Consider the following 115,343-nt stretch of genomic DNA (forward strand, 5'->3'; position numbering starts at 1 on the left):
GCGTATCACTTTGGTTGGCAAGCATTTGCTCAGCAGCACGACGCGCTTCAGCAATCTTCGCTTCATCCAAATCATGTGCACGCTCAGCACTGTCAGCCAGTACAGTTACGACATTTGGCTGTACTTCTAGCACACCACCAGAGACATAAATGACTTCTTCTGAAGTGCCATCAGCCAACTTCATGCGCATCGCACCTGGCTTAAGCAAAGTAATCAGCGGCGTGTGACCTGCCAACACACCAATTTCACCACTGTGACCATTGGCGATCAACATCGTGATCTCGCCTGAATACAACTCTTCGCGAGCGCTAACCACTCGACATTTAAAAGTTGCCATGAAAAATCTCCCAATAATCTTAGGACGGATTAGCATTGATTGACTGGATAAATATAAACCATTTATCCAGTCAATACAAGCGCATTAAGCAGCTTTTAGCTTCTCAGCTTTGGCAACGGCTTCATCGATACCGCCAACCATGTAGAAAGCTTGCTCTGGCATATGGTCATATTCACCTTCGATGATCGCTTTAAAGCCAGCGATGGTATCACGAAGCGCGACATATTTACCTGGTGCACCAGTGAAGACTTCTGCCACATGGAATGGCTGAGACAAGAAACGCTGGATCTTACGAGCGCGGTAAACAGTCAGTTTATCTTCTTCTGACAACTCATCCATACCCAAAATGGCGATGATGTCTTTTAGCTCTTTGTAGCGTTGTAGAACTTCTTGCACGCCACGAGCAACATTGTAGTGCTCTTCACCGATCACTTGTGGATCAAGCTGACGAGAAGTTGAGTCTAGTGGATCAACCGCAGGATAGATACCTTGTGACGCGATGTCACGGCTTAGTACGACTGTTGCATCCAAGTGAGCGAAAGTAGTCGCAGGGCTTGGGTCAGTCAAGTCGTCCGCAGGTACATAAACCGCTTGCACAGAAGTAATAGAGCCTGATTGAGTCGAAGTAATACGCTCTTGTAGCGCACCCATCTCTTCTGCTAAGGTTGGCTGATAACCTACCGCAGATGGCATACGACCTAGTAGTGCTGATACTTCAGTACCGGCTAGGGTATAACGATAGATGTTGTCAACGAACAATAGAACATCACGTCCTTTACCAGTTGCTTCGTCTTTTTCGTCACGGAAGTATTCTGCCATGGTTAGACCAGTCAAAGCAACACGCAGACGGTTTCCTGGTGGCTCATTCATCTGACCATAGACCATCGCTACTTTAGACTTGGTGAAGTCTTCGGTATTCACAACGCCAGCTTCTTGCATTTCGTGGTAGAAGTCGTTACCTTCACGAGTACGCTCACCAACACCAGCGAATACAGAAAGACCAGAGTGTTTCAGGGCGATGTTGTTGATCAATTCCATCATGTTAACGGTTTTACCAACACCTGCACCACCGAACAGACCAACTTTACCACCTTTAGCGAATGGACATAGCAAGTCAATAACTTTAATACCGGTTTCTAGTAGTTCAGTTGAGTTTGATTGCTCATCGTAGCTTGGTGCTTCACGGTGGATAGACCATTTCTCAGCTGCGTTTACTGGACCAGCTTCATCGATTGGGCGACCCAATACATCCATGATACGGCCAAGTGTCGCTTGACCTACTGGCACAGAAATTGGTGCGCCTGAGTTAGAAACAGTAAGACCACGCTTTAGACCTTCAGTTGAGCCCATAGCAATGGTACGCACCACGCCATCACCCAGCTGTTGTTGTACTTCTAGCGTAGTTTCAGTACCATCGACGCTAAGTGCGTCATAGATTTGTGGTACTTGACCACGGTCAAATTCAACGTCAATAACCGCGCCAATAATCTGTACAATACGACCGCTCATTGCGTTCTCCTATTATCTAATATTAGTCAATTAAGAAACAGCGGCAGCACCACCAACGATTTCCGAGATCTCTCGGGTAATCGCCGCTTGACGCAGCTTGTTATAAACCAACTGTAATTCTTTGATTAAGTTACCAGCATTATCTGTTGCTGCTTTCATTGCCACCATACGAGCTGATTGCTCTGATGCAATATTTTCGCGTACTGATTGGTAAACCACCGATTCGATGTAGCGTAGCAACAAGCCATCAATCAAGGTCTTGGTATCGGGCTCATAGATATAATCCCAGCTGTGTGCTTGAAGTTCATTGCCTTCAAACTCACCTTCTGCCAACGGAACAATCTGTTCTACGGTTGGCTTTTGAGCCATCGCATTGATGAATTGGTTGTACACCAAATAAATGCGATCCAATTTGCCATTTTGATAATCATCAAGCATGGCTTGAACTGGTGTATTGATTTGTTCTAGCGATGGATTATCGCCATAATCTGTCACTGCAGAAGTAACTTTACCGCCAAAGTTCTTGAAAAAACCAACGCCTTTTGCACCAATGACTGCAAACTCAATCTCAACTGACTGCTCTTGGTAGCTTTTGACTTTTTTCAACAAGTTTTTAAACAAGTTGATATTCAAACCACCTGCCAAGCCACGGTCTGAAGTCACCACCACAAAGCCAACGCGATTGACTGGACAGCTTACCATGTATGGGTGCTTGTAGTCCGATTGTGCTTGCACAAGGTGTGAAATCACTCGACGCACACCATCTGCATAAGGGCGACCTGCTTCCATTCGCTCTTGTGCACGACGCATTTTACTGGCAGCCACCATTTGCATAGCGCGGGTGATTTTTTGCGTGCTTTTGATACTGGTTACTTTAGCACGAATTTCTTTTAAGCTTGCCATAATTATTCCAATACTGGACTTATTTTAAATGGGTTTATGGTGCGTTAAACAACGCCTAACACACCATATTGCTTGTTTTGCTTAGAAGCTGGTAGATGCCTTGAAGCTTTCCACTGCAGCTTTTAGACGACCTTCGATGTCATCGTTGTAGTTTGCAGTTTCATCAATTTCAGTCATCAATGCAGCGTGTTCTGTGCGCAAGAAGCGAAGGAATGCTTCTTCGAATGCACCAATTTTTTCAACTGGCACATCAGCTAGGTAGCCTTCGTTTGATGCATAAATAACTGCTGCTTGATCAGCGATAGACATCGGCGCATATTGCTTTTGCTTCATCAGCTCAGTAACACGCACACCATGCTCAAGCTGCTGCTTGGTCGCATCATCAAGGTCAGATGCAAACTGAGCAAATGCTGCCAACTCGCGATACTGTGCTAGTGCGGTACGGATACCACCTGATAGCTTTTTGATGATCTTGGTTTGTGCAGCACCACCAACACGCGATACCGAGATACCAGCGTTCACCGCAGGGCGGATACCTGAGTTAAATAGGTTTGACTCAAGGAAAATCTGACCATCGGTAATAGAAATCACGTTGGTAGGTACGAATGCTGATACGTCACCTGCTTGGGTTTCGATGATTGGCAATGCAGTCAAAGAACCAGTTTTGCCTTTTACTTCACCATTGGTGAATGCTTCTACATAGTCAGCATTTACACGAGATGCACGCTCTAGTAGGCGTGAGTGTAGATAGAATACGTCACCTGGGTAAGCTTCGCGTCCTGGTGGACGGCGTAGTAGCAATGAAATTTGACGATAAGCAACTGCTTGCTTAGACAGATCATCATAAACAATCAATGCATCTTCACCGCGGTCACGGAAGTATTCACCCATCGTACAGCCAGAGTATGGCGCGATGTATTGTAGTGCTGCTGGCTCCGATGCAGACGCAACAACAACTGTGGTGTACTCAAGTGCGCCAGTTTCTTCTAGCTTACGCACAACGTTAGCGATGGTCGAACGCTTTTGACCAACAGCCACATACACACACTTGATGCCAGAATTTTTCTGAGCGATGATGGCGTCGATTGCCAATGCAGTTTTACCAGTTTGGCGGTCACCAATGATCAACTCACGCTGACCACGACCGATAGGAATCATAGTATCTACTGCTTTATAACCAGTCATCACAGGCTCATCAACTGATTGACGAGCGATAACGCCTGGTGCGATTTTTTCAACTTTGTCAGTCAATTTTGCATTGATTGGACCTTTGCCGTCGATTGGGTTACCCAATGCGTCAACAACACGACCTAATAGCTCAGGACCTACTGGGACTTCCAAGATACGACCTGTGCAGTATGCTTTTTGACCTTCTTGAAGGCTTAGATATTCACCCAGTACAACCGCACCGACTGAATCTTGTTCTAGGTTCAGCGCCATACCATATACGCCACCTTCGAACTCAATCATCTCGCCATACATAGCCTCTTCTAGGCCATGAATTTGCACAATACCATCAGAGACTTTGACGATTACGCCTTCCGTTTTTGCAGTTGCGCTTACGTCAAGGTCTTGAATACGCTGCTTAATCAGATTGCTGATTTCGGCTGGATTCAATTGTTGCATTGCCTTGTTTCCTTAAATTTAGACAGCTGACTTATGCGGTCAGCTGAGTCTTTAATTGTTTTAACTTGCCACGCACTGAGCCATCGGTAAACTTATCGCCCACTTTAATGGTAGCGCCACCAAGCAGTTCAGGATTCACTTCTTCATGTAAAATGACAATAGACCCTGTAGAAACTGCTAAGCGTTCCTGCAAATTTTTACGCTGGGCTTCGGTTAGTGGATAGGCTGAAGTAACATAAGCGTCAACCTGTTTTAGCTCTTGCGACTTAAGCTTGCTGTAATGCGCATGAATCTCTGGCAATAGCGCCAAACGATCATGTCCTGCTAGCTGTTTGGTAAAATTAGCCAATGCTAAAGAAGCTTCTTCTGCAGAGATTTTGTTGTAGGCATCAAGCAATACATCTGCCTTTTGATCTGCAGAAATGGCTGGATTGTTCAGCAAAGAAGCAAATTCTTCATTGCTTACAATACTGCTAGCAACCGACAAAAAGGTCTCCCAATTATTGATTACATTTTGCTCTTTAGCATAGTCAAATGCTGCTTTGGCATATGGTCTTGCTAAGGTAGATAGTTCAGCCATGTTATCCTCTAATTACAGCTTAGCCGCCAACTGGTCAAGCATGCTGGCGTGTTCTTGTTCATTGACTTTGTCTTGCAAAATCTTTTCTGCACCTAACACTGCCAATTGAGCCACTTGTTTGCGTAGCTGTTCACGAGTTTGAGCAACTTCTTGCTCTACAGTCGCATGAGCCTGTGCAATGATTCGCTCGCCTTCTTGGCGGGCTTGCTCTTTGGCTTCTTCGATCATTTGGTTAGCGGTTTTATTCGCGCGTTCGATGATAGAAGCGGCTTCGGTTTTTGCGGCAGCAAATTCTTGTTCAACTTGCTTTTCAGCAGAAGCAAGATCTGCTTTTGCTTTTTCGGCGGCGTTTAAGCCTTCCTCAATTTTTCTTTGGCGCTCATTAATCGCGCCGATCAGTGGTGGCCATACGAACTTCATGCAAAATAGCACAAAAATCGCAAACGCAATCATCTGACCGATAATGGTAGAATTGATCATCCAATCACCTCGTTGTTAGTGAAAGTCAGGTGATACCCACCTTTGAAAGCTGCGCCATCAAAGGTGGTCGTTAAACTGACAGTTTCAGCTTATGCGAATGGGTTGGCGAACAATAGTAGCATTGCGATACCAACACCGATCATTGGTACGGCGTCAAGTAGACCAGCTACGATAAACATTTTGGTTTGAAGTTGTGAACCAAGTTCTGGCTGACGAGCAGTACTTTCTAGGAATTTACCGCCTAGGATAGCGAAACCGATACCAGTTGCTAGTGCGCCTAGACCGATTAGTAGAGCGACTGCTAGTAGCGTGTATTGTGCGATTACTGGATCCATGATGTCTCCTTAATGACCTAAAATAAAAAGGGTTAATGAAAAAGGTTCAAATTAATGTTCGGATTGTGCTGAGATCAACGACAGATAAACAATCGTCAACATCATAAATACGAACGCCTGAAGAGTAATTACCAAGATATGGAAGATTGCCCAAGGCACACTCAATGCCCACTGAATCCAGAATGGCATCAGCGCGATCAAGATAAAGATCAACTCACCTGCGTACATGTTACCGAATAGACGCAGACCCAATGAGATTGGTTTTGCCAATAGAGTAACGATTTCTAGTACTAGGTTTACAGGGATTAGTACAGCTTGCAAAATTGGGTTTTTTGCACTGAATGGGTGCAAAGTAAATTCTGCGATAAAGCCGCCAATGCCCTTATATTTGATACCAAATCCAATGATCAACAATAGGACACCAATCGCCATACCCAAAGTGATGTTCGGGTCGGTGGTTGGTACAATCTTAAAGTAAACATGATGCGGATCATGACCCATAGCAGCGCCGACTTTTTGTGCAAGAGTTGGGATGAAGTCGATTGGCACTAGGTCCATCAAGTTCATCAAGAAAATCCACACAAAAATCGTCAATGCCAATGGCGCGATCAGCTTTGATGGGCCATTGTACGATTCACGAACACTGTTGTCCACGAAATCTACAATCAGCTCAACAAACGCTTGCAGCTTGGTTGGAACGCCAGCAGTCGCCTTGCGACCCACCGCCCAAAAAAGCGCACAAAAGAAAATACCCAAGCCAACTGACCAAAGCATAGAATCCAGATGAATGGCACTAAAACCCATTTGCGACGCTTCAGTGGCATCTGCTGCCACTTTCCAGCCATGCTCTGGGTGGTTGCCATATGTCCAGTTGGTCAAATGGTGAGCAATATATTGTGAAGATGTCTGTTCGGCTGCCATAATAAGCTACTTATTTTAACTCAAACAAAAGAAAGATTGGAGAAAATACGCCAAATCAAAAACGAAGTTACGATTCAACACGCTCAATCCATTGCCACCAAATCAAGGTCGATCTGGTGATTCCATCTCGCGCTGTGGTGTCAAGTCTCTGACTGCGTGCGAGCTGAAAATCAATGCGTCACCCAAACTGCGGTGAACTGTGAAACAATAAATTGCTTTTGTAACTAACCGAGTATATTACTTTAGTGTAGGCGATATGTAAAGGGCTAATGTGATTTTTATTACCGAAATTTTTCAATTTTATGATGCTTTGGGTAATATTCAGGCAATAATGCCCGTTTTTGCGCCTATTTTGCTGTTTTTACATGATATTTATGCAGCGGATTGTTTATTTATTTCAATCGCATCAGTGACAGCGTGTGTACCAATTGCATGAGCAAATAGCCCAAAATCACCATCAGCACATTGACATCGATCGCTTTGGTAAAAATCAGCGCAAAGCCAATCAGCGTCACCGCCCATTTGAGCATCTGCCCCAAATACATATTCAGCATGATCTGCCGCGATTGTCGCGTGCCCGTTTCGCGATAAGCAATAAAAGTAAACACACACTGAGCAAGATACGCCAGCATCCCACCTGCCGCCACCGATTTGGCAATGGCAAGCGATACATCGCCTTTCATCATACTATATACTGCCGCGACAATAATAATGCCCAAAAGCACGATACTTTGGCGTTTTTGATTGCGATAAATATCTGCTTGGCTGTTTCGCTTGGCTGGTCTGGTCATGAATTTCTGCCCAAAAAATCAAATGCTTATAATGATTGTGCTTTCAATAAACTTCGCTGCATTGCCATTTATATAAATGCAAATGGCGTAAAAAAGGCTTGGCAAACTACCAAGCCTTATGATTATAAAAGCCTTGTCCGACTTAGGCAAGTGTTATTCTTGTCAAGCCTAACAAATGTACGCTTATGCGCCTGCACACGCCTGCAGATCGCTGACGACTTGTTTCCAAATCTCTACAAAGTCATCACTACCGCCGCTCATGTCTTCTTGCTGAATACTGACAGTGACATTGCCAAGCTTATTTTTAATGCCATCAGAGACTGGACCTTGTGACGCAAGACACATGGCAGGCTTCGGGCGAGTATCAGATAAGTGCTTGATTTGGCTTGCTTTTGGGCTGATATGATGATCAGGTGTCAATGCGCCGGCGAATTTTAATTTGGCAGCAGTTTCGATGTATTGAAATGCATCGTGATACGCCCAATATGGCTGAACTTGCGTCTGACCGACTTCAGCGACGGCAGCGTCCATTTTTTTGATAAAATCATCAGCATTGGCTTGATATTTGGCTTTGGACGCAGGATTGGCATGACCATGAATCACCGCAAGCGCCTTGACGATGGCTTTGGCATTGGTCGGATCGAGCCAAATGTGCGGATCTTGGGTATTTGTGCGCGCTGTGCCATCGATGTTTCTGAGTGGATGGCGCGTAAAAGCATTGAATTTCAATAAACTAATGGCATTGGGCGCATTGTCCAGTGATTTGACAAGATTCTGCTCCAGATCACCGCCGAACCATACGACGAACTGACTGTCTTCGACAAGCTTCACCTTGCTTGGTGATAATGCACCGTGATGACCAACATCGCCTGCACCTAATAAGACTTCAGCATCGTGATCACCTTGGGTGACGGCATTTGACAATAGCGCAAGCGGATAATTACTCACGCTCACAACCCCTGCCCATGCACTGATGCTCATCGTGGCAGCAGCGATCAGCGCGCCTTGTTTTAGGGTGGTTTTTATCATTGATTTCATAACAAACTCACTTTTTGATTGTCATTTTTGACTGTTATTCGCTTATGATTTGAAAAATTCGCATCTTGAAAAATTCACACAAAGTCGCATTAACTGTTGCGGATTTTGTACCTTGGTTATTATTGACAAAAGAATGCCGCTTTTAATGGTCATTTTGCTTCATAAAATCAAGTCAAGTATAGCACAACTACCAAATCTATGTTATACTATTTCTATATTTTATTTTTGAATAATTGATTATTTATTGAACAGATTATTTACAATTGACCAACAAATTTATTTGGCAATTTGTCTAAAGTTGTATAGTCAAGGCGCATCAATTAGCATATAATATAACGCACTGTGTTTGGACGCCTTGGAGCTTCGGTTCTTGGGCGTTTTTTATGTTTTACCGATGGTTTCCACCATCATTCGGGGTTTAAGTATGCAAGCCACCACTTCACACGACGCACACGATGCGTGCCATTTCCACCAACACGATGTCTATCACGGACATCACAACGATCCTGTTAAGCGTATGCAGGATGCCAAAGATTATTGCCTAGAGCGTGGTGTGCGTTTCACCCCTTTGCGCGAAGAAGTATATGCGCTGATTTTGGCGGCAGATAAGCCGATGGGCGCTTATGACTTGATCAGTGCGCTGCAATTAAGCAGACAAAAAAAAACGCACTTAGCACATGAAAAGCACAAAAATATCGCCCCACCGACCGTCTATCGTTCGCTTGAGTTTCTACTGAATGAAGGCTTGATTCACCAGCTAAGCTCAATGAACGCCTATGTGCCTTGCTGCCATCCGCGCTCAAATCACGCTGCAGCCTTCTTGATTTGTCGCGTGTGCGAAAAAGTCGAAGAATGCAGCAACCTGCCAGTCAATGCGATGATGAATTTTGCCACCGATGATGCCAAATTCGCCATTGAGCGCAGTGTCATTGAACTAAAAGGTGTCTGCCGTGACTGCCAAGGCAAGCATTAAGCCCATCCTTGATCTACAAAATATCAGCTACCAAGCGGCTGACGGGGTGATGCTCGTCAGCCATATTTCGCTTGCCATTGAATCAGGTGAGATGATCAGCCTGATCGGCCCAAATGGTGCGGGCAAATCGACTTTGGTGAAGCTTATCTTGGGTCTGTTAAAGCCCACGCATGGCACATTGATCAAAAACACCAAGCAAATCAGCTATGTGCCACAGCGATTTAGCGTGCCTAGCATTCTGCCACTGCGTGCCATTGACCTACTTGCCCAAGCGGATGGCAAACGCCTAAACGCCGACCAAAAAGCCTATCTGTACGATCAGCTATCCATCACGCCACTGCTGAATAAACAAATGCATCATCTGTCAGGCGGTGAGACGCAGCGTGTACTGCTTGCGCGTGCTTTATTGGATAAGCCTGATTTGCTTATTCTAGATGAACCGATGCAAGGTCTGGATCCTGAAAGTGAAGCGTGGCTGTATCAGTTCTTAGATGAGTTGCCTGAGTTTCTGCGCTGTGCGATGCTTGTGGTATCGCATGATCTACATTGGGTGATGAAAGGCTCGCGCCGTGTCATCTGCCTGAATAAACACATCTGCTGTCAGGGCGTGCCAAGCCAAATCGCGCTGTCGCCTGAGTTTACGCAGCTGTTCGGTTATCAAGCGCCGTATATCCATGAGCATAGCCATTGTGAGCATCATTTGGATCATTATGACCACAGCCACAATCATAGCCATGACCACGCTGCGCACACGCACCATTCTGATTCTGTGAAGTGATCTGTTATGACTGATTGGCTTTCGATACTCGCCCCCGCTTGGATTGCAGGCTCATTGCTTGCGCTACTGTCTGCACCATTGGGCTGCTTGGTGCTGTGGCGGCGCGTGGCGTTTTTTTCTGATACACTGGCGCATGGTGCGCTACTTGGCGTGGCATTGGCAGCGTGGCTATCCCTGCCTTATGATCTGGGCATCGGTATCGTCAGTGCGGTCGTGGTGCTGGTGATGACCGTGCTGAAAGATTCGCGCCTGCCTAATGATGCCACCCTTGCAGTACTGGCATCGACTTTGCTTTGCTTAGGTTTATTGACGCTTACACAGCTGACGCAGCAGCAAGCCAATGTCTTGGGATTTTTATTCGGCAATCTATTAGATGTCGATTGGGCGGACTTGCCGCGTCTTGCGATTTTGATCGTCATTGGACTTATCATCATGGCAGTGATTTGGCAAGCACAAGTCAAGCTCGCCACTTCTGAAGCACTGGCGCAAATCCAAGGCATCAATCCCACTCGGCAGCACATCTTTTTTATGGCGCTCCTGGCAGGCTTTTGTGCTGTGGCATTACAAGCGGTTGGCAGTCTGCTGATCAGTGGTCTACTTGTACTGCCTGCCTTGATCGCGCGACTATTCGCGCCATCGCCAAAGATGATGGTGATACTGGCGATGATCTTTGCACAAATTGCCGTCACTGCAGGCATCTGGGGCAGCGTCTGGCTGGATATCCAAACAGGGCTTGCGATTGTGCTAATGCTTGCCGTGGGGTTTTTTAGCACTTTTGGCGTGAAAAAATTACTTGGCAAATAAGCTTACTATTTAAAAAATCACCAAAAATTTATCAAGAAAATTCACTGAGCTTGACTGACAAACCCATGACCTATCCCATCACCGCTTTAAGCAGCCGAACTGATACGCTGAACATTTGCCAGATTTCCGATTTGCATTTGACAGGCAAAATCGGACACGCGCCTAGCTATCAGCAATTTTTGACTGTTTTAAAGCTTGCCACTTACCATCATCCCGCGCCTGATTTGCTCTTATTGACGGGTGATTTGGTCAATGATGGCAATCGCGATGCTTATGATTGGCTGTTTGATACGCTTGACCGCACAGACATTCCCTATCTTGCCATCGCGGGCAATCACGATGTCACTCATGAAATTGGTACAAGCCTGCCTTACCCACAGCGACTGCACATTCCCATTAATCCTGATGCGCGCCTGCTTGATCGCCATGCTGTGATGCTAAATTTTGCCGATACAGCATGGCAATTATTATTAATAAACAGCGCGGTCAATGGCGAAACTCATGGCGCACTGCCAAAGCCTACCCTTGACTGGCTAGATCAACAGCTTACCCAAAACCCCGCTCCTGCCATCATCGCCATGCACCATCACCCGCTGCCAGTGCGCTCGGCTTGGATTGATGCTTATGTGCTTGATAATCAAGATGATTTTTGGCAAATTATTAAAAAACACCCCCATGCCCACACCGTGCTGTGCGGTCATGTCCATCAAGTCCACACCATACACCCCCTAGCTGATCACCCTGTTCAGCTGCTCACCTGCCTATCGACCGACCGCCAATTTGCACCATTTTGTGATGAATTTCGTCTTGATGACGCGCCTGCTGGCTGTCGCATGATACATATTAGCAACAATCACACCCTATCAAGTTACATTATTTTTATGCAAAATACGCCACCATTCGCAGAGTAGTGCGCAGTATGGTAGCCCAAAGTTATGCCCAAAGCTTGTGGCAAGCCGCTGTTTACTCTTGAATTTTATTAATCAAACACCATTAATTGTCAAAAATTTTCTGATAATTGGTAAATTTTCAGAAATTAGATTGGATATTTTAATTATTTTTTGCTAAAGTGATGGCGGTTTTTTGCCACCTGCGGCAATCATTGGCGAGATTTTCGCCTGTTTTTACCCATAAGGACTACAACGGGATGACCAACGCAACTACTTTTGCACCATACCAACCTGCCAAAGATGAAGACTATATGTCTGATGCGCAATTGGCACATTTTCGCACAATTTTGACCAATTGGCGTGAAGAGTTGGTGACCGAAGCTGAGCGTACCAAGCAACACATTCATGAAGAAACCAGCACCATGCCGGACATCAATGACCGCGCAACCCAAGAAGAAGAATTTGCCCTAACGCTGCGTGCGCGTGATCGTGAGCGCAAGCTGATCCGCAAAATCGAAAAATCACTGCTGGAAATCGAAACAGGCGACTATGGCTACTGCGAAACTTGCGGCACTGAGATCGGTCTGCGCCGCCTAGAAGCGCGCCCAACCGCGACGCAGTGCATTGACTGCAAGACTTTATCAGAAATCAAAGAAAAACAAAATCACGGTCAATGATTTGTTTTGATTGAATAAAAATTCACTTTTATTCAAAATTCACCACATCTGATGAGCATCGTACCTGTTGGGCGTTTTGCCCCTTCACCGACCCATCATCTGCACTTAGGCTCGCTGACGACTGCCGTGGCGAGCTTTTGTCATATCAAATCTTTGGGCGGCAAGTGGCTTGTGCGTATCGAAGATGTCGATTTTGAACGCTGCAAGCCTGAATATACCGACAGCATTTTGCGTGATTTGCAGAATTTGGGGCTGTATTGGGATGATGAAGTCATTTATCAGTCCAAGCGTGTGGCAATCTATGATGACTATCTGCACGGTGCGCTTGCTCCCTTGTGCTATGCCTGCCACTGCACACGAAAGCAGCTCGATGACCATCGCCAAAGCCACCCTGTCGCACACGCACTCAATGCACCCATCGTCTATCCGCGCCTATGCCTGCACAAAAATCTCTCTTGGCAAAATCGCGATAGTAAAATTCGCCTACAACTGCCCGATGTCGCGACCGCCTTTGTCGATGGCTTACAAGGGGTGATATGGGATAATCCTGCCAAAAGTCTAGGCGATGTCGTCGTCAAACGCCAAAATCAAATGATCAACTACATCCTAGCCTGCGCCATTGATGATGGATTACAAAACATCAGCCACATCATGCGCGGACTTGACATCATGCCGATGACGGTCGCGCAGCTTGCCATCATCAAGGCGTGTCGCCTGCCTGTGCCAAGTTATTTTTATCATCTGCCACTATTATTCAATAATCAAGGGCAAAAGCTATCAAAGCAAAATCTTGCCACGCCGATTGATACGCGCCGCCCTGCACCGCTCTTGGTGCGTGCGCTGGATTTACTTGGTCAAAAAACCACCCCTGAAATGGCAAGCGCCACGCCCGATGAGATTCTTACTCACGCCATTGAACATTGGGACAATGCGCCTTTGATGAATAAAGAGCAGCTTGCGATCATCGCATAAACTACCTTTATGGATTGCCCTAGCTCAGCTGATATTCAGCCAATCAGCCTAAGCGATTTTTATAGTCGTTTAAAAGCAAAATGAGACTAGGCAGCGAGCCGCAGATAGTATATAGAGTACAGCAAGACGAGCGGGCGCAGTATCATTTTAAATTTATAGACTATGTCTTTAAAAATTTCAATCACCCACGCCCTTTCTTCACGCATTTTAATCCTTATAACTGTAGCAAAGCACCAAAGTTTCATGATAAGATACCAAGGTAATAACTAAAAATTAAGGATAGGACAATGTTAATCGAATTTACCAAAATGCACGGATTGGGCAATGATTTTATGGTCATTGACCTAGTAACACAACGCATGACACTTACACCAGAGCTTGTGCGACTGCTTGCTGATCGTCGCATCGGCGTGGGTTTTGACCAGTTATTGATCGTCGAGCCGCCATCGCGTCCTGATGTGGATTTTAAGTACCGAATTTTTAATGCCGATGGCTCAGAAGTCTCACAATGTGGCAATGGCGCGCGCTGCTTTGCATCCTTTGTGCAAGCGCGCAAATTATCATTCAAACAGCGCCTGCGCGTCGAGACTGCAAGCGGCATCATCGTACTGACCACCGACCGCTATGGCTGGGTGCAAGTGGATATGGGTAAGCCAAAATTTGAACCTGATCAAATCCCATTCGCCCCAAAAGCCATCACCAAAATCGGCAACGCCTATCGCCTAGATGTCGATGGTGAGCCTGTGCAGCTGTATGTGGCAAATATGGGCAATCCGCACGCGGTGATCAAGGTCGATGATGTGCTGAGTGCTGATGTCGAGCGTTTGGGTAAATTGATCGAATCGCATGAAGCCTTCCCTGAGAAAGTCAATGTCGGCTTTGTACAAGTAGTAAACCAACGCCACATCCGTCTGCGTGTCTATGAGCGCGGTGTCGGCGAAACCCAAGCCTGCGGTACGGGTGCGTGTGCAGCGGTCGCGACAGGTATCCGCGAAGGTTGGTTGGATGAAGGCGTGGACATTCGCGCACAGCTGTATGGTGGCAGCCTTGCGATCCGTTGGCAAGATGGCTACTCGCTGATGATGACAGGTCCGACAGCCTTCGTCTATGAAGGGGTCTTTAGCCCAGATGGTCTGGCGGCATCGGCAGGTATCAAGCTGGGTGCTGACAACAGCGAGACTCTCTAATCCATCATGCGACTGTCCGCTGCATTGACACGCGCCCTGCCTACCGCAGATGGCACTGCTGATAGCGATGGCAAAGCGACTGATAAATCCAGCACACACGCCATCGCGCCACATGATGACCTTGCCCATCTGCCGATATGGGCGCATCTGAATGCCTATTTGGACAGTTTGGCTTATCATAATTATTCTGATCGCACCATCGCCACTTATCAGCTGGCATTGGTGCAGTTTTTGCAGTTTTTGACCCAATCACACAAGCCCATCGATCCACTGACCTGCACGCGGCAGATGCTGACGCAGTTTTTTGGTACGCGCCTGGAAGAAGACACTATCAGCACCGTCAGCGCCAAGCTTGCCCTATCTGCCATTCGCAGCTTTTATCAATATCTGATTACTCAAAATCTCACCACGCACAATCCCACCACAGGCTTTCGGCTAAAGCCCGCCCCGCGAAAGCTCCCCCGTGTCGCCGATGAAGAGCTGATGCGCCGCTTGCTTGAGCAGCCGATGCCTGATGATGCCGCCAAAGCACGGCTGTGGGTGCGCGACAAGGCGATGTTTGAACTGATGTACAGCTCTGGACTGCGCGTCTCGGAGTTGGTCAGTCTTGATGTCGATGATATTGATCTGGATCATGGCGTGGTGCGCGTACTGGGTAAGGGCAAAAAAATGCGCCAAGCCCCTGTTGGCAGCCTTGCCATTCGTGCCATTCGCGACTATCTGCCGCACCGCGATCTGTGGCAAGAGCAGAACTCTAGCGCGCTATTTATCAGCGAACGCCACGGCACACGGTTGTCAGTGCGTGCAGTGCAGCTCAGGCTCAAAGCATGTGCCGCTAGCGCAGGCATTGATCTAAATCTACACCCTCATCTACTGCGCCACTGCTTTGCATCGCATATGCTCTCAGCCAGTGGCGATCTGCGCGCGGTACAAGAAATGCTCGGACACAGCAACATCGCTACCACGCAGATTTATACCCAAGTGGATTTTGGCACTTTAAGCCGCATTTATGACAACAGCCATCCGCGCGCAAGCATGGTGAAAACCGTGAAAAAACCGCAATGACACTGGCTTTGATGGTATTTTGACAAGATTTGCCTAAATTTTATACAATCCACTTGATAAATTGTTAAATATTGTGAGATTTGCTGATTTTTTGGGCTAAATTCTTTATAATAAATCTTATTATCGGATGCACTTTGCCTTGAGCGGGTGCATATTTTTTTGACATTATCTGATTATTTATAATTATTGAATATATTTTTCTATATTTTGAATAATTTATAGTCAAACAAATTTGGAATAAGGCCAGGAAAACAAGCAAAGTCTCACAAGATGGCACTACGAGCGAGTTTGACAGAGTATTATTTCAAAGTTAGCAGACTATAACTTTATAATAATTTGATAATAAACTTAAGCTATAGTTGTTTTTATGAAAAAAATTTTGCGTCTTATCGCGGTGCTGATTGTTTTGGCCCTGATTGCAGCACTGATTTTCTTATTCCGCAATGTCGCGACCAAGCCTGTACAGACTGACAGCAACGAGCCTGTCGTCGATGCAGTGCTGATCGGTGGCGGCATCATGAGCGCGACACTGGGTACTTATTTGAGCGAGCTTGAGCCTGATTGGCAGATTCACATGTATGAGCGACTTGATCAGGTCGGACAAGAAAGCTCGAACGGCTTTCACAATGCTGGCACAGGTCACTCAGGCTTTATGGAGATGAACTACACCGCCGAAGCAAAAGATGGTAGCATCGACATTGAGCGCGCGGAGAAAATCGCCAGTCAGTTTGAAGTCTCAAAGCAGTTTTGGTCTTATCAAGTCAAACAAGGTCGCCTAGGTACACCATCAAGCTTCATCAATCCTGTGCCACACATCGGCTTTGTGTGGGGTGATCAGGTTGATTTTCTAAAGCGTCGCCATCAAGCGATGATCCAATCGCCATTGTTTAGCGACATGGTCTATACCGAAGATAAGGCTGAGATCGCCAATTGGGCGCCGCTTGTCATGCAAGGTCGTGATGCTGCGCAAAAAGTTGCCGCCACACGCATGGATATCGGTACCGATGTCAATTATGGCGCGATCACCACGCAGCTTGTGGATGGTCTGAACAAGCACCCAAACTTCAAGCTGTCAGTCAATAGCGAAGTGACGGGCATCAGCCGTAATGATGACAAGACTTGGACTGTGAGTGTGAAAAACCTACAAACAGGCGAAACCACGCACACCAAGACGCGCTTTGTATTCGTCGGTGCAGGTGGTGCAGCGATTAAGCTGTTGCAGTACACCGATCTGCCTGAGAGTAAATATTATGCAGGCTTCCCTGTCGGCGGTCTATTCTTGATGACTGATAAGCCTGAAATCGTCAAGGCGCATAATGCCAAAGTCTATGGCAAAGCTGAACTTGGCTCACCACCGATGTCAGTACCGCACATTGATACGCGCTATATCGATGGCAAACAATATGTGCTATTTGGCCCATTTGCGACTTATTCTAATAAGTTCTTGAAAAATGGCTCGCAGCTTGATTTGATCAATTCGGCCACCAAAGACAACGCGCTACCAATGGCGAAAATCGGTCTTGAAAATACCGATCTGGTAAAATATCTGATCAGCCAAGTGATGCTAAGTGATGCCGAGCGTCTAAAAGAGCTACAAAAATACTATCCAGAAGCTAAGCTTGAAGACTGGAAAGCCTTCCAAGGCGGTCAGCGCGTGCAAATCATCAAGCAGCTACCAGGTGAGCCTGCCAAATTGCAGTTCGGTACCGAGATTTTTGCTTCACAAGATGGTTCTGTGACCGCACTACTGGGTGCATCACCGGGTGCATCAACTTCACCACACATCCTGCTAAACCTACTTGAAAAAGCCTTCCCTGAGCAAGTGGCGGGCAAATGGCAAGGCAAACTGCAAGAAATCATCCCATCTTATGGCAAGGATCTGTCAAAAGACCCTGCGCTACTGGATAAAGTGCGTGCCGAGACCAGCAAAACACTGGGTCTGGTCTATACCCCAAAAGGCGTGCAAGCACTGCCAGCACCGACTGATGCAGCTGCGGTAAAAGCCCTGAATGAAACTTCACAAGAAGTCATCATTCCTGCTGCGAAATAATCGCTAAGCACAATAAAAAACCAAGCATCAGATAATGCTTGGTTTTTTTTGTTTGGGTTTGGTTGCTGGCAAACCACGACACAATCTGTCGCACTACCATGTTATACTTGATGAACAACCAAACCAAACAGGCAGGCAACCATGCATCCGATCAATGAATTTTATCTAGGGCTTACAAAGACGCCATATTTTGATTTTGGTTTAGAGGATCTGTGGCAGCTACCGCCAAACTTTATCAAAATGCAGTATCTGTATATTGAGTGGTTATTTCCGATTGATCACTCTTCTAAATGGAACAGAACTGTGCCGCTGCTGCTTGGCGATGATTTGATTTTCTTTCGCACCAATCTCGAAATCCAACAAAAATTCTTAACATCCTTTGATAAAATCATTCAGCATTTTGGCATCGAACGACAAGGCACTCAAGTATTTGCCACAGACACGCTCAAATCACAGCAGTATTGGCTACAAGAAGTCGGTCATCAAGAAAAGAAAATCAGCCGCATCATCCGCTCGCTGGCTTGGTGCGGTCAGTTTGAATTGGCAAAAAACCTACAAACTTTGGCACTTGAACTGATCGTAGAAAAAGGATATCTTAAGCCAAATACTTTAGAGATTTGGCGACATTTATTGGATGAATATCAGGAATGATGATCAACTCACCGCCCAAAATACCGCTGCAGACCTGTCAAAAGCAGATTCTCATCCACGGTAGCATGATCCAAAAACGGCATCAAAGTCATCGCCCCACCGCCTGTCAGAATCAGCTCAAACGCATCATACTGCGCCTGCAGCTGCTTGATCGCACCGACAATGCCAAATAAAATCCCATGATGCACCGCGTCATCGGTCGTCACACCCAAGGCAAGATCATCAAATCGCCCTTGCTTGACGCCGATCTGCTGCGTTCCTGCATACAGCGCATGACGCTGCATATAGGCATTGGGCAGGATATAGCCGCCCAAATGCACGCCTTGATCGATCACATCCATCGTCAATGCCGTGCCACAGCCGACGACACACTGACGACGCGCACCATCGACCGCACCGAGCATCTGCAGCCAGCGATCCACGCCAAGCTGCTTTGGGTCATAATGGCTGTGCAGCTTAGGGTGGCGATCATTGACTTTGGCAAATTCATAAGGCACGCCAAGCTCATCAAGCGTCTCGGCGATTTTGCCATTGATTTTCTCGCCCAAGACGCTTGAGATACCGACAAACTGCGGATGAAAGCGAATAAAAGTACCGAACAAACCCATCAGCAGCTCATTGGGCGCTTTTAGATGCTCTTTGGCGTCCGATGCGATGACTTGCCCATCATCGATCAGCCAATATTTTAATCGGGTATTGCCCAAATCCAGCCAAAGCACCGTCATTGATTATTCCTTTTTATCATTTTAATTTAAATTTATCAGTTAAGCAGATTGAATCATACCGGCGAATACACGCTCAATACTGCCTGCATTTTCTAGCAATAACGCCCCTTGATCATCAATCCCCACGCACCGCCCTGCTTGGGTGACTACCTGCATCTCATCGCGTGCATAGACCTTGATTTCTTTACCTGTCAAGATGTGCGCCTGATTAAACACATCAACAAAATCCAATCGCGCGCGCTCATCATCGAGCTGATTATGCCAATGGATCGCTTGGCAAACCGCCTGACACATCGGCTGATACAGCGCGTGCGCCGTCGGTACATCGGCGATGGTGGCAGCGTCGCACAGATCTTGTAGGCAGGTCGCTTGATACAGACCATCTTTGATCAAAGGACTGCTTTTGACATTGAGCCCTATACCCGTGATGACACCGACCAATCCTGTCTTGTCATCACGCCGCACATACACAGGCTCAATCAAAATCCCAGCAAGCTTCTGAAACAGATGGCGCGTATCGTCATAATAGCCGACATCATTCGCCCATTTGACACCCACTTTGCCAAGCCCTGAGCGCACGCGCACATCATTGATGGCATTAATGATGGGTAACTGCGATAAAGTCAGCCCTACACTTAAGGATAATAAACCACTTAAGCGGTGCAGCCCAAAGCCATCAGCCGCCACAGACATCGGCACATACAAGGACAAAAACATATTGCCCACGCCACTCACCCACGATCTACCGTGCTGCCCACGCCCCGCACTCTGTGCATCAGCCGTCCATAGATGTGGGCGGCTTGGGTCGAGCCTGCCTTGCGTCAGCGCGGTCATCAGCTGTGTGTTGGTGCTGTCGGTCAGCGCGTCGTGGTGGTGATTGGCGTGGATCTTTTGCCAAATTGCTTGCCACTGCTTTTGCCAATCGCTCTGTTCCTTGTGCAAATCATCCATCGTATCAACTGCGCGAATATTCATTCAAAAAAATGCCGTCACAAATTTGTAAAAAATTGCGTTATAATAACACATCTTTCAGCAAAAATTGGACAAAACAATGATTTATCTATGGTTTATCATCGCAGGGACGATTGCAGGACTGTGCGCAGGATTATTCGGCGTCGGCGGTGGGATGGTGATTGTGCCTGCGCTGATTTGGATTTTGGCATATTATGGCTTGCCAAGTGAGATCGTTCCCCATGTCGCGGTCGGCACGGCATTGGCGACCATCATTCTGACTTCCATCAGCTCGATGTCAGCACATCATAAGCGCGGCGGTGTGCGTTGGGAAATTTTTAAAAATATGGCAAAAGGCTTGGTGCTGGGCAGTCTTGTCGGTGCTTGGGTGGCGACGCTGATCGATGGCGCGATGCTACAGGCTATCTTGGGCGGTGGTGCGATTTTGATGGCGGTAAAAATGCTGTTTTTCCCCAACCAAGAACGCCTTGATGTTCCGCCGCCTGCTGATTATAAGCAATCTTTGGCAGGGGTTGTGATCGGTCTGTTATCGGCGGTTTTTGGTATCGGCGGTGGCAGTCTGACCGTGCCATACCTAAGCCAAAATGGCGTACCGATGAAACAAGCCGTCGGCACTTCTGCGGCGTGCGGTCTGCCGATCGCCATCGCTGGCGCGCTTGGTTTTATGTGGTTCGGTCATGCTGATGTCTCGCAGATGGATGTCGATGGCTTGATTGGCTTTGTGCATATCGGTGCATTTGTCAGCATCAGCATTGTCAGCTTTGTCATGGCAAAAGTCGGCGCACGCCTTGCCCATGCCCTGCCTGCACAGACGCTCAAGCGCGCTTTTGGCGTGTTGCTGATGGTCGTCGGCGCGCAGTTGATGGTGAGTGGTTGGTTGTAGTTTTAAATCATTATCAATTTATTTAACATACTTAAGGGTGCTGGTAATGCGCCCTTTTTTATATCAATCATAAATCCATCTGCAAATCCACCCTACGGGCTGTAGGTTGAGTTGGTTTTTGGCAAAACTTAATTTATGTTTAGCATTGCTCTTTGAATTTGTTGGATTTCGTGCCTTAACTTAACCTACGGGCTACTGTACTTATCAAAAGTGTTGGCCGGGGTTAAAAGCAGAAATATCAGATATATATATCATTACCGCCTCAAGGAATTTATCAATATTATTAATATCATAAACCATTTCCCCAGGTCTTATTTTATGAAAGCTAAATTTTGAAAAAGTTCCTACATCATCATCCTGAAAGGATACGATTGCCAAAAATTCAGAGTTTTCTAATAGAGTCCATTTTTCAATAAATCTTTTTAAAAAAGCTATAGATTGTAAAAATACCTCTGAATTCACATAGTCATCAATATGTATCATGTTCAAAGATATCTCCATTCCTGATATATCGGTATGCACTCTTCTTATATACTCTTGAGAAATTATTTTATCATCATATTGACTTGTGTATGCTCCATGAAAAAATATACCACCAGCTTTTTTTTCAAATTCCAAGTTTAATAATTCATATAGGTTTTGATTAATATCAATAATGTTAATATTATTGATATTATTTAATAACTTAGCCATTTTATTATTAATTACAAACATTATTTCTCTCCCAAATATTTCAAGCCCGTGGGTTGAGCTTGCAAAACCCAACATTTTTCTATGAAAATAACTTTTTTTATTTAATAATGATGTTGAATAATCGGGTTGGTTTTTGGTAAAACTTAATTTATGTTTAGTATTGCTCTTTAAATTTGTTGGGTTTTGTGCCTTAACTTAACCTACGGGCTACAGGCTTCTTTCTTTTTCATGTTTGGGTTTGTCAAATCAGAACCGCAGGGTGCGACACCGCTCCAATACACCACAAATATTTGATTTTTTATGGTGAATTTTGCAAATTTTTTGGTAAATTTACACATTGGGTATTTTACCGGTGCGCTCAGCGCACCCTACGGTACTAAAATGTCAAGATTTTTATGATGGGGTGTTTTTTATGGATTATTATGAAAATTTTCTAAATGATGAATAACAGCTTAATATCGCGGACTTTCTTTATTGGCGGCGATGATTGGGCTGTTTTCATAGACATTGAGCACATAGCCGATGATCATACTTGAGATCAGAATCGACGAACCGCCATAGCTGAAAAACGGCAAAGTCAAGCCCTTGGTCGGACCGATACCAAGATTCATCAAGATATTGATCATCGTCTGCCCAAAGAACATCACCGCAAAGCCAAACACCGTGTAGGAAAGAATCATCTGACGACGCTTGAATGCCATATAGCTGATCGCCATCATTGAGAAAATCACCACAGCTTCTAGGAGAATCACCACCAGCGAGCCAATCAAGCCCAGCTCTTCACCTGTGATCGCGAACAAAAAGTCAGTGTGCGCTTCAGGCAGATAGGACAGCTTTTGGATACTGTCGCCATAGCCTGTGCCTGTGATGCCGCCACGCCCAAGCGCCAACAGACTGTTCGCCTGCTGATAGCCATCACCAAGAAAATCATTGAACGGATCATCCATGATGCTCGATATACGGCGCATACGATAGTCACTGGTTATCACAAACAAAGCAAGCATGCCTGCCGCAACGACCGCAACAGAAACATACTGATACAGCGGCGAACCTGCGATGAACAACAAAACCAACATCGTGGCGATAATCACCGCAAAGCTCCCGAAGTCAGGCTGCAAAATCAACAAACCACACAGCGGAATACACGGAATCATCAAGCGAAACGAATAAAACACACTTTCGCGCACATCCGCCGAACGCCGCACGACATATTCTGCCGTGGTCATGATCATCACCATCTTACACAGCTCAGCAGGCTGAAAATTACCAAAACCCAAGTCGATCCAGCGTTTCGCGCCATTGATATCCACGCCAAATATCAAGGTAGCAAGCAGCAGCACCCCTGTGACGATCCAGCCGATGACCATCAGCTCAAAACTGGCTAGAATTTTTAGTTTAACTTTATAAACCACATAACCAGCTGCCAGACCTAGAATCATATAGCCCAACTGACGATAAAAAAACGCCAAGTCGCTCATACCGTGCTGCTGTGCAAACGGAATGGATGCGGACGCGATCATCAGCAAACTTAAGCAAGCCAACAAACCCAAGCTTGTCAGCAAGAGCGTGCGGATCGATGGTACATAGGGCAGATGTTGTAGGCGTTGGATCAAACGATTAATAAAATCAAAACCTGCTTTGGCAGGCGAAACGGTCTCAGGCATGGCACTTCGCTTGAAAAACTAAGAAATAAATAACCTAATATTATACCGAGTTTTTGCCAAGAAATGTTGTAATTTCGCGGTTTGTACGCATATTTTTATCATCAAACAACTTAAAATAAGACGATACAGCATGATTTTAAAATTGGCAGGCTATATATAAAATCAGCCTTTGGGCAATATGCACCCAAAGGCTGATTGATGTCTTGGTAAGGTTACAGCTTAAGTGCGCAATGCCTGCACCATCTTGACAAACTGCTCGCCGCGATCGCCATAGCTTTTGAACTGATCAAAACTTGCGCACGCAGGCGATAGCAGCACCGCCTTGGCGTTACTTTGGCTGGCTGCCGCCACTGCCTTATCTAGCGTGCCGATTTCTACAAGCTTAGACTGCACACCATCATCACCCGCGATCAGACCTGCCTTGATCACTGGCGCATCGACGCCGATCAGATACACAGTATCAACCCAGCGCGCGACATCGGCGCTCAATTCGCTAAAATCCTGACCCTTGCCCATGCCACCCAAAATCAGCGCAAGCGACCCTTCGCCATAGACCGTGCCAAGCCCTGCGATTGCTGCGATGGTTGAGCCGATGTTTGTGCCTTTTGAGTCGTTAAAATATGCCTTGCCATCGACTTTATCGACATATTCGCAGCGATGTGGCAAACCTTTAAACTCAGCCAACACCGACAGCATCGCCGCCATCGGCAAGCCTGCCGCACTGCCGAGCGCCAAAGCAGACAAGGCATTTAATAAATTGTGCTTACCTTTAATCTTCAATGCATCTGCCGCCATTAGACGCGTCTGCTCATGGTACAACGCCAAGCCTTGCCCATCATCATACAGATAAAACTCTGCCGCCAACTTATTCAATGAGCTATCTGTGCTGATGATAGCAGCATTTGGTGAGAGATTTTGTAAGGTATTCTTACAAGTATCGGCAAGCTTGGCATCATCTTGGCAGATCACTGCTGCTACCGCACCATCAAAAATACGCAGCTTCTGCGCCAAATAATCATCCATGCCATCATGACGATCCAAGTGATCCGCCGAGATGTTTAAGATCGTCGCGGCAGCTGCATTTAAGTGGCTGATATGCTCCAGCTGAAAACTTGACAGTTCAAGTACCGCGATTTGTAGATTGTTAATTTTTAATAATTCTAAAGCAGGCGTGCCGATATTACCGCCCACGCCTGTCACCAGTCCTGCAGCTTTTGCCATCTCACCGACCAAAGTCGTTACGGTGCTTTTGGCATTGGATCCTGTGATGGCGACGATCGGCGTATGCGTGCCAGCAGCGACATCACGCGCCTGTATTGCATCGATGAACAGCTGCACATCGCTGATGACAGGAATGCCGCGCGCCTTGGCAGCAGCGACTGACTCGATACGCGGATCAATTCCTGGGCTAATGACAATCTCATCGACACTGCCCAATAGCACGCCGTCAATCTGCCCAAAATGACGCGCCACGCCATCAGGCAGCTGATCTGCCAAGCCTGGATTGGCATTGCCATCGGTGACGGCGACCGTATGCCCTTGCTCGACCAAAAAATTCACCGCCGATAATCCTGAGCCACCCAGACCGATGACAGCATAGCGTTTGGTAGTCATGAGAATTCCTTATAATTGTCAAATAAAAAGCTTGGTTTATTTTAACAAAATTTTCACCGCTCGGGTGATTTTTATCAGCCTTGTGACAGTTGGCATTCTGGCAATTTTTTTATATAATAAATCTACTACTAAGCTCATAAGCCCAAGGAATAATCATGAAACTGATTTCTGCTGTCATCAAACCCTTCAAACTCGACGATGTGCGTGAAGCATTGTCAGAAATCGGGGTGAACGGCATCACCATCACCGAAGTCAAGGGCTTTGGTCGCCAACAAGGTCATACCGAGATGTATCGTGGCGCAGAATATGTGGTGGACTTTTTGCCAAAGATCAAAATCGAAGTCGCCTGCAGTGATGAGATGGTCGATCCGATCATCGAAGCGATCATGAAAACCGCCAATTCTGGCAAAATCGGCGATGGCAAGATTTTCGTTACGCCACTTGAGCGCGTCATCCGCATTCGCACAGGCGAAATGGACGAGACCGCCCTATAATTTCATCAATAAGCAAGCCTAAGTGCTTGCTTTTTTATTGGTGTGTTTATACAAATAAAAAATGATCGCCCAATGTGACTTGGACGATCATTTTGTGCTTTTTTAATTTAAGATTTTAAACAAAGCTGATTAGAATGCGATGTGTGCACCGATAGCAGCCATGTTTGCATCTTTTGATAGGTAGTTATAACCGATCTCTAGACCGACATTTGAAGTTGGCTTGTAGCCCAGTGCCACACCACCAGCAACGCCAGTTTTGTCAGAATTTAGGTACTGTGCGTCGTTGCCACGGTATTCAACATCAACTTCAGTTTTTGCTACACCCAGTTTTGCTTTAGCATAGATTGGGGTATTGTTGAAGTTGTAACGGTAAGTACCGTATAGACCATAAGTCTTCACATCACCTTCTAGTGCACGGTTGTTCGCGGTGAAATCTTTGGTGTCAGTGCCTAGATATTCTGCTTCGACACCGAAGTTTTGGTCGAAGTTATAGCCGCCGTACACACCGTATGCAGTTACATTGCCGTCGATTTGGTCAGCGTCGATTGTACCGACTTTAACACCCACATAAGGTTGTGCTGCTTCTGAAGCGCCATAGCTGATGGCTGCGTTCGCGCTCATGGCAAGAACTGAAGAAGCTGAAAGAGCAAGTAGTGCTTTAGATAGAGTTTTCATCGTTTTGTCTCCTTATTGAGTGATTAAACAAGATGGCGATTAGTGATTATCGCGTCATCTCAAACGATGGGTTTATAGTAACAAAATATTTCATACTGACTGTGCGTGTTTTGGATATTCTATGTAAAGTTTTGCAAAAATTCGCCCACGTCAAGCAACACTATATCCCAAACTGCAACAAAATGTGTCAAATCTCTCTAACTTTGCCAAAGATTGCGCAAATCTCACCGCGCACTTGGCATGATTTTGGCAAATTCTGTCTAATTTTTAATCAATTTTGCCCAAATCACCCAAATAAGCACAGATTTTCATCATCAAAATTACCAAATTTATTCATACTTTTTCTTTGTCAATCACTGATGACTGATAATTTTTGATAATTGATGGGGAAAATTGGGTGAAAATTGATTAAATTTTGAGCAATGTTGCGCAGTTTAGTGAAGTTTTCCAAAATTCTTAGGCTGTGTTACAATCAACCAAAGCACAAATTTGGGAAAAATCTGCCAATTTTGATGATTTTTGGGCAAATTTTCGCCAAATTGACGCAACTTCGATGATTTTATAAGGATAAGCTATGAAAAAATTACTGATTTTTGATCTCGATGGTACGCTGATCGACAGCGCCAATGAGCTGGCGGCGGCGGTCAATGCCATGCTGACACGCCTGCAGCTGTCGTGCGTCGATAATAACACGGTCAAAAGCTGGGTGGGCAATGGCTCGCACAATCTTGTAACACGCGCACTGAATCATCACGGACAAGATGATGCTACTGCCATCAGTGCAGCACATGAGATTTTCTTAGAAGAATATGCCAAAATCGCAAGCGATACCAGTGAATACACAGGCGTCAGCGATGGACTAAAAGCCTTAAAAGTCCGTGGTTTGACACTTGCTTTATGCACCAATAAACCTGAGCGATTTTTACCTGCGATTCTTAAGCAGATGGCTTGGACGGACTTGTTTGACATCGTGCTTGGCGGTGATAGTCTGCCGACGAAGAAGCCTGATCCTGCACCGCTTTTGCACATTTGTCAGACGCTAGATATCGCCATCGATGATGCGGCGATGATCGGTGATTCGAAGAATGATATCTTGGCTGGGCAAGCTTGTGGTATGGCCACACTTGCGCTGCGCTATGGCTATAACTATGGCGAGCCGATTGATCTGACCAAGCCCGATTACGCTTTTGATGACTTTAATGAGCTTGTGGCATATGTGCTCAAGTCCGCCTAAGCCAATGCTAAGCTTAAACTTTAGTCCTTAAACCTTAGTCTAAGCTTAGCAATATCAGCCAAGCCTTAGCGATAACTCAACGCTTCAGCAATGTGTGCTGTGCCGATCTGCTCGCTGCCTGCCAAATCCGCAATGGTGCGCGCCACGCGCAAGATGCGATGATAGCTGCGTGCCGATAGATTTAGGCGCGCGGTGGCGATTTTTAGCATTTGCTGTTCGGCATCGCCAAGCGTCGCCACTTGGTCAAGCTCTCTGGGGGTTAGCTCATAATTCGCCTTACCCTGTCGGCGGATGGCGATATTTCGCGCGGCGATCACGCGTGTGCGCACGGCACTGGACGGCTCACCTGTCGGGGCATTTTGTAGATCATCGATTGGCAAAGCTGGCACAGTGATGTGCAGATCAATGCGGTCAAGCAAAGGACCTGAGAGTCTTTCTTGGTATTTTTTCACCTGCTCAGGACGGCAGACACAGCGGTTTGATGGATCGCCGTGATAGCCACACGGGCATGGATTCATCGCTGCGATCAGCTGAAAATCAGCAGGGAATGACACTTGCGAATTGGCACGCGAGATGATGATTTCCTTAGCTTCGATGGGTTGGCGCAAGGTTTCTAAAGTTTTTCGATCAAATTCTGGCAATTCATCCAAAAACACCGCGCCTTTATGTCCAAGCGAAATCTCCCCTGGTTTGGGTTTTGAGCCGCCGCCAACCAATGCCGCCGATGAAATGGTGTGATGAACCTGTCTAAATGGTCGCTCGCCAAAGCGGTGCGCCACGCCTGCGATGGAGTAGATGCTCGCCACTTCAAGCGCTTCTTCATCGGTCAAAGGCGGTAGAATACTCGGCAGGCGTGATGCCATCAAGGTCTTGCCAGAACCTGGTGAGCCTTTGAATAATAAGGAATGACCACCTGCCGCGGCGATCTCGAGCGCACGGCGTGCATGGTGCTGACCTTTGACATCAGCCAGATCAAGCGCATAGCTGACTTCATCATCTTGGGTGGGAATATCGACGATGGGCAGCAGATCGGCAGGATTTTTATTGATCCCACTGACCACATCCAGATGGCGACACACCGCATCGAGTGTCGTTGCGGCAAGTACAGTCACGCCGCCGACTTTCACCGCTTCATGTGCATTGGCTGTGGGTGCGATCAGGGTGCGCTTGACCGTATCAGACTTAATCGCGCGTGCCACGGACAATGCCCCTGTGATGTCACGCAGCTCACCATTGAGCGCAAGCTCGCCGATGAATTCAAAGCCATCAAGCACCTTATCATCAATCTGACCACTTGCCGCAAGTATCCCCATGGCAATCGGCAAATCAAGGCGCGCGCCATCTTTGGGCAAATCAGCTGGCGCAAGATTGATCGTCAAGCGGCGATTGGGAAATTCAAAGCCAGAATTGATCAATGCCGAACGCACACGATCTTTACTCTCGCGCACCGACGCTTCGGGCAAGCCGACGATGATCAAGGCAGGCAATCCTTGGGATAAATGCACTTCGACCAGCACCTGCGGGGCATTTAGCCCAATGACCGAACGCGTATGAACTTTAGCAAATGACATGAAAATCCTTATAAATCATGGCAGAGTCAGGCTTTTTCATATCATTTACGGTTAATTTACCTTCATCTGCCATACAGATATGCTAATCAGGCTGTACCGTCACCAAGACGCGAATGCTGTCAGGCACTAATGATAAGCTGCCCAAGGCGTCAAGCCCTTGTTCTTTGCGCTTAACCAGTGCGGCGATTTCATCATCGCGCACATTAGGATTGATGGCTTGTAGACGCGTTAGGCGACCGATTTCTTTATCCATGTACTCGCCAAATGCCGACGCTGCCGCTGTACTGATGGCGGTCAGCTGCTCAGCGGCGATACGCTTGGCATCTTGGGCGCGAGTATCGATCACCGCCGCGCGTGCTTTGGTGACTTGGCGAGCGCGCGCTTTATCCAAGCGATCAACCAGCGGCATGATTTTTTCGCTGGTAGCGACTTTGCTTAGGTCATCACCGCGCTCACTTAAGAATACGCGCAGGCTTTGCTGTGGCAGATAAGCGGCGAGATTTAGCGACTTAGCAGCGATGACTTCGATGCGAAATTGACTCTCGACAAGCAACATACCTTTTGGCAAGGCGGCGGATTTTAGCAGTGCTACTTGAGTATTGCCAAATGTCCCTGACAAAATCATCTCAAGCACCGCCTGCACCAGTGGATGCTCATAAGTCATGTATTCCATATCTTCGCGAGCAAGGGCTTGGGTGCGATCAAAGGTTAAAGTCATGCCATCTTCGTCCAGTGGTAAGCTTTCGATGCCTTCGATATCCACTTCTGATGCATCAATCGGATGGATAATCCACGAACCATCACGCTGAATACTATAATCCATGCCGACCGCCGTCAGATAGCGATCAAGAAACACAGGCAATAGCTTATTATTATCAAGCTCATGCATTGCCGTCTCGATGCGACTTGCGACATTCGGACGGCAAGAATTATACTCAAGCAAGCGATCACGACCTTGCTGCAGCTCATCTTCTAGCTGTCCGCGATATACCGACGCATCAGCGATCAGCTCAATCATCGCCGTGCGATTGTCTTCGGTTTCCGCCCCTTCTAATAAAGGCTTAAGCTCAGCGATATAAGCTTCTTGCACCGATTGTGCCGTTGGGCTGATGTGATTGAAAATGTTTAACGCGCCATCGTACCAGTTGTACAGTCGCTCTTGGGCAGTCCCCATGACAAATGGCACATGCAAGCGGATTTGGGCGACTTGTCCGATGCGATCAAGGCGACCGATGCGCTGCTCAAGCGTATCAGGATTGGCAGGCAAATCAAACAACACCAAATCTTGGACAAACTGAAAATTACGACCTTCTGAACCAATCTCAGAACACAGCAAAATCTGCGCCCCTGCATCATCGGCAAAATATGCCGCCGCTTGGTCGCGCTCAAGCAGGCTCATCTGCTCGGTAAAAATTGCCGTCTTAATGCCCGCGTGCAAGCGCAGCACCGCTTCTAGGCTCTCAATCGTCGCACCACTGCGCGCGATCAGCAGTACTTTTTTATATTTCAAATCATCGCGCAATAGATTGATCAGCCATGACACACGCGGATCGGTCTCAAGCCATGCGCCATCGGGATAATTCTCTTCGCCCCACAGTTGTTCGCGCAGCTTGCCATCGGTGTAGTGCGTGCCTTTCCACGCATCAGGCAGTGGTAGCGGATAAGGGATACTGGTGCGCCCATGAAAGCCCTGCACGCTATCACGCGTATTGCGAAACAGCACACGGCCTGTACCATGACGGTCAAGTAGCTCATTAATCACATGGGTACGCAGTCGCTCATTGGCATTGATATCAGCAAGCTCAGGTTCATCAAAGCCCAATAAGCCTGCCACGGCACGGATTTGTTTTTCGGATAATTCTTGACCATCGATTAACAAGGTTGCCACCATCGCTACATCAGCAAAGGCATCTTGTGCCGCGATAAAATCGTCCAAATCATCAAAGCGATGCGGATCAAGCAATCTTAAGCGCGCAAAATGACTCTCCACGCCAAGCTGCTCAGGCGTTGCGGTCAAGAGCAGTACGCCTGCGGTCGCCGCAGCAAAATCCGCCACCAGCTCATATTTATCATTACCACCTTGATCAGCATCCCACTGCAAGTGATGCGCTTCATCGACGACCAATAGATCAAAGCCTGCTGCATAAGCCTGCTCGTACAGATCATGATGGTCAAGCAATAAATCAATGCCTGCAATGATGAATTGCTCGGTCAAAAAGACATTCTGATCAGGATTATGTTCTTTGATCGATGCGGTGCGCACCAGGTCAAATAAAGCAAAATCAAGGTTAAAGCGGCGTTTGAGCTCGATCATCCATTGGTACTGCAAGCTGTCTGGCACAAGCACCAGCACGCGCGAGACTTTACCGGTCAAGATCTGCTGATGCATGATCAGACCTGCTTCGATGGTCTTGCCCAGTCCTACTTCGTCCGCCAACAGCACTCGTGGCGATAGACGCTTGCCCACTTCATGCGCGATATACAGCTGATGCTTGATGATGTCCACGCGCGCACCGATCAGACCACGCAGCGGATGACGGCTAAGCATGGCATTGATGCGCAAGGCATCTTGGCGCAGCTCATACCAGTCTGCCCCTTCGATGCGACCAGCCAGCAGTCGCTCTAGTGGCTTAGCAAGTGAGATATTCGCCGCCAAGCGCGTCTCCATCAGGCTTTTGCCACAAGTGAGATGATAGCGCATCACACCGCCGACATCTTCACAGCTTGCCACGGTAAAGCAGTTGCCATCTTGGTCGCTGATCTCATCACCGACAGAAAAGACGACGCGCGACAGCAGTGCCGATGCTTTGGCATAGACGCGCGTTTCTTCACTTTGGGGGAAAAGAATGTGAACGCAGCGTTCATCGACATTGATGACGACGCCTAGCCCAAGATTGCTTTCGCTGTCTGATAAATAACGCTGACCGATGGCAAAATTTTCACTCATAAAAAAAACTCGATGATGATACTTTTTGTGATTTTTGTAGCTATATGGCGGGAGCAATTTCCCAATCAAACCTTATATTTTACTTGAGTTTGTGCTTTTTCGCATTAAATTTCTTTGGGCTTAGGCGAAATTTTATACATATTTTGGCGCAGTTATTCATCAAGGTGAAAAACTTTATCAAAATTCATGCTACAATCACCAGCATCCTTTTATCGTTCATCATTGAGAAAAATTTAGGACAATTATGAAAGCCGTATTTTTAGATGCAGGTACTTTTTCAAAAGAGCTGAGCCTGCCTGCTCCAGATGGCATCACAGACTATGTGGTCTATGACGCGACAAACAATGACACCGATCAGATCATCGAGCGCTGTCAAGATGCCCAAATCATCATCACCAATAAAGTATTGCTTACGCGCGATGTGATCAGCAAGCTGCCTGATCTGCGACTGATTCAACTGACCGCCACGGGCATGAATAATGTCGATCAAGCAGCGTGCGAAGAATATGGCGTGGCGCTGTACAATGTCGCAGGCTATTCGGTGGCAAGCGTACCTGAGCATACCTTCATGCTGATGCTGGCAGTGATGCGCGCAGGCAGCTATTATCATCGTGTGGCGACCGATGGCACTTGGCAGGCAGATGGCAGATTTTGTCTGCTGAATGAGCCAATTTTTGATCTTAACGGTCGTACGCTTGGCATCATTGGCGCAGGCAATATCGGGCGTCGTGTCGGTGAGATCGCCAAGGTTTTTGGCATGACGGTGCTGTATGCCGAACATCAAGACAAAGCACCAAGAAATGCTGATTACACCGCGTTTGATGAAGTCTTGGCAAATAGTGATATCATCAGTCTGCACTGCCCATTAACCGATGCCACCGCGCATCTGATTAATGGTCAGACGATCGCAAAAATGATAAAAAAACCCTTAATCATCAATGTCGCGCGCGGCGGCGTGGTCGATGGTGCAAGCATTGTTACAGCCGTACAAAATGGGCGGATTCTAGGCTATGCGTCCGATGTCTTTGAAAATGAGCCATTTGCTGATGATGAGCCACTGCTTAGCATCAAAGACCATCCGCGCGTGCTATTTACACCGCACAATGCATGGGGCAGTCTTGCGGCACAATCTCGGCTGTGGGGGATTTTGTGTGAGCAGGTGAGCCATTTTATCCAATCTCACTAAGCTTTTTAAAATTTAACCCATAGAAAAATGCCCAAGTGGATCGCTTGGGCATTTTTGGTGGAGAAAAGTTTATAGATCACACAATCAGAAAGTGTAATTCACCCCAACACGGAACTCACGACCGACCGCAGGCAGGCTCATGGCGGTGTGCGGACGATAATCGACATTGGTTAGGTTGTTGATGGCGAAATTGACATTCATCTTGTCGTTATTATACGGCTTCCAGTTGGCATAGACATCCATCACTTGATAGCCGTCGCGCTCAGTTTGGTGATTGTCCGCCACAGGATCGCTCATCCAATGTGTGCCTTTGGCATCTTCGACCACGCGATAATCCGCGCCGACTTCGACATTTGGCTCATCGAAGCGATAGGCAAGACCTGCTGTCCAAGTACGACCGACACGCGCACCGAATTCTTTATTGCTAAATGAAATCGGTGTCGCGACTCCATTACGACCTATAGTAACTTTATCGCTGTCAGTGAAGAATTCTGGATTGCTCTCAGCGACGCCCAGACGCGCGGTAATATTCTTGGTCTTATAGCCTGCACCAAGCTCCCAGCCGTGGTTCTTGGCATGACCGACATTATCGATGCCAGCATCACCATACACAGGATTGCCAAAGACATCGTGGCGCATTGCTTGCCCATTGGCAAGCAAGCCATCAATATCTTGCCAGTAGTAGCTACCATTGACGAACCAGTTATTGCGGTTGTAGTTGAAGCCGATCTCGGTGTTTTTGGCGCGCTCTGCCTTGACATCATCAGCGATGGTGACATTACTGCCACCTGCCAATAGCGCATCAACCAAGCGCGGGCTACGTGTGGCGTAGTTGTGGTTAGCGCTTAGGCTCAGCTCTGGGGTCGCCTGCCAAATCACACCGACACTTGGGCTGAATCGACCATCCGACACTTCTTTACCATTGAGCGCAGTATAATCAAAATGATCAAAACGACCGCCGACAGTCAGCGTGACATCTTTGATGTCATGGATTGCTTCGACATAGACGCCTGTGTCAGTTTTTTCGGTGTTTTTGACGAAATTTGCACCATGACGGTTCGGCTCGATCTCTTGCTTGCGATAGTTCACGCCATATTTGACCAAAGTATCGCCAAACACATAGCTGTCGAAGTTGATATTCGCGCCTGTGGTTTTCACTTCAGTTTCGTTATAGCCTGTCACCGCGCCATAGCTGCCTGTATCATCCACTGATTCGCGCTTGTTTTTCATCACATAGGCATTGGCGGTGACTTGATCGATAAAGCCGATGTTATTGCCTGTGTATTCTAAGTTGGTATTTTCTAGCGACAATTCACGATATTGTGGCTTTTGGCGATCGATGGTTAGGCGGCTGTTTTCTTCTGGGGTGAAGATGTCAAATTCTTCACGCACATTGCGCACGCCTTTATTAGTATCATTAAAATGGCTCAGCACGAAGCGATGATCGCCCAAGGTTACGCCCGCCTTAGCCAGATAGCTTTCTTTGTCCAAAGCGCTTGATGGTACGGTATCACCGCCTAGGTAGTTTTTGTAGCCGCGACCTGCGGTGTAGTCGTTTTGTTCGACGCGATTACCACTGACCAAGAAGTCGAATGCGCCCACTTGACCGAACGCCGTCGCGCCATACGAATGCTCGTCATTGCTTGAGTAGCCGCCATTGATTTTCACACCCCAGTCCTTATCACTGCCCTGTAGCAGATCTTTGGCATCGACTGTCTTGGCGATGATCGCGCCATTGGTCGCACCGATACCTGCTGATGCACTGCCTGCGCCTTTTTGGACGCTGACGATCTTGACTAGGCTAGGATCAAGGGTGAAGCGACCTTGATGGTATAAGATTTGGCTGTCGCTGTAAGCATTGTCCACCTTAACATCAATCGAGTTTTGACCCATGCCGCGGATACTGATGTACTGTGATGCGCCGTTACCATTGCCGAAATCGATCGCAGGTTCGCTTTTTAATAGACCGCGCAGATCCGTGGCAGTACTTTCGTCCTTTTCGCGCAGATTGACTACATTGGTTTGTACTTTTGTGCCTTGGCGGTCGATGACGATAGTCTCGCCTTCAAGCACGACACTTGGCTCAGCAGTTTGTGCTGTTTCGGCATAAGCATGGGCTGACATCACCGCGACGACAGCAAGACTTAGGGGTAGTTTTGCAAAAGTTTTCATAGTATTCCTTATCAATGTCTGGTAGCACACTGTGGTTATCGCCATACAAATCGTCCGCAAAACCCAAAAAGCGGATTGTTACACAAAGCATGATTTGTATGATCTTGGTAACGCTACGGCAGGGAATTTTATCAGAATAATTTTCTTTTGTAAATGATAATTGCTATTATTTGATAAAATAAATGGGAATTATTTGTATTTGTAGTTAGTTTTTGATTACGGTTTTATGGTCGTATAAAAGCAAAATAAGGTTAGGCGGCAAGCCCACGATAGTACAGGTAGTACAGCAAGACGAGTGGGCGCAGCATGATTTTGAATTTTATAGACCATAGATGATAAAAAATCCACCGTGTGATGGGTGGATTTGAGTAGGATAAACAAATTATTTATTCCAGATTTTTTTGTATTTGGCGAGCAGCTCATCATCGCTCTCGACACGCTCAGGGTCTTTGATGATACAATCAATCGGACAGACCTTATCACAGGTCGGCTCATCATAAAAGCCTATACACTCGGTGCATAGGTCAGGGTTGATGACATAGGTTTTTTGACCTTTTTGGTCATAGCTGATGGCATCATTGGGGCATTCTGGCTCGCAGATGTCACAGTTGATACAGTCGGTGGTGATTTTTAGTGCCATGGTTTAGCGTCTTTTATTTATTCGAGTTACATACGATCGCCTCATTCATCACTCACGTATAAATCGCCTCACTCACACTTTTCATCACCAAGGCGAATTTTAGCACTTCATGATCCATATCCTTGAACGGATTGGCGATTTGGCAAATCCAACCAGAACCAAGCGCGCCATCGATTGACTCGCCTTTTTTGTCCCACATCTCGGTGAGTGTGTAGGTGATATTGCCTTTTGGTGTCATGATTTCGATGGTATCGCCAACCATCAGCTTGTTTTTGACTTCTAGCGTGAGACGCTCATCACTGATAGTAGAGACTTCGGCGACGAACTGCTGATGGTCGGTCTTGGATGAGCCGTACTCGTAGTTTTGGTAGTCACTGTGTACATGACGGCGCAAGAAGCCTTCGGTATAGCCACGGTTGGCAAGCCCATCCAGTGCAGTGATGAGACTTGTGTCAAATGGCTTGCCCGCCACCGCATCATCAATGGCACGGCGATAGACTTGAGCAGTGCGTGCCACATAGTAGTGCGACTTGGTACGCCCTTCGATCTTGAGTGAATGCACGCCCATATTGACCAGATCAGGCACAAGCTCCACCGCACGCAAATCCTTGGAGTTCATGATATAAGTACCATGCTCATCTTCATACATCGCCATCAGCTCGCCTGGGCGACCCTGCTCTTCGATCAGTACCACTTCATCGCTTGGCTGTTCGACATAGTCATCACCCATCACCATATCACCGTTTAGATTCACGGTGCCGATGGCATTACTATCGGTAGCTTGATTTGGCACAAAGACTTGAGCGGTGTCCGTGCTTTGGGTGACTGGCACGATGTCGCCAGTTTCATTTTCGGTGGCTTTGTAGGTGTTGTACGACCAGCGGCAGGCATTGGTGCAGGTGCCTTGATTGGCATCTCGTTTATTGATATAGCCAGATAACAGACAGCGACCCGAATACGCCATGCACAATGCGCCATGGACGAATACTTCGATTTCCATATCAGGCACTTCAGCGATGATCTGCTCAATCTCCTTCATCGATAGCTCACGGCTGACGATGACACGGCTAACACCCATTTGTTTCCAAAACTTCACCGTCGCCCAGTTCACCGCATTGGCCTGTACCGACAGATGAATCGCCTGCTCAGGGAAAGCTTCACGCACCATCATAATCATGCCAGCATCCGACATGATGAGCGCATCTGGCTTCATCTCAATCACAGGGCGGATGTCTTCGATAAAGGTCTTAAGCTTAGCATTATGCGCTTGGATATTGACCACCACATAAAACTGCTTACCCAAGCTGTGCGCATACTCGATGCCACGGCGTAGGTTATCTTCATCAAAGTCGTTATTACGCACACGCAAGCTATAGCGTGCCTGCCCTGCATAGACAGCATCCGCACCATAGGCGAAGGCGTATTGCATATTTTTGAATGTCCCTGCTGGGCAAAGTAGTTCGGCTTTTTTGGTGGTTTGGCTTGTCATGAATCTGCTCTGTGTAAAATTTGCAAAAAATTGCTTTTATTATAGCAAATTTTTTGGCAAATCACCAAAAATTCCGAGTGCAGCGGTTGGAATTGTACGAAAATCTGATTTGCATCATTGATTGGGTGTCAAATCATTTGATGATGGCTGCAAGAAGGTGTTGCAAATTATTGGTTGATTTTTAATCTTAGGAAAATTTTAAGGGCGTATCATGTACGCCCTTTGGTTGTTAATTGGATTGATTTTTAATAATTACAAATAATCATTTTATAATGAATTTACAATATCTAGTAGCTTACGATAGCTTTCTTGTTGCAGATTTTCATCAAAAATATTACTCATCACCATCAGCTCATCGGCAGCAAATTTATCTTGGAATGCCTGCAATTCGCTACGCACCGTATCCACACCACCAATGAACGAACACGCCGTCATGTGCAGTACGGCGGCTTTTTCGTGCGGCAGCCACAGCGCATTCATGTCATCGACAGGCGGCTGCATCGGCTGACCGCGCCCACGCACGACATTAAGGAATGACTGCTGCTGCGTGGTGGCAAGGTACTGCGCTTCACAGTCAGTATCAGTGACGACAGCATTACAGCCGACAATGACATACGGCTTATCCAGTACCGCCGATGGCACAAAATGACTGCGATAAATATGCAGCGCTTCAGGCATCAGACGCGGCGCAAAATGACTGGCAAAGGCATAAGGCAAGCCCAATTCTGCCGCCAGATACGCGCTTTCAGTGCTTGAGCCGAGAATATAGAGCGGAATTTTTGTGCCGATGGCGGGAATGGCTTTGACATCGGTTTGGACATCATCATCGCCAAAATACCGCTGCAAATCAGCGATATCCTGCGGAAATTGATGCGAAATATCATGCGCATGGCGTCTGAGTGCCGCTGCGGTCTTGGGATCAGTACCTGGTGCTCGCCCAAGTCCCAAATCCACACGATCAGGGTACAGCGTCGCAAGCGTACCGTACTGCTCAGCAACCATCAACGGGCTGTGATTGGGCAGCATCACCCCACCGCTACCGACACGAATGCGATCAGTCTGTGCAAGCGTATGCCCGATCAGCACCTGCGTGGCAGAGCTGACCAGACTTTTGGTGTTGTGATGCTCGGCAATCCAGTAGCGATGAAAGCCTGATTGATCAGCGAATTTAGCAAGCTTGACCATGCTGTCGATGGCATCTTTATTGCTTTGGCCTTGGCGGACAGGGGCAAGGTTTAGAATGGATAGACGGGTCATGGTTTTTCTCTTTTTCTCAATTTAAAAATAGGGGCTGTACTAGATAAATCCCTAAACCCCACACCATTTTCTTAACAATCTTAATTGATTGGATGGTGTGCCATAGTTAAATCTAAACTCGCATTCTTTGATAAATAAATGAAAATGCTTTTTGTCAATACCGTTATATTTTCTTAGAATGCGTTTGGATTGCGACCAAAAGTTTTCAATGCCGTTAATATGATTATGATTGTTTGCAAATTCTTTGGAATGATTAATTCTAAAGTGTTTAAAATCACTCACATCTAAAGCATTATAACTTCGATAGCTATCTGTATAAACCACGCTATCAGGTTTGATTTTACTGGCAATAATAGGCATTAATGTCTTAGCTTTGGTATCTTTAACACAGGCAGTATAAACCTTACCATTGCGTTTTAAAAGACCAAATACGGCAACTTTGCCAGCAGCAGCACGCCCACGCTTGCCTTTACGAATGCCACCGAAATAGCTTTCATCCAATTCTACTTCACCGTCAAATAATTCACAAGCTTCAAGGTTTAAGCGATATTCAATCACCAAGCGAATTTTATGATAAAACAAAGCAGCTGAATTATGATGTATCTCTAACAAATCAGCAGCTGATCTTGCGGTGACTTCAAGCACAAAAAATTCAAGCAGTTTAACTTGAACTTTTTTACTTAATTTACAACGGGTTATCTTCATAAAACTAGTATAGCATTGTTGCTAATCTAGTACAGCCCCTAAAAATATCACTAAAACTTTGTGCTTAAGCAGATTAATAAGGGCGGCTGCGCCATTTTTCATGCATGATTTTAAAAATAAATTGTTATCTGCTTAATACAAGAAGGTAGATGCTCAAAAATTGTGCGAACTACTTGCAAAATCACAACAAACATCACCCAGCGATTGCAAATCACTGCCAAAAATTTACTTTTGCCAGCCATGTGCAGGCGTATAATTTGCGACATTCCATGACACTCGGTGCTGCGTGATGCAATGGTTGAGGGTCGTGATGTTTTGATGATTTTATGATTGATAAGTAAAGGGTTGGAAATTTTAACCCTTAATTAGACTCGTGCTTTACGAATAAGGCTTATTTATGTTAGCAAAAAAAATTAACCGCTGAATTTCTTGGCACTTTATGGTTAGTGCTGGGCGGCTGTGGTAGTGCGGTATTTGCTGCCAATTTTGGTGGTGATGGCAACCCATTGGGTATTGGCTTTTTGGGCGTGTCGTTGGCGTTTGGCTTGACTGTTTTGACCGGTGCGTATGCTTTTGGTCATATCTCAGGCGGTCATTTCAACCCTGCGGTGAGTGTGGGTCTTGCGATGGGTGGTCGCTTCTCAAAAGCTGAACTTGTGCCATACATCATCGCGCAAGTACTGGGCGGTATCGTCGGCGCGGCAATCATCTATATGATAGCATCAGGCAGCAGCAGTTTCGCCATCGATGCAAGCGCAGCAGGTGCATTCGCCACCAACGGCTATGGCGCATTCTCACCAGGTGGCTACAGCATGGCATCGGCATTCATCGCTGAAGTGGTGCTGACTGCGATTTTCTTGATCATCATCATGGGTGCAACGCACAAAAACAATGTCGCAGGCTTTGCACCGATTGCCATCGGTCTTGGTTTGACACTGATTCATTTGATTAGCATCCCTATCACCAACACTTCGGTAAACCCTGCTCGCTCAACTGCAGTTGCTGCATTCGTCGGTGGTACGCCACTCAGCCAACTTTGGCTGTTTTGGGTAGCGCCAATTCTAGGCGGTGCCATCGGTGGCGGCCTGTATCGCTGGCTTGGTTCTGAAAAATAATCCACAGTCTCAATCAAGGTGATGCGCTATATGCTCATCACCTTTTTTTATGTCAAATCAAAGCTTCTTAGAACAGCACGCCTGCACGCTGTACCGCCTGCCCAAAGCCCGTCCGCGATTCACATCGCTCAAGCCATGCTGTGGTCGCACTCATCCCTGCCAAGCCCACACGCTGTCTAGCAGCTGCGATGGCAAAATACATCTGCACATCCGCACCTGTAAACGCATCCCCTGCAAACCATGGCGAGCGGCTCAGCGTCTCTTCTACCAACCCCAAAGCCGAATTGATATTATTACTTAAGATCATCTGATCAATGCCTGATTTGAGTTTGCGGGCAATCGGTCTGACAAGCAGTGGTGCTTTTTGGCTTGCCTTGGTCAAAATCAGCCCCATCACCAAAGGCGGCATCAGCGAACCTTCGGCAAAATGCAGCCAAAAAGTATAATCACGCCACGCCTTGTCACCTGTCGGATAAAATCGCTGCTCGCTATCATAAGTTTTTAATAAATACTCAATAATCAGTGCTGACTCCGCCAACACCTGCTCGCCATCAGGCAAGCTATCATCCACCAAAATCGGTGCCTTGCCCATTGGATGAATCGCCTTAAAAGATTTGGGCGCAAGATAAGTACGCTCATCTCGCTCATGGCTAATCAGCTGATAATCCAAGCCATAAGCCAATTTCAGCTCTTCTAATAGCCACACAATACGAAACGAACGGGATTTTTCTAGGTGATATAAAGTAATCATAAATTTTTCCAGATGAATATTGTTCATTTATCATACATGATATTTTGCTGTTGGTATAGTGTATCTACGATATCCGTTCAATCATCATCAACACTTGACTGGGTGTCAGTCCGAGCACACGGCACAATGCTACAAACTCAAGCACATCAAGCTTACGCTCAAAATTCTCAATTTTGGCAATATAGGATTGGGGTTTGTGCAGTTGCTTGGCGACTTCGTCTTGAGTGAGATTTTGTTGTTTACGTGCAGTAATAAGCACATCAATCAGCTGTCTGTATTCATCTTGATAAATGGTTTTCATAAGTCAGTACCATGATTATGATACTTGACATTATTATTCTAATTTAGGATAATCCCATTTTAGGATAATTTACACATTCACCACATCCCCACCTTGACACCACCCCTTATTTTTAGGATAATTTTTGGTAGTGTTAATTTGGATTAATCAGATTTGGGAGCTTATGATGAAAAAATTGTTGGTAGTTGCACTTGCCACCATGATGACACAGCAAGCAGTGGCGACGAATTGGGTAATGGTTAGCGAAGGCTCCAATGGCGACTTCAAAGACTACATCGACTTAAATAACATCCAAACAGATTATTTAGCCAATGGTACACCTGTAATGACTGCATGGATACGGACAGAATTAAAGCAGGCGCGGGATGCGGGTAACGGCAAAAAGCTTTGGTCAATCAAAAGTTTTATCAATTTTGACTGTCATACTCGCAAATGGAGTGTTGAGTACGATGTCGCCTATGACAAACAAGGCAGAGTGGTTGGCAGTGGCAACTATGCACACCTTAACCGTTATTCATCTGCCGATTGGCAGAGAGCAATTCCAGACACTGCTAGCGAAATTTGGCTCAACACCGTCTGCACCTACGCCAACTGATCCACCACCCATCTGTCATCAGATGGGTGTGTTATCACCCCACCCAAACGCATCCATCAGCCGCCCAAACTCATCATCCACAGGTGCGGTGATGCTCATCATCTGTCCTGTCATCGGATGACAAAAGCTGAGCTGATAAGCGTGCAGGAGCAGCCGTCTTGTGCCGACATGGGCGATGATGGCACGGTTTTGTACCTTGTCGCCATAGGTGGTGTCGCCGACGATGGGATGAAAGATGTGTTTCATATGCCGTCTCAGCTGATGCTTACGCCCTGTGATGGGGGTGAGCTCGACAAGCGAATACCGAGAAGTGGTGAACCGCTGACACGACACAAAGGGCTGCTCGCTCGTCGCCAGTACCCGATAGTCAGTGATGGCAGGCTCAGGCGGCTTATCATGATCGGCAAATTTATCCGCGATTTTATCAAGGCGTACCTTGAGCGGATAATCGATGCGTCCGCCTGTCGTCATCGCCCCACGCACCACCGCCAGATATTTCTTTGTCACTTCATGTCGCTCAAACTGCTCAGACAACCGCCGAGCCATCTCGCTAGTTAGGGCAAATAACAGCACGCCTGAAGTCGGACGATCTAGGCGATGCACAGGATACACGAGCTGCCCAATCTGATCACGCAAGGTCTGCATCACAAACACCGTCTCATGCTTATCGAGCCACGAGCGATGCACGAGCATCCCAGCAGGTTTATTGATGATGACGATGTGTTCGTCTTGGTAGAGAATGGGGAGTATGGTCACTGTCTTTGCCCTATTACTTCAATCATTGCCGTGAATCACGGATTTTGCTGTCATGATAAACGGTTTTCGTGGCAAAAGCATCTGCATTTTGGTATATTAGTTCAAAATGGGGGTAATTTTATGATTTATGACATCATCGGCGACATCCATGGACAAGCAGATAAGCTGATTGGGCTATTGACACAGCTTGGCTATCGACATGATGGCGACTGCTATCGTGCACCGCCAAATCATCGGGCGATATTTATCGGTGATTTGATCGATCGTGGTGCTCGCCAAGTCGATACACTGCAGATTGTCTTTGAGATGATTGACCACCGTGAAGCCCATGCCGTGATGGGCAATCATGAGTACAACGCCATCGGCTATGCCACGCCCCACCCTGATGGCGACTATTGCCGAGCTCGCACCGCGTCAAATACGCATCAGCATCAGGCGTTTTTGGATGAATTACCGCTAGGCAGTGATGCGTATTGGCACTGGATTAGCCGTCTGTATGAGCTGCCGTTATGGCTTGAGTTTGATGAATTTTGTGTCGTGCACGCCTGCTGGGATGTCAAGGCGATGGCGACGCTCACCCCCTATCTCACCCCTGATCATCGCATCACCCACCAAGGCATCATCGCCACCGCCATCAAGGACAGCAGTGAGTTTGTCGCCCTAGAGCGTATCCTAAAAGGCATCGAATCCCCCTTGCCTGATGGTATCGTACTCGTCGATGGGCATAACATTACCCGTACTCGCACCCGCATCAAATGGTGGCTTGATAACTGGCAAAATCTGCCACTGAGCCAAGCAGCACAGCTTGGCAGTCGTGCAGTGATGCATCTGCCCAGTGACCAAGATTATAAGCCGCTGCCGATGGATTTTGAGATTTTGACCGATAAGCCGATTTTTATTGGGCATTATTGGCTGGATGGTACGCCGACTTGTCTATCATCACAGGTGGTGTGTACGGATTATTCGGCAGGTAGCACGGGTTTTTTGACCGCTTATCAGTTTGATACTGAGAATCCTGCCCTGTCCGATGATGGCTTTGTGCAGTTTTTGGGTTAAATAGATTTTGATTCATGGGTTTACGCCCAAAACTTAGCACACGGCTGATTGCCATTTTTGCCCAAATGTGCTAATTTATTCTTTTAATCACCATAAGGAAATCCTATGTCATCGAGCGATCAACCTGCACCAATCACTTCGCCAGTCGGCACGCCAAAAGTCGGCATCATCATGGGCTCACAGTCTGACTGGGCGACGATGCGTGAAGCGGCTCAGATTTTGGCGGATTTTGGGGTGGCATTTGAGTGCGAAGTCGTCTCTGCCCACCGTACGCCGGACAAGTTATTTGACTATGCCAAAGCTGCCAAAGGCAAAGGCCTACAAGTCATCATCGCAGGTGCAGGCGGTGCTGCTCATCTACCAGGGATGTGTGCTAGCCAGACCGCTCTACCTGTGCTAGGCGTACCTGTCAAATCCAGCACGCTCTCCGGTTGGGACAGCTTATTATCCATCGTACAGATGCCAAAAGGCGTCGCTGTCGGCACGCTTGCCATCGGTACAGCAGGGGCGTTCAACGCAGGCTTACTTGCTATCCAAATCCTAGCTCTGCATGATGAGCGTCTAGCGGCACAGCTTGATGCCTTTAGAACCAAACAAACCCAGACCGTGCTTGCCAATCCAATCCCAGGGATTATCAACTAAGCCAAGCTGATAGACAGACTGGTAAAATTTGCGTTTTGTCCAAGATTTTCGGTCGAAAATATGCGATAATATCCGAAGTTTTTTATAAAATTTCGGACATTTTTTAATTTGAGATCAACTATGACAAATTCACTTCACACCATCGGCATTCTAGGTGGTGGACAATTGGGCATGATGCTTGCCGAAGCTGCTTTGCCACTTGGTTATCGCTGTGTATTTCTCGAAGATGCGGACAACCCGCCTGCTGCCTTGTACGGTCAAGTTTTTAAGACGCACGAACTGGACGCCTTTATCAGTTCAAGTGATGTATTTACCCTAGAGTTTGAAAATACCCCTGTCGATACCGCGCGCAAGCTAGGCGAGCTGACCGACAAAGGCGGATTATTTCCCCCTGCTCGTGCGCTCGAAGTCGCCCAAGACCGCCTAAACGAAAAAACATTGTTCAATCAGCTTGACATCGCCACCGTGCCATTTATGGCGGTGCATACGCTTGACGACATCAAGACCGCTGCCGATACCCTAGGCTTGCCACTGGTACTCAAGACCAGTCGTGGTGGCTATGATGGCAAAGGGCAATTCGTCCTAAAATCCGTTGATGCCATCAGCGACGCTTGGGCGACACTGGGCGATGCGACCAAATCAGCACCGCTGATTGCCGAAGGGTTTATCAACTTTAGCCGTGAAGTCTCCATCATCGCTGTGCGTAGCAAGACAGGCGAAATCCGCTATTATCCACTGGTCGAAAATGTCCACACAAACGGCATTCTTGCCAAGACCACCGCCCCTGCTGCCGATACTGAGCATCTGACCGCTCAAGCACAGTCAAATATCCAAAAACTGCTCGAGCATCTGGACTATGTCGGCGTGATGGCACTGGAGCTATTTGTCACAGATGATGGCGTACTTGCCAATGAAATCGCCCCACGCGTGCACAACTCAGGACACTGGAGCATCGAAGGGGCACACTGTAGCCAGTTTGAGAACCATATCCGTGCCGTCGCAGGCCTACCGCTTGGCGATACCGCCATCAGCCATCCATCGGTGATGCTCAATGTCATTGGCAAATACCCAAGCCGTGCCGATGTGCTTGCCATCGATGGCGTACACTATCACCACTATCACAAGTCCGAACGAGATGGCCGCAAAATCGCCCACATCACGGTGATGACTGGTGATGAACATCAAGCGGATGCGGTGGCAAACGCCGAACGCCTATTGGTGAACTGCTAATTCTAGCCAATCCGCTCTTTTGGGCGGATTTTTTTGTGGCAAACTTAGCTCATTGTATGACAAGACGGTCAGTTTACCCACAAAATCTAAGCCAATCCAATCAAGCAGTTTGAATTAAATAACTAATCAAAACAACACCATGAAACTGTATATCGACGCTGATGCTATTCCTGCCATCGCCAAAGAGCTCATCATCAAGACCGCCAATCGCACAGGTGTGTCCACCATCTTTGTCGCCAATCGCCCCACTCGCCTGCCACCATCACCGCACCTATCATCAGTCGTGGTCGCTGATGGCTTTGATGTGGCAGATGATTATATCGCCCAAGCGGTGACATCTGGAGACGGTGTCATCACAAGCGACATCCCCTTGGCCAGTGAAGTGCTTGACAAAGGCGGCTGGGCAATGACGGCACGGGGCGAAGTGTTTAGCCTTGAGACAATCAAACTTAAGCTCAATAGCCGTGATTTTATGGACATGATGCGTGGCACAGGCGTGCTTGATCCTAGCCAAATGGGCGGTCAAAAGCCGTATTCGGATAAGGACAAAAAGGCGTTTGCCGATGGGCTAAATCGCTTGGTCAAACCTACCAAGAATAGTTAATCTTAATTATCAATAACTTTAAAAATAATAATATTACCAAACCTGCCAACACCAGCAAGAAAAAAGTGCAAAATTGGTGCAAAACAGACAAGCTATTTTGGTAAAATTGGTGCATAATAAGCAAAATAATTTTCAAGACAAGACCATCATGATCGAACAATGGACCAAAGAGAGCATTATTCAACGGCTACTGACTTTTATTTTACTGACCATTTTGATCATTCTGTGCTTTCAGGTGGTGCAGTTTTTTATTTCGCCGATGATTTGGGCGGCGATTTTGGCATATGTCACATTTCCATTGTATCGATTTTTTTATCAAAAAGTTCAATTTAGCTCAACTTTTAGCGCCTTAATCATGACGGCAGGCGTCTCGCTGATGATTGGCGTGCCGCTACTGATTGGCGTGTTTTTCTTGCAACAAGAAGTCATCAGTTTTTATAGTATGGCGGTGCGTCGCCTACAAGCTGGCTATGTGGATCTGCCAGAAAGCATCAAAAACTTGCCCGTCATCGGTCAACAAATCAAAAACGCCCTTTGGGAAATCAACAAAGACCCTGAAGCATCCATGGCGACCGTGCGTAACTGGGTGCAGTCGCATCTGTATTATGGCAAAATGGCGTTCGATGCGGTACTAAAGAACCTTGCCAAGCTTGGCATGGCGTTGATGACGCTGTTTTTCTTTTATCGTGATGGCCTCAGTCTCGTGCGACAAATTCGCCAAGCACTGCGTAATGTCATCGGCGATCGCATTGATCATTATATCAATTCGGTGACTGCCACGACGCGTGCGGTGGTCTATGGGATTGGCTTGACAGCACTTGCCCAAGCATTGCTGGCTGGTATCGGCTATGCCATCGCTGGTGCACCCAACCCAATACTACTGACCATCATCACTTTTATGGTGGCGATGATTCCTTTTGGTACGCCATTTGCTTGGGGTGGTGTGGCATTATGGCTACTGTCTCAAGGCCATACCACTGAAGGGATTGGTCTTGGATTGTGGGGGATTTTGGTGATCAGCTGGGTGGATAATCTGATTCGCCCAATGGTCATCAGCGGTGCGACCAAGATTCCGTTTATTTTGATTTTTATTGGTGTACTTGGTGGCTTGACGGCATTTGGCTTTGTAGGGTTGTTCATAGGTCCTGTACTACTTGCCATCATGCTTGCTGTTTGGCGTGAATGGGTCAGTCAGCACAAAAATGAAATTTTTGCCAGTACCAAGACTGGATTTCCTGTAGCAGATGGCAAGGCATTGCTGGCCGATACCACGCCCGCACCCGTTATCAATCACGATGCCATCAATACCGAAGATGCATCTACTGATACGACCACCGACACCATGACTGATACCAAAAAGGATAGCTGATGCTGACCGTACTAGCCGATGAGAATATCGCCAATATTGACGACTACCTGCACCATCATGACATCAAGGTCATCAAGCTAAAGGGTCGTGACATCAACCGTGATGCCTTACTGGCACATCAGCCTGACGCACTGTTTATCCGCTCGGTGACACAGGTGAGTGCGGCGAATTTGGGGGAATTATCCGCCCTACCACTGAAGTTCGTTGGCTCTGCCACCATTGGCACTGATCATGTGGATACGGATTTTTTGGCACAGTATGGCATCACGTTTGCCAATGCTGCTGGCTGTAGCAAGTACTCAGTCGCCCAATATGTCATCACTGCCATTTTGCACACTTATCCGAGCTATCGTACCACGCCGATACGCCTAGGCATCATCGGACTTGGCAATATCGGCAGTACTTTGGCGGATTATGCCAAGCAGCTCGGTTGGCAAATCTATGGCTACGATCCCTTCATCACACCATCAGAGATCAATCATGCCACACTTGATAGCGTGCTTGACTGTGATGTCATCAGTATCCATACACCACTGACGCACACAGGCGATTATCCAACCCATCAGCTGATCAATCAAGACACGCTCTCACGGATGTCTCCATCTGCACTACTGATTAATACCGCTCGGGGTGAGATCATCGATGAAGTTGCCATACTAGGCGACATCGCACGCACCCATCGCAAGGTTATCCTAGATGTATTCCCTAGTGAGCCTACCATCAGCACGCCACTGATGGACGCACTACACCTAGCCACACCGCATATCGCAGGCTATACGCTTGAAGGTAAACTGCGTGGCACAGATATGATTTATCAGGCATTTTGCCAGTCATTTGGCATCACAACTATTCAAAAACTTGAACCACTCCTACCGCCCAATCCGTATCGGTTTGATGACTTAATCCATCAGCTAGGTGGCAGTGATACTGACCGAGCAGTGCTGGCACAGTTTTATGACATCATCAAAGATGACGCGAGCCTACGAGCGGTCTGCACTGATACAGGCATACAAGGTGCGGACTTTGACCATCTGCGTAAAACTTATCAGCTACGCCGTGAGTGGCTTTAAGGCTTAAGACCCATGATGACCGACTACCAACCCACTTTATCCCTGATCAATGCCCAAAAAAAGGCAGCGTTTTTACGCAAGATTCGAGAGTTTTTTTATCAGCGTGATGTCATGGAAGTCACTACGCCGATTTTGTCCAATCGTAGCAATACCGATGTATTTATCGAGTCGGTATCGGTGAATTTTCATCAACAAGGTCGCCCAAAAACAGGCTATCTACATACCTCGCCTGAGTTCGCCATGAAGCGACTGCTTGCCACTTATCAAGTACCGATGTATCAGCTGTGCCAAGTGTTTCGGGATAATGAAAAAGGGCATAAGCATAACATCGAATTTACCATGCTTGAATGGTATCGCCCGAGATTTGATTTAGATATGCTGGCTGATGAGTTGCAGGCACTACTGACGACCGTATTTGGTACGCCAATGGATATGATAAAGCTGAGCTATGCTGATACTTTTATCAAGACCATGCAGATTCATCCCCTATCCGCCAGTATCGAGATGCTAAGAGCCTGTGCCCTATCGCATGGCATCACGCTGGATATGGGTGATGATCATCAAGGTTGGCTGGATTTGTTATTTAGCCATCTTGTTGAGCCGACATTGGGCTTTGGGACGCCGACGCTCATCACCGACTATCCGCCTGCGACTGCATCACTTGCCAAGATGTCAGTAGATGCCGACGGTCATCAAGTCGCCAAACGCTTTGAGCTGTATATCAACGGCATCGAGATTGCCAATGCATATGATGAACTGGCCGATGGCAAAGCACTAAGGCAACGCTTCGAGCAGGATAATGCACAGCGTACAGCACTTGGGCTGCCAGTCATGCCGATTGATGAGCATCTGTTGGCAGCGTGTGATGATTTGCCTGAGTGTAGTGGCATTGCCCTTGGTGTGGATCGATTATTTATGGTGGTCTCAGGTCTTACTGACATCAGTCAGTCGATTGCGATAATGACTGAGAGAGCATAATCTGCTTGGCTTAAGCGTCGCCCAACACATCTTTTGCCCACAATATCAATGGCAAATCCACCATCTTGCCATCAATAGCAAACACCGTATCGCCTGTACGCTGATATTCTGCTAGGATTTTATTGGCAAAGTTTAGCTCATCTTCACTAATGGACAGTGCTTTTTGCATGATGGCAATCTGCTTAGGATGAATCGCCATCTGTCCACCAAAGCCAAAATCTGCCCAATGACGCACGCACGCCATCAAGCCTTGTTCATCATTAAAATCTACAAACACTGTCTCAATCGGCGGATGCACACTATTGGCAAGTGAATGTATGAGCAGATCGGTACGAATTTTATCAAACAGCACACCTGCCGCCTTTGACCCCATACGCACGCCATGAGAGTGTAATAAATCTAAACAACCAAAACTCATCGCATACAAGCCTTTTGCCGCTGCAATCTTGGCGATATTTGCCACACCGACAGGATTTTCGATCACAGCAATCACAGGCAGATTACACGCTTGATACAAATGCTCGACCTGCTCAGCATTTTGGCATTTTGGTAGGATGATGCCATCGACATGGTTAAGATTTGTCACACAATCTAGATCATAAGCATGATCAGGACTGTAACTGGCATTGACACGCAGCCAATAGCGATGCTCGCTTGATTGATCAAAGACAATCAGATCGGCGCGCACATCCGTTTTTTGTGCATCAGTCACCGTATCTTCAAGATCAATGATCACGACATTTGCACCCGTTGCCGCTGCTTTTGCTACTCGATCAAGACGCGTGGCAGGCACAAATAAGTATAAGGTCTTAGTAGAATTTGTCATCAGTTTCATTCTTGTATTGTTAAGTTATTTAAATAAAGGGGCTGTACTAGATTAGCAACAATGCTATACTAGTTTTATGAAGATAACCCGTTGTAAATTAAGTAAAAAAGTTCAAGTTAAACTGCTTGAATTTTTTGTGCTTGAAGTCACCGCAAGATCAGCTGCTGATTTGTTAGAGATACATCATAATTCAGCTGCTTTGTTTTATCATAAAATTCGCTTGGTGATTGAATATCGCTTAAACCTTGAAGCTTGTGAATTATTTGACGGTGAAGTAGAATTGGATGAAAGCTATTTCGGTGGCATTCGTAAAGGCAAGCGTGGGCGTGCTGCTGCTGGCAAAGTTGCCGTATTTGGTCTTTTAAAACGCAATGGTAAGGTTTATACTGCCTGTGTTAAAGATACCAAAGCTAAGACATTAATGCCTATTATTGCCAGTAAAATCAAACCTGATAGCGTGGTTTATACAGATAGCTATCGAAGTTATAATGCTTTAGATGTGAGTGATTTTAAACACTTTAGAATTAATCATTCCAAAGAATTTGCAAACAATCATAATCACATTAACGGCATTGAAAACTTTTGGTCGCAATCCAAACGCATTCTAAGAAAATATAACGGTATTGACAAAAAGCATTTTCATTTATTTATCAAAGAATGCGAGTTTAGATTTAACTATGGCACACCATCCAATCAATTAAGATTGTTAAGAAAATGGTGTGGGGTTTAGGGATTTATCTAGTACAGCCCCTAAATAAATTATACCTTTAAATTAATTGCACGACATTATCATTAATAAGCTTAAAATCACCCAGCTTCGCATATTATTAGGTAGAAAATTTACAAGCATTTGATTTTAAAAAAGATTTTGCAAAGAAACATTGCTACACGCCCACAGATAATTTTAACCACTTAAAATATACCACCGCGCCACCAAACGCGCAATAAAAAAGACCTTTTGCAATCACAAAAGGTCTTTTTAATATGGTGGCGAGAGGCAGGATCGAACTGCCGACACACGGATTTTCAATCCGTTGCTCTACCAACTGAGCTATCACGCCAAAGTGGTGCATATTAAACCCTATTTCATCGCCCTTGTCAAGCAAAATTTTGCCTTTAAATTGGGATGCGGCAAATATTTATACTGTGATTTGCATTTTCGCAAAAAATTTGGCAGACTTTCACCATTTTTCATGACAAATATCACAGTTTGGCACGCCCCAAGGTTTTTTCATGGTCAAAAAAATGCTACAATCAATGCCATTAAATCAACCTGATAGCAATGATTGTTTTTCTAAATTCTCTTTGTAATAAAAATAATCTTGCGCAATATGGAAATGAATTCATGAGCCAACCCGCCATCACCCTTTTTGGCAAAATGCTGACCTTTAGCCGTCTGAAAATCACCCACAATGACCTTGGGCAAATTCGCACCGAGCTTGCCAAAGTGCTAGAAGACAATCCGATCGCCGATGGCTTGCCAATCGTTATTGACAGTGAAGTTGATCTTGAGCTCGATGCCTTGGTGGATATGCTGTGGCTACTGAATGTGCAGCCGATTGGTGTGGTCAGCGGCGAGCTTGATGATCAGGCGCGCGAACTGCGTTTGGCGATTTTCCCAGCCGATGGCAAGCGCATCGAACGCCTGCCAAATACCGACAGCATCCGCCCGACTGCCGAAAAACCTATGGCGCGCACAGAAGACACATCAGCCAATAAGAGCGCCGATACCGCGCCAAGCGATGCGCCGATTTCTGCAGCGGCAGCAAGCACCCAGCAAGGCACTACCCTAACCACCGCCCAAGATCACAGCCTGCAGATCAAAAGTGCGATCCACACACAAATGCTGCGTTCAGGTCAGAGTCTGCAGCACCTTGGCGGCGATTTGACCGTCATCGGCGGTGTCAATGACGGCGCTGAAGCCATCACCGATAATAGCCTGCACATCTATGGTCGCGGCTTGGGTCGCTTGGTCGCAGGCGCAACAGGCGATCAAAACGCGCGTATTTTCTGCCAAAAATTCAACCCATCATTGGTCTCGGTCGCTGGCACTTATTGCCTACGCGATGCCATTCCACCTGAGATGATTGATCAGGCAGTGCAAGTGACTTATGATGAAAAACAAGGCTTGGTATTTACGCTATTGACCCAGCTTTGATGATAAATCTTTATTAAAATTATATTAATTTTCTTCATAAATTCTTGCCTGACAATTGGCGTGATTGCATTTTATACAGCGCGGCGAAATTTGTCGGATTGATGGTTTAAGATTTTCATAAATTTTATGCAAACCTGCACAATTATCACCGCCTGCCAATTGATGAAAACCGCCAAATATGCTATGCTAAGGCAAAATTATGACAGTATGATTTCGGATAGATTTACCCCATGCTGTCTTAAGCTGATTTATGTAATTTAAGGAGTGCCTTGTGGCAAAAATCGTCGTAGTAACTTCAGGTAAAGGTGGCGTCGGCAAAACCACTACCAGCGCATCATTTGGCGCAGGTCTTGCCAAGCGTGGCTTTAAAACTGTCATCATCGACTTCGATGTGGGTCTGCGTAATCTTGACTTGATCATGGGCTGCGAAAACCGCATCGTTTATGACTTTGTCGATGTCATCAGCGGCAATGCCAAGCTGACCCAAGCTTTGGTCAAAGACAAGCAATACGAAAACCTATTCATCCTACCAGCATCACAGACGCGCGACAAAGACGCACTGACCGATGAAGGCGTCGCCAAAGTGATGAAAGAGCTGAGCGAAGATTTAGAATTTGACTACATCATCTGCGACAGCCCTGCAGGTATTGAGCGCGGCGCACAGCTTGCCATGTATCATGCTGACGAAGCGCTAATCGTCACCAACCCAGAAGTCTCATCAGTACGCGACTCTGACCGCATCATCGGCATCCTACAAAGCCGCACCAAGAAAGTCGAAGAAGGTGGCAGCGTGCGCGAGCACCTAGTCATCACCCGCTACAATCCAAAGCGCGTGGTCGATGGCGAAATGATGGACATCCACACCATCGCTGACGAAATCCTACGCGTGCCATTGATCGGCGTTATCCCAGAGAGTAATGCCGTCCTTGATGCATCAAACCAAGGTACGCCAGTGATCAACTTCACTGACTCACCAGCAGGTCAATGCTACGAAGACATCGTCGCGCGCTTCTTGGGTGAAGAAGTGCCACTTCGCCACCTAGAAGTGAAGAAAAAAGGTTTCTTTGAACGACTGTTTGGGGGTTAATGATGAAAAAGGGATTTTGGAGCTCGCTATTTGGTGGCGGCACAAGCAGCCAAAGCAGTGCTGACATCGCCAAAGACCGCTTAAAAGTCATCGTCGCAAGCCATGACCGCCTAAACACTCGCCTAACCGCCGAGCGTATCGAGCAGATGAAGCGCGAAATCTTGGCAGTCGTCGGCAAATATGTCAATGGCGTCAATATCGATGATCTGAACATCAATCACCGCCACGAAGACAGCGTCGATGTTCTAGAAATGAACATCAGCCTGCCTGATCGCAAATCGGCTTAATCGGTTGATCCGCGGCAAACCCTGTCCATTTGGCAGGGTTTTGTTTTTGACAAATGATGGCTTTAGGGAAATTTGATAAATTTTAGCCAATAAAAAACCGCCCTATCATTGCGATAAAGCGGTTCTCACTTAAACAACACTCACTCTTGCACCCAAGCGCCATTACGCCAAACCAGGGCAAATCGCGTGGCTTTGCCATCTTTTTCTGAGCCGACATACTGCTCAGCATTTTTGCGACTCCAGCGCAGGATGGTTGGATTGCCATTATCATCGACATCAGGCGCATCAAACAGATAATGGAATTTTGGCTCAAGCTTATCTTTGATGGCGCGCAGTTCAGCCAATTTCGGCGGACGCGTCTCGCGCACTTTTGGGAACTTCGATGCTGCCAAGAACAGACCTGCCGCCCCTTCACGCAGCACATAATGATCATCGAATTTCTGTGAACGCAGCTCAGGCATATCGATCGCTGTCATGCGCGGTGGTGCCGCCTGACCGTTTTTGAGCACTTTACGCGTATTATCGCACTTACGACACGCAAAATACGCACCAAAACGACCGGTTTTCAGCTCCATCTGCCCATCACATTTATCGCAATCAATGGTCGGTGCATCATTGGTCGCGCCACCCACTTCAAATACGCCTGTCTCAAGCAAATGCCCATCGCAGTCAGGGTTATTACCACAGATATGCAGCTTAAGACCACCATCGACGATGTAGCCATCCATCGCAGTATTGCATTTTGGACAGCGTTTTTTCTCCATAAGAGCATTGACTTCAGCCGTTTCATCATCGGCATCAAATTCAAATGCCGAGACTGGCATTAGGTTTTTTGTGCCTTTGCAGCGCTCTTTTGGCGGTAGATTATAGCCTGTACAGCCAAGGAACACACCCGTGCTGCCTGTACGCACCTGCATGGGGCGGCTGCACAGATCGCAGTGGATTTCTGGTACATTGGTTGGGTCATTTGGACGCATACCGCCTGCTGATTTGGCAGTCTCAAGCTTGGCTTTAAAGCCATCATAAAACTTATCCAAAACCGCTTTCCAATTCGCACTGCCCACCGCCACTTCATCCAGCTTATCTTCAAGCCCTGCGGTAAAGGCATAATCCATCAAGTCAGGGAAACTCTCGACCAAGCGCTCGGTGACGATGTCGCCCATTTTCTCTGCATATAGGCGTTTGTTTTCTAGCTTGACATAGCCGCGTTCTTGGATGGTGGAGATGATCGACGCATAAGTCGATGGGCGACCGATACCGCGGCTTTCAAGCTCTTTGACAAGACTGGCTTCACTATAGCGCGCAGGCGGCTTAGTAAAATGCTGCGATGGCTCAATGCTGATCAATGGCAAGGTCTCACCCACTTTCACCGCAGGCAATAGCACATCATCACTCTTAGCAGGTGGCTGCACGCGCGTATAACCATCAAAGACCAAAGTACGACCCTTGGCTTTGAGCTCGACATTACCTGCTGTAACCAGCAGATTCACCGACTGATAGCGTGCAGGCGTCATTTGACACGCAACAAACTGTCGCCAAATCAACTCATACAGACGCTGAGCATCACGCTCCATACCAGTCAGCTGTGATGATTTGACCGCTACAGATGATGGACGGATCGCTTCGTGCGCTTCTTGGGCATTTTGTTTATTGCCATAAAAATTCGGCTTTTCAGGCAGATAAGCATCACCAAAATTTTGGCCAATATAACCGCGCACCGAATTGAGCGCATCTTGGCTCAAAAAAGTCGAGTCGGTACGCATATAGGTAATGTGACCTGCTTCATACAGTCGCTGCGCCAAAATCATGGTCTTTTTGACACTAAAGCCCAAACGCGTACTTGCTGCTTGCTGTAGTGTCGATGTGATAAACGGTGCTGATGCACGCGATTGTGTCGGTTTCTCATCAATACTTGAGACGACAAACGGCGAATTTTGTAAAATCTGCACCACCGCGTCAGCATCGGCTTGATTGCCCATCTTGAGCGTTTTGCCGTTTTGCTTGGTCGCTTCTAGGCGCAAAGTCTCGCCCGCTGCGGTATTATTGGTGTGAATTTCCCAATATTCCACAGGCACAAAAGCACGGATTTCGCGTTCGCGCTCAACCACCAAGCGCGTCGCCACCGACTGCACACGCCCTGCTGACAGTCCACGGGCAATTTTCGCCCACAAAAGCGGCGAAACCATAAAGCCGACCACGCGGTCAAGGAAACGGCGCGCTTGCTGAGCATTGACACGATCGATGTTTAATTTGTCAGGATGCTCAAAAGCATTTTGGATGGCTGATTTGGTGATTTCGTTGAACACCACGCGGCTGTATTTGCTCTCATCACCGCCGATGACTTCTTGCAAATGCCACGCGATCGCTTCCCCTTCTCTATCCAAGTCCGTCGCCAGATAGATTTTATCGGCGTCTTTGGCAAGGGCTTTTAATTCGCGGATGACTTTGGTTTTGTTCGGCAAAACTTCATACACCGCCTTCCAGCCGTGTTCAGGATCGACACCCATGCGGCGCACTAAGGCTTTTTGGGCTTTTTCTTCGCGGCTTAGTCCTGTATCTTCACCTTTGGCAGCTTTGGTCGTCGTGCCACCGACTGGCAAATCGCGCACATGACCGACGCTTGAGCGCACGATATAATCATTGCCTAGATATTTATTGATTGTCTTGGCTTTGGCTGGCGACTCCACAATCACCAAGGATTTGCCCTTGGCGCTGGCTGTGGTCGCGCTTGCCGCAGCTTTGGTCGTGGTTTTTTTGGTGCTTGCCATGTCGTTTGCCTTAAAATTAAAATATCAAAAAATTAAAAAAAATACCGCCATCCGTGCAGAAAAATCTATCGCAATTGTCTAGCAGAGTGCATTATATAGGGCGTATAATCGCATTTGTCAATTACTTTAGCGAAATTTTTATCCAAATGTCAATCTTTTCATGAAAAATTGTTAATATCTCATCAAAAATCATCGCCGTTTGGGCTATTTGGCATTTTGCACTTGCTCCGCCCAACTGATTAACGCTGCTTGTAGCGCCATCAAATCCGCATCAGCGCGCACCTTGTCAAGCTTATGTGCTTTTAGGCTGTGTTGGTATTTGTCATCGAGCCAATATAAAGCAATGCTGTTAGCTTTAATGGACAATCCCAAAACACGGCGCGCGATCTCATCAGACAGTTCAATCGGCATGCCGTGCAGCACTTGGGCTTGGCGCGCTGCCTTTGGTGTATTGATCTGCCCTTGATCTGTAAGCCGCCATACGCCATCACTGGCTTGATAATATGCCATCGGTAGCAGCCATGCATCATCAACGAAGCTATACTGTGCGATCAATGGCGTCGGTGCTTTGTGACTGGTATCGCGTGCAGGCATGAGCACACCATAAGCATCGATCAGCCAAGTCGGACACGCAACAAGCTTTGGCATAATGCGTTTTTGGCGTGCCATCAAGCGAAAATCCGCCACGCGCGACTCTTGGGCATGGGGGCGCGCCGCCATAAAATTACCAATCAATAAACCCGCCACACCAAGCACCACCAAGATGGCGATGGTACTGCTAGATAATTCCATATACCATCCTATAGCAATAGCTGACGCTTACCGCTGTGGTCCATCGCCGAGACCAAGCCGCGCTCTTCCATTTGGTCAAGCAGACGCGCAGCACGGTTATAGCCGACGCTGAATTTACGCTGCACTGCTGAGATCGATGGTTTGCGTGTCTCCACGACAAACGCCGCCGCCGCTTCGTACAGCTCATCCGCGCCGACGCCACCACTGCCCATCTCGCCACTGCCTTCACCTTCAAAAGTATAGCTGTCAGACAAATCGATATAGTCAGGTGCGCCACGCTCACGCCACGCATCACAGACGCGGTTCACTTCATCATCATCAACATAAGCGCCGTGCATACGCTCAGGGTTATTTTTACCCGGTCCAATGAACATCATATCGCCATGACCGAGCATATCTTCTGCGCCACCTTCTTCGATGATGGTACGGCTATCGACTTTTGAATTGACACGCAAGGCAACGCGCGCTGGCACATTCGCCTTGATCAGACCTGTGACGACATTCACAGTCGGACGCTGAGTGGCAAGTAATAAATGAATGCCTGCTGCACGCGCTTTTTGGGCAAGGCGGACGATTGGCTCTTCGGCAGTCTTGCCAAGCTGCATAATCATATCCGCAAATTCATCAGCGACGATGACGATAGTCGGCAATGGCTTTAATTTTGGTGGCTTAGACTGGCTGACGCTGTCATTGATCTGCCACAGCGGATCATAAATCGGCTCGCCTGCACGCTCGGCATTTTCTACTTTTTTGTTAAATTCACTGATCTTACGCACGCGCAGTTTGCTCATCAGCTGATAGCGGCGCTCCATTTCATTGACACACCAAGTCAGTGCCGCCACCGCATCTTTCATATCGGTAATCACAGGGGTCAATAGATGTGGAATATCGCCATAGTTGGCAAGCTCAAGCTGTTTCGGGTCAATTAACACCAATTTTAGCTCATCTGGTGTGTATTTGAGCAGCATCGAGAGTAGGAATGAGTTTACCAAAACCGACTTACCTGAACCTGTCGTACCAGCCACGAGCATATGCGGTGCTTTGGCAAGGTCAGCGATCACAGGTTTACCGCCGATGTCTTTACCGACAGCGATGGCGATTTGCTTATCAGGATCGCGAAAATCTGGCGTATCAAGCAGTTCAATCAAGCGCACCATCTCGCGCTCTTTATTCGGCACTTCGATACCGATGTATGGCTTACCAGGAATGACTTCAACGACGCGTAGCGATGCCTTAGACATCGAGCGTGCAAGGTCCTGCGCCACACGGCTGACACGGCTTGCCTTGACACCTGGTGCCAGATCCACTTCAAAGCGCGTCACCACAGGACCGACCATCGCAGAGATGACATTGGCTTTGATGTTAAATTCTTGTAGCTTGATCTCAAGCAGTTCTGATGCTTGGGCAAGCTCTGCTTCACTCACCACAGGTTTATTGTCATATTCAGGTAGATCAAGCAAATCAAGCTCAGGAATTGGTGTCAGGCTCAAGCGATAGCTGAGCGTGTCCATGGCGCGTGATTTTGGCTTGGCTGGTTCTGCCGCTGACAATTCATCATCTTCATCCACATCATCAATAGCAAAATCATTGATATCATCAGCACTGTGCGCTTGCGTATGAGCGCGCGCGATAGGCTTTGTGGCGTGCTGATCAGCCATATCATCTTGCCAATCGCTATCTTGCCAATCATCATCCACCCACGACTCATCAGCAAAGTCAGCATCTGCCTTATCAGAGTAAGTCATATCAAATGCAGGATTGGCAGACGCTGATGGATCAACTTTCGCCGTAATGACATCATCTGCATCATCATGCGTATTCGTCTGTGCTGGTGCAGGTTTGGTAGCTGATTTGGTGATTGATTTGGCGACTGTCTGATTTTGGCTTGTCGATGGCGTATCATCAGCAATCGCAGGCTCGGCAGTGGCTGTCTTTGCGGTATCAGCTTGACTGCGACCGCCCAAGAACGATTTAGAGATCGCTTGGCGGGCGATTTGGCTAAAGCGCGATTCATTTGCAGGCTTGGTCTCGCCTTGTGCTTCATTTGCCAAGATGGCTTTTAGATCATCTTGGACACCTGAATGCTTAACAAAACTCTCAAACGCGCCGCGATGATCATGCGGCTGATGCACCACCGCTTCGGCATCTTGTTCTTCTTCATCACACTCATCCAGAAGCAGCACATCGGTAGCGTCTTGTTTATCCGCAGATTTTTGGCGCGATGGCAATAACCATTGCCAAAACCATACAAACACCGATCGCCAACGAATCTCAAAGGTCAGCCCTGCCACGATCATGGTAAATAGCAGAAAAAACGCCGCCGTTCCTGCTTGTCCAATCACCGCGCGCAGTGCCGATTGCATCTCAAATCCGAATACGCCACCGATGACAGGTGCAAGCGTTTCATTGTGCAGACTGACACCCAATGCCACGAGTGCCGCCACCGAACTCATCAGCGACCCATAGGCAAGCAAGCGAATCGGCCACATCACCTTGGTGCGAAAACCGATCAAGCGCAACAATTCATACGCCAAAAACAGCACGCACAGCCACGCCGCCCACCCAAAAAAGGTGCGCAAAATATCCGAAATCCATGCACCCATCGCCCCACCGACATTGGTCACGCTCGTCTCAGAGCTGACATGCGACCACGCAGGATCGGCAGGATTGTACGACAGCAGGCTTACGAACAGATAGCCGAACGCCGCCACGCCGATTGTGCCAAGCACCAGTTGTCTTAGACTTGGGAGCTTTTTGCGCCAATAGCGAACGGTGGGATTTTGCTGTATCTTTTGTTCAAAAGTTTTCATGACTGCAATCAAGGGTGTAAATGGCGCGTGATGGGTGCGCAAGGATAAAGCGATTTTGATGACTGTTCATACCAAGCCATGCCCGATAAGAACAAATCCATCAAGTGAACTGTTCATTATAGCCAATTTATCGACTTTTACCAATGAGTTTTGTTATTTATGGGTATTTTTGTGATAAAAATCGTATTTTTTTAAATTTTATCAATATTAACTTATCAATATATGCACTGATGCGGTGAATTTTGTCACCGATGTATCATCAATAACATGGTGATTAATCTTGTCAATCGCGGTTATTTATCAAGATGGCTTGTAATTTGCCCATCATATCTTATATACTTCAAAGGTATTTTTCACAACAATTTTTACCATAGGAATCACCATGTCAAACCATCACCGCTTAATCATCCTAGGCTCAGGGCCTGCTGGCTATTCAGCCGCTGTCTATGCTGCACGCGCCAATCTAAAACCTGTCATCATTACAGGTCTGCAGGTCGGCGGTCAGCTGACCACCACCACCGAAGTCGATAACTGGCCGGGTGATGCACATGGCTTGACTGGTAATGGTCTGATGGATCGTATGAAAGCACACGCCGAACGCTTTGGCACTGAGCTTGTCTATGATCACATCAACCAAGTTGATCTACAAAACCGCCCATTTACCCTAACTGGCGATAACGGCACTTATACCTGTGATGCACTGATTATCGCAACGGGTGCGACCGCTCAGTATCTAGGGCTAGAATCTGAACAAAAATTCATGGGTCAAGGCGTCTCTGCTTGTGCGACTTGTGATGGTTTTTTCTATAAAAATCAAAAAGTTGTAGTTATCGGTGGTGGTAATACCGCTGTCGAAGAAGCACTGTATCTATCCAATATCGCAAGTGAAGTGACTTTGATTCATCGTCGTGATAGCCTGCGTTCTGAAAAAATCCTACAAGATCAACTGTTTGAAAAAGCCACTAACGGCAATATCAAGATCGAGTGGAATCATCAAGTCAAAGAAGTCGTCGGTGATGAGATGGGCGTCACAGGTGTCATTATCGAATCGACCGTCGATGGCAGCACCAAACAGCTTGACATCATGGGTATGTTCGTCGCCATCGGACATAAGCCAAACACAGGCTTGTTCGAAGGTCAGTTGGCGATGAAAGATGGCTATATCGTCGTCAATAGCGGTCTAAATGGCAATGCGACCGCAACGAGTGTCGAAGGCGTCTTTGCCGCTGGTGATGTCGCCGATCATATCTATCGCCAAGCCATCACCTCAGCTGGCACAGGCTGTATGGCAGCGTTGGATGCTGAGAAGTATTTAGACGCTTTGGCATAAGCCATCAGCCAAAAGCCTTGTTCAATGAGCAAGGCTTTTTTGTTTTATCCATCTTATAAATCTGCTACAATCACCTTTTTATAGCACACTTCTCATTTGGCTTTTACCATTAATCCATCATGACCGACATTCATTCTGCTGCCGATCACTTATTACGCTTGCACGCGCTTGCCGATACTTGCCCGTTTGATTTTACAGGGGCGATGGCGCAGTCGGTGGATGGCTTTCTTGGCACGGGCGGTGATCTGTCTGCGCCTACCTTGCTTCATGCTTATCGCTCAGGCGTGTTTCCGTGGTTCAATCATGATGATCCGATCTGCTGGTGGTCACCTGATGTGCGCTGTGTACTCATGCCTGATCAATTCACGCCAAGCAAATCCCTAATCCGCACTGCCAAAAAACAGCCTTGGACACATACAACCAACCTTGCCTTTGATGCTGTCATCAATGCCTGCAGTCAGCCGCGCAGTTATACCGATGAGACTTGGATCGGCGATACGATGAAGTCAGCCTACGCAGATTTGCACACGCTTGGTGTAGCGGTAAGCGTTGAGATTTGGGAAGGCGCGCCGCTTGATAGCGAGCTGATCGGCGGCTTATATGGCGTGAATATCGGCGCGATATTTTGTGGCGAGAGTATGTTTCACAGACGCACCGATGCATCAAAGATCGCCTTTTGGGGTTTGATGCATCTGTGTCAGCAGGCGGGCATTACACTTGTCGATTGCCAATTGGAAAATCCGCATCTGATGAGCTTAGGCGCGCAATTATTGCCAAGAGCAGGGTTTTTAGATTGCCTAAAAGCACTCACCCAAGCTCGTGTACAAGGCTTGGGTGATGAGAAATTTTTCTTGCCAGTTGGTGACTTAATCCATCGTCGATAGATCAAGCTTAGGATCAAGTCGATACACCAACAGCGCACCAATGAAGACCAAGGCAAAAATCACAATGCCCAGTCGCGGCACGACATTTAGATCAAACAAGCCAATTAACAGACCGCCGAAGATCCCCACCGAAAATTGTAGCGAGCCTTGTAATGCACTTGCCATACCGGCGCGGTGCTTTTGATAAGCCAGTGCGATCGCGCCTGCGTTCGGCTGCGTAAAGCCAAGCCCTGCGATACAACAAAAAATGCTCAAAAACACCAAAACAAGATTGGCTTCACCGCCAAACATCAGCCCCAATACCAATAAGCAGCTTGCCGCGATCAGCTGAATTGCCGCGCCGAATCTTAGTAGCTGCACCAGACGAAATCGCTTGGTCAAGAATTGATTGACCTGCGTCAAAGCGATAAATCCAAAGGCATTGGCACCAAAGGCGATGGCGAACTGCTGCTCGGTCAGACCGAAATTCACCATGAATAATTCGCTAGATGCCGACAGGTAAATGAAAAATGCACCTTGTAACAACCCTGCCGCCAAAGCTGGAATGATAAAGGTTTTGTCTTTGCACAGATCTACATATTGCGACAGTGTCGCGGTGATCGGCTGTGTATTGCGGTTTTCAGGCTGTAAAGTTTCCTTTAAAAAAAACTTAGTCAAAACAATCAATAAAACGCCATAACCTGCCAAGAACCAAAACACCGCGTGCCAGTCGGTTACTTGTAAAATCGCCGCACCCAAACTAGGCGCAAGAATCGGCGCAACGCCCATCACCAGCACCATCAGACTAAACGCACGCGCCGACTGCACAGGATTGAGCGTATCACGAATTGCCGCACGCGTCACCACCCCTGTCACGCACGCGCCCAAAGCCTGCACCGTACGCGCAGCAAACAGCACATATTCATGATCGGTCGTGGCGCAGACGATGGATGCCGCAATAAAAATCGTCATGCCAAGATACATCGGCTTGACACGCCCCACCCGATCACTGAACGGACCATAGAACAACTGCCCAAGCACCAACCCAATGAAATAAGCAGGAACAGACTTAGAAATATTACCGACACTCACCCCAAAGTCATCCGCCATGCGCGGCAAAGCAGGCAAGTACATATCGATCGCCAATGGTCCAATGGCGACCATCACGCCAAGCATCATCACCCACAACACGGGAAATGGCGCGTCGGTCGCTTGTCGTTGTGTTGCTTTACTCATATTAAATCTTCTAATTATTATTAATTTATAAAAATATCGTATGGCTAAACTAAAGGCTAAGTGTATCACAAATCACCCCATCATGCCAAACCAAGGGCTTTGGGTGGCTTGCGCTACCATACTGACACATAATCAAAAAAACCGCTCACCCAATCGGCAAGCGGTTAATAAATTTATCTTTAATATTAAATTATCTTAATTTTAAAGTCATCAAACCTAAAACCACCAAAATAATACAGACGATGTAGAATCGCGCGACGACTTTGGTTTCTTTAAGCCCCATTTCTTCAAAATGATGATGCAGCGGTGCCATCAGGAAAATGCGTTTTTTACGCAGGCGATACGAGCCAACTTGCAAAATCACCGACAATGCTTCAGCAACAAAGATACCGCCCATGATGGCAAAGGCAAGCTCTTGGCGCGTCATCACCGCGATCGTACCAAGCATACCGCCCAATGACAGCGCACCAACATCGCCCATAAAGACATCGGCAGGCGCAGCGTTATACCACAAAAACCCAAGACCTGCACCAATGATCGACGCACAGACGATGGTCACTTCAGCATTATAAGCGATGTGCGGCACATGCATATAGTCTGCATAGTTGGCCGACCCTGAGATATAAGCAAACACCCCAAGCCCTGCGGCAACCATCACCACTGGCAAAATCACCAGACCATCCAAGCCATCAGTAAGGTTCACAGCATTTGACGAGCCTGCCAGCACAAAATAAGTCGCAATGATAAACCCAATACCCAAAGGCAGTGCCGAAAATGGAATCACTACATCTTTAAACAGCGGAATCAGCATATCTTGCATGGCGATCATTGTCGCGGCATCTTGCTCTCTGGCAAGCAGATACAGTGACACACCTGCAAACAGCGATCCGACCGACAGCCAAAAATACTTCTTGCGTGCGATCAAGCCTTGTGGGTTTTTGTGCTTGATTTTTAGCCAGTCATCCGCCCAGCCGACAGCGCCAAAAATGACCATCACCACCATCAAAATCCACACATAAGGATTAGACAGATCCGCCCACGCCAAAGTCGCAAGACCAATCGCCACCAAAATCAGCACGCCACCCATCGTCGGTGTGCCTTGCTTGGCAAGGTGAGTTTTTGGTCCATCATCACGCACCGCCTGACCATATTTTAGCGTGCGTAAATAATTGATCACAGGCTTACCACCCAAAATCACGATAATCAATGCTGTAATTACCGCAAGCAGGGCGCGCAAGGTCAATGACCCAATGGCGATGTCTGTTTGTTGTAATAGCCAATAAAGCATAAGTTTTCCTTAAATTTTAGATGGTGGTCAAATCGTTAATCAAAGTTTCCATTGCCATGCCACGCGAGCCTTTAAATAGCACGGTCGCATTGGTATTTTTTAATAAATCTTGTAAATGTGCAAGTAAGCTTGGCTTGTCGGTGAAATGCGTAGCAATCGGCTTTACTTGATTGATCGCACTGCTTGTGTGTGCCATGTGATCACCCAAAGTCAGCACATGATCGATGACTAAGCCTGCAAGCTCACTGCCCAATTTGGCATGTTCATCGTCAGCAGCATCACCCAGCTCAAAAATATCACCAAGCACCAAAATCTTGGTATTCTCTTCTACTTCTAGCACTTTTGCAGCCGCGACCATCGAAGTTGGGTTAGCGTTATAAGTATCATCAATCAAGGTATGCGCGCCAAATTCAATACGCGTCAATCGTCCTTTTGGTGCTACCGCAGACTCTAAGCCCTTAACAATCGTCGGCAAATCCACGCCTAATGCAAAAGTCGCTGCCGATGCCGCCAGTGCATTAGCAACATTATGCTCACCGATGAATGGTAGGCGCACAGGCAAGCTTTCAACTTCATCAATATCAATATTGGTATTTAGTGTAAATGTACAATGCGTGGCGAAAGTCTCGATGTCATCTGCGAACAAATCACCCATCATCAACACAGATTCGATGCCTTCAGCCGATAGCATCGCCTGATCTTCATCGCTTAAACCCGCTTGATTAAGCGGTACAGATTTTTCACCGAAGCTTAATGATAATTCGGTAAACTTCGCCGCTTCATCCGCCAAGCTTTGATAAAACTCATCCGCAAATGGTAAAATCGCCACGCCATTGTCGCTAAGCGCAGAATAAATCTCGCTCTTGGCACGCGCGATATTGGTACGCCCACCGAACTCACCCAAATGCGCCGTGCCAATGTTCAGCACCAGCGCAACATCAGGACGCACAAGACCTGCGGTATAAGCGATCTCACCCAAGTGATTCGCACCAAGCTCCATCACCGCAAAACGCTGTGCATCGTTCAACTCAAGCAGCATCATCGGCACACCAAGATCATTATTAAGATTGCCGCGCGTCATCAAGGTCGGTGCAATTTGGCTTAAAATCGCGCCAATCATCTCTTTGGTTGTGGTCTTACCACTTGAGCCCGTCAACGCCACAACGGTCAGATCAGGATGTTGATCACGGCGATATTTACCCAAATCACCCAAGGCAAGCTTGGTATTTTTGACCACAAGCTGCGGCAAATCACAGTTCACTTCATGCTCAACGATCAGTGCCACCGCGCCATTTTCTTTAGCAGTATTGACAAACTCATGCGCATCGAAGCGATCACCCTTGATCGCCAAAAACACATCACCTGCTGCCACTTTACGCGTGTCAGTGATGATGCGTGTTGCTTGAATTACTGCATCATTAAGCTTATGCCATGTGCCTTGCGTGGCTTGCTTGAGCGTCTCTGCTTGCCAGACATAAGCACCGTTATCGGCGGTGGAAATCGTCATAATATTGCCTTAAAATTTTAAAATAACTAAATTATAAATCGCTTAAATTCATTTGTGATAGCGTTGCAACAGCTCGGTCAAAATCGCCAAGTCATCGAAATCATAACGCACGCCTTTGATCTCTTGATAAGTCTCATGGCCCTTACCTGCGATGACGATGATGTCCTGATCGCCTGCAGATTTTACCGCCAATTCTATCGCTTTTTTGCGGTCGGCTTCGATGAGAATTTTGTAATGGTCTTCACAGCTTAAGCCTTGCTGCATATCATTTAGGATGGCGGCAGGCTCTTCTGAGCGTGGATTGTCCGCAGTCAAAATCACTTGATCGGCATAATCAAGCCCTGCGCGTGTCATCAGCGGACGCTTGGTGCGATCGCGATCGCCGCCACAGCCGAACACCGCCACAAGCTTGCCTTCACAGTGCTTGCGAAGGCTTGATAAGACCTGCACCAAAGCATCAGGCGTGTGCGCATAATCGACGATGAATGAGCCTGTCTGTGACTCGGCGCGCTGCATTCGCCCACGCGCACCGATAAGCCTTGTAATCAGATTTGGCAAATTGACCGCCTGCTTAGGAAATAGTGCTACAAATGCCGCCATGCTTGCCATCAGATTATCGACATTAAATAAGCCAAGCAATGGGCTATGTACCGTCATCAGCCCTTGTGGGGTCTGCACATCGATCACCACCCCATCAAGACTTGGGCGGACATCTTGGGCAAAAAAATCTGCTGTGCTGTCTTTTTGGCTGTAGCGATAAACTGGATAACCGCGATCGCTTTGGTAATCAAACAGCGCGTATTCGGCATCGCCATTGACCACGCCGACTTGTAAGGTTGGGAAAATTGTCTTGTCAAACAGCTTGGCTTTGGCATCGCGATAATCATCCATATCCTTATGATAATCCAAATGATCATGCGATAAATTGGTATAAATCGCCGCCGCCACAGGCACACCCTGCAAGCGATATTGATCCAGCCCATGCGAGCTGGCTTCAAGAGCGATGACTTTCACGCCATCGAGCGCCATTTGGTAAATAAATTCTTGCACCAATAGCACATCGCCTGTGGTATTTGCTGCTTGTACCAATTGATCAAGGCGACCATTGCCCGCCGTCCCCATCACCGCTGCATCAATGCCTGATAATTGGCACAGCTGCGCCACCAACTGACTGACCGTCGTCTTGCCATTGGTGCCAGTCACTGCGATGACCGTTGGCAAATCAACCGCTTGCTTTAGCTGTAAACGCGCGGCGATCAAATCCCCCAGAATCGTACGAATCTGCGGTAAATACAGCACAGGGATAGCGATGTCGCCCAAATCAAGCTTGGCAGTGTCAATTTGGCTGATGACAAAGCTTGCCACGCCTTTGACCGCTTGCAGATAACGATTGGCATTGGTGATGTTTTGCGCTTCATCGGCAGTGGTACTGGCAAGCAGCACATAGCCATCATGTGGCGCAACTTTACGACTGTCTAGGCAAAATCCATCAAATTGACAATCCAACACAGGCTTAAGCCATGTAGATAGCTGCTGTGCGCCTAGTGCATGCGCATGGGTATTGGATGTATTAACAGCCTTGTCGATGACGGCTTGAATGGTGACAAATTGCATAAAAATTCCTTCTTAATCAGCAGCTGGTTTGGTGCTTGGCGCAGCAGGTGTTTCGGCATATAGCGGCTTATCATAAGGTACATTATATAAGCGCAACGCCTCTTTCATGACATTATGAAATACTGGTGCAGACACCTGCCCTGCGTATGACTGTTTGCGTGGATCTTCCACCAAAATCGCCACCACAAAGCGTGGGTTGGATGCCGGTGCCATACCGATAAATACCGCACGATGCTGATCGGTATAATAACCCCCTTTCGGATTGGCACGGCGTGATGTACCTGTCTTGCCTGCCACGCGATAGCCGTTGATGGCGGCACGCACACCCGTACCGCCTTGGGCAGTGACCAACTCCATCATCTTGGTAATCTCTTGGGCGTGGCGTGCTGAGATGACGCGCTCAGGCTTACCCTTATCGATATCACGCACAAGGCTTAAGGGCTGCTTGATGCCGTTATTGGCAAGCGTGGCATAAGCTTGCACCAACTGCGCTAGGGTAACTTCTTGACCATAGCCATAGCTTAAGGTTGCGCGTCGTGAGACTTCTTTACTCTGCGGTGTGCGGATTGTGCCTGCAGCCTCTGATGGGAAATTGAGACTGGTTTTTTGACCCAAGCCAAATTTGCGCTGCATATTGACAATAGCATCATTCGGCAGGCTTAGGGCGATTTTGACAGACGCCACATTACTTGATCGCGGGATCAAGCCGCCCAAGGTAATCGTACCAAAATTCTTGCCATCACGGATGGTATAGCCACCAACATTTAAGCTACCTGGATTGGTGTTAATTAGGCTTGTGGTGCTGTATTTACCTGATTCTAATGCTGCTGCGACCGTGAATGGCTTGACCACCGAACCAGGTTCAAAGACATCCATCACCGCACGATTTCGCTCATTTGCACCATCGCGCTCGGACAGATTGTTTGAGTTGAACGACGGCCAAGAACCCATCGCGAGCACTTCGCCTGTTTGTACATCAACAACCATGCCTGAGCTTGAACGCGCCGACTGTAGCCGTCCGACTTGCTCAAGCTCTTTATACAGCACATACTGTAGGCGCGCATCGATGGTTAGATGCAGATCTTTACTCTTAACCTGCGGTGTCACTTCTTCGATGGCATTGATCGGCATATTGCGGCGGTCTTTGACGACGAGCAGCTCACCAGCTTTACCCGTCAGATATTGATTGAACTGCGCTTCTAAGCCTGCTCGTCCGATCAGTGTGTCGTCTTCTTGGGAGCGGCCGATGAAGCCGATGATCTGTGCGTTCGGCTCTGCTTGTAGATAGTAGCGTTGATCGTGCTTTTCTGATCCGATGACATTATCCATATCAAGCGCAAGCACTGGTGCGGCTACTTCAGGCGATACCTTATTTAGGATCACCACGCGGCGTACACCATTGCCTGTCGGTAATGCTGCCTTGATTTGTGTATCAATGTCATCAGCCAAATAGTCAAGCTTATTATTGATCTTCACCGCTGCTTGTAGCTTTTCGAGCGGATAGCCTGTCGCGGTGGCGATCTTGACCAAATCCATCTTATCAAGCTCACGACTTAGCTTGTCCTTGTCTTTTTGGTTGCTGGCGGTTTGTAGGCGTTTATTGAGTGAATAATACTGCTCGGCATAAGCCTGCGCGTCCAAAAACACCGTAATCAGCGGCGCATTGGCAGCCAGTGGCGTGTTATTACGATCAAAAATCAAACCACGCGATGAGACGAGCGGACGCTTGGTGGTGGTGTACAATGCCGCTTTTTCGTTCAAGCGATCAGCATCGATCACTTGGCGATACACCGCGCCACTCACCAAACCTGTCAAACCGAACGCCATCAATCCCCAAACGATGTAATAACGATGAATATCATTCTTGCCAACGGTCAAAGAGACGGTTTTGCGTTTTTTTGGACCAATGCCGAAAAATCGGAGCGCGCGTCTGAGTAATCGCTCATCATCTTTGGCAGTGACGGTGCGCACTTTTCGCAATGGCGGCGTGACACTGGCTGCAGATTGGCGGGGTTTATTGACTTTACTCATTGCGCATCCTTAGCAGTGTCGGCAGCATCATTGGCATCCATTGGATTGACTTGCGGTGTCAAAACGCGGCGCGATGACCCTGTTGGAAAATACATACCCAGCTCATTGACCGCGCGGCTTGCCACTTGTGGGGTGGCGCTGAAAGTTTGTTGCTCGATCATCAGTCGCTGTTCTTCAGTGCGCAGTGCCTGTAGCTGCAGCTCCGATGTGCGAATTTCCTTATAAACCTTGTGGCGATATTGTGTCTGCTCCACTACAGAGATACCCGTCCACATCACAAGCACCACCAAAATCGCCAAAATCCAGCGCAGCACCTTGGTAATATTGGTACGCACCAACTGATGATCACCATAGATCGATGGCGATTTGGATTTTTTTTGGGGCTGTTCTGCAGGGCTCATGGCGTTATCAATCACAACAATACTCAAATACATCATTTATTTTTCAAAGGCGACATCCGTACGCATCGCGCCACGCAGCCATGCACTACGCGCGCGCGGATTGGCTTTGACTTCCTGATCACTTGGGGCGACGCGTTTTGGCTTGCCAAAATATTTTGGGCGTATAGGCGGCATGGGCAGGTGCGCATCTTCTTCATACTGTCCGCGGCTGTGCTTTTGCAAAAACTGCTTAATGCGGCGATCTTCAAGCGAATGAAAGCTAATCACCGCAAGCTGTCCGCCTGCTTTGAGCGCATCAATGCTTTGACAAAGAAACTCATCGACATCGCCAAGCTCGTTATTAATAAAAATACGCATCGCCTGAAAGCTTTGGGTCGCAGGGTGCTTACCCTTTTGCCAATTGGGATGGGCTTGCTTAATCGTCTCAGCAAGCGCAAGGGTCGAATCATAATTTTCCATCGCCTTGATCGCACGCGCAATACGCCGCGAATGCCGCTCTTCGCCATATTCGTACAACACATCAGCAAGCTCATCGGCTGACACGCGAGCAAGCCATGCCGACACAGGCTCACCACGGCTCGTATCCATACGCATATCCACCGTGCCATCGCGCATAAAGCTAAAGCCACGCGCGCCATCATCAAGCTGCGGACTGGACACGCCTAGATCCGCCATCAAGCCATCGACCTGATCAATGCCAAGACGGGTAAGGCTATCGGTCAAACTGGCAAAGCTGTCATGCACGACTTTCACGCGGCGATCCACCGCCGCAAGCTCATCAGCCACCGCGATCGCCTGCGGGTCTTTGTCAAAGACCACAAGCACAGCATCATCCGCCAGATATTCTAATAACAATCGGCTGTGACCGCCACGCCCAAAAGTCGCATCAACATACACGCCTGATACCGATGATTTTGGCACATCGGCAAGTTTTTTTGCGCCAAGCACCATCGCCACCGTCTCATCTAATAGGACAGTTGTGTGGCTAAATTCGGCAGAATCTTGGCTTGACATGGATTTTCCCAATAAAAAAATGGCAATTTAAAAAGCAGTTTTTTGTTCATATAATTACAACAAATATTTATTATATATTAAAAATAAATATCCAAATGTAATCATGGAACCATAACCTTACTATTTTAGCAGTAATTGATGAATTTTTGGGGAAATTGTGGCGGTTTTTTGTATGCTTTTGTTGCTGATTTTAAACAATTTTCGGCTTTTGCCAAGCAAATCTTGTCATCGCTACCAAAATGCGCCAAAATTTGCTATTATAATGCACAATTTTTTAGCTAATGATTATCTGATTTTTTATCGTTTTTAGGATTATTATGTCTCGTCCAGTTCGTACTCGCATCGCCCCAAGCCCGACAGGTTTTCCCCATGTTGGCACTGCTTATATCGCCCTGTTTAACCTAGCTTTTGCCAAGTCGATGGGCGGCGAATTCATCCTACGCATCGAAGACACCGACCAAGTGCGCTCGACAGCACAGTCAGAGCAAATGATTCTAAACGCGCTAAAATGGATGGGCTTAAGTTGGGCAGAAGGCCCTGATGTCGGCGGTCCACACGCGCCTTATCGCCAATCAGAGCGCAGCGAAATTTATAAAAAATACGCTCAGCAGCTATTGGATGATGGTCATGCATTTCGCTGCTTTTGTACGCCTGAAGAGTTGGATACGATGCGCGAAGAGCAGATGGCACAAGGCTTGCCGGTCAAATATGATGGCCGCTACGCCAATCTTAGCCGCGAAGAATCGGACGCACTGGTCGCCCAAGGCAAGCCTTATGTGATCCGTATGCGCGTGCCAACCGAAGGCGTCTGCACCATTCATGATATGCTGCGCGGTGAAGTAACCATCCCGTGGGAGCAGGTCGATATGCAAGTTTTGCTAAAAACTGATGGCTTACCGACCTATCATCTTGCCAATGTCGTCGATGATCATTTGATGCAAATCACCCATGTTCTGCGCGGTGAAGAATGGCTGCCATCAGCGCCGAAGCATCAGCTGCTGTACCAATATTTCGGTTGGGAGATGCCTGTATTGTGCCATATGCCACTGCTGAGAAACCCTGATAAATCCAAGCTGTCTAAGCGCAAAAACCCAACTTCGATCACCTACTATCGCGATGCTGGTGTCTTGCCTGAAGCGCTGCTGAACTACCTTGGTCGTATGGGCTACAGCCTGCCAAATGAACAAGAAAAATTCACCCTAGATGAGCTGATCGCAAGCTTTGACATCCAGCGTGTATCATTGGGCGGTCCTGTCTTTGACATCGAAAAATTATATTGGCTAAACGGCGAATATCTGCGCGCTATGGATGTAGAAAATCTAAAAAATACCATCCTAGCTTGGGCAAGCGATGATGAGAAGCTAACCGCCATCGCCAAAGCCATTCAGCCGCGCATCAATCTGCTTTCTGATGCGGTGAACTGGGCAGGTTTTTATTTCCAAAATCTGCCTGAAGTCAGCGCCGAAGACTTTGCACATAAGAACCTTGATAATGACCAATTGCTTGAGATCTTATACCTTGCCACATGGCAGCTAGAGAGCCTACCTGCATGGACCGAAGACAACATTTATACGGTGCTAAAAGGCTTGGCAGCAAGCTTTGAGATCAAGCTTAAAGACTTTATGCAGCCGTTTTTTGTGGCGATTGCTGGCAGCACATCGAGCACCCCAGTGATGAACTCAATGTATGTCATCGGCGCGGATATGACGCTTGCTCGCCTGCGCCACGCCACCGAAGCGCTTGGCGGACTTGGCAAGAAAAAGCTGAAAAAACTCGAAGAAAAGAACAAATCACTGCCAAATTTCCTAGCCGCTGAATAAATCTTTTCGTACTTAAGCCAATGCAAACGGTGTATGGTATCATGCGCCGTTTTGTTTTATTTATATAGTAAAATCAATCACTTAGAAACTTTATGACAATTTTATAAAATTTTTGCAAAAAGTGCTTGACGATGGGTAAAATTGCTGTATAATACGCACTCATTAGCACGGGGCTATAGCTCAGTTGGTAGAGCACTTGCATGGCATGCAAGGGGTCAGCGGTTCGACTCCGCTTAGCTCCACCAAAGCTAGTCAAAGAATGTAAGCACCTAGGCATTTTCTTACATTCTATAAATATTAAGTTATTTTTTAGTTTTAAATCAAAACTAGGCAGCGAGCCGAAGATAGTACAAGTAGTACAGCAAGGCGAGCTAACGAAGTTTTGATTAAAAATAAAAATGACGAACCTTGCGTCCCATTCGTCTAGAGGCCTAGGACACCGCCCTTTCACGGCGGTAACAGGGGTTCGAATCCCCTATGGGATGCCAATATTCTTCTCGATAGAGAGCAAATCGCCAGTCTTATAGCAGACTGGCTTTTTTGTTTGTGCGTGATTTGGTTGGATGGGTTGGTGTTATGGCAAATTTTCAGACACACTTAAGCGTGGGCGCAGTGGCGAGCATTGCCATTGCAGGCGGTGGCCATTATGCCGAGCTGTATGGTATCACCACTGCGGTGCTGTGCGCCATCGTCGGTACGCTTGGCAGCCTACTGCCTGACATTGACCTTGAGCATTCTAAGCCTGCCAGCCAAGGATTTTTCGCGGTATCACTGATTGTCTCGACACTGATCACCATTTTATATGCCAATCGCTATTCGGCAGATCAGTTGGTGCTTGATGCGCTGATTTTATGGGCGACAGCGTTTTTGGTCCTAAGATTTGGCTTATTTGAGCTGTTTAGTCGCCTGACCACGCACCGCGGCATGGTGCATTCTGCGCCGTACATGGCAGTATTTGCACTGGCTTTGGTGTCAGGCGTATTTTACGGATTGAAGCTGACGGCATTTGTCAGTTGGGCATTTGGTGCGATGTTATTTATCGGCGCGATGGTTCATTTACTCTTAGATGAGATTTATAGCGTCAATGCTTTTGGCTTGAAACTGAAAAAATCCTTTGGCACGGCATTGAAATTCTTTGAGACAGACAAGCTGATCCAATACGCTTGTCTATATGCGGTATTGGCGGTACTATTTTACATTGCGCCGCCATATCAGGATTTTTGGCGCGGGCTTGTGCGCGTGGCGAAGTTATTTTAATAGGATTTATAAAGAGTAAATTTATAATTTTATCAATTAATTATTTTTAATAAATTCACCCCATCAATACCGAAATGCCATTCCTGTCGCTACAAAGCCTAGCGACCACAGGCAAATCAAGCCGACATGAATCGCCATCAGCCCAAGCGTTTTGTCATTATACGCGCCTGATTCAAACTTTGCCACCACACGAAAGCGCGCATGCAAAGCGGTCATAATCGTCAGCACAAGCCAAGTCAATTTGGCATGAATCAGCGCGGTCAAATAACCCATCGGCGTCAGCCACAGCGTCATCGGTACAATGCTATTTAGCATATAAATCCCTGTCACCACTTGCACGCCCAACGCCGCCAAGCCTAGCGGTTCATAGCTTTTTTCAAATGCCAAAAAGTCTGCCACATCGTTTCGCTTAACAAAATTTGGCATCAGGCGCACAAGCAGATACAGATGCCCACCAACCCAAATGCTTGCACCGATCAAGTGCAAAAATAACGCCACTTTCATCATCACCGACGCCCTTCTCGAAATACCGATTTATCTTGATAAAATACATCATCTTGCCCTTGCCAAAAATATGGCACGCCAAGCACAGGCAAGGGCTGCAGATCTCTTGGTGTGGTCGCAGGATGGCTCAGCCAAATATCCAATTTATCCGCGACAAGCTCATCCAAATACGCCAGCTGCGCACTTAATGAATGCTCAAAAAACTCCGCTCGCACCGTCACAATCAGCGCATGAGCGCACAGATTTTTGCGCGGTGTGATCAGCTGCTCAAGCAGGGCGTGACCAAAGATAAAGGCTTGGGCGTGCGTCTGGTCAGATAGCTCACTTGGATTATGCCAAAATGCTCTTGGTGCGACCAATGAATTTTGCCAATCAAACCGCCCCAACGCTGCGCCAATCGCTTGCCCCACCTTCTCATCACTGACTGCGACGATGATGCCATTTTCATCAAATACTGTGATGGCATCACGCACGCGATTGCGCCCATTGTCCGTATCGCCATCGTCTAGGTGCTTTAGGTGATGGTGATTGAGCATGGCTTTGCACTTGGGAAATACCACCCAGATATTCGCACCAAACCAATCGTGCAGATTATCACGCGTAGGGATCTTGCCTGTCTCGCCGATGTAGCGCTCATACGCCACGCCGTGCGGCAGATCACTTTGATCAGTAAAAGATAGGGACTTGCCAAGCGTGCTGTATAGGCCCAGCTTTTGCTTGTTAAAATAGTCATTCAGCCAAGTTGCCAAAGGTGTTTTACCTGCATCAGCAAAAGATAAATGCATCGGCAAAAATGGCGCAAGCCACGCTGCAGACAAATCAATCGCAGCAAAATCCTGCACAAATCGCATCAAATACTCGCCCCGACCGAACGCGCAAGTGCGATGCCATCTTCGATGCTCATATAAGTTTTTTTGCTCGGTGTATCGCGAAATACCACATCGCCATCTTTAAAAATCAAGCACTCGTCCACCGCAAGCTGCGACCAAGTCTCGTTATCGGTCAAAGGAATGGTGGTCAAGATGGTGACTTTATCATTCTCAGTGGTGACATCTTGAAAATTGATCGTCATCTCGCCATCCGATAGCTTCGCTTCGCCAAACGGTGCTTTGCGCGTCAGATAAAATAGCAAGCTGCCTGCATATGCCAAATGCCAATCGCCATTAGAAATCAAGCAGTTAAACAGTCCATTGGCAGATAAATAGCGGCACTGCGCGGTCAAAAAAGCAAACAAAGCTTCATCAGATGGGCGGCTTTTGAAAGTGGCTTTTAGGCGGTTCAATAAGTAGCAAAACGCCAATTCGCTGTCGGTCGTCCCCACAGGCGTGTAATGCTCGGCGTTGCCATTTGCCATCAGTCGCTCGGTGCGCTTAACGAAGCTGTCGGTCATCTGCCCATTGTGTGCGAACGCCCATTGCTCGCCCCACACTTCACGGACGAAAGGATGGGTATTGGCAAGGCTGTTGCTGCCTTGGGTGGCCTTTCGGATATGAGCGATGACATTCATCGCACGGATAGGATAATTATTCACCAAATCAGCAATCGGCGATGAATGGCTTGGCTTGTCATCGTGAAACTGACGCAAACCCACGCCATCTTCGTACGGGTTTTTCTCAAAAAATGCAATGCCAAAGCCATCTTCATGATGGTCAGTCAAGCCACCGCGCTTACGAAACCCAGCAAAGCTAAAGCCGATGTCAGTTGGGGTGTTGCAGTTCATTCCTAGAAGTTGACACATCAGACACGACCCCAATGAAAACTCGCCAAGCGTTTCATTAGGTCAGGATTTTTCACCATAATGTCATCACCTGTACGACCTTGCTCGCGGTTATAATGGATGACATTAAGACGCAGCAGCCAAAAAATCGTTGCACTATACGCCAGCATCACAGGCAGTGCCGCTTTTTCATCGGCGGTCAAAACGCGCCCCGACTCATAGCCTTCGATAAACGCCGCCATCTTCTCGGTGTCAAAATTCACGCTCTCGCCATCACTGGCATTGCCCCAAGTGGTACAAAAATCATTGATGGTGATCGCCACATCCATCACATAATATTCCACCGACACTTCGGTAAAGTCCAAAAGACCCGTCAGGCGCGGCACATCACCGCTAAAATCCCACAAGGTATTGTCCGTGAACATATCCAAATGGCACAAACCCTTTGGCAAATCACTTGGCAGATTGGCGTGCGCATCCCAAATATCATTCATAAGACGCGCTTCATCAATCGGCATAAAAGCTGTTTCGCGCACCTTGACTCTTGCCCAGTCGTACAAAGGCACGCCATATTCTTCGGCAGGCTGTAGCGTTGTCAAGGTATTATGAAGCACCGCTAAAGCCTTGCCCATCTCATGACACATCGACACTGTGGTCGCTGTCGGGTGCACACCTGCCAATTTTGGCACAACCAAAATCGCCTTATTCTCATAGCGCATCACGCAATCTTCACCGATGTGTGTGCCTTTGGCGGTTTTTTTAATCAAAGGTGCAGCGATCGGCAAATCATCTTTAAGCGTGTGCATCACGGTCGCCATCTTGATGATGTCATCAGGCACGCGCTCTTCGTACAAGGTGAACACATAGCTAAACGCATCGCCTTTATCGCCATCGGTCTGCACGAACCAATTGGAATTTTTGATCCCTTGGACGATCGGAATTGCCTTTTTAAAAGGCACGCCATACAAGCCACAAAAGGCATAAAATTCATCATCAGACAAATGGGTATAAACAGACATAAAGCACCACTTCGGTTGGCAAAAAGATAAGGTTTTGATGCGTAACAAGCCTTGGCGTATCAAAATCACTAAAACTGCTGATATTTTAATAAAACTTTGTTAAAATTGCCAAAGTATTTTTGGATGGTTGCTTATAAATTTTATTTATTAAGTTAATATTTAAAAATAGTTGTGTGTTTTATAATAAATAATACAGCAATTGATGTTTGAAAATACGGCAAATTCAGCCAATTTTTATGCCAAGTACAATTTAACTTGCCAAAACAAAGGACATTCCCATGTTAGCCAAACGCCTAATTCCCTGCCTAGATGTTGAAAATGGTCGCGTCGTCAAGGGTGTGAATTTCGTGGACATCAAAGACGCAGGCGACCCTGTGGAAGTCTCCAAACGCTACAACGATCAAGGCGCAGACGAGATCACCTTTTTGGACATCACCGCCACATCAGATGGGCGCGACACCACTTATCACACCGTTGAGCTGATCGCCAAATCCATCTTTATCCCACTAACCGTCGGCGGTGGCGTGCGTAAAATCGAAGACATCAGAAATCTATTAAACGCAGGCGCAGACAAGGTCGGCATCAATTCAGCCGCCATCACCAATCCTGATTTGGTCAGTGATGCCGCCGCGCGTTTTGGCAATCAATGCATCGTCGTCTCCATCGATGCCAAGCGCGTGCTGCGCGCAGATGGCAGTACGGGTTTTGAGATTTTCACCCACGGCGGACGCAAAGCCACAGGCATCGACGCCATCGAATGGGCAAAACAAATGACCGCGCGCGGTGCAGGCGAATTGCTCGTCACCAGCATGGATGGCGACGGCACACGCCAAGGCTACGACCTTGAACTGACACGCACCATCGCCGACAGCGTCAATATCCCTGTGATCGCATCAGGCGGCGTGGGCAATCTACAACACCTTGCTGATGGCGTCATCCAAGGCGGTGCGGACGCGGTGCTTGCGGCGAGTATTTTTCACTTTGGCGATTATACCATCCGAGAAGCCAAAGAATTTATGGCAGCGCAAAATATCCCTGTGCGCTTGATTTGGTAAATTCAGCCATCGATCAGATGGGGCATTTTAAAAATGCTATTTAGCCCAATTTTGCAACTTTTATTTGCAAAAACTTGCTTATAAACGCCATCAAACTGTGTTAAAATAACCGCAACCATTTATAAATTTTAGGATAATTATTATGACAACTTTTACTGCTCAAAAAACCGCCATCACGCACATCGAAGGTGCTTTGCATGACAATTCAGCGGTGCGTATCGCCATCGCCGTGGGTCGTTTTAATGGCTTTTTGGTCGAAAGCTTGGTAGAAGGCGCGATCGATGCCCTAGTGCGTCATGGCGTACAAGGCGCGAATATCGATGTGGTGCGCGTACCAGGTGCGTTTGAGCTACCATTGACCGCCAAGCGTCTTGCTGAGTCGGATAAATATGATGCTGTGGTGGTATTGGGCGCAATCATCCGCGGTGCAACGCCACACTTTGATATCGTCGCCAATGAGTCAGCCAAAGGCCTAAGCCAAGTGGCGCTATCTTCAGGCAAGCCTGTCATCAATGGCATCTTGACCACCGAAAACATCGAACAGACCATCGAGCGCGCCGGCACCAAAGCTGGCAACAAAGGCTATGAAGCTGCCTTGACCGCACTTGAGATGGTTTCTGTATTAAAAGCGATTTAATATACCGTTTATATCGCAAGATTGTGGGAGATGCAAGCGCACGCCCACTTTTGACTTTTTAAGTTTTTGGTTTTTATAGTTCATTAAATTCAAAATACGCCATATGAGCTTTTGCGTTCGTGGTAAGCCAAATCGAACCAGAACAGAAAACCACTCCACCCTTCGATAGTTCGGCAGGCTCACTACTTTAGAGCGAACGGTTTTGGTGGTTTTGGTGGTTTTTGAAGTTAAATCACTATATATAACCGCTTGAATGTGCTTAAGCGGCACATTTTTGGATCTATCCACACTATTTAACAATCAATCACCTTTTGCTTTGGCGCGATTTGTTTTATCATATCGGCATCTGCCGATAAACTGTTGCCCATTTTGTCTTTTGCAAGCGAGAATATCATGACTGACATCGACATCACCTTGGCCGAAACTGGCTACAAAACCACCCATACTGCCGTGCGTAAGGCGCGCCGCTTTGCCCTGCAAGGCTTGTACGAGTGGCTATTGACCGATTATCGCCTTGCCAAGACGGATAAAGCCTTGGTCGGTGGCAATGAGCCGCACACCATCGTTGCGCGTACGCGTGCGGATAATGCCATGCATACGGTACATCTTGGCTATTATCATGAGCTGATGCGCAAGATTCCTGAGCAAGCAGGTGAGTTGATTGTGGATATCTCTCGTCATCTTGATCGTAATTTTGATGCACTTGATACCGTCGAAAAAGCCATTCTGCTGATCGGCGCTTATGAACTCAAATACAGCCTACACATCCCTTATAAAGTCGTGCTGGATGAAGCCATGCAGCTGAACACTCACTTTGGTGCAACCGATGCGCACAAGCTGATCAATGCCGTGCTGGATCAATACGCCAAAATCGTGCGTGAGACCGAAGTGCGTGCCCATAAAGCCCAAAAAGACGCGTAAACCCAAGCAACTTTTACCAAGTTCATGCCAAGCCAAGAAATCGACCATGTCCGAATTTTCGCTCATCGCCAAGCATTTTAGCCGTCATACGGCAGCAGATGACATCGCCATCAGTGTCGGTGATGACTGCGCGGTGCTGGATGTACCGATGGGGCATCAGTTGGTGATCTGCACCGATACCATGGTGGAAAATCGCCACTACCCTGCCGATACGCCTGCACACGCGGTGGGCTATAAGGCGGTGGCGGTAAATCTATCCGACCTTGCAGCGATGGGCGCGACACCACACAGCATCACGCTGGCACTTAGCCTGCCAAAATACGATGCCGCATGGGTAGCGGGCTTTGCCGATGGACTGTATCAGATCTGCGATGAATTTGGTGTAAAATTAATCGGCGGTGACACTACTTATTCGCCGACCACCACCATTAGCATCACCGCGACAGGCTTTGTACCACAAGGCGCTGCCATCACACGCAGCGGTGCAAAGCTTGGCGATATTATCTGTGTCAGTGGACAGATTGGCTCGGCAAGCTTGGCGTTATCACAGGTTTTGCAAGGCAAGGTAAGTCCTTTGCGCGCTGCACTGGATTATCCGACGCCACAAGTTGCTCTTGGGCAAGCGCTCAAGGGATTTGCCAATAGCATGATCGACATCTCTGATGGCCTGGGGCAGGATCTGGGGCATATTCTGACAGCAAGCGGTGTGGGCGCAAGGCTAAATCTTGAACAGATTCCTTGTACTGATACGGTCGCTGCCCTGCCTTTTGCCGAGAAATATCAGCATATTTTAAATGGCGGCGATGATTATCAGCTGTGCTTTACCCTACCAGTAACAAAGCTTGCGCAATTTCAGGCTGATTTTGCCCACTTACCTATTTATCCGATTGGACAGATCAGTGTTGATGATGGTTTGGTGCTGTTTGAGCATGGTAAGGCGGTGGATTTTAAGGTGAAAGGTTGGGAGCATTTTTAAGGAATTATGTACAATGGATAGTCAAAATCTAGAAAAAACCGAACGCCTAATTCGCGAAATCAATCTAATCCACGCCAAATACTCCCAAGATTATTTTGAAACGGGCAAAGTAGAAAAACTCAACCTAAGTCGCACGCTAAAAAATGTGCCGGTTGAACACATCTTATCATATCGCCTGAATCTACACGAAGCCATCAATGATTATCTACTATTTGCCGATACCAAAGACATCACTTTTTATTATCGAGTTAAGACTTCTGAGAGCATCGAAGCAAAAATTGCACGCTATCTTGCCCGAGATAATCAATATCCCGTGAACAATATATTAAATGATATTTTTGGTGCAAGAATTGTCCTACCTTCAGAAGACATTGGGATTATTTTAGAAAAACTGGATAGTTTTAAAGAAAAATATGGCTTAAAAAATTGGTATCTGCGCGATGTCGATGGCTATATCGGTATTCATGTGTACTTTAAAAATGCCAGTAATTTCTACTACCCGTGGGAGCTGCAAATCTGGGATGAACGCGATGCCATGACCAATATCCAAAATCACATCGCTTATAAACGAGATTTCGTCAAATAACCTTCAATCAATACCATAAAACCATGAGCCAATCCAAACCTGACATCTATAAAGCCAACACTTGCCCACCTTGCCCACCGACCGCCACCGCCTTTGAGCGACTGATTTATTGGCTGGGCATCGGACTGGGTTCAGGCTTGCCGCGCCGCGCCGCAGGGACTTGGGGAACGGTGGGCGGACTGATCATCGCCATTCCAATGATCTTGGCGGGGTTTTGGGCGTTTGTCACCACCACAGCATTGGGGCTTATTTTTGGCAGCTTTATCTGTGGCAAGACTTCGGCGCTGATGGGCATTGATGACGATCCGCACATTGTCTGGGATGAATGGGTCGGGATGTGGCTTGCGCTTCTGCCAAGTTTATTTGTGCTACACGAGATGGACGGTCTTAGCACAGCAACGCTGATGACGGCAGAATTTTGGCTGATTTTTGGCACAGCATTTGTGCTATTTCGCGTATTTGATGTGCTGAAGCCCGCGCCAATCAGCTGGGCGGATGAGCATTTGACGGGTGGCTTTGGCATTATGATGGACGATGTCCTAGCAGGAATCATCGCAGGGATGATTACGGTGATTGGGCTGTTTTCGTTTGGTATTCTGCCAAGCTAAATGTACAATCAAACCATATACACCACCTGATTTAACCACCAACCGCTTTACCCAAAGCGGTTTTTAGCCCTTTAAATTCACCAATCCATTGGCAAAACTTCAGTAAGCTCTTTGCAAATGATAGGCAATTTTTCACGCCATGTTGTAAGATTTTTGCCAGCTTGCAAGTTTTATTGTACATTGATATAACAAAATCGCCGATTTTATGGTTGTACACGCAATAAAAAAGGCGTATTCTATGCACCAACAAGCAAACAATAACAAAAAACCACTGCTTGTTATTATAAAAATAAAATAAATAATCACAATAATGATTTAATCATCAAAAAATAACCAAAATAAGGAATATACTCATGAAAAAATTCATGCCAGCTCTACTATCAGCCGTTGTTGCATTCTCAGCTGTATCACCTGCTTTTGCTGTTGATAATGGCAATCTACTCCAAAAATCCCTTGCCGCACAAGGCAGCAACCCAAAAGCCAAAGCAGCAGACCAAACTGGCGGTGATTTTCGTTTTGACAAAAATCCAAAAATCGCCCAAGAACAACAAGCTGTGTACAACCAAATCATCCGTTATCAAGATGCACTAAATAGTGGCGACACCGCAACTATCCTAACCTTATTCGCAGCACCAGAAAGCTACTCGCAATGGAACGAAGTGCTGACCGCAGACACCACCCAAGAGCGCAAACAGCAGTATGACAACTTATTCAAAAACGAAAAATTTGTCACCGACTTCGCTGTCGATAGCATCTGGGTCAATGGCGACACCGCCGTGGTACGCACCCACCATCACTTCGGCTCAGTGGTCACAAGCCTAAAAGACCAACGCAGCGTCATCGATCTAAACCGCGAAGTGTTCGTGATGACCAAACAAAATGGCGAGTGGAAAATTTTCCTATACACTTTCAATGTCAATCCATTACAAGGCGTCGCCTAACCCATCCACCCCTACGCTCCACAAGCAGGTCGTTTACGCGACCTGTTTTTTATTTTTTATACAAAACCACAACCAAAGCCATCTAAAATTTTGCCAAAATCTCATGAATTTTTGCTAAAATTGATGGATTAACAATTTTTAAGGAAAATCCCATGACGCTACACACCATCATCTTAGCCGCTGGCAAAGGCACTCGCATGAAATCAACTCGCCCAAAGGTGCTACAGACCTTGGCGGGTAAAGCTTTGGTCAAGCATGTCTTGGATACTTGCCAAGCGGTCGAATCAGACGGCACGGTGCTGATTTATGGCTTTGGTGGTGAGATGGTCAAGGCGGATTTGGTGGATTATCCAGTGACTTTCGCTGAGCAAGCCGAGCAGCTTGGCACGGGTCACGCGGTAAAAATGGCACTGCCACACTTACCGACCGATGGCAAAAGCTTGATTCTATACGGTGATGTGCCACTAACCCAAGCCGATACCTTGGCAAAGCTTGTCGCCGCCAATACTGACGGCATCTCTATGCTAACCCTAGATGTCGCCAACCCATTTGGCTTAGGTCGCATCGTGCGTGATAATGGTAAAGTCGTCGCCATCGTCGAACAAAAAGACGCCACCGAAGCACAAAAGCAAATCACTGAGATCAACAGCGGCATCTACTGTGTGGACAATGCCCTACTACACAAATACTTGCCAGCACTGAGCAATGACAACGCCCAAGGTGAGTATTACCTGACCGACATCGTCAAAATGGCGGTCGCTGATGGCATCACCATCGCCACCATCGCGCCTGAATACGAATTTGAGATCGAAGGTGTGAACGATCGCATTCAGCTTGCCAATCTTGAGCGCACTTATCAAGCCCACCAAATTCACGCCCTACAGCTTGCAGGGGTGCAGTTCGCCGACCCAAACCGCGTGGACATTCGCGGCAGCTTAACCTGCGGACAAGATGTCTTTATCGACATCAACACTGTCTTTATCGGCGATGTCACGCTTGGCAATGGCGTACAAATCGATGCCGGCACCGTCATCAGCAATACCACTATCGGCGATAACACCCACATCAAGCCAAACTGCGTGATCGATGACAGCACCATCGGCGCAGGCGTCACCATCGGCCCATTCGCCCATCTGCGTCCAAAGACCGTACTGGCAGACAAGGTAAAAATCGGCAACTTCGTCGAAACCAAAAAAACCACTGTCGGTCTTGGCAGTAAAATCAACCACCTAAGCTATGTCGGCGATGCCACACTTGGCGCAGATGTCAATATCGGTGCAGGGGTGATTACTTGCAATTATGATGGCGTGAATAAATTTAACACCATCATCGGTGATAATGCCTTTGTCGGCAGCAACTCAAGCCTAGTCGCCCCTGTTAAAGTCGGCGCAGGCGCAACCATCGGTGCTGGCTCAGTCATCACCAAAGACAGCCCCGATGGCAAGCTTACCCTAGCACGCAGCAAGCAAATCACCATCGATGCTTGGACGCGCCCTGTGAAGAAATAATTCATGGAAAATAATTAAGCATAAAAGTACAAATCGTTGGTGGTTTGTGCTTTTTTATGGTTGTTTTAAATGTGAATAAAAAGCTGAAAATACTGACAATCTGATGATTTTAAAAGATAATTTTGCTTTGACCTACCAATAAATTCCATCAGCCAAAATCATCAGTAATTTAAAACAAATACACCCAATTCACCCACTTTATTACCACAAATTTGTATAATCAAAATTTAAATTTGCTAATTATTTGGAAAACTCTTATAATTGCTCAAATTTTGTACACTTCCAAGGATGAGCCATGTCCAACTTCTCGCTAAAAGCCCACCTACAACGCCAAAATATCGTCATCTCATGGCAACGCTACGGCATCGATGCGCTCAATTTCATGGCATTGGGGCTGTTTTCATCACTAATCTTGGGTTTAATCATCAAAAATATCGGCACATGGACAGATTTGCCTTGGCTGATCGACATCGGCACACAAGCCCAAAGTATGATGGGCGCAGCGATCGGTGCAGGGGTCGCATACGCGCTCAAATCACCGCCATTGGTACTATTTACCAGTATCATCACAGGCTTTGCAGGGGCGGCGTTGGGTGGGCCAGTGGGTGCGTTCATCGCGGCATTGATCGGTGCTGAATGCGGCAAATTCGTCCATCGCACCACGCCGCTTGACATCATCATCACGCCGATGACCACGCTGGTGGTCGGTATGGCGGTGGCAGGCTTTATCAGCCCTGCGATCGCGCAGATGATGACAGCCTTGGGCGAGTTCATCATGTGGGCAGTGGAGCTATCACCGATCGTCATGAGCATCGTCGTCGCGGTGGCGATGGGGGTGATTTTAACCCTACCCATCTCAAGTGCGGCAATTGCCATTAGTTTAGGCTTGGGCGGACTTGCGGCAGGGGCGGCGACAGTCGGCTGTGCTGCACAGATGATCGGCTTTGCGGTGATGAGCTATCGCGATAACGGCACGGGCGGCGCGCTTGCTTGCGGACTTGGCACCAGTATGATTCAAATGCCCAATATCCTAAAAAATCCCAAACTTTGGCTGCCGCCGACGCTGACAGGTGCGATTCTTGCACCATTTGCCACCGCCATGTTTGGCATGACCAATATCCCATCAGGCGCAGGCATGGGGACAAGCGGCCTGGTCGGACAAATCGGCACGCTGGATGCGATGGGGACAAGCTTATCAGTATGGGGCTTAATTGTCGCGTTTCACCTTGTTCTGCCTGCGATTTTGACTTGGATTTTTACAAGATTTATGCGTGCTAAGGGCTGGATTAAAGATGGTGATCTTGCCTTGGATAAAGGCTGATTCATAGGGAAAATGACAAAATATTTTTATAAATCAATATCTTATAAAAATTTGCAGAATTTTCTTAGAAAAATGCTTGCAATCTAAAAATTTTACTGTATAATTTGTCGCCTATACAGGGGTATCGCCAAGTTGGTAAGGCATCAGGTTTTGATCCTGACATTCGTTGGTTCGAGTCCAGCTACCTCTGCCAATTTCTTCAAAGTAAATTTCCTCCTTTGTTTGCTTTGAAACAAAGTTTGCAAATCTTTTAAAAAATTTGCATCTAGGGGTATCGCCAAGTTGGTAAGGCATCAGGTTTTGATCCTGACATTCGTTGGTTCGAGTCCAGCTACCTCTGCCAAATCCAATCAAGCCGATCAGTAATGGTCGGCTTGATTTTTTATTGCCAAATTTTCCCCACGCAAGCCAAGCCAATCAAGGTTTACAAAAAACTTGCCGCACCCCCCTGCAAATCCGCCCCCAAAAGTGCTAAAATATGCCCTTAAATGGCTTTATACGCCCAATGCCCTTTTTTGATTTGCTTTTATAGGATTTTTACCATGTCATATATGGCTGTCTTCTCTGGTAGTGCCAACCCACAGCTCGCCCAAACTGTCGCTGATAACCTGCACATTCCACTGGGTAAAGCAGATATCACTCGTTTTTCTGATGGTGAAATCGCCATCGAAATCAAAGAAAATGTGCGTGGTAAAGATGTTTTCATCCTACAGCCAACCTGTGCACCTACCAATGACAACCTAATGGAAGTCATCTTGCTTGCAGATGCACTACGCCGCTCAAGCGCTGGTCGCATCACTGCGGTCATTCCTTATTTTGGCTATGCACGCCAAGACCGTCGCCCTCGCTCAGCTCGTGTGCCTATCTCTGCCAAAGTGGTCGCTGATATGCTATCAATCGCTGGTATCGACCGTGTGATGATGGTGGATCTGCATTCTGACCAGATCCAAGGCTTCTTTGATGTGCCAGTGGACAACCTATACGGTACGCCAGTTCTACTAAAAGATCTCAAACAACAAAATTATGACAACTTAATGGTGGTCTCGCCAGATGTCGGTGGTGTTGTGCGTGCTCGCGCGATGGCAAAACTACTGGGCGATGCCGACCTTGCAATCATTGACAAACGCCGTGCCCGTGCCAATGAATCACAAGTGATGCATATCATCGGTGATGTTTCTGGTCGTGACTGCGTCATCATTGATGATATCGTCGATACCGCAGGTACACTATGTAAAGCCGCTCAAGCACTCAAAGACAACGGTGCACGCCGTGTCGTGGGCTACATCACTCACCCTGTACTATCAGGCAAAGCGATTGAAACCATCAAAAACTCAGCACTAGATGAGCTGGTTGTGACGGATACCATTCCACTGACCGAAGAAGCTAAGGCTTGTGGCAACATTCGCCAAGTCAGCATCGCTGCGATGATTGCCGAATCGCTACGCCGTATCAATAACGAAGAATCAATCAGCGCAATGTTTGAATACGATGTATAAACATTAATCAAAATAAAACCCATCAGCTGCGTGCTTGATGGGTTTTTTATCATCATCTATTTATACACCAAACAAACTTATGAAATAATACAAAAACCGTTCGTCCTGAGCCCGTCGAAGGATGAATGATTTTTCCGCTGTGGTTCGACAAGCTCACCACGAATGGAAAATGTAGCAATTTTTCATTCCACTTGGTGTAATCACAAAAAAACAACGGACAATGCCATCACTGACATTGCCCGTTGTTTTCCCTGATTTTACCACCGTAAAATCCGTATCCTTACCAACCTTCCTTGAATAGCATGTCATCCTTGCCCTGCTCCATCAGGGTTCTCCGTTGCTATGTGTGTATTATGCGATAATTTTGGCATAAAGAAAATACGCAAAATGCGTCAATGGTTGTAGGAAATTTCGTACAAAAAAAGCACCGCCAAATGACTCACTTGGCGGTGCTTGTATGATTTGACAGAAACTTATCAGCCTTTTAGACCTTTTTCCATTTCTTCAAATTGTGCGACGATTTTCGCTTCTGGTGCAGCAGTTGCTAGGCTTACCACGATGGTGGTGATGAAGCTTAGCGCAAAGCCTGGTAGGATTGAGTAAATCGCGTCATTGGCTGGCTGACCGCCAATCTCAAAGCCGCCATATACCCACACAATCACCGTCAAAGCACCGACAATCATACCTGCCAATGCACCATTACGGTTCATGCGTTTCCACATTAGGCTTAGGATAACCAGCGGACCAAATGCCGCGCCAAAGCCTGCCCAAGCGTGCGATACCAGTTTTAGTACCGAGCTGTTGCTGTCGCCTGCCAAGAAGATCGCCACCAGTGCAACCACCACAACAGAAATACGACCCACCAAAACTTGGCGCGCTTCTGATGCTTCTTTATCAAGGAATAGCTTGTACACATCGCGTGTCAATGAGCTTGATACCACCAGTAGCTGCGATGAGATAGTACTCATGATCGCCGCCAAAATCGCTGCCAATAGGAAACCTGAAATCAGTGGATGGAATAGAACCTGCGAGAATACTAGGAAGATGGTCTCAGGGTCATCCAGTTTTTGACCAGTCTTAGCGATATAAGCGATACCGGCTAGACCAACCATCAATGCACCGATTAGGCTTAGAATCATCCAGCCCATACCGATAGCAGTCGCTACAGGCACATCTTTGACCGAACGAATCGCCATAAAGCGTACGATGATGTGTGGCTGACCAAAATAACCAAAGCCCCACGCCATCAGTGAAATCACGCCCATCACGGTGACGCCATTCATCCAGTTGAACACTTCAGCATTAGCCTGCTGGGCAATAGCCAAACCTTCTGAGACGCTGCCGATTTCGGTAAACGCCACAATTGGCACCAGTAGCATGGCGATCAACATGATGACACCTTGGACAAAGTCGGTCAATGACACCGCCAAAAAGCCACCAAACAGCGTATAAGCTACAACCACGCCTGCAGTCACCCATAGGCCTAGGCTGTATGACAGACCCAGCGAGCTTTCAAACAGCTTACCGCCTGCCACAAGACTTGCTGCAGTATAGACAGTGAAGAACACGATGACAACCACCGCCGAGACGATGCGCAATAGATGCGATTTGTCTTGGAAACGGTTAGCAAAATAGTCGGGCAAAGTGATGGCATTATCCGCCACTTCCGTATAGACACGCAGACGCGGCGCAACCAATAGATAGTTGGCAAATGCACCAATGGTCAAGCCTAGCGCAATCCAAATACTCACCACGCCTGATGCATACATATAACCCGGCAGACCAAGCAACAGCCAGCCTGACATATCCGATGCACCCGCTGACAATGCCGCCACTGCAGGGCCAAGATCACGACCGCCCAGCATATAGCCTTCGACATCGTTTTTTTGTTTAAAATACGCATAAACACCGATGGCAAGCATCGCAATAAAATAAATAGCGAGCGAAATCCAAACGCCCGTAGCCACAGTTTGCATATGGCACACTCCTTATCACCTGTGGTTTTCACCACAACAATAACATAATTTTATACAAAAGTGGTCATGATGAATTTTTTTACTCATCAACAAATTCACACATAAGCAACAGTATTATATCATAAAACCAATTTTTATTATTTTTGTGCAAGATAACTGTAGCAAACTTATATATATATTATTGATTTTGATCAAATTTTTATTTGTAACCAATCTCAATTCATGCGAAAATTAGCAACAATTCTGCAACTTTTTCGCCATTTTCGCTGTTAAATTCGCTTTTTGGATGGAAATTTGGCGCAATTTTTCATTAAGATGAACAATTTTATTTTGAGATTTTGCCAAAGATTGTGTATAATAGTTGGCTAATTTGTCACATGGCAAATGCCGATGGATGAATTTTTCATCGCGGCGAATGTGGACGGACTGGTCGCAAGTTCGTCAAAAGTTATTTAAAATTAAGGATCTATCATGAGCCAATTTACTCTAAACGGTGTTGCGCGTGCAGCAGACCAGCAGGGCAAAGGTGCGAGCCGCCGCCTGCGTAAAGAAAACCTAATCCCAGCCATCATCTACGGCGGTGACGCTGAGCCTGTGGCAATCTGCGTTAAGAACAACGAACTTGTAAAAGCACTAGAAAGCGAAGCGTTTTTCTCAAGCGTAACTACCATCACTGTTGATGGTGCTGCACACAATGTTGTCATCAAAGCCCTACAACGCCATCCAGCGAAAGGCTTCCCACTACATGTGGACTTCCAACGCGCTTAATTCGTGCGACGGATGACAAAACCAGTAGGCGTGCTTACTGGTTTTTTGTTTGTTGATCATTTCAAGACTGTATTATTATGACGATTAAGTTAATTGTAGGTCTGGGCAATCCAGGTGCGCAATATGCCGACACGCGCCACAATGCTGGCTTTTGGTTCGTTGAGACCCTTGCCCAAAAATTTGGCATTAGCCTGAACTTTGATAAAAAATTTCACGGTCAAGTCGGTCGCGGTACGATCTATGGGCAAGATGTGCGACTGCTCTTGCCTGAGACTTTTATGAATCGCTCAGGGCAAGCGGTCGCGCCATTGGCAAAGTTTTATAATATCAATGCCGATGAGCTGCTTGTTGCACATGATGAGCTGGACATCGCCGCTGGACAAATCCGCTTAAAAACAGGCGGCGGTCATGGCGGACACAATGGTCTAAAAGACATTGTGCCGCATCTGGGGCAGGATTTTCACCGTTTGCGTATCGGTATCGGGCGCCCTGCTCAGTCATCACAGGTGAGTAATTTTGTGCTTGGCAAGCCCAGTCAAGATGAGCGCATCAGCATCGATCGTGCTATTGAATGTGCGGTAAGTGCGCTACAAGACATCATCAAAGGCGATCTGGAGCGCGCGCGTAATCAGATCAATGGATTTAAGTTGCCTGCCTAAAGCAAGCTTGGGATCATTTATGCTACTATCTTTATTGGCAATCGCAGCAGGTTTGGTCATCTTGATCTACAGCGCCGATGTGTTCATCGATGGCGCGGTGGCACTGGCGACCAAATATCATATGCCAAAAATGCTCATCGGCGCACTGATCATCGGTGTCGGCACATCCGCGCCAGAGCTTGTCGTCTCAGCCCTATCGGCGATTGCAGGCAGTCCAGGGCTTGCACTGGGTAACGCCTACGGCTCAAACATCGTCAATATCATGCTGGTACTTGGCATCACCGCCTTGATCGCACCGATCATCATCCAAAAACAAGTGCTGAAAACCGACTTCGTATGGCTGATTAGCTCAACTGTCATCTCGGTGATTCTACTGATGGATGGGCATATCGATCGACTCGATGGCGCAATCTTAATCGCGGTCTTAGCGGCCAATATCATCGTGCAGATTCTCTATGCCAAACGCCATGCCAAAGCTGCCAGCGAAAGCGCGATCCTTGCCAGTGATGAGTACGCGTATGAGCTTGAACTGGACGCACAAGAGCTGCCCGATCCCACCCAAGTCAGCACCGCCAAGTCTTTATTTAAGCTGATCGCAGGACTTATCGTCTTGGTGCTCAGCTCACGCCTGATCGTCTGGGGTGCGGTAGAACTTGCCAAGCTGTGGGGCTTATCCGATTTGATCATCGGTCTGACCATCGTCGCCGTCGGCACAAGTCTACCTGAGCTTGTCTCATCGATCATCGCAGCGCGCCGCGGTGAATATGAATTGGCACTCGGTAATGTACTGGGCTCAAACCTATTTAACACCACAGGCGTCGTTGGTCTAGCGGCACTCATCGCACCGATGACAGTCAATCCTGAAGCGCTAAGCCGTGACACGGTGGTGATGTGTATCATCACGCTAGTGCTGTTTGTGATGTGTGCTTTTGCCTTACGAAAAGATGGACAAATCGGTCGCATCTCAGGGGCATTTTTACTGCTGTGCTTTGTGGCTTATAGCGGCTGGCTTGCAGTATCAGCACTGGGTTTGGCGTAAATCTAGCCAAACTTCTTATTTTACAAAACCCCTTGTGCCAATCTAGCACAAGGGGTTTTATATTTATCTTGCAAGTTTTGATTATTTAGCCTGTGACAGCATATAATCTACCGCAGCATAGACTTCCGCTTCGGTCACATCACCGATGACTTGCGCAGGCATTTTGTTATAGCCTTGGGCAGAATGCTTGTACAAAGTCTCAACGCCTTGCTCGGCACGCTTCGCCCAGCCTGCTTTATCGCTCAGCTTCGGTGCGTCTAACAGACCTGCGTCGTGGCACATCTTACAAGTTGTTTCATAGCGTTTTTGCCCCACAGCAAGTGATGCAGGCTTAACCATTTCAGTCTTAGCAGCGGCATCAGTGGCGTCGGTAGTTTTTTGTTCTGTGGTATTGGCAGTTTGCTCAGCTGCTTGCTCTGGCTTTGCTGCATCGGCTTGGACATCTGTTTGGGTTTCAGTCTTGGCAGGTTCAGCTTGCGCAGGCTCGGCAGGTGCGGCTGCAGGTGCAGTTTTTGCAGGTTCTGCCTTGGCAGGTTCGGCTTTTTTCTCTTCACCGCAGGCGGTTAGGCTTAAGCCTGCAGCGATCATAGCGATAAGTGCGGCGTGTACAGTTTTCATGATAAATCCTTAAAATTTATGCGGATATAATTAGCCATTATACGCCCTTTTTAGCAACAATCAAGCAATATTAAGCCGACTTTAAGATAAACCCCTGCTACTTTAGGATGATTTCTCAGCCAATTTATCCACCCATTTATCTGCCCATACCAAAATCCACACAATAAAAAAGACCCCAACGGAGTCTTTTTTTGGTAGCCAAGCTACAAATTAGTACTTGCGAGTGGTGCGAACTTGCTCACGATATACTTTTTTCTTGTAACGCTTAACCGCAGCAGCTTTTTTACGCTTACGCTCTTGGGTTGGCTTTTCGAAAAATTCTTTTTTACGAACATCAGCTAGGACGCCTGCTTTTTCGCAAGCACGCTTAAAGCGACGGATCGCGATATCTACTGGTTCGTTCTCTTTTACCTTAACTGAAGGCATGATACTCTCCTACTTTCAAGACGGTGGCATCAGCTTGGCTGTATTTGTATTATATAGCCCATCGGTCTTGGACGATGGACATCAGCTCAAACTGGAATGCATCATCAGCAACCACTGCTTATGATGTGTGCGATTGCACAAAATTAGTCGCAGATTATAGCAAAATCCCACCCATCGTTCAACAATTTTATTAAATTTGGCGAAAAAATCCGCCATTGCCGTGATTTTTCAAGAAAATTTAACACAAATAATCCATCAAGCATTTATTTATGGCAAAAATATGGCATAATAGTCACAGAAGTTTTACTGCTTGTCTGCAGGATTTTGTACAAACATTTGGAGAGACTATGAAAGCCCAAGTTCTGGTTGTAACCCTAGCTGCCGCTGCTGTGTTGAGCGCCTGTGGCAAAAAAGAAGAACACACTTATGCGGTGGATAAAGTCGAAGAAGCGCAAGCTGCAGCTTTAGAAAAAGCACCAAAAGCTGAGCCGATGAAATTTGACGATGAAGGTCAGCCAAAATTCGGCTTCCCTGCTGATGGCTCAGCGCCTGCACCTGCTGCCGACGCTGCCGCAACTGATACCGCTGCTGCACCAGCTGCCGACGCTCAAGCGACCGACGCTGCTGCCGCACCTGCTACGGATGCAGCTGCAGCCCCTGCTGATGCTGCGGCAACTGAAGAGAAAAAATAATTTTTCTTAAAGTTATATAGCATAAAACCGCTCACTTATTTAAAAGTTGAGCGGTTTTATGATTTATTAATCAGCAAATAATTGTAGCGCGCAAGATTTTGCACTGACTGCACCAAATATCACAGCACCCAATGCTCAAGCACAAATTCGATCACCAATTTGGCAAGAAAGCCAAAAAAGCCCATCCCTAACGCCACAAAAATCCAAAATGTGCCTTGCTTGCCTGCATTTGACTTCTTAGAAATATCCCACATGATAAAAAATAAAAAGCCAATAAAAATAGGCAATAGGATATACAATCCCAAATCGGTAATCGTCTCAGCCGAGACCATCAATACAGTGGCTAACATGGCAATCATCCCCAATCTTTAAAGCGTTTTATTATAGCACAAATTGTGTCGGTTGCGGCGGTGTATTGGCAGCTTCATTAAAATTTCTAACACAAAATGCAACATAAGATTTAAAAGTAAGCAATACATTTATGCTAATAATTTGTTATAATAGTTATAGGTAGTTGAATTTCAACCAATTTAATTTTTCACTTTTTTCACTCACTAAATTCACTCATTAAGGAGTTGTGATGGCGAGTCGCCCTGTCAAACCTTCAGCCGTCTATAAAGATGACAAAAGCGGCTGCGGACTGCTGAGTCTGACCATGACAGTGGTTTGTCTTGTCATCGTGATTGCGCTTGGCGTGTTTGCTTATTTTTCGCCGCTGTTTGACAGCTTCCGCGCGCAGCAAGCACCGCAAGCCGAAGAGCAAGTTGAGCCGATCCAAGATCCAACCGCGCCAATTGAGTATGAGTTTTATGAAGTCTTGCCCGAGCAGGATTTTCGCAGCATTCCACAAGGTGTCAGTACCCAAGACACGCCAACTGCCCCAACCGACACCCTAAGCCCTGATGCCGTCGTCGCGGCTAAGCCTGTCGCCAAATCCGCACAAGCTGCCAGCGATGATGCATCAAGTGATGACACCATTGCCGTCACCGAAGAAGACAGCACTTATGACGGTGATGACACGACCGATACCAAAGGCGATGAAGCCGTCAGTGGCACGACCTACATCCTACAAATCCGCAGCTACACTACCGCTGATGAAGCCGATGTCAAGCGCGCGGAAGTCTTGATGGCGGGCGTCGATGCGGTGGTTGTCAAGCGCACAGACAGCAGCAATGGCACGCATTTTTATCAAGTGGTCTCAACTCCAATGAAAAGCCGCGAAGAAGCCAGCCAAGCCAGTATACGCCTAAGCAACAATGGCATTGACTCGCTGATCGTCGAACAAAAACGCTGATTTTTATTTAATTTCCACCAACAGAAGGAGGGATGCCATGACCGATACCATTAAATCACAGATCGAAAACTTCGAAAACCTAAGCGACACCATGCATCAAGCAGAGAAAAAACGCACGCTAGAAGAGCAAGTCGCTTATCTAAAAAGCCAAGGCAAAGACCCATCAAAAACCTATGCCAAATGGGACGATGAAGATCAAGAAGACGAGTGATGTTATTTAAATAAACTGATGTGTAGGCGTAGTGTATATGCTCTTTATGCAAGTTGTTTTTACATCCATTTGATTTTACCAAGCAAAAACCACCGCCCAAAATCAAAGCGGTGGTTTTTGTTTGTACCAATTATTTTATTTGACAGGCACTAGCGTCGTTGAGCCATCAGCATTGACTACTCGGCGATAGACAGTACCCGTGCCAGATGTTGTTTGGCGTGGCTGAGCCACTGGTAGAGCCTGTGGTGTACTGGGTGTTTGGCTGATTACCGCTGTTGGCTGTACTGCTTGCACAGGCTGCATTACTGGCGCTTGCGCAGGCTTAGCTGAGCGAATCAGGCGCAAGAATTTCTGACCTGCGCGACCATCTGGCGTCACGCCTGCCTTGCGCTGATAATCCATGATCGCACGGCGCGTATTATCGCCGATGATACCATCGACCGCACCGATGTCATAGCCTGCATCAAGCAGCGCTTGCTGAATCTCTTTTGACTCACGGCGGCTGATGCCTGCGTCATCGGTTGGCCAAGGGGTGGCAAAGTTGGTATCGGTATTTTCACTGGTGATCAGATCCGACAGATGCGCGATGGCAAGCGCGTAGCTTTCTGACGCATTGTACGAATAGAAAGTATCGAAATTCTTGCCCACAAGGAACGCAGGACCGTGCTTACCTGCAGGCAATAGCAAGCCTGCCGATGCCATATTATTCGGCAATGGGCGACCGTCTGGCAATGTCAGACCCATGTTCTGCCAATGGCTAATTGATTTTTTGTCACGGCGACCACTTGAGCCATCATAGCCGTTCAGCTTCACTTCATAGCCCCAAGGCTCGCCTGTGCGATAGCCGCGCTTGGCTAAGAAATTGGCGGTACTGGCTAGGGCATCAGCTTTAGAATTGACCAAATCCTTACGGCCATCACCATCAAAATCCACCGCCAATTCTAGGAATGTACTTGGCATAAACTGCGTCTGACCGAACGCACCTGCCCATGAGCCTGTCATGTCTTGTGGACGGATGTCGCCGTTTTGGACGATTTTTAGCGCGTTGGCAAATTCACCGCGGAAATAACTCTGACGACGGTCAAAGCACGACAAAGTCGCAAGGCTGTCGAACAGATTTTTCTTGCCCAATGTCTGACCAAAATTACTCTCCACACCCCATACGCCTAGCACATGCTCTGCCTTGACACCATAACGGCTCTCGATACGGCGTAAGACATCGGCCTGCTCGTGCTTGGCGCGGATACCATCTTCGACACGCTCGCTATCGACCAGTGACGCTAGATAATCCCAAACATCTTTTTTAAATTCAGGTTGATAATTGAGCGAGCGAATCACCGTCGGGTCAGGCTGACTTGGGCGATAGGTTTCAAAGGTTTGGCTTGAGACACCACGAAACGCACTGCTGTTTTTTAGGCCATCAAGGCATTGTTGAAATTCGCTATTGCTTAGGTTTGGCAGGTCATCAGCCGCCATCGCCGACTGCACAGCACCCATGCCGACCACCGACATCGCAAGCATTAATAAAGATTTTTTCATATACTTTCCCTTAAAGCACATTTAGGATTTACCGATAAAGTTTCCCTTAGCTTACCGAATTTGGCTGCCAATTTCAAAATAAACTTGCCAAATACCGATAATTTCAACCAAGTTGTAACAAAGCGGTAACTTAACAAAGCCGTAAGTTATCTACACCACATCGACTACATTCGCAATTTGACAAGCTTGCCAAGCTTTGCCATAATCACGGTGAGATAGCGATTTTTTAGCATTTTATAGTTTTAAATGACAAGGTGATATTATGGATCTACAACAACAAACTCAAATCGTCGATGAAGTCATCACCAGTCGCCATTCGGTGCGTGCGTTTCTTAATACGCCAGTACCGCAAGAGATCATCAAAGACATCCTAAGCGTGGCAAGCCGCGCACCATCAGGCACGAACACACAGCCGTGGAAAGTCTATGTGGTGACAGGTGACAAACGAGCCCAGCTGATTGACAATATCTTTACTGCCAAACAAGCCATCGCCGACGACCCAAGTCTTGCGGACAAATTCCAAGAAACTTTCCCCTACTATCCGACCGAATGGATCTCGCCATTCATCGATCGTCGCCGTGAAAATGGCTGGGGGCTGTACGGACTTTTGGGCATCCAAAAAGGCGATAAAGAAAAAATGGCAGCACAGCAAGATCGCAACTTCAAGCTATTTGATGCGCCTGTGGGGCTGTTTTTTACGGTGAATAAAGTGATGGGCACTGGCTCAAAGATGGACATCGCTATGATGATCCAAAATGTGATGATCGCCGCCAAGGCTCGTGGGCTTGACACTTGCCCGCAGGCTGCGTTCAATCATTTTCACCCTGTGGTGCTTGAGACGATTGGTGCAGGCGATGATGAAGAGCTGGTTTGTACCGTCGCACTTGGTTATGCTGATGAATCAGACATCGTCAATACCTTTATCACGCCACGCGTGCCTGTGGATGAGTTTGCGGTGTTTTTGGATTAATCAAAGTTTTGAATAACTCAAAACCACTTTAAAACTATTGATATAAAAAACCGTTCAATAATGCTTAAATTGAACGGTTTTTTTGCCGTTTATTTCAACAGCTCGGCAAATGACGCGCGCAGTTTTGCCAATTTTGGTGGAATGGCAAAGTTACAATACGGCTGAGTAGGGTTATTGGCAAAATAATTTTGGTGATAACTTTCTGCTGGATAAAACTGCGGTGCCATCTCAAGGCGAGTCACGACAGGGATGCCATCTTTGATAAGCTCATTTATAAGTTGCTCAGCGATGGCTTTGTCGGTGTTATCCTCATAAAAAATCACCGATGCATATTGTGTGCCGATGTCATTGCCTTGGCGATTCGGCGTTGTTGGGTCATGGGTAGCAAAAAACACTGCCAAAATTTGCGATAAATCAATCACTTGATCATCATAGACCACCTGCACGACTTCGACATGGCCTGTCGTACCTGTACAAACCGCTTGATAATTGGCGGTATCGGCACTACCACCTGCATAGCCACTGACGACACTTTGCACGCCTTTTAGCGCGCCAAACACCGACTCAGTACACCAAAAACAGCCACCACCCAACAAGATTGATCGAATCATCGCCACATCCTTAATTTCAAATTGATAAATCAATGCTATAATAAGTCATTTTTACCAGTCTATCATAAGCCTATGTCAAATACCAAGCACGACACGCTATTTACGACACCGCTGGATAAATCGGCTCGTTTTAGCTTTGATGAAGAAGTGGTGGCGTGTTTTCCTGATATGATTCGCCGCAGTGTTCCAGGCTATGGGCAGATGCTTGCCATGCTGCCGATTTTGGCTCGCCGTCATTGCCTATTTCGCCAAAATACTCATGATGGCAAAAAAGTCAGTCGTGTGTATGATCTTGGCACATCGCTTGGGGCGGTAAGTTTTGCTTTGGCGGATAAATTTCGTCCTGATGAGCTTGAAATCCATGCCATCGACATCTCAAAGCCGATGATCGATCGTGCCAAAAGTGTCGTCGGTGAGCATTATCCTGATCATGACATTCGCTTTGAGCTTGCCGACATCACGCAGATGGACTTTGAGCCGTGCGATTTGATTGTTATCAACCTGACCTTGCAATTTCTCAATCCTGATGCCCGCCTAGCCCTACTACAAAAATGCCACGATGCACTGGCTGATGGCGGTATTTTGATTCTCACCGAAAAAACGCACCTAAGTGATGAACAAGATGATGCATGGCGAGTCGAACGCTATTATGATTTTAAGCGAGCCAATGGCTACAGCGAAATGGAAATCAGTGGCAAAAGAAATGCGCTTGAGAATGTACTCATCACCGACACGCTTGAGCTACATCATCATAGGCTGCAGCAAGCAGGATTTGAGCGTCGTTTGACTTGGTTTATGTTTTTGAATTTTGCGTCGATTGTGGCGTTTAAATAGCGATTTTTAGTATGATGAACACCATTGCCCGTACCGAAAAAGCCTTATTTGACACCTTGTTTGACCTAGCTCAGCATCATCCTGTGGCGTATGAATGGCTCAAACGCCTACCTGATTGGCTTGGCAGTATCAAAAATAAAGAGCGGTATGCACACGCACCGTATTATGAATCTGTGATTAACAAACTGCCTGAAGTATCGCCAACGCATATCGATCTTAATGCCAGCTGTGTCACTGCTCATGTCAGCCTGACTCACAGTGACTATCGCAAAGCCGAAGCACTGCTAAGAAACCTGATGCCATGGCGAAAAGGCGGCTTTATCGTCGGTGATGAGACGCATCAAATCCATATCGACACCGAATGGCGTAGCGATCACAAATGGGATCGTGTCTTGCCACACATCAGTGACCTTAGTGGTAAACGCGTACTCGATGTTGGCGGTGGCTCGGGTTATCATGGCTTTCGTATGATTGGCGCGGGTGCCAGTAGCGTGGTGGTGATTGACCCATCTTGCTTGTTTTATCATCAGTTTATGGCGATACGGCATTTTTTGGGTGAGATGACCAACCGCTTTGGCCAATCACCGATTCACTTTATTCCTGTGGGTTTAGAAGAATTGCCAAATGGTGGATTGTTTCATACCGTCTTTTGTATGGGCGTGCTATATCACCGTGCTTCGCCGTTTGATTGTTTATTACAATTAAAAAATCAACTGCTAAAAGGCGGTGAGCTGGTGCTTGAGACTTTGGTCGTAGAAGGTGATGAAAATACCGTACTTGTGCCAAAAGATCGCTATGCGATGATGAATAATGTGTATTTTTTGCCATCGGTGGCGGCACTGACACTTTGGCTAGAAAAAGCAGGCTTTGTCGATGTCCACTGCGTTGATATCAGCACCACCACAAGCGATGAGCAGCGTGCGACTGATTGGATGACTTATCATTCGCTATCAGACTTTCTAGATCCTGATGATGACAGCAAAACCATCGAAGGCTATCCACGCCCTGTACGCGCGGTGATGGTCGCCAAAAAGCCTTGACCTGCGATGATATAAACTGGTATTTGTGCCAATTTTATACAATTTACTACACATCATTTGCCAAAGCTTGATTATAATAAGCCAATCGTCATGCGCTTGGCTTATTTTGTATTTGCCATACCAAACAAATGCAAAAACAACGCATGACAAACCAGTTAAAATAGTACTCTAAATTAAGGTGAGAATATGGCAGGTGGTAGCCTACTGATGCTACTCGATGACATCGCAACGATTCTTGATGATGTCTCAGTAATGACAAAAATGGCAGCAAAAAAAACTGCAGGCGTACTGGGTGATGATTTGGCACTGAACGCTCAGCAGGTGACTGGCGTGCGTGCCGATCGTGAGCTGTCGGTAGTGTGGGCAGTTGCCAAAGGCTCGTTCATTAATAAAGTCATCCTAGTGCCAGCTGCCCTACTCATCAGTGCGGTGGCAGCTTGGCTGATTACACCCCTGTTGATGCTTGGCGGTGCGTTCTTGTGCTATGAAGGTGCCGAAAAAGTCGTGCATAAATTCGCCCCAAATCTACTGCCGCATGAGCTTGACGATGATGCCGCACATCATGACCGCCTGGTCGCCAATGCTGATGAGCAGGTGGATTTGGTCGCTTTAGAAAAAGACAAAATCCGTGGTGCGATTCGCACGGACTTTATCTTATCTGCTGAGATCGTGGTCATCTCACTGGGCGTAATGACCGCAGCGACACTAGCAACCAAAGCGGCAGCATTGACAGCAATTGCTATCTTGATGACTGTCGGTGTGTATGGCTTGGTGGGTCTGATTGTCAAGCTTGATGATATGGGCGTGCATCTACTGAACAAACCTAGCTCATCATCACAGGCGATGGGTCGTGCACTGCTTGCTTTTGCACCAAAGCTGATGAAGTTCTTATCATTCGCCGGTACACTTGCGATGTTCTTGGTCGGTGGTGGTATCTTGGTGCATGGCATCGATATGCTACATCATCAGGCACAGGATTTGGCTGCGTTATCAGGCATTGTCGGTGGGCTGGCTGAGACTGCCTATAATGGCGCTGTCGGTCTGATTGCAGGTCTGATTATCCTTGCTGTGGTGATTATGGCAAAGAAGCTATTTGGTAAGAAGCATTGATTTTATCAACAAAAAATAGCTTATTACACAATAAGCCATTTTTTGTTACCCAATCTCAAGCCCATCACACGCCATCTCGACCGCTTTGATGATGGCAAGGGCTTTTTTGTTGGTCTCATCCCATTCTGCCATCGGGTCAGAATCTGCCACCACGCCTGCCCCTGCTTGGACATGCACCTTGCCATCTTTCATCACTGCGGTACGAATGGCGATGGCGGTATCCATATTGCCATGCCAGCCCAGATAACCAATCGCCCCACCAAACACCGTACGGCGGACAGGCTCAACTTCATCAATAATCTGCATGGCTCGGATTTTGGGCGCACCTGACAGCGTACCTGCCGGAAAAGTCGCACAAAACACATCAAGCGCATCGACATCATCACGCACCTGTCCTTCGACATTGCTGGCGATATGCATCACCTGCGAATAGCGTTCGATAAACATCTTGTCCGTCACCTTGACTGAGCCAATTTGACATACTCGTCCGATGTCATTACGCCCAAGGTCAATCAGCATCAGATGCTCGGCGATTTCTTTTTGGTCGGATAGCAGTTCTGCCTCAAGCGCCAAATCCTCTGCCGCATCACGCCCACGACGGCGAGTGCCTGCCAGTGGTCGCACCGTAACCGTACCATCTTCGATACGAGATAAAATCTCAGGTGATGCCCCGATGATGTCAAATGGCGATTTGCCTGCCCCAAAGGTTTCGCCGTGCAGCATAAACAAATACGGCGATGGGTTCAGATAACGCAGCGCTCGATACACACTCAAGGCATCACCATCAAAATCCGCCGTCATACGCTGCGCAGGTACGACTTGCATCACATCACCTGCTAGGATGTAGTCTTTGATTTTATTAACATCCTTGCAGAACTTATCCTGACCTGTGACAGACACAAAGTTTGGCTTAGGCTGTGTGGTCGTGGTCAAATCAGGTCGCTGTCCCAGTGCTTTTTCGATTGCAGCTAGGCGCACCAGTCCATCTTCATAGCCATTTTCAAGCTCGCTATTGGCATAGACAACGATGGATAAAGTATGCTCAAGATTATCAAACACCACCACTTCGGTCGATAACATCAGCCACAAATCAGGCAGATTCAGCGGATTGGGTGCATCCGACTGCCCCACCGATGGCTCAATGGTGCGAATCAAATCATAACCAAAATACCCCACCAAACCACCGCTAAACACCGGCAACGCTGGCACATCCTCCACCGTCGGCATGGTAAACTGCGCCATAAACTTGCGGATTTCATCAAATGGCTTGTCCGTCTGGGTACTCGACACTACGCCCACCAGCTCGCTGCCGACTTTCATCACGCCATCTTGGTATTCAAAATACACGCCCTTGCCAAGCCCAATCATCGAATAACGAGCAAAACGCTCACCGCCGACCACCGACTCAAACAAATAAGCTTTTGGGTTTAGTTTGCGAATATTGGCAAATACCGACACCGGTGTCGCATCGTCCATCAGGCGTTTTTTGATGAGTGGTACATGGCTGTAGCCACGGTGTTTGAATTGTAAAAACTCGTCTTTGGTCATCGGATTTGACATTGTTATAATCCATGCAATTCATAAAAAATTGTCATTATCATAGCACAATTTTATCGAAATTTTTATAAAAAACACACCAAGTCATTATGAACATGGCGTGCTGATTTTGATTATTTTAGGTATTGAGATTTTAGAATGCCTTTAAGCTCGGCATAGCTTAGGTGCAGTGACGGCATCCCAAAGACATAAGGTGTAATCTCATAGGGCTGATACAAAAATTCCACCCCTGTCTCATCAAACATAAAATTATCCGTCACCGCAAAATCCCAGCTATTCATAATCTCGGACGGCTCAACTTCCATCGCAATCAGATATTCATAAAACTTAGCATATAACATCTGCTCTAGGGCATCTTGTTGCCCTGCGATGATAATGTCATCGAGCGTCAGTAGTTTTTTATTTGTCAAATCAAAGACATAGTAATAGCTACTTGGCAAATCATGCGCCCCACCCGTATAGACATTACCATCGATTCGCATCAAGGCAAGCCCTTTGTGCATACCAATCATCGATGGTGTCGCCATCACCGAATAGCTATAGATACTGTCTTCGGCACGCGCAGTATTGACAGCACCAACCAGATTATTTGTAATACGATTCAGCTCACGAGCAAGCTCACGGTCAGTCACCAATGGCTTATCATAAAAAGTTTTGGTTTGCTTGGCGATGGCAGAGTTTGGGTCATGCTCATCCAGTACATCAATGATGGCAAGCACATCTTTATTAATCACACTATCTAGCCACATATGCCCTGTGTGTATCAGCTGATAATCGACGCTCGGGCAATACTCGCCACAGCTCTCATATGGCGTACCATCTGTCTCAACCCATTTGGACTGCACATAAAAATCGCTCGCCTGCGCTAAGCTGAACGCACCAAGTCCCATCGCCAATATCATTGCCATCAAAGTGTGTTTTCGTGGATGAGTTTGCATTGAGTTACCTATTTTTGATTTTCGCCAAGTGCTTAATAAAGATAATTCATCATAGCATAGATATCACATGGTTGAAAATAGTTAATTTAATTTGGCTCATCTCAGTATCAATTATTAAATTTGTATAATCAATAGAATTGAATTTTTATGATGAATTTGGCTTGCCAAGCATCTGATAAAGGCGTATAGTAATACTACCGATACCCAATCGGTAGTTGTATTTTCCTAAGGAAACGAATTATGAGTATGAAAGTCGCTCGCTGGTATGGTCAGCGTGATATCCGTGTTGAAACCGCTCCTATTCCTAGTCCAAAAGCCCATCAAGTCAAAATCGCTGTCAAATACACAGGCATTTGCGGTTCTGATTTGCACGAATACCTAGGTGGTCCAATTTTTATCCCCACCAAAGACAACCACCCTTATTCAGGTCAAAAAGCCCCCATCACCATGGGTCATGAATTTGCTGGTGAAATCGTGGAAGTCGGTAGCGATGTGACTGGTGTGCAAGTGGGCGACCGTGTCACCGTTGAGCCAATCCTTGCCAAAAACGGTCTAACAGGCAAATACAACCTAGACGAAAACTTAGGCTTTGTAGGCCTGATGGCGGATGGCGGCTTTGCTGAATTTTGTGTGGTGGATGCCGAGCTTGTGCATAAGCTACCTGATAGCATTGACTACGAACAAGGCGCCTTGACCGAACCTGCTGCCGTTGCCCTATATGCCGTGCGTCAAAGCAAACTAAAAGCTGGCGATACCGCTGCCGTGTTTGGCTGTGGCCCGATTGGTCTATTGGTCATCGAAGCCTTGCGTGCAGCGGGTGCGACCGACATTTATGCCGTAGAACTATCTGCCGAACGCCAAGCCAAAGCCACTGAGCTTGGTGCCATCGTCATTGACCCTGCCAAAGTGGACGCTGTCGCCGAAATCAAACGCCTAACAGGCGGTGGTGCGGATGTGTCATTTGAAGTCACAGGCGTCGCCCCTGTGCTTAAGCAGTCCATTGAAGCCATCAAAAATGACGGTGAATGTGTGATTGTCAGTATCTGGGAAGGCGAAGCATCTATCCATCCGAACGAAATTGTCATCAAAGAAAAAACCGTCAAAGGCATCATTGCCTATCGCGATGTATTCCCCGCAGTGCTAAAACTGATGGAACAAGGCTACTTTAGCAAAGATAAGCTTGTGACCAAACGCATTAAGCTTGAAAATATCGTCGAAGAAGGCTTTGAAGCACTGGTCAAAGAAAAAAGCCAAGTTAAGATTTTGGTTGAGCCAAAATAAACCAACCAATCTTGCTTAAATTTACCAAAAAATCCCAAAGTATCAACACTTTGGGATTTTTCTCACTCACCAAAACAGCCCAAAATTCACCCGCTTGCCATCAGCACGCAGTTTGGCAGCGACTATCATCGCCATCAGCGCATGATCATAACGCGCACCATCACGGATCAGCCAAGCGCTGTTGCTGTTTTGGGTAAGTTTACTGATCACGGGCGCAGCCGTGCAGCGATCAGGTGCGGTGCAGCTTGTCATTGTTACTTGCTTATTGATAAATCCTTGAAAATCATCGATATAATACGGATTTTTATCTTTTTTCTGCGCAAGAAATTCATACGCGTGCAAGTCATCGCCTTGATGGTATGCCATATTCACCGCAAGATTCAGCCAGTATTTGTATTCATCCAAAAAACTGCCCGTGCCATCTGCATTCAGCTGCAATCTTGCGCCATCATGTCCGACCAAGTGATGATGATTAACAAAGCGGATAAACTCATCGCGCAAGGCGACATCATACGCCTGCCCTGCTTGCGAGTATAGATATGCCTGCGCCATCGGTAATAAGATGGCAAAGTCATACTGCGCATAACTTTGGGTGGTTGGGGTTGTGGTTGGTACTTGGCTTGGTGTGGTGTTTGGCAGATTGGCACAGCCTGCACTTGCCAAAATCACCGCCATAGCACCTGCAACAATACTGATCTTGCCAAAAAATCGCGTCATCTGCCCCATCATCTCACCGCCTTTTTAAACACAAACACACAAAATTCGCCACGCACATCAAGCGTATCAAAGCGTTCAAGCTCGGCTCGTTTGTCAGCTTTTGCCTTGTAGGCATAAGGTGTCATGGCAATCAGATGCTTAAGCATGGTATTATCCAAGCTAAACTCACTGATTATCAAATGCTCATCTACAAGCTCAAATTCAGGCGCCAGACTTGCGATGAACTTCTTTGGCTCATGCGGTATCACTTGACCGAACAATGCTTCACGCATGGCATACAGATGGTTGGGTGCAGGGGTTGCTACGATCAGATGACCCGTTGGCTGTAGCACTCTTAGCATCTCATCTTTTGGTAGCGGGCTAAATAGACTCGTGCAGACATCGATACTGCCATCTGCCACAGGCAGTATCGCACCTGTGCCGACCACCCAAGTGATGTTAGTGCTGGTTTTATACGCTTTGGCGGCGGCTTGCACAGCAGATTTGGCGATATCCACGCCGATGACAGTTTGTGCTACCTGCCCAAGTGCTTCGGTATAGTAGCCTTCACCGCAGCCGATATCAAGCACCGTGCGTGCCGACAAGCGACTGATGATATGCTGTACGCCTGCCTTGAGCGGCTGATAATATCCTGCTGACAAAAACGCCCGCCGTGCTGCCACCGACTCGGGCGTATCACCAGGATTTTTGCTCTTTTTGTGCTGAACAACGTGCAGATTGACATAGCCTTCTTTGGCGATATCAAAGCTGTGATTGGATGGACAGCGGTAGCTTTTTTGGGTAAGTGTCAAGGACTGTTGGCAGATTGGACAGGTGAGCATGATGTATTTTGAGTCATTGTCAATGGATTGGTTATTGTAGCATAGCTGACTGATTTTTTGGGATTGGCGGTGTTGGTGTTTATTTTTTGCCTGCCAAAATGCCACTGCCAATCACAAGCCCAATCCCCACCATCGCCATCATCGGTAGCATCTCATCAAATGCGACAACCCCGTACAAGGTAGATAGCACAACGGTCAGATATGCCAAAGCAGACACCATAAATTTACGCCCAACCTTATAAGCATGAGTCATTGCCAACTGCCCAAACATCGCCGACAGCCCAATGCCCAATAAATACGGCACCATCTCCACGCTGATCATCGTCCAGCCCTTGATGGTACTGATGATGAAAGTCACCACGCTTGCCAATGCCGAAAAATAAAACACAATCCGCCACGACGGCTCACCAAGTAGCGACAGCTCTCGCACCTGTAGATAGGCATAGCCTGCCACCGCACCACTGCCCAAGCCCACCAAAGTCGGTAGCCATCCGTGTCCCAAGATACTCGGCTGCAAAATCAAGCCAATACCCACCAAGCCAAGCATCAAGGCAAACCAAGTCAGCCCAGATGGATATTGCTTCAAAATCAGCACCGAAAACAGTGCCAAAAATAAACTGGAAGTATAATTAAAAGTAATCGCCGTCGCCAAAGGCAGATGCACCAAGCCAAAAAAGAACATCACAAGCCCAAGCGTACCCGCTAGCGACCGCCAAAAATGTGCTTTGGGATAAGCGGTAGCAAAACTTTGTTTGGCGATACACGCCTGCACGCCAAGCACAATCGTAGCAAAAATCACTCGCCAAAACACCAGTTCGTACTCGTGCATGGCAAATCGACCGCCTGCCGCCTTGACCAAAATACCCATCGTACAAAAACATACCGCAGCGACCACCATCCATAGCGAGCCAAGAAATGAGCCTGTGTCTGTGTATGATTTCATCGATGACCACCTTTTTATAACAAAAAATGGGACGCATCACGCCCCACTGTATTATAACCACTTAGCCAACTAAAGCAAGCACAATCATCGTGCCTGTTCTGGCGTTTGGTTGTACATATAACGATAAATCAGCCAATCGCCTTGAGAGTGTTTTAGGATAAACAGTTCACGGTTATGATCCAGATGTCGGCTGCCGTCTTTTTTATTGGTGACATACGAGCCGACAGGATGGATGGTCGCCACCATCGCCAGCTGGTCATCGACGACGATATCATCAATCACATAATCAATGGTGCCAAAATCCATCGCCGAAAAGGTACCTTGATAATTTTGTAGCACCTGTGCTTTGCCTTTGGCAGTTAAGCGATCTTGAAAAGTAGTCACCACATCAGGATGCAGCACGCTTGCAATCCCATCCACATCAGCGGTGCGCATCGCCTGCTGATAACGCTGCATGACGGCTCGTACGGCAGCTTCATTCGCCTGCTGAGTCGCTGATGGCGTATTTGTGCTGACGATGACAGGCTGCGTGACGCTTGGTGTGGCAGCACAGGCACTTAGCATCACTGCCGCCATGGGTATTGTCAATGATTTTAGAGTATATTTCATGTTATTTTCCTTATTGTTGTGGTGTGATTGATTATTTATCCGAAGTCAAACCCAATAGCGAGAAGCCACCCGTCTTGGCGGTGGTGCCATTTTTGACCAGATACATCTGCAGCATCCCGAGTGCTTCTAGCTGCTTGGCTTGCTGAAGGCTACCGACATCCACAGCATTTAGGTTTGAGCCTTGTAGGGCGGTGATGAGTGTGTGTTTGGCGTCGGCGTCATCGCCTGCGATCAGCACCGTCGGCGCATCTCGATCGGCGACTTTTTTGGCATTTAGCATAAATGCCGATGTGGTGTTAAATGCCTTTAGGATGCGTGCTGATGGCAATGCCTGCTGCAGCAAGCTTGCTGCTGACTCGCCTTGTGGCACGACCAATGTGTCTAGCGTCTGAAAATTAACAGGATTTGAGATATCGATGATGATTTTATCGCTAAGCTTGGCCTGATGATCCGCCACAAACTGCTGATGTGATGCATACGGAATCGCCAAAATCACCAATGAATCCAGTGTATCAGGGACATCACGACCGATGAGCGTGACCGCATGGCCGGCGTCTTGTAGATGGGATTTGATGGCATTGGCCATGTTGCCTTGGCCGATGATTGAGATGTTCATATAACGATCCTTTTTTTATTGTTATGACTTTTATTGTTATGACATCATCATACGCCAATACTTAGGCGGTTGGCAATGGGTAGAACTTGGCGGTCATTTAGGTGGGGTGGTGATCGATGAGATGCAGTACTTTTAAGCATCAAGCAATCGTCTTAGTAGTTCGATTTCTTTGTCTTTTTGTTCAAGTAGTTGTTTTTGATGGTCAATGATGAGTTGTAATTTTTCTAATTCTTGGGCGTTGTCATAGTATTTATTGGCATAATTACCGTGATTATCTCCAATCAGTAGTGAAAAATCACGCTCTTCTTTTAATAAATCTACAATATCAATATTAAATACATTGGCGATATTTTGTAGATGTTCAACAGTAATTTTGCTCTCGCCACGCTCAAGCTTACCGTAGCCATTTTTTGACATACCTAACTCATGAGCCATCTCTTCTTGGCTCAAATCAAGCTTAGACCGTAGCTTTTGTAGGTTGGTATGTATTGGCATAGAAAACCTGTTTTGTGGTTAGAAGATATTAAAAAATGGTTAATCAAAATACTGTTTTGTTGGTTGATAATAATATCAAATATCACTTATTATAATACTAAGTTCAACGATAAACAAACATTTTTATGGTTATGGGTTAGAATTTATGAAAAAACTTATCCTTGCACTGTCTCTACTTTCATTATCTTTGTCAGCAAATGCAAATTGCTATGGTACAAGCACCATGTATAGATGTTATGATACCAACAGCGGAAATTCATATAATGTGCTGAAGTCAGGCAATATGACCTATGTGAATGGCTATAATTCTAACACTGGCAGTACATGGAGTAGCAATTCACACACTATTGGCAATATGACCATCCAAAATGGCTATGATAAAGATGGTAACAGCTGGAACCAAACCATTAACCGAATGGGTTCCTACACTAGCTATAGTGGCACTGACAGTGATGGTAATTATTACCACACCACCTGTGGCACATATGGTTGCTTCTAATCAATTATTTGTATTTTATGACCATCTATCAACCATAAGCAACCTATGAATATTTTCAACCCTAAACAAGATCACCCAAAGAAACAAAGTAAGCTAGATACGGATTTTGGCGGCAATAAATTAGCTTATTTTCTGAGCTATTTCTTATATATAGTGCTAATTGCCATTCTGCTTGCTGCAAAATCTGGCTTTGTTCTTTGCATCGCTACTTTTGCAGCTTACTATATTTCTTTTGAAATTTTGCGCCATAAAGTAGGGGCTAATGTATGGCTGAGTCTGTTAGGCTCTTTCTTGTTAGCCATTGTAGTTATGGTGATTATTATTATTTCTGTGATTGCAGCAACCACAGATAGACCAATATTTTAGAAAATACTCATTGAAACAAGATATTTAATGGTCTACGCTTACGCAAATCCCAACTCATTTTCCACGCAGTGCATGGAAAATGAGTATCTAAAATATTGTGCACAATACGCTATCAGCACAAATTTAACAAAACCCGACCGCCTAAATCAAAAAAAACCGCCAAAAAGCGGTTTTTTTAGCCCTAAACAACAGCCAACTTAATGACAGTTATAAAGGGAGAGTTGTATCCTTATTATAAAGCTTTGTCAAACCATCAATGCTCCCTTGTCGCACGAAACTCCACTTCAGGATAACGCTCTTGCATCAGTTGTAGATTGACACGGCTTGGGGCAAGATAAGTCAGATAGCCACCGCCATCTACGGACAGTTGGTCATGGGCTTTTTTCTTAAATTTTTCAAACGCCACTTTGTCATCACAATGCACCCAGCGTACGGTCGCGATGGATACAGGCTCAAAGGTACATTGCACTTTGTATTCTTCGGCTAGGCGATGTGCCACCACTTCAAACTGCAAGACGCCCACCGCACCTAGAATCAAATCATTATTGATTTGTGGCATAAATACCTGCGTCGCCCCTTCTTCGGACAGCTGCTGCAAGCCTTTTTGAAGCTGTTTGGATTTGAGTGGGTCTTTTAGCACCACACGGCGAAACAGCTCTGGGGCAAAGTGCGGAATGCCCGTAAAGTTTAGATTCTCACCACTGGTAAAGCTATCGCCAATCTGAATCGTGCCATGGTTGTGCAGACCAATGATATCACCTGCATAAGCTTCGTCCAGCGTCTCACGGTCGCCCGCTAGGAACATCAAAGCGTCCGATACACGCACTTCTTTGCCGATACGCACATGATTCATCTTCATGCCACGCTCATATCGCCCAGAGCAAATCCGCATAAAGGCAACACGGTCTCGGTGCTTGGGATCCATATTGGCTTGGATTTTAAAGACAAAGCCGGTAAATTCTGGCTCATCTGCTTTGACCGTACGCTCAAGCGTCTCATGGTCTTTTGGCGGTGGGGCGTACTGGGTAAGCACATCCAAAATCATATTCACCCCAAAGTTACCCAACGCCGTGCCAAACAGCACAGGCGTTTGACGACCAGCCAAAAACTCGCTCTCATCCCAGTCTTCATGTGCCATCTGTGCAAGCTCCAAGTCTTCCACAAACTTATTCCACACAAGCTCGCCCAGTCGCTCCTTGATGTCGTCATGCTCATAGCCATCACGCACTTCAATGTCGGTGATTTGTGTGCCAAAGCCTTTTTTATAAAAGTAAGTCTTATTCTCACCCAAATGATACACGCCAACAAAATCCTGCCCCATACCAATCGGAAAGGTAAACGGCACGCATTTGATTTTTAGGACGCTTTCAATTTCATCAAGCAGCGCCAAAGGGTCACGGATTTCACGGTCCAGCTTATTAACAAATGAGATGATCGGCGTATCACGCATACGGCAGACATCCATGAGCTTAATCGTCCGCTCTTCGACGCCCTTAGCACCGTCAATCACCATCAAGGCACTGTCCACCGCAGTCAGTGTACGGTAAGTGTCTTCACTAAAGTCGGCGTGACCAGGGGTGTCAAGCAAGTTCACCATATTATCGCCATAAGGAAACTGCATGACAGAGGTGGTGATAGAAATCCCACGCTCTTGCTCCATGCTCATCCAGTCAGAGGTGGCGTGTTTGTCGGTTTTGCGGGATTTGACTTCGCCTGCGGTCTGAATGACTTGCCCCCATAACAGGAGCTTTTCGGTCATGGTGGTTTTACCCGCGTCAGGGTGAGAGATGATGGCAAAGGTGCGGCGGCGCTGGATTTGGGATAGGTGTGTGGTCATAATTGTATTTCGGTTAAATTTGGCAAAAAATTGGATAAAAATGATGGCAAATTATAGCACACATCAAGCAATTTTTGAGTATGAAATGACAGTATTGACTGTTATAATGATGACATACATTCGATTTGGACGATGGGAATTTTATGGCTCTTACCGTGATTTATGCGCTGCTTGGCTTACTATTAATTGCTTTTAATGTCTATCAGCGTAAGCTATGGCTCAAATACGCCATGATGGTGCTTGGCTTCGTATTGGTATTCTCAGCCAGCCAACACGCCGGGCTGGATAACAAAAGCACGCTAGAAGTCGCCATCTATGTCGGCGTGATGATTGTCTTGGCCTTTATCATTCAAATTATCGCCAAAGCCGTCTGTGCCAAACTTGCCGTCCGCTATCCTGAGTGGATTCGTGCCGATCATCGACAGTAGCTTAAATAAATATAGTTATACAAATGGTTAGATTTTTGATACAATTAAAATAATTGACATGAAATTGGTATTGGTGTGTTATGAAACTATCTTTTAAATCATTATCTATCGTTACCGCCTTAAGCTCAAGCTTGCTTTTGGCAGGATGCTTTGGCGACAAAAAACTCTCTTGCTCTGATAAGCAAGGTATTGAACTTGTTAAAACATCCATTGCTGAAAGCATCGAAAAAGGATTTAAAAAAGATGCCGCCGCACTTGAGGTCTTGTTTGGGGATACTCCAAACCTATCAGCGATTCGTGCGTCGCTCAATTCTCTTGGTCTTGACATTAAAGATATTCGCATTTCAAAAGAAGACCCAAACAGCACAAAGGTTTACTGCGAAGGCAACCTTGAAGTTACCATTCCAAGCGAGATGCTAAAAACCATTAATGCCAAGATTGAAGATTATGAATTTCTTGGTGCAAGCGATCTTGAGTCTTTGATGGAAAAATCAAATTATGAACTCTCATCAGACGCTGCTAATGCTTATAAAGTGCAAATTTTATATGATCTGCAACCAAGTGACGATGGCAAGCAAATTTTTGCAAAAATTGAAAATAAAGAAATTAGCGAAGGCATTGCCGCCTTGGTAATTTTGTCACTATTAAATCCAGCGACAAACGATAGCGGATCATTTGCAGAGACCGTTAGTGCTGATGTTAGTAGTACTTCAACCAATCAAGCAGAAAGTACTACTCCTGCCGTCAGTGAAGTTGAGTACAGCGAACCAGAAGCCGAATTCGAAACTATGGATCTTAGCAGTGAGCTAGCCCAAGCCAAAGCTGCTTTTGATCAAGGACACGCAGATCTTAATGCCACTTGGAAATCTTTGAGTTCAGAAACCAAAGACAATCTCCGTGAAGAGCAAAGAGCATCTAACACCGAACGCGAATCAACTTGCCGTGCACTTGCCAATGAGACTGGCACTACAGATGACGAAAAAGAGCTGATTCGCCTAAATTGTGAAGTGGAACATTTGACCGAACGCACCGCTTATCTTAGCCAGTTCCAATAATGAACATCCCAAATCAAAGCACGATTCATGAAATCGTGCTTTTTTTATCAACTGTGCTACAATAAGGTTTGATCCACCTAAGCTTTAAGTAAACCCATGACCGATTTGACCGCCTATACCAACATCCCAAACCTTGCCAAATTTGACACCAGTCACATCGATAGCACGCGCGCGCCTGTGGTGCTGGTCGATGGCTCATATTATCTGTTTCGCTGCTTTTTTGGTCTGCCACCTTTATCCAATAAAGACGGCCTACCGACCAATGCTATCCGTGGTGTATTAAACGCCCTAAATAAGCTCATGCGTCGCTATAAGCCTGCATATATGGCAGTGGCATTTGATACCAAAGCACCGACCTTTCGCCATGAGTTATCCGACAGCTATAAGGCACATCGCCCACCGATGGATGATGATTTGCGAGTGCAGATTCCCTACATTCATCGCATGATTGAGCTGCTTGGCATTCCCCTGATCAAGCTTGATGGTTTTGAAGCCGATGATATCATTGGCACACTCGCTCATCAGGCGTGTCAAGCAGGACATCCAGTGATCATCTCAACTGGTGATAAAGATATGGCACAGCTGGTCAATGACTGCGTGACGCTCGAAGACAGCTTCACAGGTAAGCTGACTGACCCTGCCCAAGTCATCGACAAATTTGGCGTCGCCGCCACCCAAATCGCCGACTACCTGACACTCATGGGGGACGCTTCCGATGGCATCGCAGGTATCCCAAAAGTCGGTGCCAAGACCGCCGCCAAACTACTCACCGAATACCAAGACATTGATGGCATCTTGGCAAATCTGGATAATATCAAAGGTGTGGTGGGCAAAAATCTTGCCGAGCATCGTGATGAGATTCCGCTCAATCGCACGCTGGCGACCATCGTCACCAATCTGCGTTTGCCGTTTGAATTTGATGATATCAAACTTCAAGGTGATGATGATCCGTCTCGCCTGCATGAGCTGCATCGCTTATTTGGCGAGCTTGAGTTTCGCACAGAGATTAGCGCCATCAGTGACAAACTTGCCAAGCTTGAAACCGCCTTTCATGCCGATGA

112 protein-coding genes, 5 tRNA genes and 1 pseudogene (2 of these 118 cut by a window edge) are annotated in these 115,343 nt (G+C 46.9%); 61 read left to right on the forward strand and 57 right to left on the reverse strand.

From position 1 onward, the window contains the following. From NGM44_RS02995 to NGM44_RS03040, 10 genes are all read right to left on the reverse strand, one after another. On the reverse strand, positions 1 to 337 hold the 5' portion of the coding sequence (locus NGM44_RS02995) for a F0F1 ATP synthase subunit epsilon (protein ID WP_253224186.1). It extends 83 nt beyond the left edge of the window; only the first 337 of its 420 coding nucleotides appear in the window; its start codon is at positions 335 to 337; its stop codon lies beyond the left edge, outside the window. Between the two features lie 84 nt (positions 338 to 421). Continuing rightward, a complete protein-coding gene (atpD, locus tag NGM44_RS03000) occupies positions 422 to 1,846 on the reverse strand; it encodes a F0F1 ATP synthase subunit beta (protein ID WP_253224187.1) in 1,425 nt (474 codons plus the stop codon). A 30-nt stretch (positions 1,847 to 1,876) separates the two neighbouring features. Next, complete coding sequence (atpG, locus tag NGM44_RS03005; RefSeq protein ID WP_253224188.1) at positions 1,877 to 2,749, reverse strand: F0F1 ATP synthase subunit gamma; 873 nt, start codon at positions 2,747 to 2,749, stop codon at positions 1,877 to 1,879. Between the two features lie 81 nt (positions 2,750 to 2,830). Then, complete coding sequence (gene atpA, locus NGM44_RS03010) at positions 2,831 to 4,375, reverse strand: F0F1 ATP synthase subunit alpha (protein ID WP_253224189.1); 1,545 nt, start codon at positions 4,373 to 4,375, stop codon at positions 2,831 to 2,833. A gap of 31 nt (positions 4,376 to 4,406) precedes the next feature. Further along, positions 4,407 to 4,955, reverse strand: coding sequence for a F0F1 ATP synthase subunit delta (locus tag NGM44_RS03015; protein WP_253224190.1), 549 nt, complete (start codon positions 4,953 to 4,955; stop codon positions 4,407 to 4,409). 12 nt (positions 4,956 to 4,967) lie between these two features. Next, positions 4,968 to 5,435, reverse strand: a complete 468-nt coding sequence (locus NGM44_RS03020; protein ID WP_253224191.1) for a F0F1 ATP synthase subunit B — start codon at positions 5,433 to 5,435, stop codon at positions 4,968 to 4,970. Between the two features lie 89 nt (positions 5,436 to 5,524). Beyond that, positions 5,525 to 5,770, reverse strand: coding sequence for a F0F1 ATP synthase subunit C (atpE, locus tag NGM44_RS03025; RefSeq protein ID WP_078253314.1), 246 nt, complete (start codon positions 5,768 to 5,770; stop codon positions 5,525 to 5,527). Positions 5,771 to 5,821: 51 nt separating this feature from the next. After that, positions 5,822 to 6,691, reverse strand: coding sequence for a F0F1 ATP synthase subunit A (atpB, locus tag NGM44_RS03030; RefSeq protein ID WP_253224192.1), 870 nt, complete (start codon positions 6,689 to 6,691; stop codon positions 5,822 to 5,824). Between the two features lie 392 nt (positions 6,692 to 7,083). Continuing rightward, positions 7,084 to 7,482 (reverse strand): ATP synthase subunit I, encoded by a 399-nt coding sequence (locus tag NGM44_RS03035; protein ID WP_253224193.1) that lies wholly within the window; start codon positions 7,480 to 7,482, stop codon positions 7,084 to 7,086. Positions 7,483 to 7,665: 183 nt separating this feature from the next. Continuing rightward, positions 7,666 to 8,511 (reverse strand): metal ABC transporter substrate-binding protein, encoded by an 846-nt coding sequence (locus NGM44_RS03040; protein ID WP_253224194.1) that lies wholly within the window; start codon positions 8,509 to 8,511, stop codon positions 7,666 to 7,668. Between the two features lie 433 nt (positions 8,512 to 8,944). On the opposite strand from NGM44_RS03040, the gene NGM44_RS03045 reads away from it, so the two are divergent. From NGM44_RS03045 to NGM44_RS03090, 10 genes are all read left to right on the forward strand, one after another. Beyond that, a complete protein-coding gene (locus NGM44_RS03045) occupies positions 8,945 to 9,493 on the forward strand; it encodes a Fur family transcriptional regulator (protein WP_253224195.1) in 549 nt (182 codons plus the stop codon). Next, positions 9,471 to 10,271, forward strand: coding sequence for a metal ABC transporter ATP-binding protein (locus NGM44_RS03050; protein ID WP_253224611.1), 801 nt, complete (start codon positions 9,471 to 9,473; stop codon positions 10,269 to 10,271). The genes NGM44_RS03045 and NGM44_RS03050 overlap by 23 nt, the downstream gene beginning before the upstream one ends. Positions 10,272 to 10,277: 6 nt before the next feature. Then, positions 10,278 to 11,075, forward strand: coding sequence for a metal ABC transporter permease (locus NGM44_RS03055; protein ID WP_253224196.1), 798 nt, complete (start codon positions 10,278 to 10,280; stop codon positions 11,073 to 11,075). Between the two features lie 65 nt (positions 11,076 to 11,140). Next, positions 11,141 to 11,986 (forward strand): metallophosphoesterase, encoded by an 846-nt coding sequence (locus tag NGM44_RS03060; RefSeq protein WP_253224197.1) that lies wholly within the window; start codon positions 11,141 to 11,143, stop codon positions 11,984 to 11,986. 161 nt (positions 11,987 to 12,147) lie between these two features. Continuing rightward, on the forward strand, positions 12,148 to 12,642 hold the full coding sequence (dksA, locus tag NGM44_RS03065) for an RNA polymerase-binding protein DksA (protein ID WP_371923526.1): 495 nt from the start codon (positions 12,148 to 12,150) through the stop codon (positions 12,640 to 12,642). A 51-nt stretch (positions 12,643 to 12,693) separates the two neighbouring features. Next, a complete protein-coding gene (gene gluQRS, locus NGM44_RS03070) occupies positions 12,694 to 13,614 on the forward strand; it encodes a tRNA glutamyl-Q(34) synthetase GluQRS (RefSeq protein WP_253224199.1) in 921 nt (306 codons plus the stop codon). Between the two features lie 287 nt (positions 13,615 to 13,901). Then, the gene (dapF, locus tag NGM44_RS03075; RefSeq protein WP_253224200.1) at positions 13,902 to 14,801 is read left to right on the forward strand and encodes a diaminopimelate epimerase; all 900 of its coding nucleotides are present in this window, start codon (positions 13,902 to 13,904) and stop codon (positions 14,799 to 14,801) included. 6 nt (positions 14,802 to 14,807) lie between these two features. Then, positions 14,808 to 15,866, forward strand: a complete 1,059-nt coding sequence (gene xerA / locus NGM44_RS03080) for a site-specific tyrosine recombinase/integron integrase (protein ID WP_253224201.1) — start codon at positions 14,808 to 14,810, stop codon at positions 15,864 to 15,866. Positions 15,867 to 16,233: 367 nt separating this feature from the next. Then, the gene (gene mqo / locus NGM44_RS03085; protein ID WP_253224202.1) at positions 16,234 to 17,916 is read left to right on the forward strand and encodes a malate dehydrogenase (quinone); all 1,683 of its coding nucleotides are present in this window, start codon (positions 16,234 to 16,236) and stop codon (positions 17,914 to 17,916) included. A gap of 141 nt (positions 17,917 to 18,057) precedes the next feature. After that, the gene (locus NGM44_RS03090; RefSeq protein WP_253224203.1) at positions 18,058 to 18,567 is read left to right on the forward strand and encodes an opioid growth factor receptor-related protein; all 510 of its coding nucleotides are present in this window, start codon (positions 18,058 to 18,060) and stop codon (positions 18,565 to 18,567) included. A gap of 8 nt (positions 18,568 to 18,575) precedes the next feature. On the opposite strand, the gene NGM44_RS03095 is transcribed toward NGM44_RS03090, so the two are convergent. Both NGM44_RS03095 and NGM44_RS03100 read right to left on the reverse strand, forming a co-directional pair. Beyond that, positions 18,576 to 19,292 carry a pantothenate kinase gene (locus NGM44_RS03095; RefSeq protein ID WP_253224204.1) on the reverse strand — a complete coding sequence of 239 codons (717 nt, stop codon included), beginning with the start codon at positions 19,290 to 19,292 and terminating at the stop codon, positions 18,576 to 18,578. A 39-nt stretch (positions 19,293 to 19,331) separates the two neighbouring features. Beyond that, positions 19,332 to 20,267 carry a biotin--[acetyl-CoA-carboxylase] ligase gene (locus tag NGM44_RS03100; protein WP_253224205.1) on the reverse strand — a complete coding sequence of 312 codons (936 nt, stop codon included), beginning with the start codon at positions 20,265 to 20,267 and terminating at the stop codon, positions 19,332 to 19,334. A gap of 76 nt (positions 20,268 to 20,343) precedes the next feature. Here NGM44_RS03100 and NGM44_RS03105 point away from each other — a divergent pair, with 76 nt between their 5' ends. Continuing rightward, the gene (locus NGM44_RS03105; RefSeq protein WP_253224206.1) at positions 20,344 to 21,147 is read left to right on the forward strand and encodes a sulfite exporter TauE/SafE family protein; all 804 of its coding nucleotides are present in this window, start codon (positions 20,344 to 20,346) and stop codon (positions 21,145 to 21,147) included. A gap of 204 nt (positions 21,148 to 21,351) precedes the next feature. On the opposite strand, the gene NGM44_RS03110 is transcribed toward NGM44_RS03105, so the two are convergent. The 3 genes from NGM44_RS03110 to murD all read right to left on the reverse strand — a co-directional run bounded on the left by NGM44_RS03110 (position 21,352) and on the right by murD (position 25,118). Then, positions 21,352 to 21,915 (reverse strand): hypothetical protein, encoded by a 564-nt coding sequence (locus NGM44_RS03110; RefSeq protein ID WP_253224207.1) that lies wholly within the window; start codon positions 21,913 to 21,915, stop codon positions 21,352 to 21,354. A gap of 377 nt (positions 21,916 to 22,292) precedes the next feature. Continuing rightward, positions 22,293 to 23,504, reverse strand: coding sequence for an FtsW/RodA/SpoVE family cell cycle protein (locus tag NGM44_RS03115; protein ID WP_253224208.1), 1,212 nt, complete (start codon positions 23,502 to 23,504; stop codon positions 22,293 to 22,295). Between the two features lie 219 nt (positions 23,505 to 23,723). Next, on the reverse strand, positions 23,724 to 25,118 hold the full coding sequence (gene murD, locus NGM44_RS03120) for a UDP-N-acetylmuramoyl-L-alanine--D-glutamate ligase (protein WP_253224209.1): 1,395 nt from the start codon (positions 25,116 to 25,118) through the stop codon (positions 23,724 to 23,726). A gap of 155 nt (positions 25,119 to 25,273) precedes the next feature. On the opposite strand from murD, the gene NGM44_RS03125 reads away from it, so the two are divergent. Beyond that, entirely contained in the window at positions 25,274 to 25,612 is a 339-nt protein-coding gene (locus tag NGM44_RS03125; protein WP_253224210.1) for a P-II family nitrogen regulator, read from the forward strand. A 129-nt stretch (positions 25,613 to 25,741) separates the two neighbouring features. On the opposite strand, the gene NGM44_RS03130 is transcribed toward NGM44_RS03125, so the two are convergent. Further along, positions 25,742 to 26,287: a porin family protein gene (locus tag NGM44_RS03130; RefSeq protein WP_253224211.1), complete on the reverse strand. Its 546-nt coding sequence runs from the start codon at positions 26,285 to 26,287 to the stop codon at positions 25,742 to 25,744. Between the two features lie 574 nt (positions 26,288 to 26,861). Here NGM44_RS03130 and NGM44_RS03135 point away from each other — a divergent pair. Further along, positions 26,862 to 27,521 carry a phosphoglycolate phosphatase gene (locus NGM44_RS03135; RefSeq protein ID WP_253224212.1) on the forward strand — a complete coding sequence of 220 codons (660 nt, stop codon included), beginning with the start codon at positions 26,862 to 26,864 and terminating at the stop codon, positions 27,519 to 27,521. A 65-nt stretch (positions 27,522 to 27,586) separates the two neighbouring features. Here NGM44_RS03135 and NGM44_RS03140 read toward each other — a convergent pair whose 3' ends face one another. Continuing rightward, a complete protein-coding gene (locus NGM44_RS03140) occupies positions 27,587 to 29,092 on the reverse strand; it encodes a YifB family Mg chelatase-like AAA ATPase (protein WP_253224213.1) in 1,506 nt (501 codons plus the stop codon). Between the two features lie 82 nt (positions 29,093 to 29,174). Beyond that, positions 29,175 to 32,039: an RNA polymerase-associated protein RapA gene (gene rapA, locus NGM44_RS03145; RefSeq protein WP_253224214.1), complete on the reverse strand. Its 2,865-nt coding sequence runs from the start codon at positions 32,037 to 32,039 to the stop codon at positions 29,175 to 29,177. 244 nt (positions 32,040 to 32,283) lie between these two features. On the opposite strand from rapA, the gene NGM44_RS03150 reads away from it, so the two are divergent. Beyond that, on the forward strand, positions 32,284 to 33,225 hold the full coding sequence (locus NGM44_RS03150; protein ID WP_253224215.1) for a D-2-hydroxyacid dehydrogenase: 942 nt from the start codon (positions 32,284 to 32,286) through the stop codon (positions 33,223 to 33,225). 84 nt (positions 33,226 to 33,309) lie between these two features. Here the strand turns inward: NGM44_RS03150 and NGM44_RS03155 are convergent, their stop codons facing one another. From NGM44_RS03155 to NGM44_RS03175, 5 genes are all read right to left on the reverse strand, one after another. Then, a complete protein-coding gene (locus NGM44_RS03155) occupies positions 33,310 to 35,397 on the reverse strand; it encodes a TonB-dependent receptor domain-containing protein (RefSeq protein ID WP_253224216.1) in 2,088 nt (695 codons plus the stop codon). 382 nt (positions 35,398 to 35,779) lie between these two features. Then, a complete protein-coding gene (locus NGM44_RS03160) occupies positions 35,780 to 36,037 on the reverse strand; it encodes a YfhL family 4Fe-4S dicluster ferredoxin (RefSeq protein WP_253224217.1) in 258 nt (85 codons plus the stop codon). 52 nt (positions 36,038 to 36,089) lie between these two features. Next, positions 36,090 to 37,526, reverse strand: a complete 1,437-nt coding sequence (gene yegQ / locus NGM44_RS03165; protein ID WP_253224218.1) for a tRNA 5-hydroxyuridine modification protein YegQ — start codon at positions 37,524 to 37,526, stop codon at positions 36,090 to 36,092. A 267-nt stretch (positions 37,527 to 37,793) separates the two neighbouring features. Next, entirely contained in the window at positions 37,794 to 38,783 is a 990-nt protein-coding gene (locus tag NGM44_RS03170; RefSeq protein ID WP_253224219.1) for an LLM class flavin-dependent oxidoreductase, read from the reverse strand. Positions 38,784 to 38,834: 51 nt separating this feature from the next. Beyond that, positions 38,835 to 39,488 carry an IS1595 family transposase gene (locus NGM44_RS03175; protein ID WP_253223938.1) on the reverse strand — a complete coding sequence of 218 codons (654 nt, stop codon included), beginning with the start codon at positions 39,486 to 39,488 and terminating at the stop codon, positions 38,835 to 38,837. Between the two features lie 446 nt (positions 39,489 to 39,934). Between NGM44_RS03175 and aqpZ the strand changes: the two genes are divergently transcribed. Beyond that, a complete protein-coding gene (aqpZ, locus tag NGM44_RS03180; protein ID WP_253224220.1) occupies positions 39,935 to 40,603 on the forward strand; it encodes an aquaporin Z in 669 nt (222 codons plus the stop codon). 67 nt (positions 40,604 to 40,670) lie between these two features. Here the strand turns inward: aqpZ and NGM44_RS03185 are convergent, their stop codons facing one another. Together NGM44_RS03185 and NGM44_RS03190 are read right to left on the reverse strand one after the other, a co-directional pair. Next, a complete protein-coding gene (locus NGM44_RS03185) occupies positions 40,671 to 41,354 on the reverse strand; it encodes a glutathione S-transferase family protein (protein ID WP_253224221.1) in 684 nt (227 codons plus the stop codon). A 64-nt stretch (positions 41,355 to 41,418) separates the two neighbouring features. Next, complete coding sequence (locus NGM44_RS03190; protein ID WP_253224222.1) at positions 41,419 to 41,655, reverse strand: helix-turn-helix domain-containing protein; 237 nt, start codon at positions 41,653 to 41,655, stop codon at positions 41,419 to 41,421. A gap of 163 nt (positions 41,656 to 41,818) precedes the next feature. On the opposite strand from NGM44_RS03190, the gene NGM44_RS03195 reads away from it, so the two are divergent. Further along, on the forward strand, positions 41,819 to 42,250 hold the full coding sequence (locus NGM44_RS03195; RefSeq protein WP_253224223.1) for a surface-adhesin E family protein: 432 nt from the start codon (positions 41,819 to 41,821) through the stop codon (positions 42,248 to 42,250). Between the two features lie 18 nt (positions 42,251 to 42,268). Here the strand turns inward: NGM44_RS03195 and truC are convergent, their stop codons facing one another. Further along, a complete protein-coding gene (gene truC / locus NGM44_RS03200; protein ID WP_253224224.1) occupies positions 42,269 to 43,006 on the reverse strand; it encodes a tRNA pseudouridine(65) synthase TruC in 738 nt (245 codons plus the stop codon). Between the two features lie 120 nt (positions 43,007 to 43,126). Here truC and NGM44_RS03205 point away from each other — a divergent pair, with 120 nt between their 5' ends. The 7 genes from NGM44_RS03205 (at position 43,127) to epmA (ending at position 49,955) form a co-directional block, all read left to right on the forward strand. After that, positions 43,127 to 44,062, forward strand: a complete 936-nt coding sequence (locus NGM44_RS03205) for a metallophosphoesterase (protein WP_253224225.1) — start codon at positions 43,127 to 43,129, stop codon at positions 44,060 to 44,062. Between the two features lie 105 nt (positions 44,063 to 44,167). Further along, positions 44,168 to 44,704, forward strand: coding sequence for a 5-(carboxyamino)imidazole ribonucleotide mutase (gene purE / locus NGM44_RS03210; RefSeq protein ID WP_253224226.1), 537 nt, complete (start codon positions 44,168 to 44,170; stop codon positions 44,702 to 44,704). Positions 44,705 to 44,824: 120 nt separating this feature from the next. Beyond that, positions 44,825 to 45,934: a 5-(carboxyamino)imidazole ribonucleotide synthase gene (locus NGM44_RS03215; protein ID WP_253224227.1), complete on the forward strand. Its 1,110-nt coding sequence runs from the start codon at positions 44,825 to 44,827 to the stop codon at positions 45,932 to 45,934. Between the two features lie 139 nt (positions 45,935 to 46,073). Then, positions 46,074 to 46,538, forward strand: a complete 465-nt coding sequence (locus NGM44_RS03220) for a DUF188 domain-containing protein (protein WP_253224228.1) — start codon at positions 46,074 to 46,076, stop codon at positions 46,536 to 46,538. A 148-nt stretch (positions 46,539 to 46,686) separates the two neighbouring features. After that, the gene (locus NGM44_RS03225; RefSeq protein ID WP_253224612.1) at positions 46,687 to 47,907 is read left to right on the forward strand and encodes an AI-2E family transporter; all 1,221 of its coding nucleotides are present in this window, start codon (positions 46,687 to 46,689) and stop codon (positions 47,905 to 47,907) included. Continuing rightward, entirely contained in the window at positions 47,907 to 48,977 is a 1,071-nt protein-coding gene (locus tag NGM44_RS03230; RefSeq protein ID WP_253224229.1) for a 4-phosphoerythronate dehydrogenase, read from the forward strand. Before NGM44_RS03225 ends, NGM44_RS03230 begins: the two co-directional genes overlap by 1 nt. A gap of 12 nt (positions 48,978 to 48,989) precedes the next feature. After that, complete coding sequence (epmA, locus tag NGM44_RS03235; RefSeq protein WP_253224230.1) at positions 48,990 to 49,955, forward strand: EF-P lysine aminoacylase EpmA; 966 nt, start codon at positions 48,990 to 48,992, stop codon at positions 49,953 to 49,955. Between the two features lie 10 nt (positions 49,956 to 49,965). On the opposite strand, the gene NGM44_RS03240 is transcribed toward epmA, so the two are convergent. Continuing rightward, entirely contained in the window at positions 49,966 to 50,781 is an 816-nt protein-coding gene (locus NGM44_RS03240; protein WP_253224231.1) for a CoA ester lyase, read from the reverse strand. A 76-nt stretch (positions 50,782 to 50,857) separates the two neighbouring features. Here NGM44_RS03240 and NGM44_RS03245 point away from each other — a divergent pair, with 76 nt between their 5' ends. Next, complete coding sequence (locus NGM44_RS03245; protein WP_253223938.1) at positions 50,858 to 51,511, forward strand: IS1595 family transposase; 654 nt, start codon at positions 50,858 to 50,860, stop codon at positions 51,509 to 51,511. 255 nt (positions 51,512 to 51,766) lie between these two features. On the opposite strand, the gene NGM44_RS03250 is transcribed toward NGM44_RS03245, so the two are convergent. Further along, positions 51,767 to 51,842: transfer RNA gene (locus tag NGM44_RS03250), tRNA-Phe, on the reverse strand. Between the two features lie 284 nt (positions 51,843 to 52,126). Between NGM44_RS03250 and minC the strand changes: the two genes are divergently transcribed. From minC to minE, 3 genes are all read left to right on the forward strand, one after another. Further along, positions 52,127 to 52,939, forward strand: a complete 813-nt coding sequence (minC, locus tag NGM44_RS03255) for a septum site-determining protein MinC (RefSeq protein ID WP_253224232.1) — start codon at positions 52,127 to 52,129, stop codon at positions 52,937 to 52,939. Between the two features lie 271 nt (positions 52,940 to 53,210). After that, positions 53,211 to 54,026 (forward strand): septum site-determining protein MinD, encoded by an 816-nt coding sequence (gene minD / locus NGM44_RS03260; RefSeq protein WP_253224233.1) that lies wholly within the window; start codon positions 53,211 to 53,213, stop codon positions 54,024 to 54,026. A gap of 2 nt (positions 54,027 to 54,028) precedes the next feature. Continuing rightward, positions 54,029 to 54,313 carry a cell division topological specificity factor MinE gene (minE, locus tag NGM44_RS03265; protein ID WP_253224613.1) on the forward strand — a complete coding sequence of 95 codons (285 nt, stop codon included), beginning with the start codon at positions 54,029 to 54,031 and terminating at the stop codon, positions 54,311 to 54,313. Positions 54,314 to 54,453: 140 nt separating this feature from the next. Here the strand turns inward: minE and topA are convergent, their stop codons facing one another. The 3 genes from topA to NGM44_RS10880 all read right to left on the reverse strand — a co-directional run bounded on the left by topA (position 54,454) and on the right by NGM44_RS10880 (position 60,683). After that, complete coding sequence (gene topA, locus NGM44_RS03270) at positions 54,454 to 57,081, reverse strand: type I DNA topoisomerase (RefSeq protein ID WP_253224234.1); 2,628 nt, start codon at positions 57,079 to 57,081, stop codon at positions 54,454 to 54,456. Between the two features lie 204 nt (positions 57,082 to 57,285). Next, complete coding sequence (locus tag NGM44_RS03275) at positions 57,286 to 57,873, reverse strand: hypothetical protein (protein WP_253224235.1); 588 nt, start codon at positions 57,871 to 57,873, stop codon at positions 57,286 to 57,288. 8 nt (positions 57,874 to 57,881) lie between these two features. After that, positions 57,882 to 60,683 carry a DNA translocase FtsK 4TM domain-containing protein gene (locus NGM44_RS10880; protein WP_371923527.1) on the reverse strand — a complete coding sequence of 934 codons (2,802 nt, stop codon included), beginning with the start codon at positions 60,681 to 60,683 and terminating at the stop codon, positions 57,882 to 57,884. A 382-nt stretch (positions 60,684 to 61,065) separates the two neighbouring features. Between NGM44_RS10880 and trxB the strand changes: the two genes are divergently transcribed. Beyond that, positions 61,066 to 62,013 carry a thioredoxin-disulfide reductase gene (gene trxB / locus NGM44_RS03290; protein ID WP_253224236.1) on the forward strand — a complete coding sequence of 316 codons (948 nt, stop codon included), beginning with the start codon at positions 61,066 to 61,068 and terminating at the stop codon, positions 62,011 to 62,013. Positions 62,014 to 62,132: 119 nt separating this feature from the next. Further along, positions 62,133 to 62,897, forward strand: coding sequence for a leucyl/phenylalanyl-tRNA--protein transferase (aat, locus tag NGM44_RS03295; RefSeq protein WP_253224237.1), 765 nt, complete (start codon positions 62,133 to 62,135; stop codon positions 62,895 to 62,897). Here the strand turns inward: aat and NGM44_RS03300 are convergent. From NGM44_RS03300 to rsmH, 7 genes are all read right to left on the reverse strand, one after another. Beyond that, complete coding sequence (locus NGM44_RS03300; protein ID WP_253224238.1) at positions 62,880 to 64,112, reverse strand: multidrug effflux MFS transporter; 1,233 nt, start codon at positions 64,110 to 64,112, stop codon at positions 62,880 to 62,882. The genes aat and NGM44_RS03300 overlap by 18 nt on opposite strands. 190 nt (positions 64,113 to 64,302) lie before the next feature. Continuing rightward, positions 64,303 to 65,400 carry a phospho-N-acetylmuramoyl-pentapeptide-transferase gene (gene mraY, locus NGM44_RS03305; RefSeq protein WP_253224239.1) on the reverse strand — a complete coding sequence of 366 codons (1,098 nt, stop codon included), beginning with the start codon at positions 65,398 to 65,400 and terminating at the stop codon, positions 64,303 to 64,305. A gap of 16 nt (positions 65,401 to 65,416) precedes the next feature. Next, entirely contained in the window at positions 65,417 to 66,907 is a 1,491-nt protein-coding gene (murF, locus tag NGM44_RS03310; protein WP_253224240.1) for a UDP-N-acetylmuramoyl-tripeptide--D-alanyl-D-alanine ligase, read from the reverse strand. A 48-nt stretch (positions 66,908 to 66,955) separates the two neighbouring features. Further along, entirely contained in the window at positions 66,956 to 68,521 is a 1,566-nt protein-coding gene (locus NGM44_RS03315) for a UDP-N-acetylmuramoyl-L-alanyl-D-glutamate--2,6-diaminopimelate ligase (RefSeq protein ID WP_253224241.1), read from the reverse strand. A gap of 12 nt (positions 68,522 to 68,533) precedes the next feature. Beyond that, the gene (locus NGM44_RS03320; protein WP_253224242.1) at positions 68,534 to 70,552 is read right to left on the reverse strand and encodes a penicillin-binding protein 2; all 2,019 of its coding nucleotides are present in this window, start codon (positions 70,550 to 70,552) and stop codon (positions 68,534 to 68,536) included. Beyond that, positions 70,549 to 70,953, reverse strand: a complete 405-nt coding sequence (locus tag NGM44_RS03325) for a cell division protein FtsL (protein ID WP_253224243.1) — start codon at positions 70,951 to 70,953, stop codon at positions 70,549 to 70,551. Before NGM44_RS03325 ends, NGM44_RS03320 begins: the two co-directional genes overlap by 4 nt. 36 nt (positions 70,954 to 70,989) lie before the next feature. Beyond that, complete coding sequence (gene rsmH / locus NGM44_RS03330; RefSeq protein WP_371923528.1) at positions 70,990 to 71,967, reverse strand: 16S rRNA (cytosine(1402)-N(4))-methyltransferase RsmH; 978 nt, start codon at positions 71,965 to 71,967, stop codon at positions 70,990 to 70,992. A 317-nt stretch (positions 71,968 to 72,284) separates the two neighbouring features. Between rsmH and gltX the strand changes: the two genes are divergently transcribed. The 4 genes from gltX to NGM44_RS03350 all read left to right on the forward strand — a co-directional run bounded on the left by gltX (position 72,285) and on the right by NGM44_RS03350 (position 75,044). Next, positions 72,285 to 73,787 (forward strand): glutamate--tRNA ligase, encoded by a 1,503-nt coding sequence (gltX, locus tag NGM44_RS03335; protein ID WP_253224245.1) that lies wholly within the window; start codon positions 72,285 to 72,287, stop codon positions 73,785 to 73,787. Positions 73,788 to 73,956: 169 nt separating this feature from the next. Next, positions 73,957 to 74,032 (forward strand) — tRNA-Ala (locus NGM44_RS03340). Positions 74,033 to 74,199: 167 nt separating this feature from the next. Further along, a tRNA-Glu gene (locus NGM44_RS03345) sits at positions 74,200 to 74,275 on the forward strand. A gap of 88 nt (positions 74,276 to 74,363) precedes the next feature. Next, positions 74,364 to 75,044 carry a metal-dependent hydrolase gene (locus tag NGM44_RS03350; RefSeq protein WP_253224246.1) on the forward strand — a complete coding sequence of 227 codons (681 nt, stop codon included), beginning with the start codon at positions 74,364 to 74,366 and terminating at the stop codon, positions 75,042 to 75,044. A 63-nt stretch (positions 75,045 to 75,107) separates the two neighbouring features. Here the strand turns inward: NGM44_RS03350 and NGM44_RS03355 are convergent, their stop codons facing one another. The 4 genes from NGM44_RS03355 to NGM44_RS03370 are packed head-to-tail and all read right to left on the reverse strand — an operon-like array spanning position 75,108 to position 78,284. Beyond that, a complete protein-coding gene (locus tag NGM44_RS03355; protein ID WP_253224247.1) occupies positions 75,108 to 75,551 on the reverse strand; it encodes a hypothetical protein in 444 nt (147 codons plus the stop codon). After that, positions 75,551 to 76,399, reverse strand: a complete 849-nt coding sequence (locus NGM44_RS03360; protein WP_253224248.1) for a DUF3025 domain-containing protein — start codon at positions 76,397 to 76,399, stop codon at positions 75,551 to 75,553. Before NGM44_RS03360 ends, NGM44_RS03355 begins: the two co-directional genes overlap by 1 nt. Further along, on the reverse strand, positions 76,399 to 77,286 hold the full coding sequence (locus NGM44_RS03365) for a class II glutamine amidotransferase (RefSeq protein WP_253224249.1): 888 nt from the start codon (positions 77,284 to 77,286) through the stop codon (positions 76,399 to 76,401). Before NGM44_RS03365 ends, NGM44_RS03360 begins: the two co-directional genes overlap by 1 nt. Then, the gene (locus NGM44_RS03370; RefSeq protein WP_253224250.1) at positions 77,286 to 78,284 is read right to left on the reverse strand and encodes a homoserine kinase; all 999 of its coding nucleotides are present in this window, start codon (positions 78,282 to 78,284) and stop codon (positions 77,286 to 77,288) included. Before NGM44_RS03370 ends, NGM44_RS03365 begins: the two co-directional genes overlap by 1 nt. A gap of 278 nt (positions 78,285 to 78,562) precedes the next feature. Between NGM44_RS03370 and hisF the strand changes: the two genes are divergently transcribed. The 12 genes from hisF (at position 78,563) to NGM44_RS03430 (ending at position 88,333) form a co-directional block, all read left to right on the forward strand. Next, positions 78,563 to 79,339 carry an imidazole glycerol phosphate synthase subunit HisF gene (hisF, locus tag NGM44_RS03375; RefSeq protein WP_253224251.1) on the forward strand — a complete coding sequence of 259 codons (777 nt, stop codon included), beginning with the start codon at positions 78,563 to 78,565 and terminating at the stop codon, positions 79,337 to 79,339. Between the two features lie 142 nt (positions 79,340 to 79,481). Further along, a complete protein-coding gene (ribE, locus tag NGM44_RS03380; protein WP_253224252.1) occupies positions 79,482 to 79,976 on the forward strand; it encodes a 6,7-dimethyl-8-ribityllumazine synthase in 495 nt (164 codons plus the stop codon). Between the two features lie 393 nt (positions 79,977 to 80,369). After that, complete coding sequence (gene nusB, locus NGM44_RS03385) at positions 80,370 to 80,897, forward strand: transcription antitermination factor NusB (protein WP_253224253.1); 528 nt, start codon at positions 80,370 to 80,372, stop codon at positions 80,895 to 80,897. 46 nt (positions 80,898 to 80,943) lie between these two features. Continuing rightward, the gene (thiL, locus tag NGM44_RS03390; protein WP_253224254.1) at positions 80,944 to 81,873 is read left to right on the forward strand and encodes a thiamine-phosphate kinase; all 930 of its coding nucleotides are present in this window, start codon (positions 80,944 to 80,946) and stop codon (positions 81,871 to 81,873) included. Between the two features lie 13 nt (positions 81,874 to 81,886). Continuing rightward, complete coding sequence (locus tag NGM44_RS03395) at positions 81,887 to 82,459, forward strand: GTP pyrophosphokinase (protein ID WP_253224255.1); 573 nt, start codon at positions 81,887 to 81,889, stop codon at positions 82,457 to 82,459. Positions 82,460 to 82,482: 23 nt separating this feature from the next. Beyond that, the gene (locus tag NGM44_RS03400) at positions 82,483 to 83,067 is read left to right on the forward strand and encodes a phosphatidylglycerophosphatase A (protein WP_253224256.1); all 585 of its coding nucleotides are present in this window, start codon (positions 82,483 to 82,485) and stop codon (positions 83,065 to 83,067) included. 353 nt (positions 83,068 to 83,420) lie between these two features. Beyond that, entirely contained in the window at positions 83,421 to 84,008 is a 588-nt protein-coding gene (locus tag NGM44_RS03405) for a nuclear transport factor 2 family protein (protein ID WP_253224257.1), read from the forward strand. Between the two features lie 152 nt (positions 84,009 to 84,160). Further along, entirely contained in the window at positions 84,161 to 85,516 is a 1,356-nt protein-coding gene (gene glmU, locus NGM44_RS03410) for a bifunctional UDP-N-acetylglucosamine diphosphorylase/glucosamine-1-phosphate N-acetyltransferase GlmU (RefSeq protein WP_253224258.1), read from the forward strand. A gap of 295 nt (positions 85,517 to 85,811) precedes the next feature. Further along, positions 85,812 to 86,837: a PTS transporter subunit IIC gene (locus tag NGM44_RS03415; protein WP_253224259.1), complete on the forward strand. Its 1,026-nt coding sequence runs from the start codon at positions 85,812 to 85,814 to the stop codon at positions 86,835 to 86,837. A 117-nt stretch (positions 86,838 to 86,954) separates the two neighbouring features. Further along, positions 86,955 to 87,030: transfer RNA gene (locus tag NGM44_RS03420), tRNA-Gln, on the forward strand. A gap of 74 nt (positions 87,031 to 87,104) precedes the next feature. After that, positions 87,105 to 87,180: transfer RNA gene (locus NGM44_RS03425), tRNA-Gln, on the forward strand. A 199-nt stretch (positions 87,181 to 87,379) separates the two neighbouring features. Then, complete coding sequence (locus NGM44_RS03430; protein ID WP_253224260.1) at positions 87,380 to 88,333, forward strand: ribose-phosphate pyrophosphokinase; 954 nt, start codon at positions 87,380 to 87,382, stop codon at positions 88,331 to 88,333. Between the two features lie 476 nt (positions 88,334 to 88,809). Here NGM44_RS03430 and putP read toward each other — a convergent pair whose 3' ends face one another. Beyond that, positions 88,810 to 90,309, reverse strand: coding sequence for a sodium/proline symporter PutP (gene putP, locus NGM44_RS03435; protein ID WP_253224261.1), 1,500 nt, complete (start codon positions 90,307 to 90,309; stop codon positions 88,810 to 88,812). Positions 90,310 to 90,780: 471 nt separating this feature from the next. Between putP and rplY the strand changes: the two are divergent. From rplY to NGM44_RS03450, 3 genes and pseudogenes are all read left to right on the forward strand, one after another. Further along, positions 90,781 to 91,071: pseudogene (gene rplY / locus NGM44_RS03440) on the forward strand (50S ribosomal protein L25); the annotation flags it as partial. Between the two features lie 83 nt (positions 91,072 to 91,154). Next, the gene (pth, locus tag NGM44_RS03445) at positions 91,155 to 91,736 is read left to right on the forward strand and encodes an aminoacyl-tRNA hydrolase (protein WP_253224263.1); all 582 of its coding nucleotides are present in this window, start codon (positions 91,155 to 91,157) and stop codon (positions 91,734 to 91,736) included. Between the two features lie 19 nt (positions 91,737 to 91,755). Then, positions 91,756 to 92,775, forward strand: a complete 1,020-nt coding sequence (locus NGM44_RS03450) for a calcium/sodium antiporter (RefSeq protein WP_253224264.1) — start codon at positions 91,756 to 91,758, stop codon at positions 92,773 to 92,775. Between the two features lie 81 nt (positions 92,776 to 92,856). On the opposite strand, the gene NGM44_RS03455 is transcribed toward NGM44_RS03450, so the two are convergent. Next, positions 92,857 to 93,393 (reverse strand): cytochrome c5 family protein, encoded by a 537-nt coding sequence (locus NGM44_RS03455; RefSeq protein ID WP_253224265.1) that lies wholly within the window; start codon positions 93,391 to 93,393, stop codon positions 92,857 to 92,859. A 210-nt stretch (positions 93,394 to 93,603) separates the two neighbouring features. Continuing rightward, positions 93,604 to 93,819 carry a 30S ribosomal protein S21 gene (gene rpsU, locus NGM44_RS03460; protein ID WP_078254635.1) on the reverse strand — a complete coding sequence of 72 codons (216 nt, stop codon included), beginning with the start codon at positions 93,817 to 93,819 and terminating at the stop codon, positions 93,604 to 93,606. Positions 93,820 to 94,166: 347 nt separating this feature from the next. On the opposite strand from rpsU, the gene NGM44_RS03465 reads away from it, so the two are divergent. Continuing rightward, positions 94,167 to 94,511 carry a hypothetical protein gene (locus NGM44_RS03465; RefSeq protein ID WP_253224266.1) on the forward strand — a complete coding sequence of 115 codons (345 nt, stop codon included), beginning with the start codon at positions 94,167 to 94,169 and terminating at the stop codon, positions 94,509 to 94,511. A 119-nt stretch (positions 94,512 to 94,630) separates the two neighbouring features. On the opposite strand, the gene NGM44_RS03470 is transcribed toward NGM44_RS03465, so the two are convergent. Beyond that, positions 94,631 to 94,861 (reverse strand): DUF2788 domain-containing protein, encoded by a 231-nt coding sequence (locus NGM44_RS03470; RefSeq protein ID WP_371923537.1) that lies wholly within the window; start codon positions 94,859 to 94,861, stop codon positions 94,631 to 94,633. Between the two features lie 230 nt (positions 94,862 to 95,091). On the opposite strand from NGM44_RS03470, the gene NGM44_RS03475 reads away from it, so the two are divergent. Continuing rightward, positions 95,092 to 95,805: an SPOR domain-containing protein gene (locus NGM44_RS03475; protein ID WP_253224267.1), complete on the forward strand. Its 714-nt coding sequence runs from the start codon at positions 95,092 to 95,094 to the stop codon at positions 95,803 to 95,805. A 37-nt stretch (positions 95,806 to 95,842) separates the two neighbouring features. Continuing rightward, the gene (locus NGM44_RS03480) at positions 95,843 to 96,016 is read left to right on the forward strand and encodes a hypothetical protein (protein WP_253224268.1); all 174 of its coding nucleotides are present in this window, start codon (positions 95,843 to 95,845) and stop codon (positions 96,014 to 96,016) included. 135 nt (positions 96,017 to 96,151) lie between these two features. Here NGM44_RS03480 and NGM44_RS03485 read toward each other — a convergent pair whose 3' ends face one another. Next, complete coding sequence (locus NGM44_RS03485) at positions 96,152 to 97,555, reverse strand: lytic murein transglycosylase (RefSeq protein WP_253224269.1); 1,404 nt, start codon at positions 97,553 to 97,555, stop codon at positions 96,152 to 96,154. A gap of 262 nt (positions 97,556 to 97,817) precedes the next feature. On the opposite strand from NGM44_RS03485, the gene NGM44_RS03490 reads away from it, so the two are divergent. Beyond that, positions 97,818 to 98,525, forward strand: a complete 708-nt coding sequence (locus tag NGM44_RS03490; protein WP_253224270.1) for a nitroreductase — start codon at positions 97,818 to 97,820, stop codon at positions 98,523 to 98,525. Positions 98,526 to 98,614: 89 nt separating this feature from the next. Here the strand turns inward: NGM44_RS03490 and msrA are convergent, their stop codons facing one another. Continuing rightward, positions 98,615 to 99,133, reverse strand: coding sequence for a peptide-methionine (S)-S-oxide reductase MsrA (gene msrA / locus NGM44_RS03495; RefSeq protein WP_253224615.1), 519 nt, complete (start codon positions 99,131 to 99,133; stop codon positions 98,615 to 98,617). Between the two features lie 75 nt (positions 99,134 to 99,208). Here msrA and cmoA point away from each other — a divergent pair, with 75 nt between their 5' ends. From cmoA to NGM44_RS03510, 3 genes are all read left to right on the forward strand, one after another. Continuing rightward, positions 99,209 to 99,970 carry a carboxy-S-adenosyl-L-methionine synthase CmoA gene (gene cmoA, locus NGM44_RS03500; protein WP_078317952.1) on the forward strand — a complete coding sequence of 254 codons (762 nt, stop codon included), beginning with the start codon at positions 99,209 to 99,211 and terminating at the stop codon, positions 99,968 to 99,970. A 14-nt stretch (positions 99,971 to 99,984) separates the two neighbouring features. Continuing rightward, positions 99,985 to 101,010 (forward strand): tRNA 5-methoxyuridine(34)/uridine 5-oxyacetic acid(34) synthase CmoB, encoded by a 1,026-nt coding sequence (gene cmoB / locus NGM44_RS03505; protein WP_253224616.1) that lies wholly within the window; start codon positions 99,985 to 99,987, stop codon positions 101,008 to 101,010. Positions 101,011 to 101,196: 186 nt separating this feature from the next. After that, positions 101,197 to 102,120 carry a DUF808 domain-containing protein gene (locus tag NGM44_RS03510; protein ID WP_253224271.1) on the forward strand — a complete coding sequence of 308 codons (924 nt, stop codon included), beginning with the start codon at positions 101,197 to 101,199 and terminating at the stop codon, positions 102,118 to 102,120. Between the two features lie 45 nt (positions 102,121 to 102,165). Here NGM44_RS03510 and NGM44_RS03515 read toward each other — a convergent pair whose 3' ends face one another. After that, positions 102,166 to 103,668: an anthranilate synthase component I family protein gene (locus NGM44_RS03515; RefSeq protein WP_371923538.1), complete on the reverse strand. Its 1,503-nt coding sequence runs from the start codon at positions 103,666 to 103,668 to the stop codon at positions 102,166 to 102,168. A gap of 122 nt (positions 103,669 to 103,790) precedes the next feature. Next, positions 103,791 to 104,615: an RsiV family protein gene (locus tag NGM44_RS03520; RefSeq protein WP_253224273.1), complete on the reverse strand. Its 825-nt coding sequence runs from the start codon at positions 104,613 to 104,615 to the stop codon at positions 103,791 to 103,793. A gap of 240 nt (positions 104,616 to 104,855) precedes the next feature. Here NGM44_RS03520 and NGM44_RS03525 point away from each other — a divergent pair, with 240 nt between their 5' ends. Further along, positions 104,856 to 105,896 carry a 2,3-butanediol dehydrogenase gene (locus NGM44_RS03525; protein ID WP_305884154.1) on the forward strand — a complete coding sequence of 347 codons (1,041 nt, stop codon included), beginning with the start codon at positions 104,856 to 104,858 and terminating at the stop codon, positions 105,894 to 105,896. Between the two features lie 66 nt (positions 105,897 to 105,962). Here the strand turns inward: NGM44_RS03525 and NGM44_RS03530 are convergent, their stop codons facing one another. The 6 genes from NGM44_RS03530 to NGM44_RS03555 form a co-directional block, all read right to left on the reverse strand. Then, the gene (locus tag NGM44_RS03530; protein WP_253224274.1) at positions 105,963 to 106,625 is read right to left on the reverse strand and encodes a hypothetical protein; all 663 of its coding nucleotides are present in this window, start codon (positions 106,623 to 106,625) and stop codon (positions 105,963 to 105,965) included. Further along, positions 106,622 to 107,434 carry a putative RNA methyltransferase gene (locus tag NGM44_RS03535; RefSeq protein WP_253224618.1) on the reverse strand — a complete coding sequence of 271 codons (813 nt, stop codon included), beginning with the start codon at positions 107,432 to 107,434 and terminating at the stop codon, positions 106,622 to 106,624. The genes NGM44_RS03530 and NGM44_RS03535 overlap by 4 nt, the downstream gene beginning before the upstream one ends. Before the next feature lie 79 nt (positions 107,435 to 107,513). After that, on the reverse strand, positions 107,514 to 108,377 hold the full coding sequence (locus tag NGM44_RS03540) for a DMT family transporter (protein WP_253224275.1): 864 nt from the start codon (positions 108,375 to 108,377) through the stop codon (positions 107,514 to 107,516). An 84-nt stretch (positions 108,378 to 108,461) separates the two neighbouring features. Beyond that, on the reverse strand, positions 108,462 to 108,986 hold the full coding sequence (locus tag NGM44_RS03545) for an SgcJ/EcaC family oxidoreductase (protein ID WP_253224276.1): 525 nt from the start codon (positions 108,984 to 108,986) through the stop codon (positions 108,462 to 108,464). A 31-nt stretch (positions 108,987 to 109,017) separates the two neighbouring features. Next, on the reverse strand, positions 109,018 to 109,602 hold the full coding sequence (locus tag NGM44_RS03550) for an NADPH-dependent F420 reductase (RefSeq protein ID WP_253224277.1): 585 nt from the start codon (positions 109,600 to 109,602) through the stop codon (positions 109,018 to 109,020). A 132-nt stretch (positions 109,603 to 109,734) separates the two neighbouring features. Continuing rightward, on the reverse strand, positions 109,735 to 110,097 hold the full coding sequence (locus NGM44_RS03555) for a helix-turn-helix domain-containing protein (protein ID WP_253224278.1): 363 nt from the start codon (positions 110,095 to 110,097) through the stop codon (positions 109,735 to 109,737). Between the two features lie 145 nt (positions 110,098 to 110,242). Between NGM44_RS03555 and NGM44_RS03560 the strand changes: the two genes are divergently transcribed. Together NGM44_RS03560 and NGM44_RS03565 are read left to right on the forward strand one after the other, a co-directional pair. After that, on the forward strand, positions 110,243 to 110,596 hold the full coding sequence (locus NGM44_RS03560) for a hypothetical protein (protein ID WP_253224279.1): 354 nt from the start codon (positions 110,243 to 110,245) through the stop codon (positions 110,594 to 110,596). Between the two features lie 45 nt (positions 110,597 to 110,641). Then, positions 110,642 to 110,962, forward strand: coding sequence for a hypothetical protein (locus NGM44_RS03565; protein ID WP_253224280.1), 321 nt, complete (start codon positions 110,642 to 110,644; stop codon positions 110,960 to 110,962). Positions 110,963 to 111,215: 253 nt separating this feature from the next. Here NGM44_RS03565 and NGM44_RS03570 read toward each other — a convergent pair whose 3' ends face one another. Beyond that, complete coding sequence (locus NGM44_RS03570; protein WP_103034497.1) at positions 111,216 to 112,799, reverse strand: peptide chain release factor 3; 1,584 nt, start codon at positions 112,797 to 112,799, stop codon at positions 111,216 to 111,218. Between the two features lie 143 nt (positions 112,800 to 112,942). Between NGM44_RS03570 and NGM44_RS03575 the strand changes: the two genes are divergently transcribed. From NGM44_RS03575 to polA, 3 genes are all read left to right on the forward strand, one after another. Then, positions 112,943 to 113,227: a hypothetical protein gene (locus NGM44_RS03575; RefSeq protein ID WP_253224281.1), complete on the forward strand. Its 285-nt coding sequence runs from the start codon at positions 112,943 to 112,945 to the stop codon at positions 113,225 to 113,227. An 80-nt stretch (positions 113,228 to 113,307) separates the two neighbouring features. Next, complete coding sequence (locus tag NGM44_RS03580) at positions 113,308 to 114,282, forward strand: lysozyme inhibitor LprI family protein (RefSeq protein ID WP_253224282.1); 975 nt, start codon at positions 113,308 to 113,310, stop codon at positions 114,280 to 114,282. 96 nt (positions 114,283 to 114,378) lie between these two features. Then, positions 114,379 to 115,343, forward strand: the 5' portion of a protein-coding gene (polA, locus tag NGM44_RS03585; protein ID WP_253224283.1) for a DNA polymerase I. It continues 1,993 nt past the right edge of the window; the window shows 965 of its 2,958 coding nt (coding positions 1-965); it begins with the start codon at positions 114,379 to 114,381; its stop codon lies off the right edge, out of view.

It is taken from the genome of Moraxella sp. FZFQ2102 (genome assembly GCF_024137865.1).
Taxonomy (GTDB): Bacteria; Pseudomonadota; Gammaproteobacteria; order Pseudomonadales; family Moraxellaceae; genus Moraxella.

What these genes read in the sequence shown, in the direction of transcription:
- atpD (WP_253224187.1), bottom strand. Translation starts at nt 1,846, where the DNA reads ATGAGCGGTCGTATTGTACAGATTATTGGCGCGGTTATTGACGTTGAA.
- atpG (WP_253224188.1), bottom strand. Translation starts at nt 2,749, where the DNA reads ATGGCAAGCTTAAAAGAAATTCGTGCTAAAGTAACCAGTATCAAAAGC.
- atpA (WP_253224189.1), bottom strand. Translation starts at nt 4,375, where the DNA reads ATGCAACAATTGAATCCAGCCGAAATCAGCAATCTGATTAAGCAGCGT.
- NGM44_RS03015 (WP_253224190.1), bottom strand. Translation starts at nt 4,955, where the DNA reads ATGGCTGAACTATCTACCTTAGCAAGACCATATGCCAAAGCAGCATTT.
- NGM44_RS03020 (WP_253224191.1), bottom strand. Translation starts at nt 5,435, where the DNA reads ATGATCAATTCTACCATTATCGGTCAGATGATTGCGTTTGCGATTTTT.
- atpE (WP_078253314.1), bottom strand. Translation starts at nt 5,770, where the DNA reads ATGGATCCAGTAATCGCACAATACACGCTACTAGCAGTCGCTCTACTA.
- atpB (WP_253224192.1), bottom strand. Translation starts at nt 6,691, where the DNA reads ATGGCAGCCGAACAGACATCTTCACAATATATTGCTCACCATTTGACC.
- NGM44_RS03035 (WP_253224193.1), bottom strand. Translation starts at nt 7,482, where the DNA reads ATGACCAGACCAGCCAAGCGAAACAGCCAAGCAGATATTTATCGCAAT.
- NGM44_RS03040 (WP_253224194.1), bottom strand. Translation starts at nt 8,511, where the DNA reads ATGATAAAAACCACCCTAAAACAAGGCGCGCTGATCGCTGCTGCCACG.
- NGM44_RS03045 (WP_253224195.1), top strand. Translation starts at nt 8,945, where the DNA reads ATGCAAGCCACCACTTCACACGACGCACACGATGCGTGCCATTTCCAC.
- NGM44_RS03055 (WP_253224196.1), top strand. Translation starts at nt 10,278, where the DNA reads ATGACTGATTGGCTTTCGATACTCGCCCCCGCTTGGATTGCAGGCTCA.
- NGM44_RS03060 (WP_253224197.1), top strand. Translation starts at nt 11,141, where the DNA reads ATGACCTATCCCATCACCGCTTTAAGCAGCCGAACTGATACGCTGAAC.
- dksA (WP_371923526.1), top strand. Translation starts at nt 12,148, where the DNA reads ATGGCGGTTTTTTGCCACCTGCGGCAATCATTGGCGAGATTTTCGCCT.
- gluQRS (WP_253224199.1), top strand. Translation starts at nt 12,694, where the DNA reads ATGAGCATCGTACCTGTTGGGCGTTTTGCCCCTTCACCGACCCATCAT.
- dapF (WP_253224200.1), top strand. Translation starts at nt 13,902, where the DNA reads ATGTTAATCGAATTTACCAAAATGCACGGATTGGGCAATGATTTTATG.
- xerA (WP_253224201.1), top strand. Translation starts at nt 14,808, where the DNA reads ATGCGACTGTCCGCTGCATTGACACGCGCCCTGCCTACCGCAGATGGC.
- mqo (WP_253224202.1), top strand. Translation starts at nt 16,234, where the DNA reads ATGAAAAAAATTTTGCGTCTTATCGCGGTGCTGATTGTTTTGGCCCTG.
- NGM44_RS03090 (WP_253224203.1), top strand. Translation starts at nt 18,058, where the DNA reads ATGCATCCGATCAATGAATTTTATCTAGGGCTTACAAAGACGCCATAT.
- NGM44_RS03095 (WP_253224204.1), bottom strand. Translation starts at nt 19,292, where the DNA reads ATGACGGTGCTTTGGCTGGATTTGGGCAATACCCGATTAAAATATTGG.
- NGM44_RS03100 (WP_253224205.1), bottom strand. Translation starts at nt 20,267, where the DNA reads ATGAATATTCGCGCAGTTGATACGATGGATGATTTGCACAAGGAACAG.
- NGM44_RS03105 (WP_253224206.1), top strand. Translation starts at nt 20,344, where the DNA reads ATGATTTATCTATGGTTTATCATCGCAGGGACGATTGCAGGACTGTGC.
- NGM44_RS03110 (WP_253224207.1), bottom strand. Translation starts at nt 21,915, where the DNA reads ATGTTGGGTTTTGCAAGCTCAACCCACGGGCTTGAAATATTTGGGAGA.
- NGM44_RS03115 (WP_253224208.1), bottom strand. Translation starts at nt 23,504, where the DNA reads ATGCCTGAGACCGTTTCGCCTGCCAAAGCAGGTTTTGATTTTATTAAT.
- murD (WP_253224209.1), bottom strand. Translation starts at nt 25,118, where the DNA reads ATGACTACCAAACGCTATGCTGTCATCGGTCTGGGTGGCTCAGGATTA.
- NGM44_RS03125 (WP_253224210.1), top strand. Translation starts at nt 25,274, where the DNA reads ATGAAACTGATTTCTGCTGTCATCAAACCCTTCAAACTCGACGATGTG.
- NGM44_RS03130 (WP_253224211.1), bottom strand. Translation starts at nt 26,287, where the DNA reads ATGAAAACTCTATCTAAAGCACTACTTGCTCTTTCAGCTTCTTCAGTT.
- NGM44_RS03135 (WP_253224212.1), top strand. Translation starts at nt 26,862, where the DNA reads ATGAAAAAATTACTGATTTTTGATCTCGATGGTACGCTGATCGACAGC.
- NGM44_RS03140 (WP_253224213.1), bottom strand. Translation starts at nt 29,092, where the DNA reads ATGTCATTTGCTAAAGTTCATACGCGTTCGGTCATTGGGCTAAATGCC.
- rapA (WP_253224214.1), bottom strand. Translation starts at nt 32,039, where the DNA reads ATGAGTGAAAATTTTGCCATCGGTCAGCGTTATTTATCAGACAGCGAA.
- NGM44_RS03150 (WP_253224215.1), top strand. Translation starts at nt 32,284, where the DNA reads ATGAAAGCCGTATTTTTAGATGCAGGTACTTTTTCAAAAGAGCTGAGC.
- NGM44_RS03155 (WP_253224216.1), bottom strand. Translation starts at nt 35,397, where the DNA reads ATGAAAACTTTTGCAAAACTACCCCTAAGTCTTGCTGTCGTCGCGGTG.
- NGM44_RS03160 (WP_253224217.1), bottom strand. Translation starts at nt 36,037, where the DNA reads ATGGCACTAAAAATCACCACCGACTGTATCAACTGTGACATCTGCGAG.
- yegQ (WP_253224218.1), bottom strand. Translation starts at nt 37,526, where the DNA reads ATGACAAGCCAAACCACCAAAAAAGCCGAACTACTTTGCCCAGCAGGG.
- NGM44_RS03170 (WP_253224219.1), bottom strand. Translation starts at nt 38,783, where the DNA reads ATGACCCGTCTATCCATTCTAAACCTTGCCCCTGTCCGCCAAGGCCAA.
- NGM44_RS03175 (WP_253223938.1), bottom strand. Translation starts at nt 39,488, where the DNA reads ATGAAGATAACCCGTTGTAAATTAAGTAAAAAAGTTCAAGTTAAACTG.
- NGM44_RS03185 (WP_253224221.1), bottom strand. Translation starts at nt 41,354, where the DNA reads ATGATTACTTTATATCACCTAGAAAAATCCCGTTCGTTTCGTATTGTG.
- NGM44_RS03190 (WP_253224222.1), bottom strand. Translation starts at nt 41,655, where the DNA reads ATGAAAACCATTTATCAAGATGAATACAGACAGCTGATTGATGTGCTT.
- NGM44_RS03195 (WP_253224223.1), top strand. Translation starts at nt 41,819, where the DNA reads ATGATGAAAAAATTGTTGGTAGTTGCACTTGCCACCATGATGACACAG.
- NGM44_RS03205 (WP_253224225.1), top strand. Translation starts at nt 43,127, where the DNA reads ATGATTTATGACATCATCGGCGACATCCATGGACAAGCAGATAAGCTG.
- purE (WP_253224226.1), top strand. Translation starts at nt 44,168, where the DNA reads ATGTCATCGAGCGATCAACCTGCACCAATCACTTCGCCAGTCGGCACG.
- NGM44_RS03215 (WP_253224227.1), top strand. Translation starts at nt 44,825, where the DNA reads ATGACAAATTCACTTCACACCATCGGCATTCTAGGTGGTGGACAATTG.
- NGM44_RS03220 (WP_253224228.1), top strand. Translation starts at nt 46,074, where the DNA reads ATGAAACTGTATATCGACGCTGATGCTATTCCTGCCATCGCCAAAGAG.
- NGM44_RS03225 (WP_253224612.1), top strand. Translation starts at nt 46,687, where the DNA reads ATGATCGAACAATGGACCAAAGAGAGCATTATTCAACGGCTACTGACT.
- NGM44_RS03230 (WP_253224229.1), top strand. Translation starts at nt 47,907, where the DNA reads ATGCTGACCGTACTAGCCGATGAGAATATCGCCAATATTGACGACTAC.
- epmA (WP_253224230.1), top strand. Translation starts at nt 48,990, where the DNA reads ATGATGACCGACTACCAACCCACTTTATCCCTGATCAATGCCCAAAAA.
- NGM44_RS03240 (WP_253224231.1), bottom strand. Translation starts at nt 50,781, where the DNA reads ATGACAAATTCTACTAAGACCTTATACTTATTTGTGCCTGCCACGCGT.
- NGM44_RS03245 (WP_253223938.1), top strand. Translation starts at nt 50,858, where the DNA reads ATGAAGATAACCCGTTGTAAATTAAGTAAAAAAGTTCAAGTTAAACTG.
- minC (WP_253224232.1), top strand. Translation starts at nt 52,127, where the DNA reads ATGAGCCAACCCGCCATCACCCTTTTTGGCAAAATGCTGACCTTTAGC.
- minE (WP_253224613.1), top strand. Translation starts at nt 54,029, where the DNA reads ATGAAAAAGGGATTTTGGAGCTCGCTATTTGGTGGCGGCACAAGCAGC.
- topA (WP_253224234.1), bottom strand. Translation starts at nt 57,081, where the DNA reads ATGGCAAGCACCAAAAAAACCACGACCAAAGCTGCGGCAAGCGCGACC.
- NGM44_RS03275 (WP_253224235.1), bottom strand. Translation starts at nt 57,873, where the DNA reads ATGGAATTATCTAGCAGTACCATCGCCATCTTGGTGGTGCTTGGTGTG.
- NGM44_RS10880 (WP_371923527.1), bottom strand. Translation starts at nt 60,683, where the DNA reads ATGAAAACTTTTGAACAAAAGATACAGCAAAATCCCACCGTTCGCTAT.
- trxB (WP_253224236.1), top strand. Translation starts at nt 61,066, where the DNA reads ATGTCAAACCATCACCGCTTAATCATCCTAGGCTCAGGGCCTGCTGGC.
- aat (WP_253224237.1), top strand. Translation starts at nt 62,133, where the DNA reads ATGACCGACATTCATTCTGCTGCCGATCACTTATTACGCTTGCACGCG.
- NGM44_RS03300 (WP_253224238.1), bottom strand. Translation starts at nt 64,112, where the DNA reads ATGAGTAAAGCAACACAACGACAAGCGACCGACGCGCCATTTCCCGTG.
- mraY (WP_253224239.1), bottom strand. Translation starts at nt 65,400, where the DNA reads ATGCTTTATTGGCTATTACAACAAACAGACATCGCCATTGGGTCATTG.
- murF (WP_253224240.1), bottom strand. Translation starts at nt 66,907, where the DNA reads ATGACGATTTCCACCGCCGATAACGGTGCTTATGTCTGGCAAGCAGAG.
- NGM44_RS03315 (WP_253224241.1), bottom strand. Translation starts at nt 68,521, where the DNA reads ATGCAATTTGTCACCATTCAAGCCGTCATCGACAAGGCTGTTAATACA.
- NGM44_RS03320 (WP_253224242.1), bottom strand. Translation starts at nt 70,552, where the DNA reads ATGAGTAAAGTCAATAAACCCCGCCAATCTGCAGCCAGTGTCACGCCG.
- NGM44_RS03325 (WP_253224243.1), bottom strand. Translation starts at nt 70,953, where the DNA reads ATGAGCCCTGCAGAACAGCCCCAAAAAAAATCCAAATCGCCATCGATC.
- rsmH (WP_371923528.1), bottom strand. Translation starts at nt 71,967, where the DNA reads ATGTCAAGCCAAGATTCTGCCGAATTTAGCCACACAACTGTCCTATTA.
- gltX (WP_253224245.1), top strand. Translation starts at nt 72,285, where the DNA reads ATGTCTCGTCCAGTTCGTACTCGCATCGCCCCAAGCCCGACAGGTTTT.
- NGM44_RS03350 (WP_253224246.1), top strand. Translation starts at nt 74,364, where the DNA reads ATGGCAAATTTTCAGACACACTTAAGCGTGGGCGCAGTGGCGAGCATT.
- NGM44_RS03355 (WP_253224247.1), bottom strand. Translation starts at nt 75,551, where the DNA reads ATGATGAAAGTGGCGTTATTTTTGCACTTGATCGGTGCAAGCATTTGG.
- NGM44_RS03360 (WP_253224248.1), bottom strand. Translation starts at nt 76,399, where the DNA reads ATGCGATTTGTGCAGGATTTTGCTGCGATTGATTTGTCTGCAGCGTGG.
- NGM44_RS03365 (WP_253224249.1), bottom strand. Translation starts at nt 77,286, where the DNA reads ATGTGTCAACTTCTAGGAATGAACTGCAACACCCCAACTGACATCGGC.
- NGM44_RS03370 (WP_253224250.1), bottom strand. Translation starts at nt 78,284, where the DNA reads ATGTCTGTTTATACCCATTTGTCTGATGATGAATTTTATGCCTTTTGT.
- hisF (WP_253224251.1), top strand. Translation starts at nt 78,563, where the DNA reads ATGTTAGCCAAACGCCTAATTCCCTGCCTAGATGTTGAAAATGGTCGC.
- ribE (WP_253224252.1), top strand. Translation starts at nt 79,482, where the DNA reads ATGACAACTTTTACTGCTCAAAAAACCGCCATCACGCACATCGAAGGT.
- nusB (WP_253224253.1), top strand. Translation starts at nt 80,370, where the DNA reads ATGACTGACATCGACATCACCTTGGCCGAAACTGGCTACAAAACCACC.
- thiL (WP_253224254.1), top strand. Translation starts at nt 80,944, where the DNA reads ATGTCCGAATTTTCGCTCATCGCCAAGCATTTTAGCCGTCATACGGCA.
- NGM44_RS03395 (WP_253224255.1), top strand. Translation starts at nt 81,887, where the DNA reads ATGGATAGTCAAAATCTAGAAAAAACCGAACGCCTAATTCGCGAAATC.
- NGM44_RS03400 (WP_253224256.1), top strand. Translation starts at nt 82,483, where the DNA reads ATGAGCCAATCCAAACCTGACATCTATAAAGCCAACACTTGCCCACCT.
- NGM44_RS03405 (WP_253224257.1), top strand. Translation starts at nt 83,421, where the DNA reads ATGAAAAAATTCATGCCAGCTCTACTATCAGCCGTTGTTGCATTCTCA.
- glmU (WP_253224258.1), top strand. Translation starts at nt 84,161, where the DNA reads ATGACGCTACACACCATCATCTTAGCCGCTGGCAAAGGCACTCGCATG.
- NGM44_RS03415 (WP_253224259.1), top strand. Translation starts at nt 85,812, where the DNA reads ATGTCCAACTTCTCGCTAAAAGCCCACCTACAACGCCAAAATATCGTC.
- NGM44_RS03430 (WP_253224260.1), top strand. Translation starts at nt 87,380, where the DNA reads ATGTCATATATGGCTGTCTTCTCTGGTAGTGCCAACCCACAGCTCGCC.
- putP (WP_253224261.1), bottom strand. Translation starts at nt 90,309, where the DNA reads ATGCAAACTGTGGCTACGGGCGTTTGGATTTCGCTCGCTATTTATTTT.
- pth (WP_253224263.1), top strand. Translation starts at nt 91,155, where the DNA reads ATGACGATTAAGTTAATTGTAGGTCTGGGCAATCCAGGTGCGCAATAT.
- NGM44_RS03450 (WP_253224264.1), top strand. Translation starts at nt 91,756, where the DNA reads ATGCTACTATCTTTATTGGCAATCGCAGCAGGTTTGGTCATCTTGATC.
- NGM44_RS03455 (WP_253224265.1), bottom strand. Translation starts at nt 93,393, where the DNA reads ATGAAAACTGTACACGCCGCACTTATCGCTATGATCGCTGCAGGCTTA.
- rpsU (WP_078254635.1), bottom strand. Translation starts at nt 93,819, where the DNA reads ATGCCTTCAGTTAAGGTAAAAGAGAACGAACCAGTAGATATCGCGATC.
- NGM44_RS03465 (WP_253224266.1), top strand. Translation starts at nt 94,167, where the DNA reads ATGAAAGCCCAAGTTCTGGTTGTAACCCTAGCTGCCGCTGCTGTGTTG.
- NGM44_RS03470 (WP_371923537.1), bottom strand. Translation starts at nt 94,861, where the DNA reads ATGTTAGCCACTGTATTGATGGTCTCGGCTGAGACGATTACCGATTTG.
- NGM44_RS03475 (WP_253224267.1), top strand. Translation starts at nt 95,092, where the DNA reads ATGGCGAGTCGCCCTGTCAAACCTTCAGCCGTCTATAAAGATGACAAA.
- NGM44_RS03480 (WP_253224268.1), top strand. Translation starts at nt 95,843, where the DNA reads ATGACCGATACCATTAAATCACAGATCGAAAACTTCGAAAACCTAAGC.
- NGM44_RS03485 (WP_253224269.1), bottom strand. Translation starts at nt 97,555, where the DNA reads ATGAAAAAATCTTTATTAATGCTTGCGATGTCGGTGGTCGGCATGGGT.
- NGM44_RS03490 (WP_253224270.1), top strand. Translation starts at nt 97,818, where the DNA reads ATGGATCTACAACAACAAACTCAAATCGTCGATGAAGTCATCACCAGT.
- cmoA (WP_078317952.1), top strand. Translation starts at nt 99,209, where the DNA reads ATGTCAAATACCAAGCACGACACGCTATTTACGACACCGCTGGATAAA.
- cmoB (WP_253224616.1), top strand. Translation starts at nt 99,985, where the DNA reads ATGAACACCATTGCCCGTACCGAAAAAGCCTTATTTGACACCTTGTTT.
- NGM44_RS03510 (WP_253224271.1), top strand. Translation starts at nt 101,197, where the DNA reads ATGGCAGGTGGTAGCCTACTGATGCTACTCGATGACATCGCAACGATT.
- NGM44_RS03515 (WP_371923538.1), bottom strand. Translation starts at nt 103,668, where the DNA reads ATGACCAAAGACGAGTTTTTACAATTCAAACACCGTGGCTACAGCCAT.
- NGM44_RS03520 (WP_253224273.1), bottom strand. Translation starts at nt 104,615, where the DNA reads ATGCAAACTCATCCACGAAAACACACTTTGATGGCAATGATATTGGCG.
- NGM44_RS03525 (WP_305884154.1), top strand. Translation starts at nt 104,856, where the DNA reads ATGAGTATGAAAGTCGCTCGCTGGTATGGTCAGCGTGATATCCGTGTT.
- NGM44_RS03530 (WP_253224274.1), bottom strand. Translation starts at nt 106,625, where the DNA reads ATGATGGGGCAGATGACGCGATTTTTTGGCAAGATCAGTATTGTTGCA.
- NGM44_RS03535 (WP_253224618.1), bottom strand. Translation starts at nt 107,434, where the DNA reads ATGCTCACCTGTCCAATCTGCCAACAGTCCTTGACACTTACCCAAAAA.
- NGM44_RS03540 (WP_253224275.1), bottom strand. Translation starts at nt 108,377, where the DNA reads ATGAAATCATACACAGACACAGGCTCATTTCTTGGCTCGCTATGGATG.
- NGM44_RS03545 (WP_253224276.1), bottom strand. Translation starts at nt 108,986, where the DNA reads ATGAAATATACTCTAAAATCATTGACAATACCCATGGCGGCAGTGATG.
- NGM44_RS03550 (WP_253224277.1), bottom strand. Translation starts at nt 109,602, where the DNA reads ATGAACATCTCAATCATCGGCCAAGGCAACATGGCCAATGCCATCAAA.
- NGM44_RS03555 (WP_253224278.1), bottom strand. Translation starts at nt 110,097, where the DNA reads ATGCCAATACATACCAACCTACAAAAGCTACGGTCTAAGCTTGATTTG.
- NGM44_RS03560 (WP_253224279.1), top strand. Translation starts at nt 110,243, where the DNA reads ATGAAAAAACTTATCCTTGCACTGTCTCTACTTTCATTATCTTTGTCA.
- NGM44_RS03565 (WP_253224280.1), top strand. Translation starts at nt 110,642, where the DNA reads ATGAATATTTTCAACCCTAAACAAGATCACCCAAAGAAACAAAGTAAG.
- NGM44_RS03570 (WP_103034497.1), bottom strand. Translation starts at nt 112,799, where the DNA reads ATGACCACACACCTATCCCAAATCCAGCGCCGCCGCACCTTTGCCATC.
- NGM44_RS03575 (WP_253224281.1), top strand. Translation starts at nt 112,943, where the DNA reads ATGGCTCTTACCGTGATTTATGCGCTGCTTGGCTTACTATTAATTGCT.
- NGM44_RS03580 (WP_253224282.1), top strand. Translation starts at nt 113,308, where the DNA reads ATGAAACTATCTTTTAAATCATTATCTATCGTTACCGCCTTAAGCTCA.